Origin of the sequence: Halalkalibacter okhensis (genome assembly GCF_000787375.1) — a bacterium.
GTDB classification, from domain to species: domain Bacteria; phylum Bacillota; class Bacilli; order Bacillales; family Bacillaceae_D; genus Halalkalibacter; species Halalkalibacter okhensis.
Map to the genome: position 1 here is coordinate 1 of NZ_JRJU01000014.1, position 115,121 is coordinate 115,121.

General features: G+C 36.0%; 115 protein-coding genes, 1 other RNA gene, 4 pseudogenes and 1 riboswitch. Of the genes and pseudogenes, 85 read left to right on the forward strand and 35 right to left on the reverse strand.

The genetic code is table 11. The features are described from left to right. Nucleotides 1-390 (forward strand): annotated as a pseudogene (locus tag LQ50_RS25435) (hypothetical protein); the annotation flags it as partial. 54 nt (nt 391-444) lie between these two features. On the opposite strand, the gene LQ50_RS11435 reads toward LQ50_RS25435, so the two are convergent. Next, nucleotides 445-978, reverse strand: a complete 534-nt coding sequence (locus LQ50_RS11435; protein ID WP_034629289.1) for a D-glycero-alpha-D-manno-heptose-1,7-bisphosphate 7-phosphatase — start codon at nt 976-978, stop codon at nt 445-447. Between the two features lie 190 nt (nt 979-1,168). Between LQ50_RS11435 and LQ50_RS11440 the strand changes: the two genes are divergently transcribed. Continuing rightward, the gene (locus LQ50_RS11440) at nt 1,169-1,576 is read left to right on the forward strand and encodes a VWA-like domain-containing protein (RefSeq protein WP_034629291.1); all 408 of its coding nucleotides are present in this window, start codon (nt 1,169-1,171) and stop codon (nt 1,574-1,576) included. Nucleotides 1,577-1,709: 133 nt separating this feature from the next. On the opposite strand, the gene LQ50_RS11445 is transcribed toward LQ50_RS11440, so the two are convergent. Further along, nucleotides 1,710-1,889 (reverse strand): DUF3918 family protein, encoded by a 180-nt coding sequence (locus tag LQ50_RS11445; protein ID WP_034629293.1) that lies wholly within the window; start codon nt 1,887-1,889, stop codon nt 1,710-1,712. A 201-nt stretch (nt 1,890-2,090) separates the two neighbouring features. On the opposite strand from LQ50_RS11445, the gene LQ50_RS24940 reads away from it, so the two are divergent. Continuing rightward, nucleotides 2,091-3,020, forward strand: a complete 930-nt coding sequence (locus LQ50_RS24940) for a CAP domain-containing protein (protein ID WP_034629297.1) — start codon at nt 2,091-2,093, stop codon at nt 3,018-3,020. Between the two features lie 61 nt (nt 3,021-3,081). Here LQ50_RS24940 and LQ50_RS11455 read toward each other — a convergent pair whose 3' ends face one another. Next, on the reverse strand, nt 3,082-4,140 hold the full coding sequence (locus LQ50_RS11455) for a serine hydrolase domain-containing protein (RefSeq protein WP_034629299.1): 1,059 nt from the start codon (nt 4,138-4,140) through the stop codon (nt 3,082-3,084). A 38-nt stretch (nt 4,141-4,178) separates the two neighbouring features. After that, on the reverse strand, nt 4,179-5,300 hold the full coding sequence (locus LQ50_RS11460) for an acyltransferase family protein (protein WP_034629301.1): 1,122 nt from the start codon (nt 5,298-5,300) through the stop codon (nt 4,179-4,181). 421 nt (nt 5,301-5,721) lie between these two features. Between LQ50_RS11460 and LQ50_RS11465 the strand changes: the two are divergent. The 13 genes and pseudogenes from LQ50_RS11465 (at nt 5,722) to LQ50_RS11515 (ending at nt 16,847) form a co-directional block, all read left to right on the forward strand. Beyond that, nucleotides 5,722-7,985 (forward strand): annotated as a pseudogene (locus tag LQ50_RS11465) (DEAD/DEAH box helicase). Nucleotides 7,986-8,000: 15 nt separating this feature from the next. Further along, on the forward strand, nt 8,001-9,230 hold the full coding sequence (locus LQ50_RS11470; RefSeq protein WP_052144711.1) for a ribonuclease H-like domain-containing protein: 1,230 nt from the start codon (nt 8,001-8,003) through the stop codon (nt 9,228-9,230). Nucleotides 9,231-9,657: 427 nt separating this feature from the next. After that, nucleotides 9,658-10,125, forward strand: coding sequence for a spore coat protein (locus tag LQ50_RS11475; RefSeq protein WP_034629303.1), 468 nt, complete (start codon nt 9,658-9,660; stop codon nt 10,123-10,125). A 59-nt stretch (nt 10,126-10,184) separates the two neighbouring features. Beyond that, a complete protein-coding gene (locus LQ50_RS11480; RefSeq protein ID WP_034629305.1) occupies nt 10,185-10,754 on the forward strand; it encodes an SLOG family protein in 570 nt (189 codons plus the stop codon). A 77-nt stretch (nt 10,755-10,831) separates the two neighbouring features. Further along, the gene (gene gpsB, locus LQ50_RS11485; RefSeq protein WP_034629308.1) at nt 10,832-11,143 is read left to right on the forward strand and encodes a cell division regulator GpsB; all 312 of its coding nucleotides are present in this window, start codon (nt 10,832-10,834) and stop codon (nt 11,141-11,143) included. A gap of 10 nt (nt 11,144-11,153) precedes the next feature. Beyond that, a complete protein-coding gene (locus LQ50_RS11490; RefSeq protein WP_034629311.1) occupies nt 11,154-11,543 on the forward strand; it encodes a reverse transcriptase-like protein in 390 nt (129 codons plus the stop codon). Nucleotides 11,544-11,611: 68 nt separating this feature from the next. After that, an RNA gene (gene rnpB / locus LQ50_RS24645) (RNase P RNA component class B) lies at nt 11,612-12,004 on the forward strand. A 205-nt stretch (nt 12,005-12,209) separates the two neighbouring features. Further along, on the forward strand, nt 12,210-13,355 hold the full coding sequence (locus tag LQ50_RS11495; RefSeq protein ID WP_034629312.1) for a THUMP domain-containing class I SAM-dependent RNA methyltransferase: 1,146 nt from the start codon (nt 12,210-12,212) through the stop codon (nt 13,353-13,355). A 238-nt stretch (nt 13,356-13,593) separates the two neighbouring features. Then, nucleotides 13,594-13,746 carry a hypothetical protein gene (locus LQ50_RS25440; protein ID WP_161784681.1) on the forward strand — a complete coding sequence of 51 codons (153 nt, stop codon included), beginning with the start codon at nt 13,594-13,596 and terminating at the stop codon, nt 13,744-13,746. 287 nt (nt 13,747-14,033) lie between these two features. Beyond that, nucleotides 14,034-14,378, forward strand: a complete 345-nt coding sequence (locus tag LQ50_RS11500) for a DUF1360 domain-containing protein (protein WP_034629314.1) — start codon at nt 14,034-14,036, stop codon at nt 14,376-14,378. 488 nt (nt 14,379-14,866) lie between these two features. Then, the gene (locus LQ50_RS11505; protein ID WP_034629317.1) at nt 14,867-15,151 is read left to right on the forward strand and encodes an acylphosphatase; all 285 of its coding nucleotides are present in this window, start codon (nt 14,867-14,869) and stop codon (nt 15,149-15,151) included. A gap of 195 nt (nt 15,152-15,346) precedes the next feature. Beyond that, nucleotides 15,347-16,072 (forward strand): YheC/YheD family protein, encoded by a 726-nt coding sequence (locus LQ50_RS11510; RefSeq protein ID WP_034629318.1) that lies wholly within the window; start codon nt 15,347-15,349, stop codon nt 16,070-16,072. Nucleotides 16,073-16,109: 37 nt separating this feature from the next. Further along, nucleotides 16,110-16,847: a YheC/YheD family protein gene (locus LQ50_RS11515; RefSeq protein WP_034629319.1), complete on the forward strand. Its 738-nt coding sequence runs from the start codon at nt 16,110-16,112 to the stop codon at nt 16,845-16,847. Between the two features lie 170 nt (nt 16,848-17,017). Here LQ50_RS11515 and LQ50_RS11520 read toward each other — a convergent pair whose 3' ends face one another. Beyond that, the gene (locus LQ50_RS11520; RefSeq protein WP_034629321.1) at nt 17,018-18,148 is read right to left on the reverse strand and encodes a YheC/YheD family endospore coat-associated protein; all 1,131 of its coding nucleotides are present in this window, start codon (nt 18,146-18,148) and stop codon (nt 17,018-17,020) included. A gap of 462 nt (nt 18,149-18,610) precedes the next feature. Here LQ50_RS11520 and LQ50_RS11525 point away from each other — a divergent pair, with 462 nt between their 5' ends. Both LQ50_RS11525 and LQ50_RS11530 read left to right on the forward strand, forming a co-directional pair. Continuing rightward, complete coding sequence (locus LQ50_RS11525; protein WP_034629322.1) at nt 18,611-19,672, forward strand: YheC/YheD family protein; 1,062 nt, start codon at nt 18,611-18,613, stop codon at nt 19,670-19,672. A gap of 57 nt (nt 19,673-19,729) precedes the next feature. Next, entirely contained in the window at nt 19,730-21,022 is a 1,293-nt protein-coding gene (locus LQ50_RS11530) for an O-acetylhomoserine aminocarboxypropyltransferase/cysteine synthase family protein (protein ID WP_034629324.1), read from the forward strand. Nucleotides 21,023-21,401: 379 nt separating this feature from the next. On the opposite strand, the gene LQ50_RS11540 is transcribed toward LQ50_RS11530, so the two are convergent. The 6 genes from LQ50_RS11540 to LQ50_RS11565 all read right to left on the reverse strand — a co-directional run bounded on the left by LQ50_RS11540 (nt 21,402) and on the right by LQ50_RS11565 (nt 27,105). Continuing rightward, the gene (locus tag LQ50_RS11540; RefSeq protein WP_034629326.1) at nt 21,402-22,568 is read right to left on the reverse strand and encodes a KamA family radical SAM protein; all 1,167 of its coding nucleotides are present in this window, start codon (nt 22,566-22,568) and stop codon (nt 21,402-21,404) included. A 218-nt stretch (nt 22,569-22,786) separates the two neighbouring features. Further along, the gene (locus tag LQ50_RS11545) at nt 22,787-23,893 is read right to left on the reverse strand and encodes a YheC/YheD family endospore coat-associated protein (protein WP_034629328.1); all 1,107 of its coding nucleotides are present in this window, start codon (nt 23,891-23,893) and stop codon (nt 22,787-22,789) included. Between the two features lie 447 nt (nt 23,894-24,340). Then, nucleotides 24,341-25,360 (reverse strand): coiled-coil domain-containing protein, encoded by a 1,020-nt coding sequence (locus LQ50_RS11550; protein ID WP_034629330.1) that lies wholly within the window; start codon nt 25,358-25,360, stop codon nt 24,341-24,343. Nucleotides 25,361-25,484: 124 nt separating this feature from the next. After that, on the reverse strand, nt 25,485-25,802 hold the full coding sequence (locus tag LQ50_RS11555; RefSeq protein ID WP_034629332.1) for a hypothetical protein: 318 nt from the start codon (nt 25,800-25,802) through the stop codon (nt 25,485-25,487). Nucleotides 25,803-25,819: 17 nt separating this feature from the next. Then, complete coding sequence (locus tag LQ50_RS11560; protein ID WP_034629334.1) at nt 25,820-26,377, reverse strand: hypothetical protein; 558 nt, start codon at nt 26,375-26,377, stop codon at nt 25,820-25,822. A 68-nt stretch (nt 26,378-26,445) separates the two neighbouring features. After that, entirely contained in the window at nt 26,446-27,105 is a 660-nt protein-coding gene (locus LQ50_RS11565; protein WP_034629336.1) for a BMQ_0737 family morphogenetic spore coat protein, read from the reverse strand. Between the two features lie 230 nt (nt 27,106-27,335). Between LQ50_RS11565 and LQ50_RS11570 the strand changes: the two genes are divergently transcribed. The 4 genes from LQ50_RS11570 (at nt 27,336) to LQ50_RS11585 (ending at nt 30,351) form a co-directional block, all read left to right on the forward strand. After that, the gene (locus LQ50_RS11570; protein ID WP_034629338.1) at nt 27,336-28,004 is read left to right on the forward strand and encodes a coiled-coil domain-containing protein; all 669 of its coding nucleotides are present in this window, start codon (nt 27,336-27,338) and stop codon (nt 28,002-28,004) included. A 5-nt stretch (nt 28,005-28,009) separates the two neighbouring features. Beyond that, a complete protein-coding gene (locus tag LQ50_RS11575) occupies nt 28,010-28,315 on the forward strand; it encodes a hypothetical protein (protein ID WP_034629340.1) in 306 nt (101 codons plus the stop codon). Nucleotides 28,316-28,417: 102 nt separating this feature from the next. Then, nucleotides 28,418-28,834: a M67 family metallopeptidase gene (locus tag LQ50_RS11580; RefSeq protein WP_034629342.1), complete on the forward strand. Its 417-nt coding sequence runs from the start codon at nt 28,418-28,420 to the stop codon at nt 28,832-28,834. Between the two features lie 362 nt (nt 28,835-29,196). Further along, nucleotides 29,197-30,351, forward strand: a complete 1,155-nt coding sequence (locus LQ50_RS11585; RefSeq protein ID WP_034629345.1) for a YheC/YheD family endospore coat-associated protein — start codon at nt 29,197-29,199, stop codon at nt 30,349-30,351. 552 nt (nt 30,352-30,903) lie between these two features. Here the strand turns inward: LQ50_RS11585 and LQ50_RS11590 are convergent. Beyond that, entirely contained in the window at nt 30,904-32,013 is a 1,110-nt protein-coding gene (locus tag LQ50_RS11590) for a UDP-N-acetylmuramoyl-tripeptide--D-alanyl-D-alanine ligase (protein WP_052144712.1), read from the reverse strand. Between the two features lie 272 nt (nt 32,014-32,285). Here LQ50_RS11590 and LQ50_RS11595 point away from each other — a divergent pair, with 272 nt between their 5' ends. The 4 genes from LQ50_RS11595 (at nt 32,286) to LQ50_RS11610 (ending at nt 36,009) form a co-directional block, all read left to right on the forward strand. Next, nucleotides 32,286-33,509 carry an ATP-grasp domain-containing protein gene (locus LQ50_RS11595; protein ID WP_034629501.1) on the forward strand — a complete coding sequence of 408 codons (1,224 nt, stop codon included), beginning with the start codon at nt 32,286-32,288 and terminating at the stop codon, nt 33,507-33,509. Between the two features lie 21 nt (nt 33,510-33,530). After that, nucleotides 33,531-34,553, forward strand: a complete 1,023-nt coding sequence (locus tag LQ50_RS11600) for a YheC/YheD family endospore coat-associated protein (RefSeq protein ID WP_034629351.1) — start codon at nt 33,531-33,533, stop codon at nt 34,551-34,553. Between the two features lie 18 nt (nt 34,554-34,571). Next, nucleotides 34,572-34,997: a CotY/CotZ family spore coat protein gene (locus tag LQ50_RS11605; protein WP_052144713.1), complete on the forward strand. Its 426-nt coding sequence runs from the start codon at nt 34,572-34,574 to the stop codon at nt 34,995-34,997. A gap of 805 nt (nt 34,998-35,802) precedes the next feature. Further along, a complete protein-coding gene (locus LQ50_RS11610) occupies nt 35,803-36,009 on the forward strand; it encodes a DUF2564 family protein (RefSeq protein ID WP_308417925.1) in 207 nt (68 codons plus the stop codon). A 57-nt stretch (nt 36,010-36,066) separates the two neighbouring features. Here LQ50_RS11610 and LQ50_RS11615 read toward each other — a convergent pair whose 3' ends face one another. After that, complete coding sequence (locus LQ50_RS11615) at nt 36,067-36,375, reverse strand: iron-sulfur cluster biosynthesis family protein (RefSeq protein ID WP_034629353.1); 309 nt, start codon at nt 36,373-36,375, stop codon at nt 36,067-36,069. Between the two features lie 143 nt (nt 36,376-36,518). Between LQ50_RS11615 and LQ50_RS11620 the strand changes: the two genes are divergently transcribed. The 3 genes from LQ50_RS11620 (at nt 36,519) to LQ50_RS11630 (ending at nt 40,088) form a co-directional block, all read left to right on the forward strand. Continuing rightward, the gene (locus tag LQ50_RS11620) at nt 36,519-38,036 is read left to right on the forward strand and encodes a carboxypeptidase M32 (protein ID WP_034629356.1); all 1,518 of its coding nucleotides are present in this window, start codon (nt 36,519-36,521) and stop codon (nt 38,034-38,036) included. A gap of 70 nt (nt 38,037-38,106) precedes the next feature. Continuing rightward, a complete protein-coding gene (locus LQ50_RS11625) occupies nt 38,107-38,406 on the forward strand; it encodes a hypothetical protein (protein ID WP_034629358.1) in 300 nt (99 codons plus the stop codon). A gap of 488 nt (nt 38,407-38,894) precedes the next feature. Beyond that, complete coding sequence (locus LQ50_RS11630; protein WP_034629361.1) at nt 38,895-40,088, forward strand: tRNA wybutosine-synthesizing protein 4 beta-propeller domain-containing protein; 1,194 nt, start codon at nt 38,895-38,897, stop codon at nt 40,086-40,088. Between the two features lie 175 nt (nt 40,089-40,263). Here LQ50_RS11630 and LQ50_RS11635 read toward each other — a convergent pair whose 3' ends face one another. Then, nucleotides 40,264-40,980, reverse strand: a complete 717-nt coding sequence (locus LQ50_RS11635; RefSeq protein ID WP_237563697.1) for a YwaF family protein — start codon at nt 40,978-40,980, stop codon at nt 40,264-40,266. Nucleotides 40,981-41,021: 41 nt separating this feature from the next. After that, entirely contained in the window at nt 41,022-41,672 is a 651-nt protein-coding gene (locus LQ50_RS11640) for a 3'-5' exonuclease (RefSeq protein WP_052144714.1), read from the reverse strand. Between the two features lie 236 nt (nt 41,673-41,908). On the opposite strand from LQ50_RS11640, the gene pseG reads away from it, so the two are divergent. The 10 genes from pseG (at nt 41,909) to LQ50_RS11690 (ending at nt 52,329) form a co-directional block, all read left to right on the forward strand. Beyond that, nucleotides 41,909-43,012, forward strand: coding sequence for a UDP-2,4-diacetamido-2,4,6-trideoxy-beta-L-altropyranose hydrolase (gene pseG, locus LQ50_RS11645; protein WP_034629364.1), 1,104 nt, complete (start codon nt 41,909-41,911; stop codon nt 43,010-43,012). Next, nucleotides 43,009-43,569, forward strand: a complete 561-nt coding sequence (gene pseH, locus LQ50_RS11650; RefSeq protein ID WP_034629367.1) for a UDP-4-amino-4,6-dideoxy-N-acetyl-beta-L-altrosamine N-acetyltransferase — start codon at nt 43,009-43,011, stop codon at nt 43,567-43,569. Before pseG ends, pseH begins: the two co-directional genes overlap by 4 nt. Beyond that, nucleotides 43,562-44,614: a pseudaminic acid synthase gene (gene pseI, locus LQ50_RS11655; RefSeq protein WP_034629369.1), complete on the forward strand. Its 1,053-nt coding sequence runs from the start codon at nt 43,562-43,564 to the stop codon at nt 44,612-44,614. The genes pseH and pseI overlap by 8 nt, the downstream gene beginning before the upstream one ends. Nucleotides 44,615-44,857: 243 nt before the next feature. Further along, on the forward strand, nt 44,858-46,438 hold the full coding sequence (locus tag LQ50_RS11660; protein ID WP_052144715.1) for a surface carbohydrate biosynthesis protein: 1,581 nt from the start codon (nt 44,858-44,860) through the stop codon (nt 46,436-46,438). Nucleotides 46,439-46,495: 57 nt separating this feature from the next. Next, nucleotides 46,496-47,500: an SDR family NAD(P)-dependent oxidoreductase gene (locus LQ50_RS11665; protein ID WP_034629371.1), complete on the forward strand. Its 1,005-nt coding sequence runs from the start codon at nt 46,496-46,498 to the stop codon at nt 47,498-47,500. A 16-nt stretch (nt 47,501-47,516) separates the two neighbouring features. Next, nucleotides 47,517-48,461, forward strand: coding sequence for a dTDP-glucose 4,6-dehydratase (locus tag LQ50_RS11670; RefSeq protein WP_034629372.1), 945 nt, complete (start codon nt 47,517-47,519; stop codon nt 48,459-48,461). Nucleotides 48,462-48,476: 15 nt separating this feature from the next. After that, nucleotides 48,477-49,682: a UDP-4-amino-4,6-dideoxy-N-acetyl-beta-L-altrosamine transaminase gene (gene pseC / locus LQ50_RS11675; RefSeq protein WP_034629374.1), complete on the forward strand. Its 1,206-nt coding sequence runs from the start codon at nt 48,477-48,479 to the stop codon at nt 49,680-49,682. A 4-nt stretch (nt 49,683-49,686) separates the two neighbouring features. Continuing rightward, nucleotides 49,687-50,418: a cytidylyltransferase domain-containing protein gene (locus tag LQ50_RS11680; protein ID WP_034629377.1), complete on the forward strand. Its 732-nt coding sequence runs from the start codon at nt 49,687-49,689 to the stop codon at nt 50,416-50,418. 261 nt (nt 50,419-50,679) lie between these two features. Continuing rightward, nucleotides 50,680-51,855, forward strand: coding sequence for a sensor domain-containing diguanylate cyclase (locus LQ50_RS11685; protein ID WP_052144716.1), 1,176 nt, complete (start codon nt 50,680-50,682; stop codon nt 51,853-51,855). Between the two features lie 264 nt (nt 51,856-52,119). Then, nucleotides 52,120-52,329 (forward strand): hypothetical protein, encoded by a 210-nt coding sequence (locus LQ50_RS11690; protein WP_152608208.1) that lies wholly within the window; start codon nt 52,120-52,122, stop codon nt 52,327-52,329. A 432-nt stretch (nt 52,330-52,761) separates the two neighbouring features. Here LQ50_RS11690 and LQ50_RS11695 read toward each other — a convergent pair. Next, nucleotides 52,762-54,800, reverse strand: a pseudogene (locus LQ50_RS11695) (molybdopterin oxidoreductase family protein). Between the two features lie 179 nt (nt 54,801-54,979). Between LQ50_RS11695 and LQ50_RS11700 the strand changes: the two are divergent. The 3 genes from LQ50_RS11700 (at nt 54,980) to fadH (ending at nt 58,066) form a co-directional block, all read left to right on the forward strand. Further along, on the forward strand, nt 54,980-55,864 hold the full coding sequence (locus LQ50_RS11700; protein WP_034629381.1) for a LysR family transcriptional regulator: 885 nt from the start codon (nt 54,980-54,982) through the stop codon (nt 55,862-55,864). A 116-nt stretch (nt 55,865-55,980) separates the two neighbouring features. Further along, a complete protein-coding gene (locus LQ50_RS11705; protein WP_034629383.1) occupies nt 55,981-57,159 on the forward strand; it encodes an acetyl-CoA C-acetyltransferase in 1,179 nt (392 codons plus the stop codon). A gap of 136 nt (nt 57,160-57,295) precedes the next feature. Further along, nucleotides 57,296-58,066 (forward strand): 2,4-dienoyl-CoA reductase, encoded by a 771-nt coding sequence (gene fadH, locus LQ50_RS11710; RefSeq protein ID WP_034629385.1) that lies wholly within the window; start codon nt 57,296-57,298, stop codon nt 58,064-58,066. A 182-nt stretch (nt 58,067-58,248) separates the two neighbouring features. Here fadH and LQ50_RS26265 read toward each other — a convergent pair whose 3' ends face one another. Together LQ50_RS26265 and LQ50_RS26270 are read right to left on the reverse strand one after the other, a co-directional pair. Then, on the reverse strand, nt 58,249-59,079 hold the full coding sequence (locus LQ50_RS26265) for a DUF2254 family protein (protein WP_034629386.1): 831 nt from the start codon (nt 59,077-59,079) through the stop codon (nt 58,249-58,251). A gap of 14 nt (nt 59,080-59,093) precedes the next feature. Further along, nucleotides 59,094-59,555 carry a DUF2254 family protein gene (locus LQ50_RS26270; RefSeq protein WP_034629388.1) on the reverse strand — a complete coding sequence of 154 codons (462 nt, stop codon included), beginning with the start codon at nt 59,553-59,555 and terminating at the stop codon, nt 59,094-59,096. Nucleotides 59,556-59,703: 148 nt separating this feature from the next. On the opposite strand from LQ50_RS26270, the gene LQ50_RS11725 reads away from it, so the two are divergent. The 5 genes from LQ50_RS11725 (at nt 59,704) to pfkA (ending at nt 66,654) form a co-directional block, all read left to right on the forward strand. Beyond that, nucleotides 59,704-60,117 carry a CoA-binding protein gene (locus LQ50_RS11725; protein WP_034629389.1) on the forward strand — a complete coding sequence of 138 codons (414 nt, stop codon included), beginning with the start codon at nt 59,704-59,706 and terminating at the stop codon, nt 60,115-60,117. A gap of 323 nt (nt 60,118-60,440) precedes the next feature. Then, nucleotides 60,441-62,432 carry a DNA topoisomerase IV subunit B gene (gene parE / locus LQ50_RS11730; RefSeq protein ID WP_202595373.1) on the forward strand — a complete coding sequence of 664 codons (1,992 nt, stop codon included), beginning with the start codon at nt 60,441-60,443 and terminating at the stop codon, nt 62,430-62,432. A gap of 2 nt (nt 62,433-62,434) precedes the next feature. Beyond that, nucleotides 62,435-64,888, forward strand: a complete 2,454-nt coding sequence (gene parC, locus LQ50_RS11735) for a DNA topoisomerase IV subunit A (protein WP_034629392.1) — start codon at nt 62,435-62,437, stop codon at nt 64,886-64,888. Between the two features lie 132 nt (nt 64,889-65,020). After that, nucleotides 65,021-65,500, forward strand: coding sequence for a metal-dependent hydrolase (locus tag LQ50_RS11740; RefSeq protein ID WP_034629393.1), 480 nt, complete (start codon nt 65,021-65,023; stop codon nt 65,498-65,500). Between the two features lie 194 nt (nt 65,501-65,694). Beyond that, nucleotides 65,695-66,654 carry a 6-phosphofructokinase gene (gene pfkA / locus LQ50_RS11745; protein WP_034629514.1) on the forward strand — a complete coding sequence of 320 codons (960 nt, stop codon included), beginning with the start codon at nt 65,695-65,697 and terminating at the stop codon, nt 66,652-66,654. A gap of 122 nt (nt 66,655-66,776) precedes the next feature. On the opposite strand, the gene LQ50_RS11750 is transcribed toward pfkA, so the two are convergent. Beyond that, on the reverse strand, nt 66,777-67,862 hold the full coding sequence (locus LQ50_RS11750) for a YkvI family membrane protein (protein ID WP_152608209.1): 1,086 nt from the start codon (nt 67,860-67,862) through the stop codon (nt 66,777-66,779). Between the two features lie 163 nt (nt 67,863-68,025). Next, nucleotides 68,026-68,110, forward strand: a riboswitch (cyclic di-GMP riboswitch). Nucleotides 68,111-68,202: 92 nt separating this feature from the next. Here LQ50_RS11750 and LQ50_RS11755 point away from each other — a divergent pair. Continuing rightward, the gene (locus tag LQ50_RS11755) at nt 68,203-70,023 is read left to right on the forward strand and encodes a bifunctional diguanylate cyclase/phosphodiesterase (RefSeq protein ID WP_052144718.1); all 1,821 of its coding nucleotides are present in this window, start codon (nt 68,203-68,205) and stop codon (nt 70,021-70,023) included. 95 nt (nt 70,024-70,118) lie between these two features. On the opposite strand, the gene LQ50_RS11760 is transcribed toward LQ50_RS11755, so the two are convergent. Both LQ50_RS11760 and LQ50_RS11765 read right to left on the reverse strand, forming a co-directional pair. Further along, nucleotides 70,119-70,316, reverse strand: a complete 198-nt coding sequence (locus LQ50_RS11760; RefSeq protein WP_034629395.1) for a hypothetical protein — start codon at nt 70,314-70,316, stop codon at nt 70,119-70,121. 23 nt (nt 70,317-70,339) lie between these two features. After that, nucleotides 70,340-70,597 (reverse strand): DUF1292 domain-containing protein, encoded by a 258-nt coding sequence (locus tag LQ50_RS11765; RefSeq protein WP_034629396.1) that lies wholly within the window; start codon nt 70,595-70,597, stop codon nt 70,340-70,342. Nucleotides 70,598-70,749: 152 nt separating this feature from the next. Here LQ50_RS11765 and dacB point away from each other — a divergent pair, with 152 nt between their 5' ends. The 3 genes from dacB to LQ50_RS11780 all read left to right on the forward strand — a co-directional run bounded on the left by dacB (nt 70,750) and on the right by LQ50_RS11780 (nt 73,673). Beyond that, the gene (gene dacB, locus LQ50_RS11770) at nt 70,750-72,201 is read left to right on the forward strand and encodes a D-alanyl-D-alanine carboxypeptidase/D-alanyl-D-alanine endopeptidase (protein WP_237563698.1); all 1,452 of its coding nucleotides are present in this window, start codon (nt 70,750-70,752) and stop codon (nt 72,199-72,201) included. A gap of 63 nt (nt 72,202-72,264) precedes the next feature. Continuing rightward, nucleotides 72,265-72,525 (forward strand): hypothetical protein, encoded by a 261-nt coding sequence (locus LQ50_RS11775; RefSeq protein ID WP_034629399.1) that lies wholly within the window; start codon nt 72,265-72,267, stop codon nt 72,523-72,525. A 53-nt stretch (nt 72,526-72,578) separates the two neighbouring features. Next, on the forward strand, nt 72,579-73,673 hold the full coding sequence (locus LQ50_RS11780; RefSeq protein ID WP_052144719.1) for a hypothetical protein: 1,095 nt from the start codon (nt 72,579-72,581) through the stop codon (nt 73,671-73,673). A gap of 36 nt (nt 73,674-73,709) precedes the next feature. Here the strand turns inward: LQ50_RS11780 and LQ50_RS11785 are convergent, their stop codons facing one another. The 3 genes from LQ50_RS11785 to LQ50_RS11795 all read right to left on the reverse strand — a co-directional run bounded on the left by LQ50_RS11785 (nt 73,710) and on the right by LQ50_RS11795 (nt 75,808). Continuing rightward, a complete protein-coding gene (locus LQ50_RS11785; protein WP_034629401.1) occupies nt 73,710-74,627 on the reverse strand; it encodes a VanW family protein in 918 nt (305 codons plus the stop codon). A gap of 101 nt (nt 74,628-74,728) precedes the next feature. Next, a complete protein-coding gene (locus LQ50_RS11790; RefSeq protein WP_034629404.1) occupies nt 74,729-75,265 on the reverse strand; it encodes a DUF3189 family protein in 537 nt (178 codons plus the stop codon). A gap of 60 nt (nt 75,266-75,325) precedes the next feature. Continuing rightward, a complete protein-coding gene (locus LQ50_RS11795) occupies nt 75,326-75,808 on the reverse strand; it encodes a YqeG family HAD IIIA-type phosphatase (protein ID WP_034629405.1) in 483 nt (160 codons plus the stop codon). Between the two features lie 192 nt (nt 75,809-76,000). On the opposite strand from LQ50_RS11795, the gene LQ50_RS11800 reads away from it, so the two are divergent. From LQ50_RS11800 to LQ50_RS11820, 5 genes are all read left to right on the forward strand, one after another. Then, nucleotides 76,001-76,450, forward strand: a complete 450-nt coding sequence (locus LQ50_RS11800) for a MarR family winged helix-turn-helix transcriptional regulator (protein ID WP_034629408.1) — start codon at nt 76,001-76,003, stop codon at nt 76,448-76,450. Between the two features lie 64 nt (nt 76,451-76,514). Beyond that, nucleotides 76,515-77,126, forward strand: a complete 612-nt coding sequence (locus LQ50_RS11805) for a flavin reductase family protein (RefSeq protein WP_034629409.1) — start codon at nt 76,515-76,517, stop codon at nt 77,124-77,126. Between the two features lie 129 nt (nt 77,127-77,255). Further along, nucleotides 77,256-77,927: an NAD(P)H:quinone oxidoreductase gene (gene wrbA / locus LQ50_RS11810; protein WP_034629412.1), complete on the forward strand. Its 672-nt coding sequence runs from the start codon at nt 77,256-77,258 to the stop codon at nt 77,925-77,927. A 611-nt stretch (nt 77,928-78,538) separates the two neighbouring features. Further along, nucleotides 78,539-78,832: a putative quinol monooxygenase gene (locus LQ50_RS11815; RefSeq protein WP_034629413.1), complete on the forward strand. Its 294-nt coding sequence runs from the start codon at nt 78,539-78,541 to the stop codon at nt 78,830-78,832. Between the two features lie 15 nt (nt 78,833-78,847). Then, nucleotides 78,848-79,867: an NADH:flavin oxidoreductase/NADH oxidase gene (locus LQ50_RS11820; RefSeq protein ID WP_034629414.1), complete on the forward strand. Its 1,020-nt coding sequence runs from the start codon at nt 78,848-78,850 to the stop codon at nt 79,865-79,867. A gap of 73 nt (nt 79,868-79,940) precedes the next feature. On the opposite strand, the gene LQ50_RS25775 is transcribed toward LQ50_RS11820, so the two are convergent. Continuing rightward, nucleotides 79,941-80,102 (reverse strand): hypothetical protein, encoded by a 162-nt coding sequence (locus tag LQ50_RS25775; RefSeq protein WP_202595375.1) that lies wholly within the window; start codon nt 80,100-80,102, stop codon nt 79,941-79,943. A 155-nt stretch (nt 80,103-80,257) separates the two neighbouring features. On the opposite strand from LQ50_RS25775, the gene LQ50_RS11830 reads away from it, so the two are divergent. Both LQ50_RS11830 and LQ50_RS11835 read left to right on the forward strand, forming a co-directional pair. After that, nucleotides 80,258-81,172, forward strand: a complete 915-nt coding sequence (locus LQ50_RS11830; protein ID WP_034629419.1) for a CBASS cGAMP-activated phospholipase — start codon at nt 80,258-80,260, stop codon at nt 81,170-81,172. Between the two features lie 68 nt (nt 81,173-81,240). Further along, nucleotides 81,241-81,525: a DUF3219 family protein gene (locus tag LQ50_RS11835; RefSeq protein ID WP_034629420.1), complete on the forward strand. Its 285-nt coding sequence runs from the start codon at nt 81,241-81,243 to the stop codon at nt 81,523-81,525. Between the two features lie 66 nt (nt 81,526-81,591). Here LQ50_RS11835 and LQ50_RS24330 read toward each other — a convergent pair whose 3' ends face one another. Beyond that, entirely contained in the window at nt 81,592-82,017 is a 426-nt protein-coding gene (locus LQ50_RS24330; protein WP_052144720.1) for a hypothetical protein, read from the reverse strand. Nucleotides 82,018-82,197: 180 nt separating this feature from the next. Further along, a complete protein-coding gene (locus LQ50_RS11845; RefSeq protein WP_034629422.1) occupies nt 82,198-83,331 on the reverse strand; it encodes a zinc-dependent alcohol dehydrogenase in 1,134 nt (377 codons plus the stop codon). 189 nt (nt 83,332-83,520) lie between these two features. Between LQ50_RS11845 and speD the strand changes: the two genes are divergently transcribed. The 9 genes and pseudogenes from speD (at nt 83,521) to LQ50_RS11885 (ending at nt 91,011) form a co-directional block, all read left to right on the forward strand. Continuing rightward, nucleotides 83,521-84,327, forward strand: coding sequence for an adenosylmethionine decarboxylase (gene speD, locus LQ50_RS11850; RefSeq protein WP_034629424.1), 807 nt, complete (start codon nt 83,521-83,523; stop codon nt 84,325-84,327). A 191-nt stretch (nt 84,328-84,518) separates the two neighbouring features. Beyond that, a pseudogene (locus LQ50_RS11855) lies at nt 84,519-84,712 on the forward strand (alpha/beta-type small acid-soluble spore protein). A 13-nt stretch (nt 84,713-84,725) separates the two neighbouring features. After that, on the forward strand, nt 84,726-84,887 hold the full coding sequence (locus LQ50_RS25445; RefSeq protein WP_161784682.1) for a hypothetical protein: 162 nt from the start codon (nt 84,726-84,728) through the stop codon (nt 84,885-84,887). A gap of 154 nt (nt 84,888-85,041) precedes the next feature. Further along, complete coding sequence (locus tag LQ50_RS11860; RefSeq protein ID WP_034629526.1) at nt 85,042-85,590, forward strand: P-loop NTPase family protein; 549 nt, start codon at nt 85,042-85,044, stop codon at nt 85,588-85,590. Between the two features lie 95 nt (nt 85,591-85,685). Next, nucleotides 85,686-86,819, forward strand: coding sequence for a CPBP family glutamic-type intramembrane protease (locus LQ50_RS11865; RefSeq protein WP_034629426.1), 1,134 nt, complete (start codon nt 85,686-85,688; stop codon nt 86,817-86,819). Between the two features lie 101 nt (nt 86,820-86,920). Next, the gene (locus LQ50_RS11870) at nt 86,921-87,196 is read left to right on the forward strand and encodes an acylphosphatase (RefSeq protein ID WP_034629430.1); all 276 of its coding nucleotides are present in this window, start codon (nt 86,921-86,923) and stop codon (nt 87,194-87,196) included. 230 nt (nt 87,197-87,426) lie between these two features. After that, entirely contained in the window at nt 87,427-88,371 is a 945-nt protein-coding gene (locus LQ50_RS11875) for a beta-ketoacyl-ACP synthase III (RefSeq protein WP_034629432.1), read from the forward strand. A 20-nt stretch (nt 88,372-88,391) separates the two neighbouring features. Beyond that, nucleotides 88,392-89,639 carry a beta-ketoacyl-ACP synthase II gene (gene fabF, locus LQ50_RS11880; protein WP_034629435.1) on the forward strand — a complete coding sequence of 416 codons (1,248 nt, stop codon included), beginning with the start codon at nt 88,392-88,394 and terminating at the stop codon, nt 89,637-89,639. A 106-nt stretch (nt 89,640-89,745) separates the two neighbouring features. After that, a complete protein-coding gene (locus tag LQ50_RS11885) occupies nt 89,746-91,011 on the forward strand; it encodes a LysM peptidoglycan-binding domain-containing protein (RefSeq protein WP_034629437.1) in 1,266 nt (421 codons plus the stop codon). A gap of 52 nt (nt 91,012-91,063) precedes the next feature. On the opposite strand, the gene LQ50_RS11890 is transcribed toward LQ50_RS11885, so the two are convergent. Beyond that, on the reverse strand, nt 91,064-92,374 hold the full coding sequence (locus LQ50_RS11890; protein WP_034629440.1) for a NarK family nitrate/nitrite MFS transporter: 1,311 nt from the start codon (nt 92,372-92,374) through the stop codon (nt 91,064-91,066). 350 nt (nt 92,375-92,724) lie between these two features. Here LQ50_RS11890 and nirB point away from each other — a divergent pair, with 350 nt between their 5' ends. The 5 genes from nirB (at nt 92,725) to hcp (ending at nt 100,251) form a co-directional block, all read left to right on the forward strand. After that, the gene (gene nirB / locus LQ50_RS11895) at nt 92,725-95,139 is read left to right on the forward strand and encodes a nitrite reductase large subunit NirB (protein WP_034629443.1); all 2,415 of its coding nucleotides are present in this window, start codon (nt 92,725-92,727) and stop codon (nt 95,137-95,139) included. A 21-nt stretch (nt 95,140-95,160) separates the two neighbouring features. Then, the gene (gene nirD, locus LQ50_RS11900; RefSeq protein ID WP_034629445.1) at nt 95,161-95,481 is read left to right on the forward strand and encodes a nitrite reductase small subunit NirD; all 321 of its coding nucleotides are present in this window, start codon (nt 95,161-95,163) and stop codon (nt 95,479-95,481) included. A 236-nt stretch (nt 95,482-95,717) separates the two neighbouring features. Continuing rightward, nucleotides 95,718-97,943 (forward strand): formate C-acetyltransferase, encoded by a 2,226-nt coding sequence (gene pflB / locus LQ50_RS11905; RefSeq protein WP_034629448.1) that lies wholly within the window; start codon nt 95,718-95,720, stop codon nt 97,941-97,943. Nucleotides 97,944-98,031: 88 nt separating this feature from the next. Continuing rightward, complete coding sequence (gene pflA, locus LQ50_RS11910) at nt 98,032-98,763, forward strand: pyruvate formate-lyase-activating protein (RefSeq protein ID WP_034629452.1); 732 nt, start codon at nt 98,032-98,034, stop codon at nt 98,761-98,763. Nucleotides 98,764-98,958: 195 nt separating this feature from the next. Further along, nucleotides 98,959-100,251, forward strand: coding sequence for a hydroxylamine reductase (hcp, locus tag LQ50_RS11915; RefSeq protein ID WP_034629454.1), 1,293 nt, complete (start codon nt 98,959-98,961; stop codon nt 100,249-100,251). Nucleotides 100,252-100,370: 119 nt separating this feature from the next. On the opposite strand, the gene LQ50_RS11920 is transcribed toward hcp, so the two are convergent. The 3 genes from LQ50_RS11920 to LQ50_RS11930 all read right to left on the reverse strand — a co-directional run bounded on the left by LQ50_RS11920 (nt 100,371) and on the right by LQ50_RS11930 (nt 102,189). Further along, entirely contained in the window at nt 100,371-101,042 is a 672-nt protein-coding gene (locus LQ50_RS11920; protein ID WP_034629457.1) for a DUF5643 domain-containing protein, read from the reverse strand. A gap of 137 nt (nt 101,043-101,179) precedes the next feature. Further along, complete coding sequence (locus LQ50_RS11925) at nt 101,180-101,671, reverse strand: DUF4179 domain-containing protein (protein WP_034629460.1); 492 nt, start codon at nt 101,669-101,671, stop codon at nt 101,180-101,182. Continuing rightward, on the reverse strand, nt 101,647-102,189 hold the full coding sequence (locus LQ50_RS11930) for a sigma-70 family RNA polymerase sigma factor (protein WP_034629462.1): 543 nt from the start codon (nt 102,187-102,189) through the stop codon (nt 101,647-101,649). Before LQ50_RS11930 ends, LQ50_RS11925 begins: the two co-directional genes overlap by 25 nt. Nucleotides 102,190-102,586: 397 nt before the next feature. Here LQ50_RS11930 and LQ50_RS11935 point away from each other — a divergent pair, with 397 nt between their 5' ends. Further along, nucleotides 102,587-103,612, forward strand: coding sequence for an anti sigma factor C-terminal domain-containing protein (locus LQ50_RS11935; protein ID WP_052144721.1), 1,026 nt, complete (start codon nt 102,587-102,589; stop codon nt 103,610-103,612). A 263-nt stretch (nt 103,613-103,875) separates the two neighbouring features. Here the strand turns inward: LQ50_RS11935 and LQ50_RS11940 are convergent, their stop codons facing one another. Next, complete coding sequence (locus LQ50_RS11940; RefSeq protein ID WP_034629466.1) at nt 103,876-104,733, reverse strand: LysR family transcriptional regulator; 858 nt, start codon at nt 104,731-104,733, stop codon at nt 103,876-103,878. A gap of 112 nt (nt 104,734-104,845) precedes the next feature. Here LQ50_RS11940 and LQ50_RS11945 point away from each other — a divergent pair, with 112 nt between their 5' ends. The 8 genes from LQ50_RS11945 (at nt 104,846) to LQ50_RS11980 (ending at nt 111,008) form a co-directional block, all read left to right on the forward strand. After that, nucleotides 104,846-105,235, forward strand: coding sequence for a VOC family protein (locus LQ50_RS11945; RefSeq protein WP_034629468.1), 390 nt, complete (start codon nt 104,846-104,848; stop codon nt 105,233-105,235). 44 nt (nt 105,236-105,279) lie between these two features. Then, nucleotides 105,280-106,053, forward strand: a complete 774-nt coding sequence (locus LQ50_RS11950) for a class I SAM-dependent methyltransferase (protein WP_034629471.1) — start codon at nt 105,280-105,282, stop codon at nt 106,051-106,053. A 182-nt stretch (nt 106,054-106,235) separates the two neighbouring features. Beyond that, nucleotides 106,236-106,514, forward strand: coding sequence for a hypothetical protein (locus LQ50_RS11955; RefSeq protein WP_034629472.1), 279 nt, complete (start codon nt 106,236-106,238; stop codon nt 106,512-106,514). Between the two features lie 194 nt (nt 106,515-106,708). After that, the gene (locus LQ50_RS11960) at nt 106,709-107,581 is read left to right on the forward strand and encodes a polysaccharide deacetylase family protein (RefSeq protein WP_034629474.1); all 873 of its coding nucleotides are present in this window, start codon (nt 106,709-106,711) and stop codon (nt 107,579-107,581) included. 123 nt (nt 107,582-107,704) lie between these two features. Then, entirely contained in the window at nt 107,705-108,433 is a 729-nt protein-coding gene (locus LQ50_RS11965) for a ZIP family metal transporter (RefSeq protein ID WP_034629476.1), read from the forward strand. 128 nt (nt 108,434-108,561) lie between these two features. After that, nucleotides 108,562-109,242: an HAD family hydrolase gene (locus tag LQ50_RS11970; RefSeq protein ID WP_034629479.1), complete on the forward strand. Its 681-nt coding sequence runs from the start codon at nt 108,562-108,564 to the stop codon at nt 109,240-109,242. Between the two features lie 197 nt (nt 109,243-109,439). Beyond that, a complete protein-coding gene (locus LQ50_RS11975; protein WP_034629482.1) occupies nt 109,440-109,649 on the forward strand; it encodes a hypothetical protein in 210 nt (69 codons plus the stop codon). 171 nt (nt 109,650-109,820) lie between these two features. Further along, nucleotides 109,821-111,008, forward strand: a complete 1,188-nt coding sequence (locus tag LQ50_RS11980) for a DUF4367 domain-containing protein (protein WP_034629483.1) — start codon at nt 109,821-109,823, stop codon at nt 111,006-111,008. An 86-nt stretch (nt 111,009-111,094) separates the two neighbouring features. On the opposite strand, the gene LQ50_RS26275 is transcribed toward LQ50_RS11980, so the two are convergent. Next, a complete protein-coding gene (locus LQ50_RS26275; RefSeq protein WP_272913721.1) occupies nt 111,095-111,226 on the reverse strand; it encodes a hypothetical protein in 132 nt (43 codons plus the stop codon). A 228-nt stretch (nt 111,227-111,454) separates the two neighbouring features. Between LQ50_RS26275 and LQ50_RS11985 the strand changes: the two genes are divergently transcribed. The 4 genes from LQ50_RS11985 to LQ50_RS12000 all read left to right on the forward strand — a co-directional run bounded on the left by LQ50_RS11985 (nt 111,455) and on the right by LQ50_RS12000 (nt 113,338). Beyond that, entirely contained in the window at nt 111,455-111,883 is a 429-nt protein-coding gene (locus LQ50_RS11985; RefSeq protein WP_034629485.1) for a DUF1801 domain-containing protein, read from the forward strand. Nucleotides 111,884-111,905: 22 nt separating this feature from the next. Continuing rightward, on the forward strand, nt 111,906-112,547 hold the full coding sequence (locus LQ50_RS11990; protein WP_052144722.1) for a pentapeptide repeat-containing protein: 642 nt from the start codon (nt 111,906-111,908) through the stop codon (nt 112,545-112,547). A 14-nt stretch (nt 112,548-112,561) separates the two neighbouring features. Continuing rightward, complete coding sequence (locus tag LQ50_RS11995) at nt 112,562-113,014, forward strand: GNAT family N-acetyltransferase (RefSeq protein ID WP_034629489.1); 453 nt, start codon at nt 112,562-112,564, stop codon at nt 113,012-113,014. 99 nt (nt 113,015-113,113) lie between these two features. Next, complete coding sequence (locus LQ50_RS12000; protein WP_034629492.1) at nt 113,114-113,338, forward strand: hypothetical protein; 225 nt, start codon at nt 113,114-113,116, stop codon at nt 113,336-113,338. 59 nt (nt 113,339-113,397) lie between these two features. Here LQ50_RS12000 and LQ50_RS12005 read toward each other — a convergent pair whose 3' ends face one another. Further along, nucleotides 113,398-113,757 (reverse strand): YhjD family protein, encoded by a 360-nt coding sequence (locus LQ50_RS12005; RefSeq protein ID WP_034629493.1) that lies wholly within the window; start codon nt 113,755-113,757, stop codon nt 113,398-113,400. A gap of 115 nt (nt 113,758-113,872) precedes the next feature. Further along, the coding region (locus LQ50_RS12010) for an L-lactate MFS transporter (protein ID WP_034629495.1) at nt 113,873-115,121 on the reverse strand (1,249 nt) is incomplete at its 5' end.

The following is a 115,121-nucleotide window of genomic DNA, read 5'->3' on the forward strand; positions in this document are numbered from 1 at the left end:
GCCCCAGAAGGTCAATGGGGAGCAGGTCATATGCCAGGTCCGGGTTATCCAGGAGGAATGCCACAAGCCCCAGGAGGCCAATGGGGAGCAGGTCATATGCCAGGTCCGGGTTATCCAGGAGGAATGCCACAAGCTCCAGGAGGTCAGTGGGGAGCAGGTCATATGCCAGGTCCGGGTTATCCAGGAGGAATGCCACAAGCTCCAGGAGGTCAGTGGGGAGCAGGTCACATGCCAGGCCCCGGGTTCCCAGGTGGAGAAATGCCACCTTTGCCGGAAGCAGGTTACCCTGAATCAGAATACAATGGAGCAATTTCACCGGATAGTGCTAACTGGCAAGTAGATCAGATGCCTCCAATGAACCAGTGGAACAACAATAATACTTGGGATTAATCTAAATAATTAAGGTATTCCAAAAGGGAAAAGAGACCTTTTGGAATACCTTCACTAGTGTAGTTCCTCTAAAATCCATGGAACTGCAGCTAATAAGTGAGGGAAAACGATGTTTGCTTGTGCAAAATTATCCGATTCATCACCAATTAATACGGTTTTGCATCCGGCTTTCTTTCCTGCTTCTATGTCAGGTTCTCGATCTCCCACCATGATACTTCCTGACAAATCAATGTTATGAGCGGAAGCTAAATCAATTAACATTTGTGCTTCCGGTTTTCTACAGACACAACCGGCAGTAGGTTTATGAGGGCAATACGCAATATCCTCAATATGAGCTCCATATTTTGCTAGTTCAGCAATCATTTTTTTGTGCACGTTATGTAGGGCGCTTTCTTTCATAAAACCAAGTCCTACACCACCTTGATTTGTAACAATAAATGTTGGGATGTGGGCCAAATTTAAAAGAGATATGGCCTCTCCAACCCCCTCTAATAGGTAAAACTGACTAGGTTTGTTCACAAATTTAACCCTCGAACTTAATACTTCATTTATGACTCCATCACGATCTAAAAAGACGGCTTTTTTCATAATAACCTCCATATTATAATCTGAAAAATTGAATCGCATGAAAAGTGCATTGCTGACTATTACTAAATACATATAGAGTTAAGTAATAGGCAGCAATAGTAAATAATTATCCTTGATTAACAAGAATATCTTTTGCTTCTGAAAAACAAAATAATCATTGCAGGAAATTGATTATAAGGAGCGATGCTTTGTGAAATGGCAAAAAGCACTATTAACAACACTTCAACGTCAACAAGGAAAAAAAATAGCGTTAGCTGTTGATACATCAACGAATGAAGTCAACACAGAATTAATTGACAACATCATTTCACTATTCGCTCAATTAAACCCAGATACAAAGCTCATTCAGTCAGATTTTAAAATTAGAGATATTTCTTCGGTCGCTAATGCTAAAGTGACATATTATAAGCACGGAAAATCGTCATATACTGAAGTTCTTGAATGGGCCGAAGCTGAAAATGTCGATATTTTATTTTATATAACAGATGTAACTGGTTATTTTTATGAGGATTTATCGGTCGATTATGATGTGATGTGGTTAGTTCCAAATAATTTTGTTCCAAAGGTACCTTTTGGAAAAACACTTAAAATTGCATAACTAAGCAAAGAAGAATTGTCTTTAAAGATCCTAGCAACAAACATACTGTTTGGATAGTAGAAAATCACTCTTCTTACTACTTCTAACACAAAAAAAGAGGATAAGTCGTTGCGACTTATCCTCTTTTCTTTCATTAACGTTGGTTTTGATTTTGGTTTAACATATCTTTTAAAGGCTCCATCATGTTCATGTTGTTCCCACCATTATTTCTATTTCTCATCATTGAATATGCAGCTGCTCCAACTCCTAAACCTACAACAGACATCATTAAACCATTTCCGTTTTTTTTGCGTTTGCGACCAAACATTTGCATATTGCTTCCCCCTTCAAAATAGTTTGAATCAATGAATGAAACATTAGTTATGATCTGTTTTACATTGAGTAGTTATGCGTGGAGATCCTTTCCAAACATCTAGTTCTATTATAAAACTTCATAAATTTACCAAGTGAAAAAAGCTATTATTTTTACGGTTTAAATGAACAATAAAAATAAAAAACAAAGGGAGCAAAGAAAATGAAAAAAAGAACAATCATATTAGCTATATTGAGTGCTTTTCTATTTATTGTTGTTGGTTGCCAAGATGACCAAAATGCAATGGAAGGAATGGGAGTTGGAGAAGGTCAAATTTCAAGTGATTTTACGACGGCTTCAAGTGAGCAATATCCACATACAAAACCAATTCAAATTCAACATGCCAAATATGACTTTGACGTCCAACAATCTGTCCAAATGTCAAGAGACGAAATTGCGAGGTTGTTACCGGGAGATGTGATGCAGCATTTACCTGAAGGGGCTAATCAATTAACACCAGAAGATATTGCAAGATTATTACCTGAAGGGTCAACTCAGCTTTCTCCTGAAGACATTGCCGAACGATTACGTAGAGGTATGCCACCAGGGCAAGGGGGCGGACCTGCTCCAGAACCAGAAGTTGTACAACCAGAAACACCAACAGGGCAGCCAGAACAAGCTCAGCCAGAAACACCAACAGGGCAACAACCTGAACAGGCTCAGCCAGAAGCAGACCAACAAGAAGAAACACCTCAACAAGAAACAACGGAGGGAATTAGTGAGTTTGAGCAAAGGGTGATCGAACTGACGAATACAGAAAGAAGAAACAATGGGTTATCAGATTTACAGGCTGATGCAGCACTTAGCAATGTGGCAAGAGTAAAGTCAACAGATATGCAGGAAAATAATTATTTTTCACATACAAGCCCAACATATGGATCTCCATTTGATATGATCAGGGATTTTGATATTTCATATCAAGCTGCAGGAGAAAATATTGCACAAGGTCAGCGTAGTCCTGAAGAAGTGGTACAGGCATGGATGAATAGTCAAGGACACCGAGAAAATATCCTGAACGGCTCCTTTACACATATTGGGGTTGGGCATGTCGAGAATGGAAATTATTGGACGCAATTGTTTATAACCAAGTAGCAAATAAATCAGGCTCATGATAAGACATTGGTAGGGTCTTCAATCGTGAGCCTGATTCCTTTTATAGTTTAGCATCAATGATCATCTCTAATAATCGTAGCCGGTTTCGATCATTCACATGATTAAAGGTACGATTTAAAAATTGGTCGGAATCTACGCGGTGTACAAAAACAAGATTTTCTTTTGGGACAATATCTATAGACTGGCCATAACGTCCAATTGCTGAATAAAGACCCAAATCTTGCAAGCGACCGTTGTCAGCAACCCACCACATATACCCATATCCATATTCGGTAGAAGCGGGTACATCTGTATGTTTTGATGTACTTGTTTGAACCCATTTTTCCGGAATCAACTGCTGTCCTGCCCACTGCCCATTTTGAAGATACAATTGTCCGAATCGAGCCATATCCCTCGCAGACATACGAAATAAATATGATGGATGGAGTGTACGGTTAAGCTCATACTTGTAGAAAGAGTCTTCCGGCGTATAATCTTCCATTCCTAGAGGTAACGCAATCTTTTCATGAAATTCACTAAATAAGTCTTTGGTTGTTTTTTCATTAAAAATCGTTCCTAAAACATTGAAATCCCAGTTATTATAATGAAAGTATGTTCCTGGTAAATGAGCTTCTCGTTCTGGGCGATTCCACCTCATCAGCAACGATTCCTCTCCAGCTCTTAAAAAAATTCCAGAGCGTGAGGTAAGTAGATCTTCCACTTTTGCATTCTGTTCTAATACGGATAATGGTTCATGATCGGTAACCTCTAGTTCTTCTAGGGTAGCATTAATATCAATGATTTCATTATCAACATGGGTGCCATACAGGGCGCTTAAAAAGCTTTTTCTAACCGAATGAACATTGCTTTTTTTTGTAACATCGCCCCATTCGACGAGAATTTTACCGTCATAAATAACCATGGCTGAGGTAGAGCCGAGTGAATTATAATATTCTTTTGCTTCATTTAATTTCTTTTTAGACCATCCTGCATCTTCTGGATGAGAGTGGTATTCCCATGTTGAATCTCCTTGTTTGTTCGAATGGCAACTTATAAGGCTGATAGCCAATATATTAACCATTCCCGCTACAAGCAGGAGTTTCTTTTTTCGTCCGATCATTAGAATGCACCCTAACTATAGTATGTTTGTTGATATGTTTAGGAATTTGTATGGTGATTATTGCTAGCAAAAACAGCTTCTGACCCTACTTTTTTTACCCGTTTCGGTAGGTCGACCTTTCCAACGATATACTTTCCTATGGCAAAGCGATTTAAATAATAAATTGTTAAAATTGAAAAGGTTGTACTTGCAACAAATAAAATGAGTATCGTAAATATTCCAAAGTTTACAGACAAGATTGTAAAGAAAACAATAAATATAGAAATATAACTTGTATGCAACAAATAGATGCCATACGAGTATTTATTGACCATCATAAAGAAAGAGGGAATGGCCTTCATTTTCATTGCGAAATAAATGATAAAGGCAATCACACTTAATGTATGGAATAGGATATCAATCCGTTTTGAACTATGGATTGTAAGCAAGCCACTATGATAAAAATAGAGCAGGACAATCCCGGTAACAAAAGGTGCTGCTATAACAATAGCTTTGTACTTTTGAATATACCGAATGAAGGCTTCATAGTTTTGCCCAACATAATAAGCAATTGAGAAATAAAAAATCCAGCCTGGGAAAGGGATCCAATAAAATCGTTCCCACACATAGTCGCTAAAAATAAAGTTAATTGGATTTGTAAAGTTAAAGATACACAAATACGCTACATTAATGAATAAGGAATAAATTATGACCTTACTTGGATGAGCGCGGTCTAGCCATTTTTTGCATAATACAAACAATAAATAAAACTGGAAAATGATTAGAACAAAATAAGCATGGAAATCTCCGATAAATATGTTTAAAAGAACTTTCATTGTGTATTGCTCTAACGAAACAAGCGCATACGGTGATGCATATAGAAAAGCCATAAAGACGTAAGGAATTAAAATGAATTTTAAGCGCTTGGTAAGGAAGCCATTTGGGATACTTGTTTTTTCCTTATAACTATATCCTAATATGAAAGCGGTAATAAAAATAAAAGTAGGGGTCCCATAATATAAGAATACATTGATTGAATCAAGAATAACTTCACTGTATTCAGGTAAGTTTAACAAAAATCCAACATATTCCATTCCCCAAGCAATTGAGTGGAGAAGCACAATGCTTAAACAAGCAATACTACGCAAGAAAGAGATTTCGTTTATATGCTTTTTCCTCATCACTAATCAACATCTTTCTATCTAAATTCTTCTTTCTAACGCTGTAAATATCGAATAGTTTTAAGACTTAATAAGCTATCTTCCGTATTAAAGATGTACTCAAAATCTAAATAATCTATACCCTTTATTACAAAAATGTAAACTGGTGATTCCTAGTTTGCTATAAGCCATGTTTCGTACAATGGTAAAAGGAAGTAGGATAGATGTCAATTGTCATCCATTGGTTACACTGGAGATTAATCATTCCCCTTTACTGTAATTAATTTCCTTTACCTTCATCATGATAAGGCTAGAAAAACAAACAAACATTCGCTAAAATGAAAAGGAAAGTAAAATGAGATATTTATTTAGAATAGGATAAAGGTTTTTCTAATTTGTTTTTTTGACTAATCAAACAATCAACTATTTTTTGAGGTGTACAATGTTCAAGAAAAATTTACAGCATATACTTGATGATTTTCGTACGAAGAATGAATGGAAAGACCAAATAGTCCATTGGCATGAGATGGATGCAGTTAAGGCGAAACTAGTTGATTTTCCGAAGCAATTAGACGTGAAAATTCAACAAGCTCTGAAGGACCGCGGGATTGGCTCGCTTTATTCGCATCAGGCCGAGGCATTTCAATATACACAAAAAAAGAAAATATAGTAGCCGTCACACCAACAGCATCTGGAAAGACGCTATGCTACAATTTGCCAGTTTTGCAGGAGATTATGGAAAACCAAGAAAGCCGTGCTCTATACTTGTTTCCAACAAAGGCACTAGCGCAAGATCAAAAAAGTGAGCTCAATGAAATAATTGAAGAGATCGGAATTAATTTGAAATGCTTCACGTATGACGGGGATACTGCGCCAAACATTAGGCAGGCAGTTAGGAAAGCGGGACATGTAGTCATTACGAACCCAGATATGCTGCATTCGGCCATATTGCCTCATCATACCAAATGGGTCGCTTTCTTCGAAAACCTAAAGTATATCGTGATTGACGAGCTCCATACATATCGTGGTGTATTTGGTAGTCATGTTGCAAACGTGATTCGTAGATTAAAGCGAATTGCTCATTATTATGGAAGCAATCCTACCTTTATTTGTACTTCAGCAACGATTGCTAATCCGAAAGAATTGGCTGAAGAATTGACAAGAAGTCCGATGCGGCTCATTGATCAAAATGGGGCGCCTAGAGGAAAAAAACATTTCCTTTTTTATAATCCTCCTATTGTCAATCAAGCGTTAAATATACGTAAGAGTGCCACAGTCGAGGTCAATGAAATAGCTAAGAAATTTCTGGAAAATAAGATTCAAACGATCGTTTTTGCAAGAAGTAGAGTACGTGTTGAGATTATTTTAAGCCACTTGCAAGCATTAACAAAAAAGCACATCGGACCGGATTCAATTCGTGGCTATCGTGGTGGATATTTGCCGAAACAACGAAGGGAAATAGAACGTGGATTAAGACAAGGAGAAATTATTGGGGTTGTTAGTACAAATGCATTAGAATTAGGTGTTGATATTGGGCAGCTTCAAGTGTGTATCATGACAGGATACCCTGGTTCTGTTGCTAGTGCATGGCAGCAGGCAGGAAGAGCAGGTCGCAGACAAAATGAGTCTGTGATCATTATGGTTGCTAGCTCCACCCCAATTGATCAATATATTGTTCAACATCCGGAATACTTTTTTGATAAAAGTCCTGAATCGGCACGAATCAACCCGGATAATCTTATCATTCTTGTGGATCACTTAAAATGTGCGGCTTATGAACTTCCGTTTAAAAGAGGAGAAACATTTGATGGTGTCGATATTGAAGAAATTCTTGAATTTTTGACAGAAGAAAACGTTTTACATGAGCGTGCAAATAAATGGTATTGGATGAACGATGCATTCCCAGCTCATGGCATTAGCTTACGTTCTGCTTCACAAGAAAATGTCATAATTATCGATCAAAGCGACGTTTCTAAGCCTTCCGTTATTGGTGAAATGGATCGATTTAGTGCCATGACATTGCTACATGATGAAGCAATTTATTTACATCAAGGAATTCAATACCAAGTGGAATATTTAGATTGGGATGAGAAAAAGGCATTTGTACGTGAGGTAGATGTTGAATATTTTACAGATGCCAACTTAGCTGTTCAACTAAAAGTGTTAGAAGAAGACCAAACTCAATCAGAAAAAGAAGTTACAGTAAGTTATGGAGATGTGATGGTAAATGCGAAAGCAACCATCTTTAAGAAAATACGTCTATCAACCTTTGAAAATATTGGATCAGGCCCCATTCATTTACCAGAGGAAGAACTTCATACAAATGCGTTGTGGATCAGCTTTTCTTCGCAAATTTCCGATCGATTTAATGAAAGTCCTTTTGATCAAGCACTAACAGGGCTAGCTCAATTACTTCAACAAGTAGCACCTGTTTTTGTTATGTGTGACCGTAACGATTTACATGTAGTTCCTCAAATGAAAGCGGAACACTCTGAATTGCCAACCATTTTTCTTTATGATCGTTATCCAGGAGGAATAGGTTTAGCAAAAGAGGTATATCAGAACTTACCCACGATTATCAATCAAGTCGAACACCTTATTTCTAATTGTTATTGCGAGCAAGGGTGTCCAGCTTGTGTAGGTGCGGGGGAAGGCAATATTAAGGCTCTAGTAAAACGGCTTATTCGTCTTATTAAGGTGAAATAGGGGAGAGGGGGAGAAATGAAAAATAAATTGCAACGAATGAAGCAACACATGGGGATGAACAACACTAAGGAAGAACCTCCTTTAATTGTACCACTAGCACATCTTCCAGGAGAAAAGAAGCATATTCCTTTCGAATCCGATTGGCACCTTTTTCAAACAACTCCATCTTGGTTTGAAGATCAATATATAATGGTAAGGGAAACGCAATACCCAATGGAGCATAAACACGGAAAATATGCTTTTTGCCAAACAAAAGATGCAGTTAATCGATGGCAAGATCATATTTATTCACACCCTTTGTCTGCAAAAGGGCGACGGGTTGAAGAATTGCTGTTTTTTGATACAGAAACAACTGGTTTGAGCAGTGGAGTTGGAAATACGATCTTCATGTTAGGTTATGCACAATTTAAAGAGGATTATGTTGGTGTAAAGCAATTCTTTTTACCAGGACCTGAATCAGAAGTGGCACTTTATCATCATTTTTTAACAGAGGTAGGTACGTTAGGAAATCTCGTAACATACAACGGAAAAGCATTCGATTGGCCACAAGTAAAGACTCGTCACACATTTGTACGTGATCAAGTGCCAAAACTTCCGAAATTTGGGCATTTTGATTTGCTTCATGCATCAAGAAGGATGTGGAAAGACCTACTTCCTTCTTGTAAATTAGCTGTTGTCGAAAAAGAAGTGCTAGCATTTGAAAGAGTTGAAGATACACCGAGTTACATGGCACCAATGTTGTATTTTGACTTTCTTCAAGATCCGAATCCAGAATTTGTAAAAGGTATTTTCCAACACCATGAATGGGATGTCTTATCTTTATTGACACTTTATAGTCATTTGTCCTCTATGATCTTAATGTGGGACTCTTTTTCTTTAAATGATAAGGAAAAATATGAAGTAGCTAGATGGTATGAGGCTATCGGAGAGAGTGAAATTGCTAAGGGGCAGTACGAATTATTAAAGGGAGTAGGTTCAACAGTAGCTGAAGCAAGTATGTTTGCTTTCGCTATGTGCTTAAAGAAAGACAAGAACTGGGAGGAGGCATTAGTAAGTTTTTCATCCCTTGTTGGAACAAAGAGATATACGTATTTAGCTTCGATTGAATGTTCGAAAATACATGAGCATCACATAAAAGATTTTGAGAGGGCAATCTATTATTCAAGATTAGCTCTTGCGGATAATGAATTTGTATCAACTTACCCGAAAGAAAAACAAAAAAGATGCGCAATGACCTTCAGTTAAGAATAAAAAGATTGGAGAGGAAAATAGGGTGAAAAGTGAAATACTCATTTCCTGGGGAAGCGCATCATTAGCGGTTTTCAAACAAATTTCAACATTTATCATAAAGATTTTTGTAAGTTTATGTAATGTAAAAAAAGGAATTGTCAACGCGTTCAGAAACGATTACAATATGTTTCGGTAATTCTTTTTAAAGAAATGAGTGAACAAAATGTATCGTGCAATTTTAGTATTATTTTTTGTAATGATTGGCTTGACATTGTTTATTATGAGTGAAATTCGGGATTCGGCTCTCTTTTTCTTATAGACAGAGACCCAAACAGTTGATTTAAAAGGGATTAGGCGGATAATTAGGTCAAACATCTAGTACATGAAATACTTTTGTGACATAGGTTAATATTGACTCAAATAAAAAAGGAGGAATTAACTTATGTTTTGCAAACCTAGACCTAAAGTTTGTAAACTGCCAACAACAACTCAGGTGATGCCTGCACAAGTATCGCCAACTCAACATCAAGTTGTCGATAAAACGTGTGAGTATATCGTACCACATGTACACCCATCACACACTCACTATAATACGAATCACGTTTATAAACATGTTGCGAGCTTTCCGCATACAACATCACAAAGTCAACAAATCTTTAATCAACAATTTGTACAGCCGGGAGGCCCAACTGCAGGCGGACCGGGATTTGGCCCTCAAGTAGCAGGATTTAATGGAGGTCCAGGAACGGGCCCTCAAGTAGCAGGATTTAATGGAGGTCCAGGAATGGGCCCTCAAGTAGCAGGATTTAATGGAGGCCCAGGATATGGTCCTCAAGTAGCAGGATTTAATGGAGGCCCAGGATTCGGACCTCAAGCAGGTCCGGGGTTTGGTTGCGGTAGACGAAAGTAATTATGGAAGAAGGGCGAACTGATTTCAGTTCGCTCTTTCTAGCAGGATAAGGTGATAATTTGAAGACCATTGCCATTTCAGGATATAAAGGACATGAACTTGGAATATTTGATCAAAAACATAAAGGAATTTATTACATAAAGAAAGCGATAGAACAGCGGCTTCGTTCGTTAGTGGAAGAGGGGGTAGAGTGGGTCATTATTAGTGGGCAGCTAGGGGTTGAATTATGGGCAGCTGAAGTTGTTATTGCATTAAAAGTAGATTACCCTCAAGTGCAATTAGCTGTTTTAACTCCTTTTCTACAGCAGGAGGAGAATTGGCAAGAAGCAACGAAATCTTATTATCAAGAAATTATTAATCAGGCTGATTTTGTTGATAGTATTACGAAAAGGCCATATGACAATCCTGCTCAATTAAGACAAAAAAACGAATTTATTATTTCGAAAGTGGACGGCTTGCTGTTGCTATATGATGAGGATAAGCCTGGGTCTCCAACATACTACTTAGAAGTGGCTAAAAAGAAACAAGAGAAAGAGTCCTTTCCAGTGCTATTTATTACCCCAACTGACCTTGAATTATTGGTTCAAGAAGAACAATTCGACAATTTTAGTACAGAGTGGGAATCGTAATTTAAATTGACAAGAAGGCAAACTTTTGGAAAAATAGATAGAGAAGCTGTTCATACACGTGGGTAGAGGTGAAGGAAATGAACCAACAAAATATTCGTTTTACGGCGAAAGAAATACTTGAAAAAGATTTTAAAACGAGCATGAGAGGCTACAACCCAGATGAAGTTGATAAGTTTTTAGATGCTATTATACAAGATTACGAATTGTTTCAACGGAAAGTAGAGCTATTAGAGCAAGAGAATGCACACCTTAAGCGTGAAGTGAAGAAATTATCTGACAGATCGCAGCGTCAAGCACCATCTCAAACCGTTGGTAGTACAAATTACGATATACTTCAACGTTTGTCTAACTTAGAGAAGAAGGTCTTTGGAAGTAAATTGTACGAGTAGGTGTTATTTCATGATCGATATTTATATTGATGGCGCAAGTGCAGGGGATCCTGGACCTTCCGGAGCGGGAATCTTTATTAATTATAAAAATGGTAAAGTTGAAAACCATTCCATTCCACTCGGGCAGATGTCAAATCATGAGGCAGAATATGAGGCATTAATTACTGCGCTTGATTTATGCATTGAGCGTGGCATTAAGATGGTCTCGTTTCGGACTGATTCCAAGTTAATCGATGATGCAATTGAAAAACGTTATGTAAAAAACAAACGATTCCAACCATATTTAGAAAAAGCAATCGCTCGAATTGATCAATTTGAATTGTTTTTTATGAAATGGGTGCCAAGTAACCAAAATAAAAATGCTGATTCATTAGCAAGACAGGCCATTCGAAAAAATTGAAATAATTACCTGTTGAATCTTATCTTGTTTCAAGGTATACTTATTTTTGTCGCTTAAGACAACGTTAAACATTCAGGTAATCGCTGCACGCTTGTCGTGTAGAGGAAAGTCCATGCTCGCACGGGCTGCGATGTCCGTAGTGTTCGTGCCTAGCCAATTCATAAGCTAGGGTAGTCTGGTTTTGACTGGACTAACGGCAAGGTAAGCACCTACGTCATTTTTGATATGGTGTGATGCCTTTGAAAGTGCCACAGTGACGTAGTCCATTCGGAAACGAGTGGAGTGGAACGAGGTAAACCCCACGAGCGAGAAACCCAAAATATGGTAGGGGCATCTTCTTAAACGGGAATTGAACTGTTGAGAAGGACTGGGAGTAAATCCTTTGTAGATAGATGATTGCCACCGGAGTACGAGGTTCATCACCGTTTGCAGTACAAAGGTACAGAACATGGCTTATCGAATGTTTAATGGATGATTTCTAGAAGAAACCCCTTTTAGGGGCTTTTTTTATTTATAGTGAATTTACTATGCTATAAAGTGATTATTATTTCATAGAAGAGCTAATATCCAGCACAAGGCTTTTGGGGTCTGATATATTTTGTGATGTTTGTCATCAGAAGTTGGAAATCGTATAATAGAGGCAATATATTTGGTAAGGAGTACATAATGGAAAAAGTGACGTTAATTGCAACGGCAACGATGGGGCTTGAAGCACTTGTTGCTCGTGAAGTAAAAGATCTAGGATATGAAGATGTACAAGTTGATAATGGAAAGGTAACATTTACAGCAGATGTATCTGCCATTCCGCGAGCTAATTTATGGCTCCGTACGGCAGATCGTGTCAAATTAAAAGTAGGAGAATTTAAAGCTTATACATTTGACGAGTTGTTTGAAAAGACTAAAGCACTACCTTGGGCCGATTTAATCCCTGTTCATGCTGAGTTTCCGGTTATCGGCAAATCGGTTAAATCCAAGTTGTTCAGTGTGTCTGACTGCCAGGCGATTGTAAAAAAGGCTGTAGTTGAAAGTATGAAGAAGCGTTATAAGCGAGGGTGGTTTGATGAAGACGGGCCATTTTATCGTATTGAGGTAGCTTTACATAAAGATGTCGCCACACTTACGATTGATACGAGTGGAACAGGTTTGCATAAACGAGGTTATCGGTACCTCCATAATGAAGCTCCATTAAAAGAAACATTAGCTGCTGCGATGATTATGTTAACACCTTGGAAGCCAGATCGACCATTTGCTGACCCATTTACTGGATCAGGAACGATTCCTATTGAAGCGGCGATGATCGGACAAAACATTGCCCCAGGCTTTAATCGAGACTTCGTATCAGAAGATTGGCATTGGATTGGGAAGGATCGTTGGAATGAAGCTCGTCAGGAAGTTGAAGATGTAGCCAAATATGACCAACCTCTTGATATTTTAGGGGCTGATATTGACCATAGAAGTGTTGAATTAGCCCAAAATAATGCAATGGAAGCAGGCTTTGGTGAACTAATTTCATTTAAGCAAATGCAAGTAAAAGACTTTAGGCATCGTGGGGAGTATGGCATTCTTGTTGGCAACCCTCCATATGGTGAACGGCTTGGAGAACGTCCAGAAGTAGAACAAATGTATAGAGACATGGGAAGAACGTTTCAATTGCTTGATACATGGTCGATCTATATGTTAACTTCCCATGAAGGATTTGAAGAACTATATGGGAAAAAGGCGACAAAGAAACGAAAGCTTTATAATGGAAATTTAAAGGTGGATTATTATCAATTTTTTGGGCCGCGTCCACCGAGGAAAGAAGTCGAATGATAAAAGAGGTTAACTCACATTTTGAGTTAACCTCTTTTTTGATTGAAATTTTATTTAGATCTCTCGTGTTTGCATATTTAGGAAGGAAACATAGATGTCATTCTTCAGGTTGAGTCATCGTCCAAAAGATAATGGCCCTTTTTATTTTGGCTTCTAAATGGATCACTAGTTTCCAAAGTCATACGTAGTAGCAATTAAATAAGACAAACATATTTTAAATAAGAGGAGGTGACATTTGATGTTAGAGAAACGAGAAAAGTTAAAACTCATTTTAGAAGGGATTAATAATTTACCTATTCCAGGACTTTATCAGAGCACGGGACAAGTGGCGGGTGGTTGCACAAATTTTTGTACAAATGTTTGCAGAACGTTATATCCGCTGCAGTTTTAGCAATGCTTTAATGACTGCATTGCTTGCCAACAAAGTACAATCTTTGAAACAGACGAGTCGTTACTTGATGAAGGTGAAAAGAATTAGTCGCTATTTGTGATGAAGAAGAAATCACTTTTAAATTTATTAGTCAACTAATGATTCTTTATGAAGTTAGTTAAAAACTGCCTCCGTTCCAACAGTTGGAAAGGTTCTAAATTGAATCGTTAGCCGTATCATAATTACAGAGGTATCTATGCTTATTAAGCCCAATCAATTGATTTAATAATGTAGGAGGGACGATAAATATGTTTGCAATCGAGTGGATTGACTTAGTAATATTGGTCCTCGCTTCATACAGGCTCACACGACTAATTGTTTTTGATGAAATTACTTCTTTTATACGAAGCCCATTTTTAATGGTATCTTATCAAGAGAATGATGCAGGGCAATTGATAGAAAGTATTGAGTTTAAAGGAAAAGGCTTTCGTAACTGGGTGGGGAGGCTTTTAAGCTGTCATTGGTGTGTTGGTATTTGGACTTCGTTTGGAATAGTTTTACTATACATGTACTTTCCTGCCTTTTACCCATTACTTCTAATTCTGGCTGTTGCAGGAGCCGCCGCTTTCATTCAGTCAAAATCTGAATACTGACAAAATATCAATTAAATAATAAAAGTAGATAAAGAGAAATGTCTAAACAATTCGAGCATGAAATGAATACGATAAGTTAAGAAGGGCAATAACCAAGTAAGTACTATCAGATTGGAGAAGTACAAAAAACAATGTAGAAGATCAAATTATCCTATATATACCAACTCTATAAATCAAAAAGGAGTGAATTATAGTGAAGCCTCGTAAGCCAATAGTAATAAATAGTCGCGCTAAGAGTGTGCCTTTAGAGAAATCAAAGAATGTATCATCATCACAGCCTAAAGTAAAGAGGAAGAAAACGATTGTAAGGGCAGGGTGTTGCTTACGCAAAAAGGGTAAAACCAACTAAATAAAGTTAAACGTTCGATGCGTTATTTCTATACACACTTAGATTTCTAGGTTCTTTCAATATATTCCCCTTCCATTACCTGCTTAAGTAAATGATGTTAAAAGGTGTGAAGTTCACACATCCTTCCAAGGAGGTTATAATGGTCCGCTATTTTATTAAAGTAAAGGGAAAAGTTCAAGGGGTTGGGTTTAGAAAATATACAAAAAAAATAGCAAAAAGATACAATGTCGTGGGATGGGTCCGCAATGTGGCAGATGGAACAGTTGAAGCTGAAATCCAAGGGAAGGTTAATGGTGTGGATCAAGTCATCAAAGCATTGAATAGAGGCAGTTCATCATCTAAGGTGCGATCGATTGAAGTAAACAAAATGAAAGGCTTGAAAAAATACAATTCTTTCAAGATTATATATAACTTAAAAGTATAAAGTAACGAAGGTTGTCGAAAAGGAGATTTCATCCTTTTTCGGCAGCTTTTTTTATAAAGATTTTTATAATGTTTGAATGATTTCTATGATTTCGTAATTTATATACTTCTTCTCCTTAATATGCCCTTCCTAATTATACTTTCAAGAATAAGCTATTAATAAGAGAGCTGTAATCAGGTAAAGGAGGGAGATGGAATGAAAATAAATGGTAGGAACAAATGGAGGATGTATCTTGCCATGAAAAGAAACAAGAAGCTTAGGAAGTACCTTGTTCATACAAGATTATGGTCGAGAAACAGCTTGTACATGATGTTATTAAAATATAAATCAGTTGTAGTGAAGCCAAATAAGGGGTTAAAAGCAAGAGATATTTACTTTATAAGCAAGAAGGAAAAGGGCTATGAAATACAAATATATGAGAGAAAATATTATTTTTCTGAACGAGAACAAGTCTATAAATTTATGCAACGTAAGATTGGACAGGTTACCTATATTATTCAAAGACATATTGATATGGCAAAAATAAATGGAAATCCATTTGATATTCGTGTCATTATTCAAAGAAAATCATTATCTTCTCCATGGAAAGCAACAGCATATAAAATACGAGTTGCTAAAAAAGGGAGAAGGGTAACGAATGCAAGTAAAGGCGGGACAATTCTAACTTACAATGTAGCAATGAACAGCTGCAATATTCCTAAATCTATAAAAAATAATTTATTAGACCACATCAAGGAAGTGTCCGTATTAGCTTCAAAAACGTTAGGTCCTTATTATCCCAATAAGCGTCTATTTGGTATCGATATAGGAATAAAAGAAGATGGGTCGCTTCACATATTTGAAATTAATCGGAGTCCGCTATTAAAAGGATTCTCTAAAATTCAACAAAAAAGGATTAGAATGTTTAGAAGAAGAAAGTAAATTATTTTTGTTATACGAACTAAAAGGAGGGTGTAGGATGCCAATGCGGTTAAGAGGAAGAAACAAATATAAAATGTACTTGGCATTAAAACAAAATAAATATATTAAATCGGCTCTTCCTTACACAATGATGTGGAGTGAGAAAAATTTTGTCCGTATGTTAAGAAGATATAAGTCAGTTGTAATTAAACCAAACAATGGACAGCAAGGCCAAAAAATTTATTTTGTAAAAAAGGTTGGAGCTAAGTACGCTGTAAATATTAATCAAAAACATAAGGTATTTAATAATAGAAAGCGTGCTATTAATTATTTAAACAGGGTGACAAGCAAACGGAAATTTATTATTCAACAACAAGTGGACCTTGCAAGAATTGACGGGAAACGATTTGATTTCAGAATTATTGTTCAACGAAAGAAGAGGAATCATCCTTGGGTGGTAAATGGGGTGATTGTCAGAAGAGCAGGTAAGGGTTATATGGTAACAAATAGACGTCGACACGGGGTAGTCATGTCAGTAGAAGAAGCAAGGAAGAAATTAAACTTTAATGAGAAAGAAATTAGAAAGGTAGCTTATTTGGCAGCTAAGACATTAGGACGTTCTTTTCCTAATCAAAAGATCTTTGGTGTCGATATTGGAATGAATAAAAATGGTTCTCTTTATATCTTTGAATTAAATCGTTGGCCTTTATTGGAAGGGTTTCGAAGTTTAAAGAATAAAAGTCAAATTAAAAGAATTTTGTCATATAAAAAAATGGCTAGAAAGAGTAGGAATTAAAATTGTAAAAAGAGTTTTTGAAAATGAACGTAAAAAGGGGGTGTACTCTGAAGGTCAAAATCAGACCTTTTGAGACATCCCCTTAATAAATGAGACCTCAAAGGGAACTTATAAAAGTCCATCTTATAGAGGTGAGAAAAGTTGTAGAACGATCAATAGCTTTTTAAGACTTATTTTATTGTTATAGACGTACGTACATATTTTCGCGCGTTCTTCTCGTTTGCAATAAATTTGGCGTATTCAAGGAGATTTAGAAATGAACGATTTATCGTTACGTTATCGAACGCTTTGTGAAGGGAAACTTTTGCGCTTCTTGAATTACATTCAATAAACCAAAGCTTCTTGTTTTTATCTACTGCGAAATCAATGCCCATTTCTCCACAGCGGCCATATCCTTTTTCAACCTGTTCATATATTTTTGTAAGGAATTGTGTTACTTCATTCTTAAACATATTGACTTGTTCGTCTGTATAATTAAGAAAGTTTTTATAAAAAGAATTAAAAGTATAGCTTTTTGAGTGTGTAGTGATAGGTGAATTTTTTTTACCTCGGCGAACAGCAATCGCTGTTACTTCGATTTCTCCACGACCGTTTCGCTGAATTTCAGCTCTCATATCTACTAAGTAGCCATCAATTGTTAATAAATCAATGCCTTCTTGCATGATGAATCGCTTTCTATAAAAAGAGCGAATCGTCTTTTGGAATGCTTCAAACGTTTTTGCTCGATACTCAACCAATTGATTATTATAGTAACTACAATGGTAGCCTTTTTGAGGTAATTTAATAATTCTCATTACCTTCTTACCACGGCCACCAATATATGATTTTAGGTAAACCGTGTTTGTTCGTTTAAACATTTGGGTTACATCATTAATGCTCTGACACTTTTTTGTGAGAGGGATATGTGAACTTAATTCTTTATTTTTAAGAAGAAGTTGAGATACTTTCCAATTATTAAACCCCTTAGGACTATTTAAAAATTTTACTCCTTTTTGTTTGAATTTTTCTTGGATTATTTGATTTGGGATGCTACTTCGCCGATATAGTACATCGGGAAATGAGAATGGACGTTCTTCCCAACGTTTTGTAGAACGGTTAAAATATGTTCCATAAATGATATTGCGGTTGAAATGGATCTTTCTTAGAGTGAACATATATAATTTTGTATTCGATATTTCACTAGCTTGATACAGCTTAATTATATTTAAGGGAGGTCTTTGTTTTTGTAGGCGCCGAAGTGCCCTTCGTGTGATTAAAACCCCAACAGCTATTTCGTTAGAGTTGGAAGATATTTTACTCATGTATGAATCCCTCTTTCTACTCTCAATTTATATGAATGTTGAATAATTTGGACGAATGAGCCCACGGTAAAGCGAAAACACCTATAGAGGTTTTCCTAGTTTATATTCACTTCAAATGAAGATGTTAGGCACTCAGCACAGGTTCTTGCTCATATTTTATGTAACATTGAGCAGGATGTATAGGCTGTTGCAGTAGAGATGTCTAATTTAGTAAGGCTCTCAATAAGTGCCTATCAAGAGAACTTGAATGCTAGTTAATCGCCCTTTTCATTTTTATTGGACTAATATGTATACGTTTGACTAGTGATCTTCGTAGTATGTTTTAAAGTACAAACGTTTAGGTTGGTTCAACTATTCAATTGTTTAAAAATACTGTTTCTGTTAAAGGTCCAATTCTATTTAACTGTGAATAATCTAAAGTAAAGGCTTTAAGAATCTATTAAATCAAAGGTGGGTAAATTCATGATCGGAATCATACTTTCTTCACGAATATTGAAACTTGTTTCAGTTAGAGACAGAGAAAGCTGGGATCCATACATTCTGTTCTATATGAAGCAAGCTCAAAAAAATAAAGTTGATCTTTGTTTTTATTCTTTAGGAGGGATATCAAAGAGAGATAAAAAGGTAAACGGCTATGTCTATTCATACAAGACTGGAAAATTGGCTTCTCAAATTGCGACACTGCCTAAAATCAATTTATATAAAATCAACTCAAGTGTATCCAGTAAGAAAACAGCGGATAAAATTAAAAAGTTAAGAGAAGAAGGGTTTGTTTTTTTAAATGCTTGTTCTAAGCATGACCGGAGCAAATATTTGGATTATCAATACTTAACAAACTTCAATAGTATTAGACCATATTTGCCAGAAACAATGACGTTGACATATAACAACCTCTTTACTATGTTGAAAAAATACCCAGAAATTTTTATTAAACCGAAAAGAGGGGGACAAGGAAATAATATCACCATCATTACTAAAGAAGGAAAAGCATATCAAACTGTTCACATTTATAAGCGTAACAAAGTAAAAGTAAATATATCTGAAAGTGAATTAAAAGATTTTTTTTATCGGAAATTTCCGTCTCCGTATAAATTTATAGTTCAACAAGGTATCCCTTTAGCAACTTTTGAAGGAAATAAATTCGATTTTAGGGTATCTCCTCAAAAGAATAAACTCAATCGCTGGCAAGTAACAGGTGTTATGGCAAGAGTTGCCTCCAATGGGTTTGATGTAACAAATGTAGATCAAGGAGGAAGGTGTGTATATAAGGTTAGTAAACTTATTCCTCTGAATACGATAAAGGAAATGAAACGACTTAATATTAAAATTGCCAAAGCCTTTGAAAAACGTTTTCTTCATTTAAATGATTTAGGGTTGGACTTTGCTGTAGATAAGAATGGGAAAGTTTGGTTTCTTGAGGCAAACTTCAGACCTAATCGAAAGAAAGCCAATGTTAAACGAAATCGGATTCCTTTTGAACATGCCTGCTCACTTTATAAAAAAACTACATTAATAAAGGCATAGAGTTCCTTTATTTGTCATATTTAAAAACAAAGGAATCTTGGAGGGGGGAAAGTGTGTATGGACGGAAAATATGAATATGGTTTTGATACGAAGTCATTGCATGCAGGTCTCAAAGCGGATCCAATCACAGGGGCAAGTACGGTTCCAATTTATCAAACAGCTGCATATCAATTTAAAGATATGGAACACGCTACTAAAGTATTTTCCTTGGATGAAACCGGCAATATTTATTCTCGAATTATGAATCCAACTGTGCAAGTTTTTGAGGAACGAATGGCCCAATTAGAAGGGGGAGTTGGTGCTCTGGCCCTTTCCTCTGGGCAAGCTGCAACAGCTTATTCAATTTTGAATGTCGCCTCATCAGGTGATCATATAGTAGCTTCTTCCTCATTATATGGAGGAACATTCACATTGTTTTCAACTATCTTACCAAAGATGGGAATAGATGTTAGTTGGGTGAAGACAGATAACTTACAATCTTTTCGTGAGGCGATTAATGAAAAAACAAAGGCTGTGTTTGTGGAAATTCTCGGAAACCCTAAAATGGATGTTCCAGATATCGAAGCGATTGCATCTATAGCTCATCAAGAGGGAGTACCTCTGATTGTAGATAATACTTTCTGTACCCCGTATTTATGTAGACCTATAGAGCATGGAGCAGATATTATCGTTCATTCGGCAACTAAGTTTATTGGTGGACATGGTACTACAATCGGAGGAGTGATCGTAGATTCAGGTAAATTTAATTGGAATAATGGAAGGTTCAAGGAATTTACGGAACCCAATCTGCAACGTGAGGGAAAATCATTAATTGATGCTTTCAAAGATATGGCATACATCGTTAAAGCCCGTGTAGAACTTCTAAGTAACCTAGGAGCATCCCTTTCCCCCTTCAACGCATTTTTGTTAATTCAAGGGTTAGAAACCCTCTCTATTCGTATGCAAAGGCAGTGTGAGAATACGTTAGAAGTTGCGCATTTTTTGAACGACCATCCTCAAGTGGAGTGGGTTAACTACCCTGGATTGAAAAACGATTCCTATTATGGATTAGCCAAGAAGTACCTTTCTAAGGGGCAGGGAGCTATTCTAGCATTTGGCGTGAAAGGTGATCAAGAAAGTGTAAGGAAAGTGATCGATAGTGTTAAACTTTGCTCGCATGAGGCAAATGTTGGTGATGTGAAATCGCTTATCATTCATCCTGCTACAACTACGCATGGAAAATTGACGGCAGAACAGCAAGCTCAAGCAGGTGTAACACGTGATATGTTGCGATTATCAGTCGGACTTGAAAATGTAGAAGATATTATTTATGACCTAGATCGTGCTTTGGAGGAAAATAATGTAGGTTAAGCCATAAAATTTGGTATTGAGCTTGGTGTCGCAATATATGGGGAAGAGCAAAAAAGTTGGTATCCAGAGGCCGCTGAAAAAGGTACGATTTCACCTTTTTTTAGCGGTTTTTAAGCTGAGATCTAAGAGTAGGATTTTCATAGCAGGCGAGCAATGTGTGGAGCCGATTGAAGCTTCCTCGAATCTTCTAAATGAACTCTTTCAGTGCCTTCACTCCAATAGGGTATTTTTAAGTGAGAGGTCATTAGAAATGAACACCTTTTAAATCATGGTGGTTACAACTGATGAAGTGGTTACAATTCAATATAAAAGAAGATGATGTCTGTATAGTACAGTCATCATCTTCTTTGTGAGAGAGGCATTCAGTTTTGATCATAGGTTAGTTTTTCTTATTCTTTTGGGGAGTATCAGGAAGCTCATTTACCGATATGACTTCATGTGTCTTTTTAACTGGCTTTTTCCAATGGCGTTCATTTTCCGGCAAATCATCAAACCATGCAGCATCTGGAGGACAATCGAGAACCATAAACTTACCATAATCCTCATCCCTAGATTGATGATATTTAAGGTATGCTTTGCCATTATCAATAGCTAGAATCTCGATTTTACCAGAAGTGTGACTCATTACCAATTTAACTCGTTTTCCTAAGCCGGATGTTTTGGCTTTCGCTTTTTCAACAATTTTATAGACCCTTTCAAGAGAGAGAACGAATGAGTCGTTGCCTGCGACAGGTCTATTGATAAAAAAGTAGTATGGTGTTACGCCTGCCCAAGATAATTTGTCAAGTAATTCACTAAGGATAGCGGAATCGTCATTTATCCCTTTTAACACGGGGGTTTGATTTACTACGATCACACCAGCATCATGGAAAGCCTTGAAGCATTTTTTTGCCTCTTCGGTAATTTCTCTTGGGTGGTTTATATGTGCCATTAAATAAATTCGATTTTCCTCTGTGGAATATTCTTGTAATAATTGGAGAAGCTCACTATCTTCATATATTCTCATAGGATTAAAAACAGGCATTTTTGAGCCGAGTCGGATGATCTTGACATGTGGTATGGATCTTAACCTTTCAATAATTAAACGAAGCTTCTTTGTAGCCAAGGTAAGTGGATCTCCACCGGTTAAAAGGACGTTGTTAATTTCAGGGTGGTTTTCAATATAGTCGAGGCCTTCACTCACATCCATCATGGCCTCTTTGACATCTGTTCTAAATAATCGCTTACGGAAGCAATATCGGCAATAAGCACCACAGACCTCAGATACTAACAACAAGGCTGTAGTGCTATACTTGTGTTGGCACCCTTTTACCACGTAATTTGTATCTTCATCAGAAGCATCCCAGCGGCCGTACTCTTGGAGCTCATCAGTGGTAGGAATAACCAACCTTTTTAGAGGATCATTAGGATCTGACCAATCAATGAGATTTAAATAATAATCATTTACTCGGAATACATATTTTTCCGTTATTTTTTTTAGATTTTTTTTTTCTTCATCAGATAAATAAGTAATCTTATCTATATTGGTAATATATTTTGGCTTCATAAAGATTTCAATCCTTCCTGTACTGTTTTTAAAAGGAAAATTACGCATCTACTGAATATAAACGGAATTTGATGCAAAAGTCATTTGCTATCAAAGCCTAAGAGGGATTGACTTAAGCCATGGTGTTATTTTCAATAGTTTGATAAGAACGAGCATAGGCTAGCTAGTTAGGGAGCCTCAATATATTCAATAAAATATTAGAGAGTTACTAGATATTATCAATTATTCAGATAAATGAATTTTCCATATTCCAATGGATTTAAAAAAGCCCTTTGAACTGTTTTTCTATCATAAGCTTTGCATAAAGAAACTTTTGCTGATTTAGCATTACATTCAATAAACCAAAGATCTCCATTTTCATCCATACCAAAATCTATTCCGATTTCACCAAAAGAGCCGTAATGTAGTTCGATACTTTGATAGACTTTTTTAAGAAAATCGTCTACCTGATTTCGTTTTTCAGTAATCTCACTAATGTTGAGATTAGAAAATTTACTGAAGAAATCTTCGAATGAATATGCTTCAGAGTGAATGGTAATGGGGGAATTCTTCATTCCAAATCGAACAGACACCCCTACAACCACTAAATCACCACTTTTATTCCTTTGAACTTCTGCACGGAAATCAACTAATCTATCCTTAATTGACATTAAAGATATCGCTTGTTGAATAATAAACTGTTTGCTTTTAAAGAAGGATTTTAGAAAATGATAAACCTCATCAATCGTTTTGAAGTTCTTAATCACTAATTTGTTAACGAAGTATTTGATGTAGTAACTTCCGTCTTTGTTTTTTTGTAAACGAATCACTTTCTTCCCTCGGCTACCGTTCGTTCCTTTAATGTAGATGTTGTTGTGGTTCTTTAAAAAACTTTTCAAGTCACTAAGGTCATTACATTGTTTTGTTTGGGGAAGATGAGGTTGTATTTCTGGAACTTTACTAAGAACTTCATACGTTTTCCATTTATTAAAATGTCCTTTTGGGTTTAATTTTCTTATTCCTAGCTGTGTGAATGTCTTTCGTATGGACCTTACTTTAGGCCTTTGTGATTTTAGAGAACCTCCAGATCTATCATAAAGAACATCGGGTAGAGGAAATCTTTTTTTCCTCCACTGGCCGTCTTGCTGATTGAAATACGTACCTCTTATAGTAGAATTCTTTAAATTAACATCTAGAGCTGAAAAGAAATATAAAGTAGTTCCAGCTTTTATACTTTCATTTGCAAGCATCTCTATACGAGAGTAAGATTTCAAGTTATGGTTTTGATTATTTAATTTACGAATAACCCCATTGTTAATAAATACTCCGATTATTGGCCTTCTCATAATGTTTTATTAATACCTCCTGATATTAAGTAGCTGCCTAACACAAGTAAATGTTAGATTCGTGTAATTCCTCCATGCTCTTTTGTTTATTTATATTGCGATTGGTCTGATGGAAATAGGGAATGGCATTCATAATTTATAAAAAAGAAGATAGAAGAATTACATATAGCTGAACCTAGTCAAAATATAATCTACATGTTTTTAATTCCATACATACTACGAGTGATGGTAGTAGTTTGTATACATACTTGCCCAACAAATAAAAAACTAAAAATGATTGTTGTTTATTGGATGGGTTTCTGCCATAGTGAATAAGAATTTGGAAATCGAACTAAACAAATTTTGTAGATTGTATTTGCTAACATTAACCAGAGAGGAAACATCCTACTAATCAGACCAGAAGATTTGTTAATAAAAAAATATGAAGTACAAAACTAATAGGTAGTGCTAGCTATTATTCGATAACGATTCATCTTGATGGATAGAATTTTGTATTTCGTCAATTTCATTCGTTAATTCAGTAAGCTTAATTTCTAGTTCACTAATTAGTACCATTTTTGAATCAAGTTGTTCTTCATAATTAATGGATTGCTCGAGAAGGCCTTTGAATTGATATTCTAGTTGTTTCAAAATGTCTAATTCTTTTATATCGCTATTACATTCGAAAGAATGGTCATTTGAAGGGGTTGAATTTGGATTCAAATGTGATTCGTTAAACTTCATGATCAGATCATTTACATAATCTTGTGATGTCTGAAGTTCTTCTTTTAGTTGTTCGTGAGCCTTCTTTAAAGTAGAATACCCTTCACACTCAATTTGTAGAGCTGCATTTCTTTCCTTTAATTCGTCATTAAGCTTTTTCTTTTCAGTTAGATTATTTTCTAGATTAACCTTCTGTGACTGCAAGTTATGCATTTCTTGATTGAGATTAGAAATTGTATGATCATCTCTTCTCTGCTTTTCTAAGGCCTCATCCAATAGAGAGGTAGAATGATTCAATTCAGTTTGGTACTCGTACTTTGCTGTAGTATATTCATTTCTGAGTTTTTGAAATTCTTCTTTAAGATAGTTATTCTCTTTCTCAAAGTTTGATTTTGCTTGATCAGAATCAAAAAGGTCTTTTTGCAATTGTTCATTTTTTTCGATAAGTGCTGTTTGTTTCTGATGTTCTGAATCAAGGGCATGATTTAACTTCTGAATATGAGCTTCAAGTTCAGATATTTTATGTTGAGCTGTTTCATTTTCTTTGAGTAATTGATTTACTTCTTCTTGATATTGCTGCGCTATAGTTTCTTTGTTAGTTAGTAAGTGAAGATTTTCTTCTTTTAGTTTCTTTAGTTGCGAATAGTGATAATTGTTTTCATAATCTTGAACCTTAGCTTGGTACTTAGCTAGTTCAGATTTGAAATAAATGATTTTTTGTTGAAGTTGGATCGTATCGGTCATCTTACTATTTTTGGTGTGCAAAATAGGAACCTCCCGTAAAAAATTATTTATTTTTGAATTTTTGTCGTAATGTACAATATTAATATGATGAAAGCATGTAAGGGTTACATGTCCATATGTCCCTATTGTAAAGTTAATGGGAAGTTTACGTGATTTTCTTCAAATAGCTAAGAATTTCTTCAAAATTTTCTTTGTTATTTGTGATAATTGAATCGAGATTATCACTTATTTCCTCAGGGATTAATTCACTTTCTTGTTCTTTCATTGTTGTATGCTTTTGGTTCGCATTTACATGCATTAACAAATAAACAAGCAGCATATTTAAGGTGTTGCTTTCTAAATAAACATAACTTCTATTTTTCTCTTTCTTATTTTCTTTTAACTGTTCAAGCTGCTCTTTCATAAAATGATAAGTTAATTGTTTAAATAGTAGTTCTTGTTCTTGATTTCCTTCTCGTTCCATTTGAAAACCACCTCAAGTCATTTATATATTCCATTCACATAAATTTGATTAACAGCAGGAATTCCTTCTTTAAATTCATCGCAATAAGTAAATCCCATAATACTACCTGAGTAAGATTCGGTTGATAGCCATTTTATTTGGAAGTTTGGAAAAGAGATCACATGATTTGGTTCAAGAGTTTGTTTAGCAATAGGTCTTAACCAATATTCGTTTTTATCCGTTTGTTCATTTATTCGCTCCCAAGCATCAGGGGTTTGCATTGAAAGGTTTGTTTTTTTGTTTATATATTTTCCGTAAAAGCGAAATGGGGCATCGGGTGAAAGTTTAATACAAATATACGGGTTGGTTAGTAATTTATTCCCTAAGTTATGAATATGATAAGTACCTATAATGAAGCTTTCTTGTTCCTGGTTATAAGAGATATTAAATGAATATGTAAAATAACTAACCATATTCAATTTCTGGTTTTGTTTGACTTTAGAAAGTATGGTTTTCATTTCTTTTAAATAATCGTCCGTTTCACGGTTTAATTGCTCGACTTTATGCTTGAGTTCAACATATTGTTTCTTATCCATAGTTCTCCTCCTCGTAGAAACAAAATAATGAGAGGAGTGTCTCCTCTCATTATTTCTATGCTTTTTAATTAGTCTTCATCACCGTTATTTGGGAATAAAACAGGGCATTGTGGTGGAATTGTAGGTGTAGGACATTCAGGAGTGAATGGTAAGATATCTCTATCTCTAGGTTGGCAGAAATCAGCCACTAACTCAAGTGTAACTGGGAATGTAGATTGAATGCTTTGACATAAACGTACAGTTACTCCTAAGTCGATAGTCGTTTCATCATCCTCTTCGTCTTCAGTACTAGCACAATTGAATTGGAAGACAAAACAATCTACATCCGTGTAATTAACTGTGACCAATGTACCTTCAGGTGCACACAACACTACTTGTTCACGACGTGTAAAAGGAAATGTTCCAGCTGCAACTGTTTGACCTGTTGTTGTTGTAACAAAAATTGTAACTTCAAAGCTCTTTTGAATGGTAACTAATTGAAGTGTAATTTGAGTACCATCAATAATGAAATCTTGATCTTCGCGACTCAAAATAACTGCATCACCTGGTTCTACCTCGCAAGTAACATTCTCAATTTCGTCACATGTTAACTGTTCTCCATTAACCTCTGGTAAGTCAACATCGTCAAGTGTTAAATCAAAAGTGGCCTCGTTTATGATCCAGTCATAAACCTTCTCTGTATTTATGCAAAGGAGCTCTTGGCCCCCTTTTAAATTTTTGGTTTGCATGTTGCAAACACCTCCAATTAAGATTAATTTCTTTTCACTTGTAGCATATGATGATAAATAAAGATGGTTACATGTTTAGTAGAATATTTTAAAACCCTGATAATCGCCCGATAAAGGGATGTAATTCTAGGAATTTGTCTTACGTTATAAATTGCTGTTGAATGAATAATCCACATCTGTCACGTAATGCTTGCTAAAAAACTACAATGTTTAGAGAAAGGTGATGAGAAATGGCACAATTTGAGACGAATAAAAATGAAAATATTAAAGCGTTAAAACAAAAATTAGTTATTTATAGAAAGACATTAGATGCCTTAAAAGGAGATAATGTAGTGAGTGATTATCTTTTGACAAAAGAAGAGTGTAATGAAATCAAAAAGCAGGTCTCCGTATTAGAGGAAGTCATACAAACAATGAAGGAGGAACAAGATTTACAAATAAACGAATATCATCAAAAAATTAAAATCATATCAGGTCAAGTCGAATCGGTTAACGATTCTATTCATCTATTAAAACAAGATGTGGCTTACTTAATGAATAAAGTAAACAATCCGAGTTTCGATGACCTGATTCAAAAAATGAATCAAATGATAGACATTCAAAATACTTCCATATCATTGATACAAAAAGGGAATAGTGAGGTGGAAGGACTAAAAGAAGAAATTACTCAATCGAAACTTGTTGAAAATGAGAAAAAACAAAAACAGATGGGAGGTACAAAACCAAAAACAAGCACCAGCCATCCAGTTACAGACAACTACAAAATATTCTCCAATCTTCACGTGAAATCCAATCCTATTCTGACCAAGATACAAAAACGGTGGCTAGAATGCAAGAGCATACCCAAAAGGTACCCCAGCAACAGTTACAGCAAATCACTACGAAAAGCAAGCAGGTAAAGAACTTGATAAATACGAACAAATTGACTCAAAATCAAGACTTTAATAGGATGAATATACCGAAAAGTAAAGGCGTTCAAAATTATAAAAAATCATCTATCATAGTAAATGATCAATCCAACAATAAAATGCCCCATAAGACTGTACAAAAAGTAGAAACTGAAAACCTTTCACCATCAAAAAAAGACTCTAGTCAGAGACAAAAGAAGACTTTGAGTGAGTCGCAAGAGAATAAAAATAATGAACCGTTTAAAGATACTCAAATTAATGAGGTTGATAATAAGAAAAATATAGAGCCGGAGAATGAATGACAGGTCTAATGAACAAGGAGGTGAGAAAGAAGGTACATTTTCACCTTCTTTGAAAGAAAGATTACATCAAAAGTAAATTCTTTTAAGCAAGAGGGACAGTATATGACAAAGGACAAATTAATCATACCTGAGAGTTGTTATAAAGTAATAATGGAGCACGGTAGATCTAATCTACCTTATGAATCATGTGGATTAGTATCTGGCAAGGGACGCCACGTTCAGACAGTTTGGAAACTAGTGAATGAAATTAAATCGGATAGACGTTACTTTGTTGGGGAGAAGGTTATCGAACGTACGTTAGAACAAATTGACAAAAAGAAGGAAAAAGTTATTGCCATTTATCATTCTCATCCCGCTACAGAACCTATTCCATCAAGTTATGACATTGTCAATCATCCAAATGATGAATTAGTTATGATGATTATCTCGTACAAATCTGATAAACCGCAGCTAAAGTGCTATCGGGTTCATAATAAGACGTATAACGAATGTTTATTTTTAATTGATCCCAATTCATAGGCTAACCTTTTCCTGGAATGTGCATACAATAAAATTAAAAAAGGAATGGTAGCCTTGAAGAGAATAAGAGCAATAAATCAAAGTGGTATGACTAAAGCTAGAATTAATAGTCGGAAACCAGCGGATGTGGGATCAAGCCGTAAAATAGCAAAAGTAATAAAAAAAGGAGGATGCTGCGGGAAGAAGGGCTAGTGAAGAATGAATAAAAATGGACTGGTCTAAATATAGAGCAGTCCATTTTTTGCTTTAATCTTCCATAAAGATTAGAGAAATTAGATTAAGGCTCTTACCTCTTTTTATCACGATGTGCGTAATCGTTCATAACATGTACTATAAAACTAAACAAGGAAGGGAGTTGAATTATGGATCTTTTAAAACCTAAAAAAACCCAGTTAAATATTGGTGTTTATATAAGTAATAAAGTGATAAACAATTTATATAAAAATCAAAAAGCTAAATTTTCTATTAAGGAACTTGTAAGTGCAAATAAAAGATTAAATACTAATTTATTTTTCTTTTCTCGTAAAGATGTCGATTTAAGACAAAAGATAATTAATGGAATATATTATAATTATCAATCTCAAAAATGGGAAAGGAGAAAATATTCATACCCTGACGTATTATACAGTCGTACGCGAGAGATTAATAATAATCGAAACTCAAAGTTACGTAAGAGTTTCATAAAAGAAGGGATAACTTTTTTGAATTCTCGAAGCGCTTTTGATAAATGGAATGTTCACAAAGCATTATTAAAGGACTCAAGAGCTATTCACCATTTGCCTTTAACGCGGTTGTACAACCACCCAAGGGATTTAAAGAAGATGTTTATTTTTAGTCGTTCAGTTTATATCAAACCAAGAGTGGGGAGGTTGGGGCATAGCATTATTCATGTAAAGGCTGTCCCTAGGAAGGGCTATGAATATAAATATTTCTCGAAAAAAACAAAAAAATTAGTATTCCGTAGAGTCAGAACATTTAGGAAGTTGGCAATAGACATTGCGAGAATTTTAAAAGGTAAAAAAGTATTAATGCAATCAGCAATTGATTCTATTAAAATTGATGATAAAATTGTTGATATGCGGGCTGAAATACAACGAACGAGCAATGGTGAGTTACAAGTAATGGATCTATTTTCTCGAATAGGGGCTAAAAACTCGCCAATCACGAATTTACCATCCGGTGCAAAGTTTTTCCGCTTCGATCCTTTCATTCGTTCCTACTTAAAATATTCAGAGCATGAAGCAACTTTATTAAAACAAAAGATAGAGCTATTCTTAAAAAAAATGCACGAAAGTATAGAGGGAATTTATGGACCTTTAGGCGAAACGGCTATCGATTTTGCAATAGATTCAAAACAGCATTTATGGTTTATTGAATGTAATTCTACTTCTACTAAGTTAGCCTATTCTGTTGCGAAATCCCCTAAACAGATTGTAAGTAAGGCATTTCTGAACCCTTTAGAATATTGTATTTACCTTTATGAAAATTCTAGCAACAAGATGATGAGAAGCATGTAGCCTTGTATCAATGATACAGGGCTGTTGTTGTGCAGGAAAGATAAAATACGGAATAGGATTACATAATGGATATAGAAACAATAGTCAATGGAATAGTCCAGGAGAAGGAAAAAAGCGTCTAAAAGAAGACGCTCATATTGGAGGTGGTTGCTTTATATTATATGTAATACATGCTAGAGTGCCTTAGGTGAATGGGACATACTATAAAAAAAGGCTATAACACCTACCTTCAGTTTTAACAACGGCAAAGTAGTTATATAGGATGGTGAAATACTTGACTAAAGAAAAAAATGAGGATTCGAAGGTTGAGTCCACTGAAAAAGTATCTTTTAGCAAATTCGAGGAAGCAGCAACACATAGTACAGGCTTGCTACGATAACTCACTCGTAGCAGACCTTAGACAAAGCAACGGGTCCGCTCATTGGTTAAAGATTACTGAAAAAGATGAAAATCGTACCTTTTTCAGCAATCTCTGAAAGCGTCTGTTATCAAATTTCTAAATTTTCTCCGACAGTTGTGGATTGTTGTTTAGAAAGCTTTATTTTATTTTCGTTATCGTTTCTTTCTATAGGTTCTTGCTAAAAAGTTAGCTGTATATCTCATCCCCATTCGATGCGACCCTTTTACTAAAACGACATTATTAGAAGTAATGTGTTTTTTTAACATTTTGTGTAATTGGTCGCGATTGGTGAATGTGTGAATATTTCTACGCGGGTACCCAGCAGCAATTGCTGCTTTTTTTATCCACCTTGCTTTTTTTCCGTATAAGAAGATTTTTTTAACTTTTTTTGAAGCTAAATATCTTCCAACTATACGATGCCCTCTATTCGAATATCTTCCCAATTCGAGCATGCTACCTATAACCACTTGTTTTTCCTTTCCTTCGCCTAGCTTCATTAGTACATCAATGGCTGCTTTTACTGATTGTGGATTAGCATTAAATGTATCATCTATTAAAAGTGAGTTATTCTTAAGTGGTACTACATTTAACCTTCTTCGTGGTGCTTTGTACCTTCTTAAACCTAACCTCATTTGCGACGGAGAGAAACGTAGTCTATGTGCTATAGCAATAGCGAAAAGGGCATTAATCACATTGTGCTTACCGAATGTTGGTATGAAAAAGTGTTCTATTTTATTATTTAATCGAACCTTAAAGCTCATGCCATTTCTTAAATATCGAATGTTTCTAGCTTGATAGCGTGCTTTCTTATTGACTCCCACGGTCACTAGATTCCCTTTAAATGCGTTTGTTTTAAGCAATTTAGAATTAGGGTCGTCTTGATTGATTAATAAGGTTCCTTTAGGATTCATATATTGAATCATAACAGACTTTGCACGAGCTGTTGCTTTTATACTATTTCCTAATTTACCAAAATGGGCTGTCCCAACACTCGTTATAATCCCAAAATTAGGTTTAATATAACGAAAGTGATTTTTCCCTGATGATCTACCTAGGCCCATTTCCAGTATTACCGCTTTATGAGATGGTTTAATTCTTTGGACATTTCTCTTTGTATGCTTAGGTAAATTAAGATTTCCTTTTGTTTTTATTACATTTCTCCACTTCACCTTCAAAATAGAGTAAATAAATGCTGTAGTTGTCGATTTACCAGCACTTCCTGTTACTCCGATTGCAGGAATTTTAGGAATCATTGGTGCCATACACTTCTCTCCTTTATAGGTTATATGAATTCGGTATTATATAGCATATTTTGATAAAAGTAGTCTGTGTAATGCATGTTCCCAGTCTTTTAGAAAAGGGTTATTTACCATGAGATATTAGCCTGTATATTTTTATAGGTACTAGCTCAATTGATTTCTTCTCTTCATAAATTAGTTTGACTATTAAAAATCGATGCAAAGGAGGTCATTTTGACTAAGAAATATTCCAATTTCAGATGTTACTCCAGAAAAAGAAAACAGGAGTTGGGAATGTGAAGACGATTGTTTTTATAGAAACGAATAAATCTGGTTCTAGTAGGGAGGCTATCAAAGCAGCAGAGCGTTTGGGATATCTAACTGTACTATTAACAAAAAGAAAAAGATATTTAGCGCAACGAACGGAGTTTCCTGATGTGCACCAAATGTATTATGTGAAAAATCTTGAAAGTAAGTTGTTAAAGAACAAAATCAATTTTCTACAAACACAAGGAAAAGAGGTTGTAGCTGTAGTTAGTTTCATTGATCCGTTTGTTCAAGTCGCAGTTCAACTATCATCGGAACTATCTAGAAATGAATATATTAACTTGAATGCGGTAGCAGAGATGGAAGATAAGATTTTAACAAGGCAAGCATTAGAAGGATTAGCGTTATCTCCCGTTTACACAGTTGTTGATCAAAGCGATTTAAGAATTGGTGAAATATTAGAAACACCAATTTGCTTTCCTTTGATTGTAAAAGCACCTGTTTCAACAGGTTCAAAAGATGTACTTTTTGTAGAAGGACCACTACAGTTAGAAACGGCAGTTCAATCTTTAACAATAAAAGAACGTAATCAACGTGTATTAATAGAGGAATATTTAGATGGGCCTCAGTATTTGGTAGAAGTTATGGTTCAAAAAGGAGTTGCTCATCTTGTTGCAGTTATAGAGCAGGAAATTTCCCGAAATAACCGGTTTATTGTAACTGGATACGGTGTACTAGCAATGGTGAGTAAAGAAATGAAACAAAGTTTAAAAAAAGTGGCACAGTTCATTGTAAGCACATTTGAAGTAGAGAACGGTACCTTTCACTTAGAGTTAAAACGAGTTAATAAACAATGGAAAATCATTGAAATCAATCCTAGAATTTCAGGTGGAGTAATGAACCGTTTGATTCAAGCTGCGTTTGGTATGAACCTTGTTGAAGAAACCATTAAGTTGTATACAGGGCAACAAGTATCGTTTCGAAAAAGCCAATTAAAATTTGCATACGCTCAATATTTAACCGTTCAAACAAAAGGGAGACTGAAAAAGGTAACAGGAAAGCAGCGCGCATTACGCCATGAGGGAGTGGAAGAAGTATATATAAAACCACGTAAAGGTGCTTTCATGACACCGCCTTTCTCAATGGGACATAGATATGGATATGTTTTAGCGTCTGCCTATACATTATCCGAAGCAAAAAACATTGCTCAAAATGCAGCAAAAGAAATTCAATTCCATTTGCAGCCGGTTTAACAGAAAGGAGGGTTTTGAACAATGGTAACGGTTGGGATGCTTTCACACCGTAAAGACCCAAAAATGGTTTATAAGTCCTATGCCTACGCAGCCGCAGCAAAAATGGAGGGGGTAGAATTTTACTTTTTCTCACCTGGTCGTGTCCATTTTGATACAGGGACTATTGAAGGGTGGGTTTATGAAAGTGGGCAATGGATTCAAAAAATCAACCCTTTTCCTGATGTTATTTATAACGCAAGTTCAGCTCAGACTGAAAAACAAGAAGAAATTGTTAAGCGGTTAGGTAAGATAATTCCGTTCACAAGTCATCCCATTGGTAGTAAGTGGGACGTTTTTCAAAGGTTAAAAGAAGCTAAAACATTTGCCCAGTATCTAATTCCATCGATAGAAGTTAAAAAGGCGCAAGAGGTGATTGAGTTTCTTAGACATTATAAGGACATTGTATTAAAGCCCTTTTTCGGACATCAAGGGCAAAACATTATTCATGTTATGAAAAACGATAAATCATATCTCATTGAAAGAGATAAGAATAATACAGTGATGAATGTAGAGGAATTTACAGATTTTATAAATTCTATCATAGAAAAGATGACATACCTTGCACAAGCATATATAGATTCAAAAACAAAAAGTGATTTAGCTACTCATTTTCGATTGCATGTGCAAAAGGATGGAGAAGGGAAATGGAATTTAGCTACCATCTTTCCATGTGTTGTAGAAAAGGGGATTGTGGCTAATATTAGCAATGGTGGGTACACAATGGTATTTGAGGATTTTCTAAAACAGGAATTTAATTATGAGTATTTCAATATAAAAAGATACTTGGAACATTTTTCTGTTGAATTTTCGAAACACTTTGACAGTTTGCATCAAAACAAACTTGATGAATTGGGCATAGATGTTGGGTTGGATAAAAATCAGAAAATCTGGATATTTGAAGTAAACTGGCGACCGGGTACCCCACCAACTTTTTCTCTTGAGTTGGATGTTGCCAAGCAAATGATCCGTTATGCTCGTTATTTGGCATTGAAAGGTAGTGTATGAAGAAGGGAGTCTTAAACAGTGATAACAAAAGACTGTATGAATTTAACGAACTGCATATGTAAATCAGTAATTAAAATTGATAGGTTACAAAATAAAACGGATTGTACTTGTGAAAAAACAATCGTACCAATCATCTTATATAGTAAAGATTTCACACCACTCAAAGCTTTTGGAAATGTTGGAGATGTTGAAGATGATTGTTTTGGATGCTTTGAGACAAGTATTTTTAAAATAGAATACATTTGCAAAACAACTTGTTGTGGCAAATTGTCGTTATTACGTCCAATTGATGAGCATGGTTCTATAGCCAAAACGATATGTGAAACATTTCGTTTAGAGGAGACTGATTTTTGTATAGATGTAAATTTTCATTGCTTTTGTGCCCTTCAACGATTATCAATGGCCCTAGTGAACAGACCTTTAGGTGGAATTATTCCAAAATAGCTTAATCAATTTGAAAAAAATAATTTCACTCACTGTAATTTATTGGTGTTTTCTTATTTTTAAAGCAGTTAACAAAAAGAAGGGATGACCAACGTAATGGTGGTCATCCCTTCAAACCAAACACCTTACTTTTCTCTATTCTCTGCGGCCGTATCGATTATTACGTTCCATAGACACCCCTCGTTTCATTTATGTTATAAATAACATTCTTGAAAATTCTGGAATGTGTACAATAGAATCACCTCAAACATTTGAGAATCGATTAGCTTTACTAGTAGTACCCTATGCGGTCGTAACGATTATTGTCTTTCACAGACACCCCTCATTTCATTTATGTTATAACTAACACTCTTGAAATTCCTGGATCCTGTTCAACGCAATCACCTCATTAAAGGTTGATAAAATCGTTCACATACTATTTAGTAACTCTCTGCGGCCTTAACGATTATTGTCTTTCACAGACACCTCATTTCATTTTATGTTACAAAGAACATGTTTGAAATATTTGGACTGTGTACAACGCAATCACCTCATTAGAGTTGATCAAATCGTTCATCGAATCGATGAAGTTGGTGAATGGTGTGTGAGAAGCAATAACTGCTCCTCGGTTATTATGATGTCCGGCTTAGAAAAGAATATGCTCCTTTTTAACAACTTTTTTCTTGCTCCTGGTAAAAAGCATGATTTTTTCAGATTTGGACAACCTGAAGTTGTAGATGTCAATTCGTTTGAAGGGAGAATTTGCGATGTCAGAACATCATAATAATCAAATGGGATTCAACGACATAAAACAAGTAGAGATGTCTTGTTATCTGCGGAACATATGGTCGGGCAGGCAACAAGAAGTATGGATGAGGAGCAACTTGAAGCAGCAACGAATGCACTAAATGATGCAAAAACTCAATTACAAAAAGCAATGGCCCACCAAACCGGCGTAGACGAAGCATTTTTTGAAATGTCCCAAGAATTAATTGCAAAAGCGGACCATCAATTGAAGGAAGCGAAAGAATAGACTATACGTACAAAAAGGACGCATTCTTAATAAAAGGGAGCGTCCTTTTGGTTTATATTATTTATTTTCAGGATGATCAAGTTGTTCAAACTTAGGGTTAGAAAAATGTAAATAACCTAAATCTTCATCATAATCAATCGTCATGCCATCTAGATACCAAAAGTCATCATTATTGACAAAGAATGTAATTCCCTGTTTTGTAACTTGATACGAAGTTGGCGTTGGTTGTTCTTTAATGACACCAACAGAAAATCCACCAGAGCCAACTCCACCAACTCTAACAAAGAGTCTGAGTGAATCGCCTTGTATTAATGGTATTTCTTTTATATATAAAGAAACAGCTGAATCAGTTATCGTTAGATGCAATTGTATTACCCCCTTCGTAAAAACAATATCATAGTAGGTGAGATTTATCTATAATTTGCTAAATAGTGCAGGAAAAACGATTCGTTTGGCGAAATAAAATATGGATAAATTATTATTATACAGAAAAGGTGGATCATTAAAATATGACAGAACAAATAAAAAAACTCGAATCAGAATTCAGACAATATGTAAAGAAGATGCAGGATTATGGACAAGCGCTTGCTCTTTTAGCTTGGGACTCCCGAACAGGTGCTCCGAAAAAAGGAGTAGCCCAACGTTCAGAAGTCATTGGTACTTTGTCGTCAGAAGTATTTGCTATGTCTACTTCAGAAGAAATGGATCATTTTTTAAAAGCGCTACGTGAAGAATATACATACGTTGAATTATCTGATATTACAAAAAAGACCGTTGATGAATGCTTTAAGACATATGAACGAAATGTTAAGATCCCGAAAGATGAATTTAAAGAATATGTGATGCTTCAGTCACAATCTGAGTCATTATGGGAAGAAGCAAAGAATAAGGCTGATTTTGAATTGTTCCGTCCGAATTTAGAAAAATTAGTAGAATTTAAGAAGAAATTTGTTGGCTATTGGGGGTATGAGAGCCATCCATACAACACGTTGTTAGATGATTATGAGCCAGGTGTGTTCGTTGATACAATTGATAAGGTGTTTGGCGAGTTGAGAGATCAACTCATTCCTTTAGTCAAAGGGGTAATGGAGTCCTCTCATCAACCACGAACAGATTTTATTTATAAATCGTTTCCTAAAGAAAAACAACAGGCATTAAGCCTAGATATCTTAAAAGAAATCGGCTATGATTTCGAAGCGGGGCGCCTAGATGAGACCGTTCACCCGTTTGCGATTGGAATTAACCCGAATGATGTTCGTGTTACAACAAAGTACAATGAAGAGGATTTTCGTGTTGCTTTATTTGGAACAATTCATGAAGGAGGTCATGCTCTATATGAACAAAATGTATCACAAGATCTAATCGGAACGCCACTTGCAGCTGGTACTTCTATGGGGATTCATGAATCACAATCCCTTTTCTGGGAGAAATTTGTTGGAAAGAATTTTGGTTTTTGGGAGCGGAATTATGACTTGTTAAAAAACCATTCAAATGGTCAGTTTGATCATGTTCCTTTAGAAGATTTTTATTTTGCTGTAAACCAAGCAAAACAATCTCTCATTCGGATCGAAAGTGATGAGTTAACTTATTGTTTACATATCATTTTACGTTATGAACTTGAAAAAGCTTTAATGGAAGATAAAATTACAGTTGCTGAACTTCCGCAAGTTTGGAATGACAAAATGGAGGAATATTTAGGTATCCGTCCAACTCATGATGGCGAGGGAGTTCTTCAGGATGTCCATTGGTCATTTGGAGCATTTGGCTACTTTCCATCGTATGCACTAGGGTATATTTATTCAGCTCAATTGAAAGAAGCGATGGAAAAAGATTTACCCAACTTTAATGAGTTAGTGAAAACAGGGGAGTTTGCTCCTATTCGTGAATGGTTAACCAAAAAGGTACACCAATACGGAAAAACGAAGAAACCAGCTGAAATCATTCAAGATATTACAGGTGGAGGAATTGATTCTAAGCCACTTGTTCGTTATCTTGAAGAAAAATATCGAAGACTGTACAAGTTTTAATGAATATGGTTGAACGTTCGTTATTTTGGCAATACTACTCACACAATCTTTAGTTGGAGTGAAATAGCGAATGCGTATAGTAGAATTGTATCCAAAGGAAGAATGCAGTGTAGTATCACTTGATTCGGACCTACAAACATATTTTCATGGTGAGGCGAAAGTGCTTAGTTTGACAGTTCAAGAAAAGAAATATAGTTTTATTTGCCACCAAGAAGGTGTGCAAGTAAAGAACAATGAAGTCAAGGCATTATATGGTCCGGCTATAGTTTGCAACGAATCCTTGCAAAGCCTAACAGAAGAGGAAGCATCTCTTGTTCAACGTTACATGAATGAGTATCAGTTTGATTTATCTAATATTTCGTTGCAATAAAGTTACTATATAAAAGAGAGTTCAAAAATGGAGGTAACGATCAGGGAATAGAACCCCTAGTCGTTGCCTCATTTTTTGGTGGATTTTTTTGCGGATTTTACATTTTTATTCAAGTGTTATTGTACATACTAAAATGCATTTCTATAAATGAAAATATACCAGCATCAAATAAAGCTCTTTTATTTTAGATGAAATGAATCATCTAAGCTGTCGGCCATTTTAATTAATAATTATCATTACTTGATGTTTTAATGTCTTTTAAAAATAGACACTACGGTTGGGTAGTTGTCGTTTCGCGACTTTAAGCAATGAATATGATGGTATCACCGTAAATATTAGTTAAATCGTTATATCTAAATACATTTAATTTATTTTTAGAAAGATAGGGGGTATATGAAGGGAAAAGAAAGAGTGGCTTCTTTTACGGAATAAGAGCGTACTTAAAGGTGCTCAAATTAATTAGACCTAACACTAAGGAGAGGTTTTTTATGAGAATAAATTGGGAAAAGTCTACTAGTTTACCTTTAGGTATAGAGGAAACTTTTTTTGGTATGTTAAATAATAAATTAATTTATTTGTGTGGATTTAATGGAGGAATAGCTAATTCCTTCACGGGCACCGACAAGGATACAAAAGCTGAAAAATACATTAGAGGGTTCAAAAATGAGGGTTATTACCTAGATTTGAATAATATAACCCATACGTGGAAAAGCATACCGAATTTCCCTAGCACAGAGAGGCAAGGAGGTAGAACTGTCTGTATTGACAACACCATGTATTGTTATGGTGGTTTCGCTTATACGCCAGTAAGGAATCCTGGTCCATTAACTAATTATAAGAAAAAACAAGCTTTCCGCACGTTACAAGACGGATATGCACTTAATTATACAGACAATCAATGGATATGGAGTGAATTACCAAATTTACCTACCAGTATGAGTGGGTTCGGGATGACAAAAATAAACAATTATATTTATATATGTTGCGGTGCACATAGAGAGCCACATTATAATTGTCCTAATTTAATGGTCAAAGTTAAGTCAAAAAACAATGAAAACATCGAAATTGGAAGGACATTATATAGATTAGATATTAATAACTTAGATAAGGGATGGCAAGAATATGATACCTTTCCGGGTACTCTAAGGTTTAATCCCGCCATGACAAGCATTGGTGATGATATTTATATTATCGGAGGAATATATCCAAACCAGAGTTGGATTAGCAAGAAAGACATATCAAAGCGTTATTTTAATATCAATGATAATTGGAAATATAATACAGTTACCAAAAAGTGGTCTTTAATTAAAAGTAATATTTATAATGGTCTAAGTAATTGGGGACCATGTAATGATGAAATAGTTTATAAAGACCGTTATATTATCCTTATTGGGGGATATTCGTATAGATATTTTATGGAAATGAACAAACGTGTGAAAAATTCTTTGTATAATGGTAAGTTTTCAAATAAAATATTTATCTATGATACTGTTACTGAAACATGTAATAGTGATAACACTTTATTTTGTAAAATTAATGCGCCAGATTATATTGTTCGTAATAACAAAATTTACTTGATAGGTGGAGAATCTGTAAAATACCAATTCGAAGACGAATACTTTGGAAAACATTCAGATGTTTTCGCAATTGGGGATATAGTAAATCTACCAAAGAAAAATTAAGAAGATCATGCGCGAATAGACGATTTTATAAATCAAAGTCTGGTTTACGCATGAAACGATTAAGTTCAGTATTATTAATTATCTCATTTTTATTTATTATGACTATATTCACCGATATGGGAGGAGAAGTCATTCCACTGTTTATTGAAGAGATTGAATCCTTACCACATTAGATTCAATCTCTTTTAAAACGTTTATCTTTTAGTAAGAATGGCAGATACAGAAGGAGAAACATGATGAAAGCAATAACCTCAAGGGAAAGAATATACCAAGGGTAAGGTCCTAGAGCATCAAGAATACTTGGATTCTGTGGTTTTCGAGCAAGAAACATATAGTTAGCACCGGTTGCGATATTTGTTACAAATGCAATAAATGCAAATATGTTTAATACAAAAAAAGATTTAAAAACGGACTTAAGTGTTATGATAGCCTCTTCTACCCAAACCATATATAGAATGGATAAGATAATGGCAAAATGAGCAATAAAAAAATGCAGAAATCGAAAATGTGGGAATGTATAAAATAAATCAGGTGTGATGAGTGCTTGTAACGCCCCTGCCAAACCGAAAAAATAGACCACTTCAAATATGGTACGCCACTTCGTAAAAAGCATTACTATGCACATATAGAGGCTAATTGTACATAGTTGTAGTGGTAAATTAAAGCGAATATCCCAGATCCCGACCGAAATACTCCATTTTATGATACTTATTTCTGATAAGACTAAAGTAGTAAATAATATCAAGCGACCAAACTTAGTAATAAATGGTGACTTTCGAAATGAAAAAAGCAAGAGAAGAAGGATAATGAAAATAATCAAAGTCGCGATATGAACTGGAGAAAGAAAAAGGGAATCACTCGTATAAGCTCCTCGTTCAAAAATAGATGACACATCATTCCTCCTATATTTGTCTGTTTTCTAAGTTGGTTTGTTCATCGAGCTTGGTGATCTGGTCGGTGTCTTTTATTCGTTTGATTAGTATGTTGAAATCTCGACCTCTTGTATTTTTTAAATTGGTTATGGATTTCTTTTTCAGATAATGTATTTTTTTCTAATACAATTCGGTCACTAAATTTAATGAAGAGTTCGGCCGTATTAATGGCATCATCAATTCCTCTGTGCGCTTTTCCAGTTGGGTCGATTCCAGCAATCTTTAGAGCATTTTTTAACCCTATTTGATTGTTCGAGTCAGCCGTTATTAATTTTCCGATCGGCTTTTGAATGTCATTGTAATTTTTTAACCAATGTAAGTTGAGTTTGTTTTGAGCAGCTTGGTTAATGAAGTGTGCCTTATCGTTTTTTCCCCATGAGCATAAATAATAATCTTCTCCAAGCCAATTAGCAAATTGTTGAATAGCTTCTTCAAACGGAATCGCTTTAGATACATCCTCTTCTTTCATTTTTATAAATTTCCTTGTGCTTTTTGTGATATGACCCCGCTTTGGTAAGATATATAGTTGAAATTCATCGATAATTTCTTTTTTATCTAAGTGAACTTTACAAGCTCCAATTTCAACTATTTCACTAGGCTGACCTTTTCTAAATCGCTTGATGAGTTCGAGATCAAATATTATGACTACCAACTAAAAATCATCCTTTCATTCAATTAATTATATTTTGTGCGTTAAGACTCTTTCACATACAGACGATACGATATTGCTTTCTTTTTTTAGTAAGTTAAAGCTTAGTGGTCTTAAAATAATTCACACATACGGCTTATCTTGCATATAAAAAATATAGAATATTCTTGGCAAGGATAAGTAAAATGTGAGAGAAATAATTTGGAGGGTTATATTTCTTTAATAAAGGAGATTGAATATTGAATATTTGCATTCGTGTAGATGCATCTAGTGAAATAGGAACAGGTCATGTCATGAGGTGCCTTACTCTTGCAGAGGAACTAAAAATGCATGGGGCACAAGTTTCGTTCATTTCTCGTGACCTACAAGGAAATCTCATTGATTATGTGGCAGCCAGAAGTTTTATGATTTACCCCCTGGAGCCCCCAATCTCAAATCATTTCCAGGTTGATAATACCATTAAACATGCTTCCTGGCTAGCAGTTGATACAAAAACTGATGTAATGCAGACTAAGTCTATTATTGAAAAACAGGATCATAAGGTGGATTGGCTTATTATTGATCACTATGGGATTGGTGAAGAGTGGGAACGCCAACTTCGGCCATCTGTAAATAAGATAATGGTTATTGATGACCTTGCTGATAGAGCTCATGATTGTGATGTTCTACTAGATCAGAATTATTATGGAAAAATGTATGAAAGATATAAAGGGCTTGTACCTAATACTTGTGTGAAATTATTGGGTCCTGGCTATGCATTGTTACGCCCAGAATTTAAAAGTGCAAGGAAGTATGTAAAAGAACGTGATGGGAAGATAAAAAGGATCCTGATTTTTTTCGGTGGGAGTGATCCTACGGATGAAACAACCAAAGCTATAGAAGCAATAAGAAAACTAAATAAACCTAATATTTCAATAGATGTTGTCACGGGCAAATCAAATAAAAATATAGATAAATTAAGATTGATGTGTAAGGAACTAGAGTATTGTACCTTTCACTGTCAAATTGATTATATGGCTAAATTAATGGCAGAAGCAGATCTTTCAATTGGTGCAGGAGGAAGTACTACTTGGGAGCGATGTTATTTAGGGTTGCCAACAATTGTAGTAATTACTGCAGATAACCAAGAAGCTATAGTTCGAGAATTAGAAAAAAAAGGTTGTGGATGGTGCTTAGGAAAATCACAGAATGTTACTACATTAGATATTTTGAATAAACTCAAAAAAATTCTTAATACTCCTTCAATAGTAAAAGAAGTTTCCTACTTGACACTAGCTGTAATGAAAGAGGTATCGAAAAGTCACTCCGTTGTTTCGCATTTGATATGGGGGAGGAAAATATGAAGGATCTTAATAATTATTATTTGAGAGAACTGTCTGAAAGTGACTTAGAGCTAGTCCTAAATTGGAGAAACTCAAAACCCATTCAAAAGTATATGTATACTGATCACAACATTACTATGCTAGAACATCAAGAGTGGTTTAAGAGAGTTGAAAAGAATGAAAACCATATCGTGCGTTTACTGGTTTATAATGAAGAACCTATAGGGTTAGTTACTATTAATAACTTTGATAATAAAAACAATAAATGTTATTGGGGTTTTTATATAGGAGATCGAAACGCTCCAAGAGGATCTGGAACGATTATGGGCATTTTAGCATTAGAATTGATCTTTGAGAATTTACAAGTAAGGAAACTATGTGCTGAGGTATTAGAAAATAACATCAAAAGTTTAAACTTTCATAAAAAATTAGGGTTTAAAGAAGAGGGGAGATTTGTAGATCACATAGTGAAAAATAATCAGCATTTTGATGTAATTCCTTTAGCTTTATTTAAAGCAGAGTGGATTGATGTGAAGAAAAAACTATTAATTAATTTAAGGAAGGAAAAGTATGAATAAAATTTATGTAGAAGATAAAGTAATATGTTCAAATAGTGCGCCTTTTATTATTGCTGAAATGTCGGGTAACCATAATCAATCTTTAGAACGTGCCTTAGAGATTGTTGAAGCAGCTGCTAAGGCAGGAGTTCACGCTTTGAAACTGCAAACCTATACTGCTGATACGATGACTTTAGACGTAACAAGTGACGATTTTGTGATTAGCGATGACAAAAGTTTGTGGAATAAGAAATCGTTATATAAATTGTATCAAGAAGCCTATACTCCTTGGGAATGGCATAAACCAATTTTTGATCGATGTAAAGAGCTAGGAATAATAGGTTTTAGTTCACCATTTGATGAAACAGCAGTGGATTTTTTAGAGTCATTAAAAGTTCCATGTTATAAAATTGCATCATTTGAAAATACGGACACCCCCTTAATTCGTAAAGTCGCTAAAACCAAAAAGCCATTGATTATTTCCACGGGTATGGCAACTATTGGAGAGATAGATGAGACAGTCCGAACTGTTAAAGAAGCTGGCTGCAAAGATGTAATTTTGCTTAAATGCACGAGCACATACCCCGCATCCCCTGAAAATACGAACATTAAAACAATTCCGCATATGAAAGAACTATTTCAATGTCAAGTTGGGCTATCCGATCATACATTAGGTACAGGAGTAGCCATTGCAAGTGTAGCACTTGGCGCAACTGTAATTGAAAAGCATTTCACATTGTCTAGGGCTGAGGGCGGGGTTGACTCTATGTTTTCTATGGAGCCAAAAGAAATGGAGTCTCTTGTAGTGGAAACGAAGAGAGCGTGGTTAGCGGGGGGAAAAGTTAATTATGGTCCAACTTCTGAAGAAAAAAACTCTTTAAAATTTAAAAGATCACTTTATGTTTCAAATAATATGCAGAAAGGAGAAGTATTTACAGAAAAAAATGTTAGAGTAATACGTCCTGGATATGGAATTGAACCAAAATATTATGATTATATCTTAGGTAAAAAAGTTAATACGGATGTGAAGAAAGGAACACCTTTAAGCTGGGATTTTATTGGTTAAAAGAACAAAGCGTTAAAGCGTTTCTTATAAAATATTTATGGCCGACAGCTTAGTTGACTATCAAGAATCAGTCATCTAATCTGTCGTTTTTTTATGGTGTCTGCTAAATAAATAGACATGTTTAATAGGTACTTGTCCGTTTCGGTTTTCTATACAGAGAATATGATGGTATCACCGTAAATGTTAGTTGAATTGCTATAGCAATAAACATAATTTATACGTTGGAGTGAAAGGAAGGTTTTTATGGCGAAAACAAGAAAAAGAAAGGCTGTCACGACGACTAGTGCGAAAAAAAGAAAGCTTATCGCAGCAAGAAAGGCGAAAAGAAGAAAGCTTGCCGCAGCGAGAAAAGCAAAAAGAAGAAAGCTTCTCGCAGCAAGAAAAGTGAAAAGAAGAAAGCTTGTCGCAGCGAGAAAGGCGAAAAGAAGAAAGCTTGTCGCAGCGAGAAAAGCAAAAAGAAGAAAGACTGTCGCGCCAAAGAAAACCAAAAGAACCAAAGATGTTACAGGAAAAAAAAGAAGAAGGAAGGGTAAGAAAAGAAAGAAATGGCTTCATTTACCGATTGAAGTTCCTAAGAGGGAATTAGATGGAAAGCTTCTTTTGGCTTATTATGCTGTGAAAAATAACTATAGTGTAATTATTGGAAGACAACCAACAGTCTATGCTAATGCAAAATACTTTCCAAAAGGAATTTTCTTTTCAAAAGGATATCCTAACGCAAGTGGCTATAGAAATGGTCCTTTAAGAGATATCAAAAAAATGGGCCATGCTATTGTTGAATTGGATGAAGAAGGATTGCTTTTGAATCGAGATATTAAATTTATAAGCGATCGAACAACTGAAAATAACTATAAAATTCTTAATCAAATATATTGTTGGGGAAATAGGCAAAAGAATGCTTTATCTAAAGCTTATCCTAAGTATAAAAATAGATTTACTGTTACCGGACACCCCAGATTTGATTTATTAAAGGAAGAGTTCCGAAGTGTACACGACGATGAAGTACAACAAATAAAACAGAAATATGGAGATTTTATACTAGTTAATACGAGATTTTCTATTTACAACCATGCAAACGGAAAAAAATTCCAAAATTTATCAACGGTGAAAGCAATACACAAAAAATATAGGAATCTATATCCCCATTTAAGAGATCTCTATCATCACTTCATTAACATGATTAAGGCATTAAGCAAAAGGTACCCTAATCTTAACATCGTTATCCGTCCTCATCCGAGTGAAAGCAAAGTTAGTTATCAAAAAGCGTTTAAAGATTATAATAATGTGTTTGTTGTACACGAGGGGACAATAGCAAAATGGAACTTAGCTTCTAAAGTAGTGATACACAATAGTTGCACAACAGGTCTTGAGGCATTTCTATTAGGAAAGCCAGTTATCTCATATAGACCAGTTACTTCGAAACAACATGACGAATATATCCCAAATGAAGTTAGCTATCAGGCTACTAATATAAAACAAGTTACTTCTTTTATTGATTCTTACTTGTCTACAGGAAGCACGAATAAATTCACTGATGAACAATTTATAAGAAAAGGAAATGAATTGTTAACTAACTATTATGGAGCTATGAGTGGAAACCATGCTTATAAAAATATAATCCGTATGTTCGACAAAATTAAAATAAAGGGAAAGACCTCTTTACAAACTAAGAAAATCAGTCAAAAACGAGTAAAAACAATATATGTTACTAGTGTGAAGATCCAATCCTTTTTTAATAAGTTAGATGAAATTGAAGGAGTTAAAAATAAAAGAACGATTCGTCGACTCAGACAAAATCTTTATATTATCGAACCTAAAAAATAAAATGCAGTTTCGTATGATTATTAATAAGTAAACCATCTACAGAGAGGAGGAGAACTAGTGTTTTTTAAAAATAAAAAAATTTTGATTATAGGTGGAACTGGAACGATTGGTCAAAGCTTGTTAAATACTATTATTTTAGAACAGCCACAAGTTGTTCGGATCTTTAGTAGAGATGACAACAAACAATTCAATCTACAAAATACTCTTGGTAATAGAAAGGATGTTCGTTATTTAATCGGTGATGTTCGTGATTATGACCGTGTTTTAAGCGCGATGCAGGATATTGATTATGTCTTTAATGTAGCTGCGATGAAGCATGTACCATCATGTGAATACAATCCTTATGAAGCTGTACTCACCAATATTAATGGAATGAATAATGTTATTAAGGCTGCGATTGTTCAAAATGTACAAAAAGTTATATTTACAAGTTCTGACAAAGCTATTTCACCAACAAATGTTTACGGAGCAACTAAACTTATGGCCGAAAGACTAATATCTTCTGCTCAATATAACAAAGGAAAAGTAAAAACAACCTTTGCCAGTGTAAGATTCGGGAATGTAATGGGTTCAAGAGGATCAGTTATTCCTTTATTTACTAAACAGATAACTGAAAATAAACGCATCACGGTTACAGACTTAAAAATGACTCGTTTTATGATGACATTAAGACAGGCAACGGCACTTACAATCAAGGCTCTTAAGGAATCAAAAGGTGGTGAAGTTTTCGTTTTAAAGATGCCAGTAATTACTTTAGAAGATTTAGTGCATGTAGTCATAGAGCAAACTTGTAATAAATATAACCTAAAAGAAGAAGAAATTAAAATTGAAGAAATTGGATTGAGAGTAGGAGAAAAAATGTATGAAGAATTAATGACATTTGATGAATCAACTATGGCATGGGAGTTGCCAAGTATGTTCATAATCCCTGGAAGATTTGGAAAAGAGGAAAAGTATTCAGGTGCTAAAAGGCCAAAATATGGAACATATAGTTCGAACAGTCAGGCACCTATTTCAATCGAAGAGATACGAAAAATAGTTCAATCGGAAAAACTGATTTAAGAAAGGGGAATATGGTATGAATGTTCTAGTTACTGGTGGAGCAGGTTTTATTGGAAGATGGGTTGTTAAACAATTACTTGATGATGGTCATTGTGTTTATGTTTTGGATGACCTTTCAAATGGGAGGAAAGAAAATATTGCTGATTTTATAAATCATCAAAATTTCAAAGAATTTATTCGGGGTGATATAAAGGAGGTGCCAGTATTAGAAAAAATATTTAAAAATAATATTGATCTTTGTTATCACCTAGGTGCTAGTATTAATGTGCAAGATAGCATTGATGACCCGGCTACTACCTTTGAAAATGATACGGTAGGAACGTTTAATGTATTAGAGCAGTGTAGAAAACATAAAGTGAAATTGGTATTTATGAGTACTTGCATGGTTTATGACCGTGCTTTGGATTCAACAGGTATTAAAGAAACGGACCCAATTAAACCAGCTTCGCCTTATGCGGGTTCTAAAATTGCAGCTGAAAATATGGTGTTATCCTACTACTATGTATATGATCTTCCTACTGTTGTGATTCGTCCATTTAATACGTATGGACCTTATCAAAAAACTGGGGGAGAAGGTGGAGTTGTTGCTATATTTATAAAAAATGCACTAAGAAATCAGCCACTTCAGATTTACGGTGATGGGGAGCAAACTCGTGACCTATTGTATGTAGAAGATTGTGCACGATTTGTGGTCAAGGCGGGTTATTCAGATGAAGTTAAAGGGGAGATTATTAATGCAGGATTAGGACGTGATATCTCAATAAACGAACTGGCTAAGCTAATCGTTCAGGACGAAACACGTATTGTGCATGTTGAACATATTCATCCTCAAAGTGAAATACAAAAATTATTATGTAACTATGAGAAAGCAAGGAAATTATTGAATTGGGAACCACAAGTTACATTAGAAGAAGGAATTAGAAGGACAGAGAGTTGGATAAAATCAACAAATATTATTTAATTAGAGGTAATAATTATGAAAAGTAAAAATAAATTGGCCATTCACGGTGGTATACCTGTGAGAAGTTCATATTTGCCATATGGACGACAATGGATTGACGATGAAGATATTAAAGCTGTTGTAGAGGTATTAAAAAGTGATTACTTAACAACCGGGCCAATCATTTCTCAATTTGAAATAGAAATAGCAGCATATGTTGGAGCAAAATATGCTGTTGCTTTTTCCAACGGCACAGCTGCATTACATGGCTCGTGCTTTGCTGCAGGGTTAAATGAAGGGGATGAAGTTATTACTACACCAATGACCTTTGCAGCAAGTGCAAACTGTATCATTTACCAAGGAGCTAAACCAATATTTGCAGATATTGAACCAAACACCTACAATATCTCTCCACAATCTATACAATCACTTATTACTCCAAAAACAAAAGCGATTATTCCTGTTGATTTTACAGGACAACCAGCAGATCTCAATGATATTCAAATACTTGCCAACAAATATGACTTAATTGTAATCGAAGATGCAGCTCATGCATTAGGCTCTCTTTATAAAGGGCGAAAAATAGGGTCAATAAGTGATATGACCATGTTTAGCTTTCATCCTGTAAAACATATAACTACAGGCGAAGGTGGAGTAATCACAACAAATAATAAAAGATACTATGAAAAGCTTATACAGTTTCGGTCTCATGGCATAACGCGAGATCAAGGTAAATTAATTGAAAATCATGGTCCGTGGTATTATGAGATGCAGTTTCTCGGTTTTAATTATCGTCTCAGCGATATACAAGCCGCATTAGGTATAAGTCAGTTAAAGAAATTAAATAAATTTGTTCAACGAAGAAGGCTAATTGCTGAAATGTATAATAAAGCCTTCAAAGGTATTTCTGAGATTACTGTGCCTTATCAAACGGAGGACAGTAACTCTAGTTGGCATCTCTATATCATTCGTTTGAATTTAAATAAACTTAGTGCAGGAAGAAAAGAGATATTTGAAGCATTACTAAAGGAAAATATAGGAGTGAATGTGCATTATATTCCCGTTCATAAACTTCCATACTATAAACAAATAGGCTATGAGCAAGATTTGTGCCCAAATGCAGAGAAGTTATATGAAGAAACGATTACCATTCCTTTATTTCCATCAATGACAGAACAAGATGTTCACGATGTAATAACTGCTGTTAAAAAAGTCATTAATCATTACTCGATAGAGGGGTGAGAAGATGAAAATAGTAGCAATTATACAAGCACGTATGGGGTCTACTAGACTACCTGGGAAAATATTAAAAAAAGTTATGGGGAAAACGTTGTTAGAGTATCAATTAGAGAGAGTTCGTAGAGCGAAACAAATTGATGAGATTATCATAGCAACAACAGAAAAAAAAGAAGATGATGTGATAGTACAAATATGTAATCAAAACTCTATTCGCTGCTTTAGAGGTTCTGAAGAGAATGTTCTTGAGAGGTATTATAAAGCGGGATTGAAATATCATGCAGACTTAATAGTTCGACTGACCTCTGATTGTCCATTAATAGATCCTTTTATTATAGATAGGGTGATCACTACGTATCTACAACATAACTATGATTATGTATCGAATACTATAGAAAGGACCTATCCACGTGGTATAGACGTTGAAGTATTTTCAATGTCTATACTACAAGAGGTTTATAATGAAGCAAGTACACTTGCTCAAAGAGAACATGTAACACCATTTATATACCAAAATCCAATTCGTTTTAAACTTGGAAATGTAAGATATGGAACGAATGAAAGTAGACAACGGTGGACTGTAGATACAAATGAAGATTTTGAATTAATAAGTAAAATTATTACATTGTTATATCCTACAAATAAAAATTTCACTATTGAAGATATCTTGAAATTGATAAAGAATAATCCAGATTTAGAAAAAGTAAATAGTCATATAGAACAAAAAGAAATGGAAAAATGATAAAGTTTAATATAAGCGCCTATTCATTGGCGTTTTTTGTTTTTGTTAAAACCGTAGCGCAAATAGATTGATTTAATGAACAATACGTCAAGCAAATTTATTAGAGAAAATAAGTATTAATTAAAAATATTGTACAGCATCTAAGCATTATGAAGAATAAAGAAGAATTTTGTCGAAATTCATGTTACGTTTGTAAGACTCTTGTAGTAAGATGAAGGTAACACGCTAAATATGTTACATTTAAATGGAAGGGTATCATATATGACAAAATCATGGTTTTGTATTTATGGGTTCTTGTTCAGCTTGCATTTACTTTATATTTTTGTATTTGAACAGTTCACGATGAATATTTTAATATTAATTGCAATTATATTAATTCTAATTATAGGTTCTGAAAAGCTGTATCGAAAGAAAACTACTGAACAAAAAGCATTAAAGGAAAAAATAAAAACTATAAAGGCTGAAGAAGAACGATTACGTAGAGAACTAGAACAAAAAAATCAAATTATCCAAAATCTTGAATTAATCGATTTAGCTTATGATGTCATAAATAAGACAACAATACATGTGTCAAAAAAAGTAGAGGCTCTATATGAGTGCACAAAAGAAGAGTTTGAAGCTCACCCATTTAGGTGGCAAGACGCTATCCATCAAGATGATATGAAGCTTGCGTTAAATAAGGAGAAACAATTATTATTAGGAAGTACCATTCAATATACGCATCGTATTGAGCTTGCTAATCAAAAGATTAAATGGGTTGTCAATAAAGCGATACCGGTTCCTGATTCAAATGGGAAATTGGTTAAGATCTATCGTACGTTTCAGGATATTACAGAACAAAAACAGCGTGAAGACCAACTAAGACAGCTTGCTTTCTATGATGATTTGACTGAATTGCCCAATAGAAAATTATTAGATATCCAATTAAAAAAAGCGTTAGCTAGGTCCAAGCGACATAATCATACTCTTGTCACAATGTTTATTGATTTAGACGGATTTAAAAAGGTAAACGACACGTATGGCCATGAATGCGGCGACCGACTATTAAAAGAAGTGGCTAACCGATTAAATGAAAGTGTTCGAGAAGAAGATTTAATTTTTCGACTCGGTGGGGATGAATTTATCATTATTTGTGAGGAAGCGGATAAAGAAGAAGCAAGTCATATTGCAGAGCGGATTCTATTTGCCGTTTCTCAATCCTTTTTAATTAAGGATTTTGAAGTGTCTGTTTCGCCAAGCATAGGAATAAGTCTCTTTCCTGAAGATGGACAAAATAGAGAAACACTTATCGAAAATGCTGATAAGGCGATGTACGATGCGAAAAGAAAAGGCAAAAGTAATTTTCAATTTTATTCAGAAGACCTAAGAGATGTTCAATCCCGTAAGTTTGATATTTTTGAAAAAATATTTAAAACCGTATCAAAAATTAAAAATTAGGGTAAATATGGATTCTCTCATTCTATCTCTTTTTTGTCACATTACTCAATAATTTGAATAATATAGAGCTACTAACTGATATGTTAGTAGCTCTTTTTAATGTGTTTTTGTCTAAAAGGTGACAATATTAATTTTTTTATGCAATATCTTCTGACAAAAGGTTTGAGGGGACAACCTAAGGGAATGTAAGGTTTGAGAAAGAGGTTAAAGTATACTCATTTGTTGTTTATATATAAGGGTGTATAAATGAAAGGTGTGATTTCTATGATTGAACACTATTTAAAGGAACGCTTTGGGATTGTTAAGGAGGATATATTGATTTCCCCCCTAACAAACAAAAAGGCAACGGTAAAAGAAGTGTTGTACACCATTGAACAAAGAGGACATGGGGATCGAGTCTTAAAAAAAATTCAATCCATCCAGTCTTTAGGGAGAAAGGGCGTGATTGTTTATTTAACAGGAATATTTGAATAAGGTGACATTGAAGAGGTAGTCTGGAAAATCTGAAATAGATGTGGCAGTTTTATTGTTTGCTAATCAATTACGTCATAAAAAGAGTAACAGAAAATGGTCCTCTGTTACTCCTAGTTTTAAAAATACTATTCGGATTAATTACCTTTTTTTGCTTTAAAGAGATCTTTTAAAGAAGCTTTTGCCACCAGCTTTTGGTCTTCTTTTTTCTCATTTTTGGTTTCTTTGTGTGCATACCAAGAAATGATCTTCAATTTAAGCACCACCGTTCATTGTTTTAATTCTTACTTTATATACGCTTTGTCCAAATATATGAATAAATAATAAAATGTATGACAAAAAGCTGTCCTATAAGTCAAAAACAGAATGAAAGATGATCATTTGAACGGCTCAAACTAGACTCTTTTCAGCTGTTAGAAAAGGCTTTGATGTCAATTAGTTTACTCTCGAACAATCCACACGACCTGAAAAGAACGTAGCCCCTCCACCCATGTCGGAAAGACGGTCAGGTGTTAAAGCATTGACAAGTTGCTTTTTACCAGGCATATCCGCCCATAAGCCTTGACTGACAAGTACACCGGGAAGAACATTTTCTCCTACCGCGGCCTTTAATTCACATTCCCCTTGATGATTCCAGATTCGAATGATGTCACCGTTGGTAATTCCGAGCTTCTGTGCGTCTAATTGGTTCATATGAACTTTAGGTTCTTTTTCTAGCGAAATATGTTTTACATTATTGGAAAACGTAGAATTTAAGAAATTATGATTCGGGCCAGGAACAAATAGGAATGGAAACTCACCATCATCGACCAGTGGTATATGCGTCGGTAGACCTGGGTATCCATTTTTTTCCATGGTTTCTGAATAGAGTTCGATTTTTCCACTCGGTGTATTAAGCTTGTGCAAGGTAAATGGCTTTCGATTAGCTTTGATATACAGTTTTTTATCTAATTCATCATACTGAACACCTTTTAAGAAAGGATTTCCTGGAGAATGAACAGCTTGTTTAACCAGAGTTTCATCTGAGTCTTGTAAGGCTTCTTCCGTAAAACCCATCGCACGAGCTAATAAGCGGAATACTTCTGTGTTTGACTTACTCTCTCCAAAGGATTCAACAATCGGCTTTTGCAAATGAATGTAATGATGCCAATAAGACGTATAGAAATCATTGTTCTCAAATGCTGAAGTAGCTGGTAACACTAGGTCGGCAAATGCTGCTGTCTCTGTTAAAAATAAGTCATGAACAACAGTAAACAAATCCTCGCGTGACAATCCTTTACGTACTTTGTTGCTATCAGGTGTGACAACTGCCGGGTTGCAATTATAAATAAAAAGTGACCTGACAGGAGGGGTTGTTTCTAGTAACGCTTTTCCTAGTTCATTCATGTTAAACATCCGAGTTTGTTTTTTAGTAGATCCGGTCTCTGTAATGCCACCGAATTGTAAGACAAAAAACCTGAATTTGATTTGAGCGCACCGCCGCCTTTTTCAAGCCACGCTCCTGTAACGGCTGGCAAACATGAAATCGTCCGTACAATCATCCCGCCATTATCGTGATGTTGTAATCCATTCCCAATACGAATAAGGGAAGGAGATGTTGCACCGTACATTCTAGCTAATTTGTAAATATCATCAACCGGGACTCCAGTAATCGCAGAAACCGTTTCAGGATCATATTGTTTCACATGCTCTTCTAATTGTTGATATCCAACTGTGTATTCTTTCATAAATGGCTCATTAACTAATTTTTCTTTAAAAAGAATATGCATCATCCCGAGAGCTAAAGCGCTATCTGTACCTGGAATAATTGGGATAAACCAATCAGCCATTTTACCTGTTTGATTATTATGAACATCAATAACAATGATTTTTGCACCGTTTTTGCGAGCTTTTTGAGCCAACATCATTTGATGCATGTTTGTGCTTACAGCATTAATACCCCAAAAGATAAAAAGTTTCGTTTCTGTTGTTTCCTCAGGGTCTGTTCCATATGCTCCCCCCATCGTATAGCGATAGCCTACTGACCCTGCTGTTTGACAAATGGTCCGGTCTAGCTGACTGGCACCTAGACGATGAAAAAAGCGGCGATCCATACCTTCTGCATTGATATTTCCCATATTTCCATAGAAGCTGTATGGAAGGATTGACTCAGGTCCTTCGTTTTCAATTAATTTTTTCCAATTTGAAACAATGATTTCGATAGCATCTTCCCATGAAATAGGTGCAAACTTTCCTTCTCCTTTAGCACCAACACGTTTTAGCGGAGTCGTTAGTCGTTTCGAATCATAAAGACGTTCTGTCATATGTCGAACTTTGTTGCAAATCGCTCCTTGTGTAACGGGATGATCCGGATCGCCTTCAATCTTGATTATTTTTCCTGCTTTTTTATGTACTAACAGTCCACACTGATCTGGACAATCTAATGAACAGACTGATGGGAAAATTCCATCTTCTTTTGATACAAATGATTGCATAATTTTAACCCTTTCCGAATTGAAGTTAGTAGATTATATCATTTAATTGAATAGTAGGAAAGTTTATAGAAGAACGATATTTTCCCGAAATTTTATCAGGTAAGGTAAGTAAATTTAGGTCTCCCGTATAATACGTATATTTATGATATTATGAAGAAAATGAGTTAGAGGGGTTTATTATGCATATCGATCATTTGAAAATATTTGTCACCGTTGTAGAATTGAAACATTTCTCAAAAGCGGCTAAAGTACTTAATTTATCACAGCCAAATGTTAGCCTTCATATACGAAATTTAGAAAGTGAACTTGATACAACGTTGTTTATCCGTTCTCCGAAACAAGTTAAAGTCACTGCTGCAGGCGAGATGTTTTACATAAAGGCAAGACAAATATTATCTCTTTATGAAGAGGCTAAACAAGAAATAGCTGATCAACAACATATTGTTCAAGGTACGATCAAAATTGGGGCTAGTTTTACAATTGGTGAATATATCTTACCTAGGATATTGGCTGAATATGCAAAGGAACATCCGAAAGTGAATGTTGAAGTAATGGTTGGAAATACAGAAGAAGTCATGGAGAAAACGCGTACAAATGAATTAGATATAAGCTTAGTCGAAGGAGAAATCGATCAGGAAGTAGAGGCTGTTTCCTTCATGGATGATGAAATGATTATTATTGCTTCAAGTCACCATCCATTAGCGCTTATAAGTGTGGCCACACCCGAGCTATTACAAAATCAAGTATGGATTTTAAGAGAGAGTGGTTCTGGAACTAGAGCTTACAGCAATCAATTGATTCAGCATCTTGAATTAAAAATGAAGCGATCGTTTGTCTTTAGCAGCAGCCAAGGAATCAAAGAAGCTGTTTCAGCCGGACTTGGAATAGCCATGATTTCACGGTTAACCGTAAGGAAGGAATTGGAATTAGGTGAGTTAAAAGAAATTGCAATTGCCAATCAAAGATTTACGAGGAAACTTTCGATTATTAAAGGGAAGCATGACTTTATTTCTAGGGCTCATGACTTATTTATTGAGAAGATACTAAACATGAAAAAGTCATAATCAAAAAAGACACAATTTTTCAGAAAGATTGTGTTTTTTTGAAGGATTTAACATAAATAGGTCGAATCAAATAGGTGTAAGAAAACGAATACATATATGTGGTAGGAGGAGAAAAGATGAGGGAAGTAGTAATTGTAAGTGCAGTTCGTACGCCAGTTGGAACATTCGGTGGAACATTATCGAGTGTGTCTGCCGTTGACTTAGGTGTTGTAGCAACAAAGGAAGCCATCAAACGAGCAAATATTGATGCTGAACAAATTGATGAGGTATTGATTGGAAACATCTTATCAGCTGGTCTTGGCCAAAACGTAGCACGTCAAGTTGCTATTCATGCGGGCTTACCAGAAACAACACCAGCTACAGCTATTAACAAGCTTTGTGGATCAGGTCTTCGTACAGTTAGTATGGGAGCGCAGTTTATTGCTTTAGGGGATGCTGATGTCATTTTAGCTGGTGGAATTGAAAGCATGAGTAACGCACCTTATGTTCTCCCAAATGCTCGCTGGGGTCAAAGAATGGGACATGGGCAGCTAATGGATACAATGATTCATGATGCATTAACAGATAAATTTAATGATTATCATATGGGTATTACTGCTGAAAACATTGCAGAACAATGGGAATTAAGTAGAGAAATGCAAGATGAGTTTGCCCTACATAGTCAACATAAAGCAGAAAAAGCACAGAAAGAGGGACGTTTTAAAGATGAAATAGTTCCTGTTGAAATTCCGCAGCGAAAAGGTGATCCAATTGTTGTTGACACGGACGAGCATCCGAAGCATGGATTGACGATTGAAAAACTTGCAAAGCTACGTCCTGCCTTTAAGAAAGATGGTACAGTTACAGCTGGAAATGCGTCTGGTATTAATGATGGAGCTGCAATGGTTATCTTAATGGCAAAAGAAAAAGCTGAAGAGCTTGGAATTGAGCCAATAGCGACCATTACTTCGTATGGAAATGCAGGTCTTGATCCAAAAATTATGGGATACGGTCCAGTTCCAGCGACGAAAAAAGCTCTAGAAAAGGCTGGGTTAACGGTTGAAGATTTAGATTTAATTGAGGCCAATGAAGCATTTGCTGCTCAATCTTTAGCAGTTGTAAAAGACCTTGGTTTAGATCCTGAAAAAGTCAATGTGAACGGTGGAGCGATTGCTTTAGGACACCCAGTTGGGGCATCAGGTACGCGTGTATTAGTAACTTTATTACATGAAATGCAGCGTAGAGATGCGAAACGTGGTTTAGCGACGCTTTGTATCGGTGGCGGTCAAGGTACAGCACTTATTGTTGAACGTTAATTTGTTTGAAGAAAAGGACTCTATCAAGGAGTCCTTTTTCTATGAATATATTATGAAAAAAAGGTTCTAACTTGAAGTGGAACATGGTATGATATGTTTAAATGAATGAATATTCACTCATGAGGAGGTAGAGAGTGTGAAAGAAAAAGTAGTCATTGTAACAGGTGGAAGTAACGGAATGGGAAAAGCAATGGCCAAACGATTTGCAGAACAAGGGGCTTTTGTGACGATTAGCGGGCGAGATCAGGATAAATTGGAACGTGCTAAACAGGAAATAGAGACATTTAATGGACAGGTATTATCAGTTGTCATGGATGTTCGTGACCCCGAAAAAGTTCAACTGATGGTGAATCAAACGAAGGAGACATTTGGCACCGTTGATTATCTTGTCAACAATGCAGCAGGTAATTTTCTTGTCCCGGCAGAGCAGCTTTCTCTAAATGGTTGGAACTCGGTCATTGATATCGTCTTAAATGGAACATGGTATTGCACACAAGCGGTGGCAAAAGAGTGGATCAAAGACAAAAAGGCTGGCAGTATTATTAATATTGTTGCAACATACGCTTGGACAGCAGGCCCTGGTGTTGTTCACTCTGCCAGTGCAAAAGCTGGTGTTTTAGCGATGACGAGGTCGCTCGCTGTAGAATGGGGAAGCAAGTACGGAATTCGCGTAAATGCTATTGCACCAGGACCAATTGAAGGAACTGGAGGAGTCGATAAATTGGTTGCGAATGAAAGTGTACACAAAAAAATTATAGATGGCATTCCTGCAAAACGATTTGGCAAAGTAGAAGAAGTAGCTGGAGTCGCTGCATTTCTCTTCTCAGAAGAAGCACGTTATATTAACGGAGATTGCATTACTATTGATGGAGCGCAATGGTTAAGTGGAGCTTCTTATAAGTTATAGTCACCATAATTCTATATTCTATTAGAAGTGTGATCTGAAAATTTATGGCCAACCCGTTACTTTGCTCAAAATACATCTTTAATTCAATTTTTTTGAGCAAATAACGGATTTCAGCTTTCGAATCAAATGTATGCAATTCAAGGGGAATAAAGCCTAGGTCTACTCGAATTTTCTTTCTCGCATTATAAAGGGTGGTAATCGTTTGCGTGTTCCGTTTGAATGGCTAATTTATAGATTTTCTCATTTAAATACTTACGATCAAGCTCCAATATTTCTTCTTTTTTTATTCCTTGTTGTATATATATAGAAAATTGCCATACCAACTTTTTAATTCTTTTCTCATTTTGTGAGGCAATTAATTGCAATGAATCAATCATTGCTGCAACGACGGAAACATCTTCAATCCCATAATGCCTTATTTGGTAGTAACAACGATACAAATAATCTTCAAAATGGCGCTGTTTAATTATGACTCTTAAGCTTTCGTACGTATCATTGTAATAAGAACGATGGAGATTTTTTTTTGCTAATACTTTCAGGATTCGAGCTAGAGCACGAATGCCGCTTATTGCCGTGTTTGGATCATTCGTACCTGGTGATAATGCTCGTAACGTAATTTCAACTAGTTTCGTAAGGCCAAAATCAATGTCTTGGATCGTTGCTCTTTCTTCTCCGAAATGAAACAAATTTTGATAGTTAGCTTGGTCTACGTTAATTTTGTTGTTTCCCCAAAAGGAAAAGATGGTTGATCCTTTTTCAATAAAGTCACCAAGTCCAACTTCAATTTGGATAATGATATCATCATCACTTGCTTGCTTAACTAATTTGTCTATTTCTACAATAAGTAAATAACCAGATTTCTCAGAATGAATGTAGGTTGGCTCCACTAAATTCAACTCTTCACTCTCCCAATCTTTCCATGGCTCATCTCCAGATTCAATCATTTCATCTTCATAATTGGCATGAATCGATTCAATTGTATTTCGTGTAATATGATGAATTAAATTACTCACTTGAATCCATCTGCCTACATGATGAACAAAAAATCAAAAAAACCTACACAAACAATTGCATACAAGACAGCTAAGGTGGGAGAGAGAAACAGCACTTGTTTATTCGTTTCTCGAATGAACAACAATAAAATCAAGGCATACACAAATCCACCAATGAAGACACCGAGAATTCGCTGTGTGTTAACATCCGTTAAAAAATCTTGCATTGTACGTGGCGAAAATTGCGACAAATAGGTTGTAAGTACAACCATAATTGTTGAAAACGAAATGGTTGTCATCGTTAATAATGAAGATGTGATCGTACTTAATAAAGTCTGGGCTAAGCTGATGTCAACAAGAATAAAATTAGGTAAAAAGTTCGCATACTGATCAAAAAGAGTGCTTAAGATCGCGAAGATGATAGATATGAGTCCATATAATGCCGGGATAAACCAAAAATGTGAGCGCAACATAAGCCACGTGGGACGATTTTTCACTAGGTATTAAACCTCCCTCTTTGTATCATGGATTACCTATTATTTTTTGCTAATTTGTCAAAATTAAACATTACTCTTTTCTTTTATGCAGGAAATTACGTTGATCATGAGGAACATTGAAAGATGATAAGAATAAGGAGTGATAACAATGACTATTCAATATCCAAGTAACGAAGAAATCAAGCAATTATTACAAGTAAGCAAACGAATTGCAGTTGTCGGTCTCTCGGCAAATCCAGACCGTACGTCATATATGGTGTCTGAAGCAATGCAAAAAGCAGGCTATGAGATTATTCCTGTGAACCCAACAGCAGATGAAGTGCTAGGAGTGAAAGCAGTTAAATCGCTGAAAGAAATTGAAGGAAATATTGATATTGTGAATGTCTTTAGAAGAAGTGAATTTCTCCCTGAAGTGGCAAGAGAAACGATTGAAGTCGGTGCGAAGTCGTTTTGGGCACAGCTAGGACTTGAAAACGAAGAAGCTTACGAGATGTTAACTGAAAATGGTATTCAAACAGTGATGAATCGCTGTATTAAAGTCGAACATGCCAAGTGGAAATAACTCCATTTCCGTATGAAGCTAACTCGAATCCAATAATACCTTTGCTTAATTTACATTGAATTATGTCTGATATGGGGAAGCCACTTTTAACACGCTTTTCTAATTATTAATGAAAAGCTCATTATTAGGCTACTGAAAAAGGAATATAATTCCTTTTTCAGTAGCCTTTCAAAACGCCTTCTTTTCTTCTTTCAAATGCTAAAGAAAATGCAGGATATTGGAAAAGAGGTTGCGAATACAGAAATAACCGCTACAATAGATAAAGCAGCACTGTTCGATGAATAGAAACATTTGTTCGTTTGTGCTACAATACGAAAAGTAGCATGTTGAAAGGAGTACCAACTTTGGCTAAGAAACAACATTTGGATTATAACGATGACGCAATACAAGTATTAGAAGGGTTAGAGGCAGTTAGAAAGCGTCCGGGGATGTACATCGGGAGTACAGACGCTCGGGGTCTCCATCACCTTGTCTATGAAATAGTTGATAACTCCGTTGACGAAGCGCTTGCTGGACACGGATCATACATAAATGTTACGGTACATCGCGATAATAGTATTTCAGTTACCGATGAAGGACGAGGCATGCCTACAGGGATGCATAAATCGGGGAAGCCAACACCAGAAGTTATTCTTACGGTCTTGCATGCTGGTGGGAAATTTGGACAAGGAGGCTATGCAACAAGTGGAGGTCTCCATGGAGTAGGGGCTTCAGTTGTTAATGCCTTATCTGAATGGCTCGTTGTTGAAATTAAGCGAGATGGGCAAGTATATAAACAACGTTTTGAAAATGGAGGGAAGCCTGTAACCACACTTGAAAAGACGGGGAAAACACGCAAATCAGGTACAACAATCCATTTCAAACCAGACCCAGCAATCTTTAGCGCCACAACATATAACTTTGAAACATTAACAGAACGATTACGTGAAGCTGCATTTCTCTTAAAAGGGCTTAAAATTGAATTAATCGATCTACGTGGCGAAGGCTCACAACAAGAATTTTATTTTGAAAATGGAATCGAGGCGTTTGTAGAATATTTAAACGAGGACAAAGAAACATTAAGTCCCGTTGTTTTTTTCTCGGGTGATCAAAACGACATTGAAGTTGAATTCGCTTTCCAATTTAACGATGGATATACAGAAAATGTCCTATCTTTTGTTAATAACGTTCGTACAAAGGATGGCGGAACGCATGAACTTGGTGCAAAAGCCGCAATGACACGAGCGGTGAACGAATATGCACGTAAGGTTAAATTGTTAAAAGAGAGAGACAAGAACTTAGATGGATCCGATATTCGCGAAGGCTTCACGTCCATCATTTCCGTTCGGGTACCTGAAGCAAAGCTTCAATTCGAGGGACAAACAAAAGGAAAACTTGGTACACCTGAAGCACGATCGGCAGTAGACAGCGTTGTCTCAGAGAAGCTATCCTATTTCTTTGAGGAAAAACCGGATGTAAGTACTATGCTGATTAAAAAAGCGGTAAAAGCTGCACAAGCACGTGAAGCGGCTAGAAAAGCACGTGAAGATGCCAGAAATGGCAAGAAAAGCAAGCGAAAAGACGTTCTTTTAAGTGGAAAGCTCACACCGGCTCAGTCGAAAAATCCACAACGAAATGAACTTTACTTGGTTGAGGGTGACTCCGCTGGTGGATCAGCTAAACAAGGAAGAGACCGTAAATTCCAAGCTGTTTTGCCATTACGTGGGAAAGTGATCAATACAGAAAAAGCAAAGCTTGAAGATATCATGAAAAATGAAGAAATCCGTACCATTATTCACACAATCGGTGCAGGAGTTGGTTCGGACTTTACGTTAGAAGATGTCAATTATGATAAAATTGTCATTATGACCGATGCCGATACCGATGGTGCGCACATTCAAGTCCTTTTGCTAACATTCTTTTATCGCTACATGCGCCCATTGTTTGATGCAGGAAAAGTCTATATCGCCTTACCTCCACTTTATAAAATAAGTAAAGGTAGTGGCAAAAAGGAAGTCATTGAATACGCATGGGATGAACGTGAACTTGATAAGGCGACGAAGAAAATTGGGCGTGGCTATACATTACAACGCTACAAAGGTTTAGGGGAAATGAACGCAACTCAGCTTTGGGAAACAACGATGGACCCTGAAACAAGAACGTTAATTCGTGTGAAATTAGATGATGCGGCACGTGCGGAAAAAAGGGTCACGACATTGATGGGAGATAAAGTAGAACCTAGACGAAAGTGGATTGAGTCTCATGTCGCTTTTGGAATGGAAGAAGACTCAAACATCTTAGAAAACGAAAACTTAGCAATTATTGAGGAGGAGTAAGCTTGGCACAAACAGAGCGTTACTTAGACCTTCCCTTAGAAGAAGTCATCGGCGACCGCTTTGGTCGTTACAGTAAATACATTATTCAAGAAAGAGCATTACCTGATGCTAGAGATGGCTTAAAACCTGTGCAACGAAGAATATTATATGCGATGTATAAAGACGGGAATACTGCAGATAAGCCGTTTCGAAAGTCAGCAAAAACTGTCGGTAATGTTATTGGTAATTATCACCCACACGGTGATTCATCAGTATACGAAGCCATGATTCGGATGAGTCAGGAATGGAAGGTTCGTAACCTGCTAGTAGATATGCACGGAAATAACGGATCGATAGATGGGGATCCACCAGCTGCGATGCGTTATACAGAAGCAAGGTTATCAAAAATCGCCTCGCAACTTTTACGTGATATAGATCGCGATACCGTAGACTATATTCCTAACTTTGATGATACTGAAGACGAGCCTGTTGTCCTTCCTGCAATGTTTCCGAATTTGCTTGTAAATGGATCAACTGGAATCTCCTCTGGTTATGCAACAGATATCCCGCCACATCATTTAGGGGAGATCATCGACGGTGTGATTATGCAAATGGAAAAGCCAACGACAACGCTTGATGATCTGTTACATGTTATTAAAGGTCCTGATTTTCCAACAGGAGGAATCGTTCAAGGGCTCGATGGCATCCGCCAAGCATATCGTACCGGAAAAGGTAAGGTCGTTGTTCGGGCGAAAACAGAAGTGGAAGAGCTCCGCGGAGGTCGTGAACAAATTGTCATCACGGAAATTCCATATGAAGTCGTCAAGTCCAACTTAGTGAAAAAAATGGATGAACTTCGCTTTGATAAGAAGGTAGATGGAATTGCGGAAGTGCGAGACGATACTGATCGAACAGGATTAAGGATTGTTGTTGAGCTAAAAAAAGAAGCAGATGCAAAAGCAATCTTAAACTACCTATTAAAAAATACTGATTTACAAGTTACATATAATTTCAATATGGTAGCTATCGCCAATAAAGCACCAAAATTAATGGGACTTCAAGCATTAATCCAAGCCTATATTGACCATCAAAAACTTGTGTTTACAAGACGGGCGAAATTTGACTTGAAAAAAGCTCTAGATCGTCAACATATCGTTCAAGGACTAATTAAAGCGATATCCATTCTTGATGAAGTTATAACAACCATTCGTGCATCAAAGGATAAAAAGAATGCAAAAGATAATCTCATTGCACAATATGACTTTACCGAAGCTCAGGCAGAGGCCATTGTAACATTACAACTTTATCGTTTAACGAATACGGATATTACTACTCTTGAAGAGGAGGCAGCTGAATTAGAACGTCGCATTCACGAATTAGAAGCGATCCTTGACAGTGAAAAGAAGCTAATTCAAGTTATTAAAAAAAATCTTCAAACGATCAAAAAAGAATTTGCTGATCCTCGTCGTACGGTGATTAAAGAAGAAATTGAGGAAATCAAAATCAACATGGATGTCCTCATTGCATCTGAAGATGTCATGGTCACTGTGACAAAAGAAGGTTACGTGAAGAGAACAAGCATCCGTTCATACGGAGCATCAAATGGGGAGAATCCTGGGATGAAAGAAGGCGATTATCTTCTCGGGCATTTTGAAATTAATACAACCGAAACGTTGTTACTGTTTACAAAATATGGAAATTATCTCTATATTCCTGTTCATCAACTCCCAGATATCCGCTGGAAAGACAACGGGCAACATGTAGCAAACCTTGTCAGCGGCTATAATTCTGATGATGAAATTATTAAAGCTATGCCAATAAAAGAATTTAAGGAAGAGGAATCACTTCTCTTTATTACCAAAAATGGGATGGCGAAAAAGTCGCAAATGTCCCTTTATCAAGCTCAACGTTTTTCAAAACCTTTAATGGCATTAAAGTTAAAGGAAAATGATGAAGTTGTTGCTTGTATGATAACAAATGGTAATGAAGAATTATTTATCGCCACTCACTTAGGATACGGGCTCTGGCTTGGCGAAGAAGAAATTAATCTTGTCGGGCAAAGAGCAGCAGGGGTCAAGGCTATTAATTTAAAGGATGAAGACTACGTTGTTGATGCGTCTACTTTCCTAAAAGATGAACAGAAAGTTGAATTCATTATTGTTACACAGCGGGGTGCAGTGAAAAAAGTTCCAATTAACGAATTTGATAAGTCGAGTCGTGCCAAACGGGGGCTCGTTATGTTACGTGAGTTAAAATCAAATCCACACCGTGTAATCGCTTGTAAAAAAGTGAAGAGACCTGCTGAAATGTTCACAATCGTTACTGAAAAGAATCAACTAGAAACAGTAGAGGTAGATCAATATCGAAATAGTGATCGCTACAGCAACGGATCGTTCATAATGGATGTTTCAACTAGTGGAAATGTGGTCGAAGTTCGAGATGAGATTGACACAACACCTAAAAACGATGAGGATTAATTGCAGACACTGATTATGACCAGTAGAGGGCACTGAAAATCAAAATTTCAGTGCCCTTGTTAATTCCCTCGTTTATAGATTATTAATAACTATAATAATGTTATGTAAACAAAGTTGAAAAGGAAGAGTTTAATGAAAGGAACTACTCACTTAATTGGTGGTTTAACGGCAGCCGTCGTTTTTGAAAGCCAATTTTCTGTAACAATTAATGAGCCAATTATATTTTATAGTTCGGCTTTAATAGGAGCGATTATCCCAGATATATGTCATCCAAAATCGATGATTGGAAGGCGACTTCCGATCTTATCAAAAATGTTTAGTTCGGTTTTTGGACATCGCTCGTTTAGTCATAGTTTGTTGTTTTTATTCTTCGTTTATTTTCTTACAGACCAATTGGTGTTCTCTTTTGCGGATGAACTTCAATTAGGATTACTCTTAGGTATAGGGAGCCATATCATTCTTGATGCAATTACGCCTCAAGGAGTGAAGTTGTTTTACCCTATTAAAATGAATGTGAGGACACCTATTTATGTCAAAACAGGGTCTGTCATAGGTGAAAGTGTCGTAACGATATGCTTAGGGGGGGTACTAGTTCTTTATTTATTTTCATAAAAGGTCCACTTAAGGTTTGAGATTATACGATTTGTATATCTGCTATTTTTTTTCCTAAATATCACAATGATTTAAACTGGATTAAAAGGCGATCAAATGTAAACACGGTTCAGCTTAATAAGATAGGTATATCTCCTCCTAATTATTGAAATACTTGCAAGGAGATAGTGAAAAATATGCTAGGAGTGGATAGGTTGAAACGTATTGCAGTATTAACGAGTGGAGGAGATTCACCAGGTATGAATGCGGCCGTTCGTGCCGTTGTTCGTAAAGCGATTTATCATGATTGTAAAGTATTTGGGGTATACCGAGGTTATGCCGGTATGATGGATGGAGACATTAAGGAGCTTAATTTAGGTTCTGTAGGTGATATCATTCACCGAGGTGGGACAATGCTCTACACGGCAAGAAGTGAAGAATTCAAAACAAAAGAAGGTCAATTAAAAGCGGTTGAAAATTTAAAGAAACATGAGATTGAAGGCGTCGTTGTTATAGGCGGAGACGGATCTTATAAAGGTGCTCAAAAGCTATCTGAACATGGAATTGCAACGATTGGTGCTCCTGGTACTATTGATAATGATATACCAGGAACAGATTTCACAATTGGGTTTGATACATCTTTAAATACGATCATCCATTCTATTGATAAAATTCGGGACACAGCATCCTCACATGAAAGAACCTACGTAATAGAAGTAATGGGCCGCCACGCTGGTGACCTTGCGTTATGGAGCGGCCTCGCAGCAGGTGCAGAAACTATTATGCTCCCTGAAGTTGAGTATAATATGGAGGAAATCATTGATCGTCTTGAACGCGGTGCAAAGCGTGGAAAGAAGCATAGTATTATCGTTGTTGCTGAAGGAATTGGTTCAGGTGTAGAAATTGGAGAAACCATTCAAAAGCAAATGAATATTGAAACTCGTGTCACGGTTCTTGGTCATATCCAACGTGGTGGATCTCCAACTGGCTTTGACCGTGTACTAGCAAGTCGATTAGGTGCTCACGCTGTTGATTTACTGTTAAAAGGCAAGTCAGGATTAGCTGTTGGCATTGAAAATAACCAACTCTGCAGCACGTCATTTGATGAAATTTTTTCAAAACCGCATGAAATTGATACAAAAATGTATGAATTGTCGAGCCAGCTTTCAATTTAAATCAAAAAGACGTGTCGGGAATGACACGTCTTTTTGATAATTAACCATGTTAGGCGATGCCCGAAATGACAACATCTAAGCGTGGGTGAGATTTTGCTATAGTACTTTCTAGTATACAAAGATTAGCTGCTTTTCTCAGATCCTTTTAATGCTTCATTCTTAAACACCCACACATAAAGTAAACCTGCAAAGAAAATAAACCCTCCGTAACCTACAGCCGGATATAAATATGTTACTAATGTGGAAAATCCGACTTGGCTGACAATAAAAGCAGCAATTGACGTTGCGACGATCAGCCATATTCGAAACCTTTGATTAACAAAGGTCAACCTTGATACAAATCCATACAAATTGCTCACAGCCGTAGAGTAGACGGCTGAAAATAAAACAGCAGCAAACATAAGCTGAACAAATGGTGAGATGAGCGAGGCAATATAAATCATCGGAACCTCCACTACAGCTACTTCCGAAATATTTGATAACAAACTAAAGTAAATGGCTAATACTCCAAGTCCTAATCCGAGAGCCCCTAACAGTGCGCCCCAAAAAAGTGTACTTTTTGTTTTTGTATTAGGTCCCATTGGTGCCAAAATGGCAACAGCAATTACTAAATTAAAGGAGGCATAATTCAGTGCTGAAATGAACCAATTTGGGGCTGCACTGCCTATGTTTGTGACCGTTCGTAAGTCCTCTATTGCTATAGGACTTCGAGCAATTCCATATAAAGAAATGAATAAAACTGCTATTAATAAAATAGGAACAACATAGCTAATTGCATTAATAACTCCACTTATTCCTCTAATAACAGTAAAAAGAGCTAGAAGAGCCATTAATATCGTTCCCCACCATGAGGACAAACCAAATTGTTCGACAAATATAGCGCCAGCCCCAGCAATCATAGCTGCTAATGCTCCAAATAAGAAAACCGTAATAATTAAATCAATTAGTGAACCGAGAATCCGCCCATTTGCAAATCGAACAACTTCTACATAAGCTGAAGCACTTAATGCTCGTCCGATTATTAAAATCATATATCCAAAGACAAAGAAAAGGAAGGTTGCAAGTATGATTCCCCATATTCCTAATAAGCCAAACCCACTAAAAAATTGAAGGACCTCTTGACCAGATGCAAAACCAGCGCCAACAATTGTGCCAATATATGTAGCAGCAATTTTTAAAGCATTTAATTCAGAAGGAGATTTGTTCACAATTGGCACCACCTTTGTTGAATATTTATTATTATTCGTTCAGATGATTAAATTTATTAACCCTTATTAAGGGTTTTTTAGTGTGACAAAGGAGCGTGAAAAAAGTTGTGTTTTGTCAAAATATGCTATATTATAACTATAGTACCATTAAAAAAGTTTGATATTTTGATAAAGGCAAACTATTTGAAAGAGTAGGACGCAAAGCCTAGGGTCTAAGGTAGCAATGCTATGATCGCCTGGTTACCAAAACACATATAAACATATATGTCTGTATTTTTGGCTATTTCGCTATTTTTTGTGGAATAGTCTTTTTGTATGTTAACAGAGGGGGGATTCTATTATGAATGACTTACGATTAGATGAAAAGAAAGGTAAACTCTTTCAATGGCAAAATCAAATAGTGCAGATGATCGCTGCGAACGAACCTCTTTCAAATATTTTAAACGAGCTCGTTTCAATTGTTGAAATATACATACCTGGCTCAATTTGTTCCATACAACTCTATAATAAAAAAACAAATACATTAGAAAAAACGACTTCTCGAACTCTTCCTGAAGAATACATAAGGGCTATAGATGGCATTAAGGCAGGACCCAATGTTGGTTCTTGCGGGACGGCTGTATATGAAAAACAAACCGTCATTGTTACAAATGTAAATACGGATCCATTATGGAAGCACTATCGTGAACTACCGATAAAACATGGTTTAAAATCCTGTTGGTCTGTACCGATTTTCTCCCCTAATCAAGAGGTTGTCGGTACATTTTCTTTATATTACAAAGAAAAGAGGGAACCAACTGAATTACAATTACACCAGCTTAACGAGTTCGCACAACTATCTGGAATTGCAATTGACTATAGAAGTTCCCAGGAAGAAATTTACCGCATTAAGCACACTGATCCGTTAACTGGACTGGCGAATGCAAGTCAGTTTAAGATAGATGCCCATCAAGCTCTTGAACATGCAAAGGCAAAAAAAGAAACAGTTGCTACCTTCTTTATTGATTTGAATCGTTTTAACGTTATTAACAATATTGGTGGATATGATGTAGGTGATGACATACTAGTGGCTGTAACTGATCGCTTACTCAAAAGCTTACCTCCAACTGTGTTATTAACACGCTGGAATAGCGATAAATTTATTGTTCTTCTTGAAGATAGTACCCCGGAGGCCGTTCATTCATTTAGTGAAAGAATTATTGATGTACTGTCAATCCCCTTTATTCGGAAAGAGCATGATTTTATCATCACGATAAGTGTTGGAGTAAGTAGTTTTCCAAATGATTCGAAAACGATCGATGAATTAATCAGACATTCAGAAGCAGCGATGAATGAGGCGAAACTATTAGGAATCAATCAATATCGAGTGTATTCTTCGTCGATCGCCGATAGATTAACCAATCGAGTGCATATCGAAAAAGAATTAAGGCAAGCAATTGAAGATGAATCCTTTATTTTGCATTATCAACCACAAGTGAGTCTTTCAACAGAAGAGATCATTGGAGTTGAAGCACTAATTCGTTGGGAACATTCGACTATGGGTCTTGTACAGCCTTCTAATTTTATCCCCATTGCTGAAGAAACAGGATTGATCATGCCACTTGGTGAATGGGTATTAAAAACAGCCTGTCAGCAGATGAAGGAATGGGAGAGGGAAGGACGACCATCCATTCGTTTATCAGTCAACTTGTCTAGCGTTCAGTTTAGACAAAAAAATTTAGTCTCAAAAATTAAGCAAATTATTGAAGAAACCGAGTTGGATCCAGCTAATTTGGTTTTAGAAGTAACAGAAAGTACACTTGTTAATCATATGAAATATACAATTATTCAATTGCGTGAGCTACAAGCAATGGGAATACAAATTGCATTAGATGATTTTGGGACACTGTATTCATCCTTAAGCTATTTAAAACACTTCCCTCTTGATATTATCAAAATTGACCGTTCGTTTGTCCGAACTTTATTGTCTGATTCCAAAGACATTGAAATTGTTAATATCATTATCCGTTTAGGAAAAAGCTTGCAGCTTAAAGTACTTGCTGAAGGAATTGAAACGAAAGGACAGGCGCATGTTTTGAAAGAGCATCATTGCCATGAAGGTCAAGGCTATCTTTATAGCAAACCTCTGCCTTTTGAACAGCTGAAGAAAGAAATTAGCTGAGTGAATTGGACTATTTAATTTCACATACCGTATTGTACTATTAAATAAGAACAAAAAAGCTACGGCCGCTAGAGAAGAGACCGTAGCTTTCCATATTATTCTGATTCTTGTTCGGTTTCTTTTGAAGTTGCGGTTGCACCGTCGTATTCGCGGTCAATTTGGCCAGTAGTTTTCTTTTTAGGTGAGAGAGAATAATCGGCAATCTCATCTGGACCAGTTAGTCCAAATAATCCCATCGTTCCACCTTGACCCATTCGGACATGTTCTTGAACATCGCTTTTTTCGTTAGCCATAATAATCACCTCTTGCGCTAGGTTTAGTCCTCTGCTGGGTTCGCTTCAACTGCTATCTCATACGCTTCTAAAATGGAATTTCTTTCTTTAGGGTCAGTAATTCCAACGAGGTATTGTTCATCCTCTTCATCTTCCACTCTCATCAAAATTGTCTCTTCGGCAGAAGATAAAAGAGCATAAGAGTGGTCTTCCATGTCAAACAACGCTTCAACTGAATAATTCTTCATATGTCCATTCTCATCTTCAATAGTTATTTGGTCTCTTTGTTTTTCTGGTTCCAAGTATACTCACCGCCATCTTTTCATCAACTGTACGCTTCATCACGTACTAATTATAATTTGCCCTTTTTAGAGCTGATTATTTTTCATAAGAATTGGTTTACTCCTCATTTTGCATACTAATTGAGTGAACATGATTTGTGAGGGGGAGACAAGTGCGTAAATTTATCACAGTACTTATTATCGTTTTTATTACATTCCTTCCTGGGGTTGTTGGAGCGGAGAAAAATACCGATCATTTAAAGAATGAAATTAAGCTACTTTTACATAGAGATCCCATTTTGAATGGTGCTATAGCTGGAATTAGCATCCGCTCTGCAAAAACTGGAGAACTTCTTATGGATTATAATGGTTCAACTCGTCTCCGGCCAGCATCAAATATGAAGATTTTCACCGCAGCTGCAGCATTAGCAGTATTAGGCGAGAATTATACGTTTGAAACTGAGCTATATACAGATGGAAACATAAAGTGGACCATATTAAATGGGAATGTGTATGTTAAAGGAAAAGGTGATCCTACGTTATTAAAGAAAGATATTGATCAATTGGTAGAAACCATCGCAAAAAAAGGAATCAAATTTATTCGTGGAGATGTAATTGGAGATGACTCTTGGTACGATAACACACGGTATTCAATTGATTTACCTTGGAGTGATGAAACGACTTATTATGGATCTGCAATTTCTGCCTTAACCGCATCTTCAGATCTTGATTATGATGCAGGGGCGATTATTGTAAAAGTTTGCCCACAAACAATCGGTAAAACGGGAAAAATTCAGATTGAGCCACAAACGGACTATGTTGAAATAATCAATGAAACAGAAACGGTTTCTACAGATGAAACGACGAATGTCACGATTAAGAGAAAGCATGGTACAAATGAAATTTTCATCAAAGGGACGATTTCAATTAAGGACCCTGAAGTATTAAAGACGGTAGCCATTTGGGAGCCAACCGATTATGTATTATCTTTGTTTAAGGAATCGTTACATGAAAAAGGAATAAAAGTATTAGGTGAGATAAAAAGAGGGGAAACTCCTGAAAATGCCAGTTTATTAGGTGTTCACGAATCTATACCACTTTCAGAACTTATGGTTCCATTTATGAAGCTGAGTAATAATGGACATGCAGAAGTACTTGTTAAAGAAATGGGAAAGGTAATGAAAGAAGAAGGTACATGGGAAAGGGGGTTAGAGGTATTAGAAAAGGAATTATCGTCATTTGGTGTAGATACGGATTCTTTAGTTATCAGAGATGGTTCTGGTATCTCTCATATTAGCTTAGTATCAGCAAACCAATTAACTAAACTTTTGTTTTTAGCTCAATCTGAAAGTTGGTATCCTGTGTTTTTTCATTCTTTACCAAGTGTAGGTGGAAAGGAGAGAGTAGACAGAGGCACGTTATACACTCGCTTAACCAATACAGAAGCTAGCGGAAAAGTAAGAGCTAAGACAGGAACACTGACTACAGTAAGTACATTATCTGGATATGTAGAAACGAAATCTTTAGGAACTTTGATTTTTTCCATAATGTTAAACAATGTCATTGATGAAAGGAAAGCGAAACAATTGGAAGACAACATCGTTTTATATTTGGTTAACCTTTGATAGGAATAGCTTTATTTGACATGTGGAATTATATATATCATCTAGAAGATAAAGGAGGCACACATGGAACACCAACCATTAACTTATTTTGAGAAGCTTGAAAATGTGTATGTACTTATGGAAACAAAAAGGATGCTTCAAGTGAAGCTAGAGCAGGTTAAACAAGGTAACCAACCAACGAATGTGATTGAGGAAGACCTCCGCAAAATAGACGAAGAAATTGCAGAATATACCGATGGAATTTCACCCGAACCAAATGGAACGATAACAAGTTCATTATTTAACCCTGCTGTTACAAATAAGTTAGAAAAGAATGATACATAGCAGTTCGGTTTTCACCGATGATTTGGCATAGAAAAATAACAGGAGTTAAACATATGAAAAAAATCATGACCTTACTGCTAGTATTTAGTTTGTTATTCCCTATGGCGATTGCCGCAGAAGAAGGCAATGGACAGGTCTCGCTTATTGTAAAATCATCGAGTCAGTCATTCCATCAAACCGTTCTTAAAATAAAATCAGAAAAGATCGTTCAAGGATTGTTCAAAGCAAAGACGATTAAACCAATAGCAGAAGTACCTTATTCAAATCACTATATATTAATTGAGGATAAAGGTACGGTGAAAATCCTAGTACTTGATCAAAAAAATAATTTATATGATGTTCAAGCAAAAGAACTAATTCAAGTCGAAGATAAAATTATCAATAAATTGATTGATTACTTTAGCGGGTTAGATGCACATCACTTCGGTACAATCCTCTCGTGGAAGGAGGTTGATCAACTGATTCCTCGCTATACTTCTTTTTCGATTACCGACATAGAAACAGGTTTGACCTTTGAAGCACAAAGAAGGGCAGGATCTAGTCATGCAGATGTTCAACCATTAACAACAAAAGATACGGCAATTATGAAAGAGATTTATGGAGGAAAGTGGAGTTGGAAAAGACGTGCGATTCTAGTTCAACAAGAAGGGAAAGTGATTGCAGCCTCGATGCATGGAATGCCGCATGGAGGAGGCGCACTGGCTAATAACTTTCCTGGGCATTTTTGTATCCACTTTCAAGGTAGTACGACTCATAGGTCAAAAAATCTTGATTTGTCCCATCAAGTAATTGTATACAAGGCAGCTGGACTCCTTGCACCTTTTGTACAGCAATTGCCTCCAAATAAAGTTGTCGAATTGTTCTTAATTGCTATTAATCAGCAAGATCTTGATTTACTTACTTTAATCTATACAGATCAAAACGGAGAATCAGCAAAGTTAATAGAAGAAGTAGAGTTCATCAGACTTGTTAAAAAGAAAAATCCGCCCTCCATTAATGGAGCCCTGCATTATGAGTTACCACTTTCTTTTTTGGTTAAGAAGAAAAACCAAGCAGAAGTAGGCTCATTTTATACATTTGAAGTTAGGCGAGACTCTCCAATGAGCAATTGGAGATTAGAAAGTGTTCCAACCGAATTACTCTATTGAAAAAGGATAACGAATAAGGAGTTAATTCCTAATTCGTTATCCTTTTTCATCGATATTTATTTCTCTCGGTAGTTTTTGTGGTGCCCCGGGTACACTACGTTGTTCCACATTAATATTTTCAGACGAAAGAACAACAACACTCATTTGTCCACCATATACCCTTGCTTGCAATAAAATCGGTTGATTTAGTTCATTTCGAAAAACGAAATCAGGTCCATACCAGCTGACTGTAGCATCACGTCCGCGTGGAACATAAGGCACACGGCGGCTATGAGAATAACGTTGAACAATCGCTAAGCCAGCACGATCGACGGCATTATACAAGGTAGAGGAAACTTGGCAAATACCGCCACCAATTCCTTCAGAAAGTTCCCCTCTTACAATAACAGGTGCGGGCAAGTATCCTCTTTCCTTTGTCCGCTTGCCAACAATTTGATTAAATGAAAACGTTTCTCCAGGAAAAACAACTTGATTGTTGATGGCTTCTGTAGCTAATTTAAAATTATGAGAACGTTGTTTGTTACGACTGTTAAAGTAAGTAACATATTGACCAATTCGTTGAACACGAATATCTGAAAGGAGCTCACTATCCACACGAGGATGAAGTGTCTGTCTGGGAACATCGATTTTCGTCGGCCCTTTGCCGTAGTAATATTGGTAAAATAACTGCTTAAGTTTATGTTGATTCAAGCGGTATCCTACTTGTTCAGAAACGATGTTTCCTAACTTATCGATTTGAGCATTAACTGGCGGTTCAAATGTTAGCTGATCCATTTGATTAACCCATTGATCATATTTGTCCCAATCGATCAATTCTCTCCCTATCAACTCAGTAGTGAAATCAGCTCGATTGACCGATGCGATGGTTTCATCCTTATATTCAACTGAAAAATCATCGGCAATATCAGTAAAAGGAACAAACAGCATTAGAAATCCAAGAAAAATATGTATCATATACAAGCTACCTCCCATCTTAGTATGACTTATGGCGAGGTTTTCATGTGGGTGAATTTAATAATAGCTAAGAAAAAAGATCCAGTACTAAACTGAATCTTTTAGCGAGATATAATATTGGAGATCTTACTTACTTCTAATTCTTTATTCTCAAGCACTTCAATCGAATTTGTGGAATTTTTTGCTACTTGTTTCGTTTTTTTCACTAATTTCGATATATTAGGATACGTTCTTTGTGCGCCTTTCACAAGCAAAGGGATACCAACGAAATCGATATGCATTTTGTGTGAGAACAACCCGCCAAATGTCATTTCTAAAGGAACCGTAGGGGAAGCATTGGAACATATCACTTTTTCGTGTTCATAGCCTTTTCCCTCTAACAGTAGAAGAAGTTCACTTATTGCTGTAATCATTTTATGTGAAAGGCCACGGCCAAGGGTAAACACTTGGTTATCCTCTTCGTCCATACCATGATAAATTAATTTTCCAATCGATTTTGAAGTTAATTTGTTAAAAATATCAATTCCTAGAATTTCTTCTTTTGTAGGTATGCGGTCATTTGGAATTTTATTTAAATGGTAGGCTGCACAAAGTGCAGAAGAGTGTGTTCCTGCATAACAATTGTAAATATAGATCAATTCAAATCACCTCTTAAGTAAAGGGATATGATAGTTTCTCACTCATTCTACACTTTATACTTACCAGCGACTTTTCACCCAACGCTCAAGTTTTCTTTTTATGACAATTTGTACAGGTTCGTGCTCCTGACCAATCGGCTTAACTAGTGCTGTCTTCATTCCAGCGCGTTTACCGCACCATACGTCAGTAAATAACTGATCACCTAAAAAGAGGCTAGTTTCTTTTATTGCTCCGACATTCTTCATATGTTTTTCAATGCGTGATGCAGCTGGTTTGTTGCATTTACCGAATCCAATGATTCCATTTGGTTCACAGAAACGATCGACTCTTCCTTGACTATTGTTTGAAGCGACAATTAACTGAACATCTTGCTTTTTTAACATACTAATCCAGTTTTTAAGGTCATCTCCTGCTGGTCGATCATGGCTTGCCAGTGTACTATCAAGATCTGAAAAAATCGTTTTGATTTGGTTTTTTCTCAGCCAATCTGCTGTAATATCTGAAAAATGGTGTAGTTCAAAATCGGGTTTGAAATATTTCATGTTATCATTCACTGCCTTTATTTATGAATTAGAGTATCTTTTCTTATTCTAGCAAAAAAAAGAAAGGAGAAGGAATTCTTTCTTCTTCTAAACAAAAAACAATTGTCATTTACTAACAGTTAATGTTGACAGAATGCCTTACCTTTTATATAATTACTTCGAAACCGAGATAAATATAAGGAAATGATCATAATGAAATCAATTGAATCAAGTAATCAAGATCAAGCACTTAAATTATTTGTAGTTTTAACACGTGCTACTCAAGCGATTACAAAAAGGGTTGAAGAGGATATTAAAAGATACGGTCTGAATCCTACAGAGTTTGGTGTTCTTGAGCTTCTATATAGCAAAGGGGACCAGCCAATTCAGAAGATTGGCCAAAAAGTATTGCTTGCAAGTAGTAGCATTACGTACGTTGTGGATAAACTTGAAACGAAACAATATATAAAAAGACAGCCATGCCCAAAGGATCGCCGAGTTACATATGCAGCTATCACAGAAGAAGGCAGTCAATTAATGGAAGAAATCTTCCCGAAACATAAAGAAGCTATCAAAGAAATATTTGGCGGTCTTCAAGTGGAAGAGAAAAAATTAATGATTGAACAATTAAAAAAATTAGGCTTTTATGCACAAGAGCTTTAATTTTTTTTGGAATTTATCTCGATTTAAGATTAAATGAATTGATGGTATTTAAGGAGGGATTAAAGTGTTATCGATTAATCCAAGTGAACTTGGTGAACGTGAAAATTATAAGTTTTTGACGGGAAGTATAATTCCAAGACCCGTTGCTATTGTGACGAGCCTTTCAGAGGAGGGGATCTTAAATGCTGCACCGTTTAGCTATTTTAATGTTGTCTCATCGAACCCTCCGTTGATTTCCATTTCAGTTCAGAGAAAGAATGGTCAAATGAAAGATACATCTAGAAATGTGATTACACGAGGTGAATTTGTTGTTCATATTTCTGATGAAACCTATAGCAAAAAGATGAACATAACTGCAAAAAACCTTCCTTCAAATGAAAGCGAAGTGGAGGATGCAGGCTTAACTCCAATTGAAAGTTTAAAAATTAATGTTCCGGGTATCAAAGAAGCAAGGGTCAGAATGGAATGTGTACTAGAAAGAGCAATATCATTAGGCGGGAATGAGGAAAGTCCTTCTTGTGAATTATTAATTGGCAAAATTGTTCAATATCATATTCAAGAAGATTTGTATGCGTTTGGGAGAATTGATGCTTTAAAGCTTAAACCTTTAAGTCGGTTAGCAGGGAATTTTTACGCAAAATTAGGTGATACATTCGAACTTGAACGCCCACAATAAATCTTCCTTCAACAAGAAAATGTCATGCCATATATCTCGAATTCGTATTTTACGAACTCACTTAATTAACTTGTTTTAGGGGGTGATGATTTTCCAAGGGATGTACATAAATAAAGGAGTGTGTTAGGTATGAGTTTTATAAAAAGGTTATTTGGTCAAACTAATAAAAAAGAAGAGGAGACGATTAATATGTCAAACATTAAATTAGCCGTAATTTATTACAGTTCTACAGGTACGAACTATCAATTAGCAAAGTGGGCAGAAGAAGGTGGAAAAGCTGCAGGTGCAGAAGTAAAAGTGCTAAAAGTCCCTGAGCTAGCTCCTCAAGCAGCGATTGAATCAAATCCAGCTTGGAAAGCGCATGTTGAAGAAACTAAAGAGGTACCAGAAGTAACGTTAGATGACTTAGAGTGGGCAGATGCAATTATTTTCAGTGTTCCAACACGTTTTGGTAACATGGCTGCTCAAATGAAGCAATTCATTGATACAACTGGTGGTTTATGGTTTGAAGGAAAGCTTGCTAACAAAGCGGTTAGTGCCATGTCATCTGCAAGTAATGCACATGGTGGACAGGAAGCAACGATTCTGTCTCTTTATACGACAATGTACCACTGGGGTGCGATTGTTGCATCACCTGGTTACACGGATCCTTTATTATTTGCTTCGGGCGGGAACCCGTACGGAACAAGTGTAACAGTAGGTCAAGATGGAAAGATGCAGGAAAATGTAGAAGAAGCAGCAAAATACCAAGCGAAGCGTACGGTTCAAGTTGCTGAGTGGATTAAAAAAGGGAATCAATAGTACTACTAGTCACCCTCGCTGTAGGATTTTTCTATGCGGGGGTTTTTTAGTCTAATAAAAGAGGGTAATGTTGAGACCGAATAGAAATCTTGCGTAAAAACGCTTGAATAGGAAAATGAAAAGCTGTTTCAAAGGATTGAAGAAATGCTTCATAGATGTTTTATATATTGAGGTCTTTACCCAAAATAACGAGCTAAATGGCCATTTTTTAATGCGCTTCCCCTTATCTCGACGTCTGCCGACAATAAATTAATCAAACGTTTGTTTAATTTTACTGTTTTATTCGACTATGCTAGTGAGAAAAGACCAGATTTACACGTTATTCATGAAAGAACTCAGCAAACTCAAACTTAGACACTATTAATCAAACGTTTGTTTAATTTTTTCAAAAAACAACAAATTTTTGTTATAGGATCTCAAAAAAGGCATTTGGTATGAAATGAAAGTCACTCCTAATTCGGAAGTATGTTTGGTTTAGAAATCCTGATATTTTTTTAGAGCAGATTCTTTGCTATTGATTGTGTAAATGATTATAGTTTAGATGGTACCGTTGTTGCTTTCTCAACAACATTAAAGCCATTATAAAATATTGTGTAGGTGGAGGGAACTTTATGGTTGTTATTCATGCTTATCTTCATGTGTTACCAGAAAAAAGAGAACTGTTTCTTGATCACGTTCAGGACCTTATTACGAACTCAAAAGCGGAAGAAGGGAACCTTACATATCACCTGTATGAAGATACGAAAGAAAAGACAAAATTTGTGATGGTCGAAGAGTGGAGAGATGAAGCGGCAGTTAAGTTCCATAATCAAACGGATCATTTTACAAATTTCGGAACTAAAGCAAGGGATTGGTTTGCGACCCCTCCACAAGTACAGCAGTTTGCTATTTCAAGAAAGTATTAGAAAGGAAGAGTGAATATGTCAACTTTATTAGACTCATTTGAATATAAAGGATTACAGCTTAAAAATAGGATTGTAATGCCACCAATGTGTCAGTACTCCGTTACAGCGAAAGATGGGAAGCCAAATGATTGGCATTTCACACATTATACTAGTCGTGCTATTGGTGGTACAGGACTAATTATTATGGAAATGACAGATGTAGAGCCTGATGGAAGAATTTCTGATTTTGATTTAGGGATCTGGTCTGATGATCATATAGCGTCATTTGAACGAATTGTGAAAGCTTGTCAAAGTTATGGCGCGAAAGTAGGCATTCAAATTGCGCATGCTGGACGGAAAGCAGAGGATGCAGAGGTTCCGGTTTCGTCAACATCTGTTGCTTTTTCAGAAGATTATAAAGCGCCTCGGGAATTAACAACAGAAGAAGTAGAAAAGATGGTCATAAAGTTTGAACAAGCTTTTCAGCGTGCGGTGGCAGCTGGTGTGGATACGATTGAAATTCATGGAGCTCATGGATACTTAATTCACCAGTTCCAATCTCCGTTAACTAATCAACGAACAGACAAATACGGGCAAGATAAAAGTTTATTTGGACGTGAAATCATTAAAGCCGCACGTCGCGTGATGCCAGAATCAATGCCATTAATTATGCGTATTTCAGCAATAGAGTATGCAGAAGAGGGCTATGATGTTAATTATGCAATTGAACTTGCTGAAAAGTATAAAAAAGAGGGTGTTGATATTTTCCACATTTCATCTGGTGGAGAAAGCAACAACGGACCACAATATTCAGGTCAAGGGTATCAAGTCGACCTTGCTCAAGCTGTGAAGCAAGCTTTGAATATTCCCGTAATTGCTGTTGGTCGTATGGAAGATGCTCAGTTTAGTGATGAAGTTGTACGTGAAGGTAAAGCAGATCTTGTTGCTGTTGGTCGTGGAATGCTTCGTAGTCCGTTCTGGGCAAATGAAGCTTCCCTTGCCTTAGGAGGAGAAATCTTAACACCGAATGCATTACGAGCGGGGTATAGCTTTTAAAAAAAGTCGTATTGTCTGGAACAGAGGCAATTCTTTTAAATGTAAGGGGTGGCCTCATGAGGCCACCCCTTACCTATGTTGCATTATGCTGGCTTTCTTCGTAGGCTATAAGAACAACATCTTTATCGGTTGTGCTGTTAATTTCCTGCTCTAAGGAAATAATTCGTTCTAATAATTCTGGGCTTAGCTCTGCTGCTGTATAACGGTCAAACTCTACTGGTTCTTTTGATTCCAATTGGACCATCTCCTCGACTTTATCAATAATAAATTTCTCTAATTCCAAATGATCTATACAGCTAGAGTGTTTGTCATCATCTGGAATTGTTGTTATACTGTTTGACCTGAAAGTAAATGCTATTTAGTAAAACTAAGCATGAAAAGGTGAGGGCGTTGAAGATTTTATGCCTTGATGGCGGTGGAATTCGTGGTGTGTTTGAGGTAGCGATCTTACAAGCGCTAGAAGAAGAATACAATCAGCCTATTACTAATTTATTTGACCTCGTAGCAGGAACGAGTACAGGGTCAATAATTGCTACATCTGTAATTCTAGAAAAAAAAATGTCTGATGTATTAGATAGTTATAAGCAATTTGGGAGGAAAGTCTTTAAACGACAAGCGAAAATTGGATTGTTCAAAAGTGTTTATAGTGATAAAGATTTACGCCAATATTTTAAAGGGATGTTTGGGGATGTTACGTTATCTGATATTTCGAAGCCGTTATTAATTCCTGCAGTTGATGTAACTCACGGGAAACCGTATGTGTATCGGTCCAATTATGGGCACCCTGGCAGTGATGATTTGTCGATCAAATTATGGGATGCGGTGCTTTCTTCTTGTTCAGCACCCGTTTATTTTCCTCCAAATAATATTAAAAATAAATACTTATCAGTAGACGGTGGATTGTGGGCCAATAATCCGTCATTAGTTTGCGTTACAGAGGCATTAGATTATTTTAAGGTGGACATAAATGATTTAAAGGTTTTATCACTCGGGACCGGATTACAAGATATTGAGTATAACATTGAGCCAGATAAATATTGGGGAATAAAAAAATGGCTGCCTTTTCGTTTCATGACGATGAAAGTTCAACCTAAATTACTCGATTTGGCGCTAGATCTTTCGTCTGAGTCGATATCATACCATTGCCAAATTCTTTTAGGAAAAAAGTATTTTCGCTTAAATAGGGATTTAGGTGATGAAATCCCATTTGATGATGTGACATTTGTGGATGAATTAATTGAATTAGGGAAGCATTTGTTTCAAGAGAAGAAGGATGAAGTTACAAAATTCTTAGAATTGAAATGAGAAGAAAGACAATTATAGGCTATGATATGCATAGAATTATACAAATACAGTAAATGAGGTGAGGATAGGTGGTAACTGAAGTTATATTAAATGGTGTATCTATTCCGGTTATCAGTTTTAATGTAGAGTCATTAGAATCGACTACGGATAAATCGTTGTTGAAAATAACATTTGATTTTAAAGTGAAAAGTGGAGAAGAATATCATAAAATCACAACTCTGTTGTACAAAATGAATTTTGACGTAAAAGTACCAAAAGAAGAAATAGAGTTTAAGGGTACCATCCATAATTATTCCACTTCATTTACGAATTTGTATGAAAAAATAATGTTGGGGTGTTTCACCTTGAATTAATTGAGATAGAAAATTAGGTGTCAGCATAGATTGAGAGGATGGTTATAAGCCATCCTCTCATTTGAATTAATAAAAATAAGGAAAGAAGAAACTTCTTAAAATAGGAAATGGGAAATAACGGCGTCTGAACCGACGGAATCTTCTAGGAAAACCATAGCCGTATCCATATCCACCACCAGGAAATCCACCATAACCGCCATAACGAAAATCAGTAGTGTCATCATGATCCATATCGCCTACTGGCATTAACATGTTTACTCCATTTTGATCGATGCCATCGATGATTCCGTCATGAACTTGCCCATCTGTCGTCTCAAATTGCATTAAGTGATGATGATACCTTTGACATAAATCATGTAATTGTTGTTGGTGAAGCCCTGCATCCATTCCCATCTGAGGCATACCATGTTGTGGGTATTGTTCGGCATAATTCATTGCCCCTTGTTGAACGGATTGCCCTTGTGGCATCTGATTCATTGGAAAATTTTGCATTTTTTTATCGCCTCCTTTTCTAAAACCAAGATATTCACCTATGGGTAAATGTGTCACTTAGATGTGGGAATTTTTTTATTCTTTTTGTACGGAAGGACAAAAAGAAAAATAACTGCGCCTTCCATTGTTTCATTTTTCAAGAAATGGAAGGCGCAGTTTTTATTCGTGCTAAATTTAAAATTATGGTTTCAAAACGACCTTTATACAATCATCTTCATGATTATTAAACATTTTGTATGCTTCACTCGCATCATTAAGTGTAGCTGTGTGGGTAATAATTTCTCTAGGATCATATTCTTGATTGACAATTTGTTCATATAATGTCGGCATAATAGGAATAACTGGAGCCTGGCCCATTTTTATTGTAATGTTTCGTGAGAAGAATGGACCTAATGGGAAATTGTTATAATTGCTACCATACACACCAGTTAGTTGAACTGTTCCTGCTTTTCTCACAGCTTTTGTGGCGATTTGAATGGGGCCAAGTGTTCCACCTTGTAGCTTTAATTTTTGTTCAATAAACTCAAGTGGAGATTTCTTCCCATCCATCCCTACACAATCGATAACAACATCGGCGCCACCTGATGTGATTTCTTTTAGGTGTTCTCCCATATCAGGAAACTGCGTGAAATCAAAAATTTCGACGTTATTTGTTTTCTTGGCATGGTTTAAGCGATAATCTAAATAATCAACTGCAATAACTCGCTTTGCTCCTTTTCTCCAAGCATATTTTTGAGTCATGAGACCAACAGGACCAGATCCTAAAACAATGACTGTATCTCCTTCTTTTACACCAGCATGCTCGACGCTCCAATATGCTGTTGGAAGAACATCTGATAAAAAAAGCAAAGATTCGTCTTCGAGTTCACATGATTCTGGAATAACAAAAGGTGTGTAGTTTCCAAATGGAACTTTTAAGTATTCAGCTTGACCGCCTGGATGATTTCCGAATTTTTCTGTATATCCAAAATACCCTCCTGAATCATAATGGGGGTTCGAATTGTCACATTGACTTGTCAAATCATGCTCACAGTATATGCAATGGCCACAAGCGACGTTAAATGGAACAACAACTCGATCTCCTTTTTTAACTTTTGTTACCTCAGGTCCTACTTCCTCAACGATCCCCATTGGTTCATGACCAATGCTATAGCCTTTTGGTAATGGCATATTCCCTTGATATAGGTGCAAATCAGAACCACAAATAGCTGTGCTCGTTATTTTTACAATAATATCATCTTGTTTTTCGATTTTTGCATCCTCTACATTTGTCACCTCAACATGATTTGGTCCTTGATATGTTACAGCTCTCATTCTGACACTCCAATCCTTTTTCTTTTCGTACAATAACAGTATTTCCACTTCTCTATATTGAACATCTGTAAATTAATTACATATTCGTGAGGTGTAAGAGATTTTGGTTTAGATTGATAAAGATGGGTACCATAAAAAATATAAATCAATGAGTGAAATGATTACAGAAAATAAGGGGGACCTTATTCCATGAAGATAACACCCGAACAACGAGTGACATTGCATGAATTTAACAATTTAACGAAGTCATTAAGTTTTAACATGTATGATGTCTGTTATACAAAGACAAAGGCAGAACGAGAAGCGTATATTGAATATATAGATGAGCAATATAATGCTGATCGCTTAACGAAAATTCTTGAAAATGTTACGGAGATAATCGGTGCTCATGTGTTAAATGTAGCCAAGCAAGATTTTGTTCCACAAGGAGCGAGTGTCACATTATTGGTTTCTGAAGGGCCTGTAGTAGAGGTGCCAACAGAATCATTAGATGAGTCACCTGGTCCATTACCAGAATCGGTTGTATTGTCTTTAGATAAAAGTCATATCACCGTTCACACATATCCAGAATATCATCCGGTTGAGGGAATAAGTACGTTCAGAGCAGACATTGATGTCTCAACATGCGGGGAAATTTCCCCGCTAAAGGCACTGAACTATTTGATTCATTCGTTTGAAACCGACATTATGACAATGGATTATCGAGTTCGTGGTTTTACAAGAGATATAAAAGGACAGAAGTTATTTATCGATCACGAAATCAATTCCATCCAAAATTACATACCGGATGAAGTGAAGAAGTTGTACGACATGATCGACGTGAACATTTACCAAGAAAATATCTTTCATACAAAATGCAAATTAAAAGAATTTGATTTAGATAATTATTTGTTCGGCACAACAAAGGTAAACCTGCATCCAGGAGAAGCGGAAGAAATAACCGCTAAACTAACGACTGAGATGGATGAAATTTTTTATGGAAAAAACATTCTATAACAGAGGATCGTTTAAAGAAGGTATTGAGAATTTAGTTACTTCTTTAATCAGCGTCCTTCAGAAAAGAATGAAAATTGATAACTAATCAGAGAAATGATACAAGTAATAATGGAGATGACTATATGGCAAAAAGAAAAAGTTTACTTGTACCTGAAGCAAGGCAAGCACTCAATGAATTTAAAGGACAAGTTATGGCTAAGGAGGGCTTTGGTGTCTCGGGTTCACAACAAGTGAAATATGAAGTAGCAAAAGAATTACATGTTCCTTTAAAAAAGGATACAACGGAGGTCTCACTTCCAAACAAGCAGGTGAAATTGGCGGGAAAATAGGTGGGAGTATGGTAAAAGAAATGATTCGTATGGCACAGGAAAATTTATATAAATGAAAGGTAGGATTATATGAAAGAACATAGAGATGGTAACGAATCAGTAGGACAATTACAAAAACAAGAATTAGAACATGAGTTTTCAGAGGAATTATCAGATGGTGGAGAGCGAAATGAAATGGCAGAAAAGCAGCAACAAGATCCATCAAGGCGCAAACGGATTAGAACTGGGTGAAGTAGCGATAATTTGAGAATTTAGTTATTAGGGAGGTACTTTTGTATCTCCTTTATATATATGCCTCTAATCTGGAGATTTTACATTAATAAAGGAATTATGATTTTTAATGGTAATAGAGAGTAGAAAAAAATCTTTAGTTGGAGGTGTTCAGGTGAATCGCATTATGGTGATGGGGGTTTCTGCCGGTGTTGGTAAATCTACATTTGCTAGAAAACTAGGGAGATTAATAAAGACTGAAGTATACCACTTGGATAAGCTGTATTGGAAACCGAATTGGGTCGAAGCTTCGTTAGAGGAGTTTTCTGCCAAACAACAAGCAATTGTCAAACAAGATAAATGGATCATCGATGGAAACTATAGTAATACATATGATATCAGAATGAAGTACTGCGATACGATCATCTATATAGAGCTCCCTCTCTACGTTTGTTTATACCGAGTATACAAAAGGTGGCTTACGAATATCGGTAGGACTCGCATTGATATGGGAGTGGGTTGTAATGAGAAGTTGGATGCCCAATTTATTAAATTTATCATAAGCACATATTATGATCGCAAAAAACAGATGAAATATCGGATGAAAGAATTTCAACAACATCCTACTAATCAAGTGATAACTTTGAAAAGTAAAAAAGAGATTCAATCATTTTTAGAATCTCTACATTCAGAGAAAACTGGTTTAAAGAGTTTAAAGATATGATAATACAAAAATTAACATAAGAGTTTACCTTCATTCCTATTCTTTACTACAGTATAATGATTACTATGAAATTATTATACTAGGAGAAGATTCAGATGATTAACACAAACGTAGATCTGCACTCAGAAATGAAAAACAATCATCTGACTGCAGATTTAACTGAATATGAGATAAAGTTACTGAGTAAGTTTTCCGAGCTAGTTCATTTTGACAACGGTGAATACATAATAGAAGAAGGAGAACCTAATTGGTTTGTATATATCGTTAAAAGCGGGATGGTTATACGTCAGGATAATAACCGTCATGCCTCTTATAAAGCTGGAGATGTATTGGGGACCGATTCTCTTTTTGATACATCTAGTTATCAAGCCTCTTCTGCCATTTCTCAAGGTTCGAGCTCGGTTTTTAAAATAAATGTCGAAGTACTCTTTTCAGCCGAAAGATATAAAGATCTTCAAATTAGGTTGTTAAGTAAAGTGGTTTCTCAACTGTCAACTGAATTAGGAGAAAAACAAAAACAGGAACGTAAACCATATAAAGCATTAGCGTTATTAACAACGAATCTATTAGCAGTTGCATCAATTTACACATTGCTTTTAATTTCACTTACCACATTTGTTGAAGCAACAGGAGTTTCTACCTATGTTGATATTAGCATTATAATTGGTTTTGCTGCAGTAATGGTAATGATTATGAAACAAAGTGGCTATTCTTTTCAATCTTTTGGTGTCACAATAAAGAATTGGAAACAGCATAGCAAAGAAGCTGTCTTATATACGTTCCCTGTATTATTGTTTTTTTTGATTCTCAAATGGGGCTTAATTACGTTTATACCTGCTTTTTCTCACATGCCTTTAATTAACATAGAAGCTACGTTTGAAGACATCGGATTTACATATTCGATGTTTGCTTTTTCAGTTGTTGTCTACATCTTATTTTCAATTGTCCAAGAGTTCATCGCTAGAGCAGGTTTGCAATCTGCGTTTTCACTATTTCTTCCAGATTCAAAATGGAAAGTGCTATTATCGATTGTATTATCAAATTTATTGTTCGCGATGGCACACTCTCATATAAATATATGGTTTGCTTTGACGGCTTTCATACCTGGCCTCTATTGGGGTTGGATGTTTGAAAAACAACGTTCAATAGTTGGTGTTTCCATTTCTCATATGTTGATAGGCATTTGGGTCATATTTATTTTAGGGTTTACTCAATTTTTGACTTTATAAAAGAATAAAAGAGGCAAAGTATCATTTTGTCTCTTTTTGCTTTTGTTTTTTTATTAAAATAGATAACCTGTATGTAGTGTTATAGAAAAGGAGGTCATTATATGTTAGTACGTTACAAGGCAATTGTTCTTGGAAAAGTTCAAGGTGTTGGTTTTCGGTATTTTACTCAGCATGAGGCTTTAAAGCATCACATTAATGGAACAGTACGGAATTTAGATGACGGATCAGTAGAAATCGATGCAGAAGGGGAAAGGGAGGATATTGCTAGATTCATTCAAGCTGTAAAAAAGGGACCTATGTTTTCTAAAGTGCAGGAGATTAAGATAAATAAGCAAGAAGACACAAAGCACTATACCTCCTTTACCATTGCTTACTAAAGAGGTTTTTTGATAGTTTAGTAATAATTTAAGAGTTTTTTCATTTGATTATTTATTGCTTCAAAAAAGACAAGATTCGTGCATTTAAAATAAAAATGTTCGACAAGTATGTCTTTTAACCAAATAAATTCAAATAAAAATAATACGGTCTTCAATTTTTGAAGACCATGCTGTAGAATAGTTTATAGGAGATATTATGACCTAGTCATAAAAATAGTTAGGGTGATGAAATGAAACGTGTCGGTATCATCGGAATTGGTGCATATGTTCCAAATAACATTGTCACAAATCGTGATTTAGAAAATCGTGTAAATACAACTGATGAATGGATTAGATCAAGGACTGGAATTGAGGAACGTAGAATAGCATGTGATGATATGGATACGTCTCATATGGCAATAATGGCTGCGAAAGAGGCGATCAGTGATGCTGGAGTAGAGGCTGAAGAGATCGACTTAATTTTAGTAGCGACGGCCACTCCGGATTATTCGTTTCCATCTGTGGCTTGTTTAGTCCAAGGTGCATTAGAAATCCAAAATGCTGCAGCAATGGACATTAGTGCGGCTTGTTCAGGCTTTGTATATGGTGTTGTTACTGGCCAACAATTTGTTCAAAGTGGGACATACAGAAATGTTTTGGTTATAGGTAGTGAAAAATTTTCTAAAATCATTGATTGGTCTGATCGAAATACGTGCGTCTTATTTGGTGATGGTGCTGGAGCCGTTGTATTGAGTACGGTTTCAGAACAACGAGGTATTTTATCATATGATTTAGGTGCTGATGGAAGTGGTTCTGAACATTTACTAGTTGGGAAAGAATCAAATTGCGTAGAAATGAATGGAAGAGAAGTGTTTAAGTTTGCAGTACGACGGCTACCCGAATCTAGTCTCCATGTTGTGGAAAAGGCTGGATTATCAAAAGAAGAGGTCAATTTTCTTATTCCGCATCAAGCAAATATGAGAATTATTGAAGCGGCAAGAGAACGGTTTGGACTTGAGAAAGAGCAAGTGTCAACAACGGTCAGAGAGCATGGAAATACATCAGCTGCTTCGATTCCACTAGCACTATATTCAGAATTAAAAAATGATAACATTCATGAAGACGATATCATTGTCATGGTTGGTTTTGGTGGTGGCTTGACTTGGGGTTCTATTTGTTTAAGGTGGGGAAAATAATTTAAAAGGGGAGTAAGCATATGACAAGACGAGTGGTTGTTACAGGGATAGGAGCTGTTACACCGTTAGGTAATGATGCTGATACAACTTGGAATCATTTGAAACAAGGCATTTCTGGTATTGGACCACTTAGTAGAGTGGATGCTGATCAGTTTAATGTAAAAGTTGCTGGTGAAGTGAAAGAATTTGTTCCATCTGAGTTCATGGATGGAAAGGAAGCTCGAAGAATGGCGCGATTCACACAATTGGCTATTGCAGCAAGTAAGATGGCAGTGACTGATGCCAAACTACGAATAGGTGAGAATATTGATTCTCAGCGTGTAGGAGTCTGGATTGGTTCTGGAATTGGAGGGCTAGATGCGTTTGAGGAGCAGCATAAACGCTTTTTAGACAAAGGTCCAAAGCGTGTAAGTCCTTTTATTATACCGATGCTAATTCCAGATATGGCATCAGGAAGAGTGTCAATTGAGACCGGTGCAAAGGGAATTAACAATTGTTCGGTAACGGCCTGTGCATCAGGAGCTAATTCCATTGGTGATGCATTCCGCGTTATTCAAAATGGTCAAGCTGACGCCATGATCACTGGTGGTACGGAAGCTGCAATTACGGATATGACGATTGCTGGTTTTGCCAATATGACGGCTTTATCTACCAATCCAGATCCCAAAACTGCTAGTCGTCCTTTTGATAAAAATCGTGATGGATTTGTCATTGCAGAAGGTTCAGGTGTGTTGATTTTAGAAGAGTTAGAGCATGCTTTAGAACGAGGGGCTACGATTTATGGAGAAATGGTAGGCTACGGAGCAACAGGAGATGCCCACCATATTACAACTCCAGCACCAGAAGGGGAAGGTGGCCAACGAGCAATGAAATTAGCTCTTTCTGATAGTGGGCTATCTCCTGAGGAAGTTGATTACATTAATGCTCACGGGACAAGCACATATTATAATGATTTATACGAAACAGCCGCTATAAAGGAAGTGTTTGGTGACCATGCATATCAGCTTTCCATTAGTTCAACAAAATCAATGACAGGACATCTGCTTGGTGCAGCCGGAGCGATTGAGGCGATTTTCTCATTGTTAACAATGAGAGATGGAGTCATTCCACCAACAATCAATTATGAAACTTCTGATGAAGAACTTGATTTAGATTATGTTCCAAATGTTGCGAAAGAACGAGGGGTTAACGTTGTCCTTTCAAACTCATTAGGATTTGGTGGACATAATGTAACGCTAGCTTTTAAAACGTATAAGCAAAAAACCTAATCATTCAACTTGATTAGGTTTTTTTGTGCGACGATGTTTCTAAGAAAGTAAACTATAGGCATATGCTAATCATTCTTCCATAAAATGTGAAAAAAGGGGGGAGAGAATGGCTATTCATATTGTACAAACCAATGATTCACTGTGGAGAATCTCGCAACTTTATAACGTTCCTATTCCTACCTTATTGGAAGTCAATGGTTTAGAGTCTTCTTTACTTAGCCCAGGATTAGCTCTATATATTCCCGGTGATACGTTGACAAGACGCCTCTATGAAATTATTCCTGGAGATACGCTCTGGTCCTTGGCAATAAGGTATCAAACCACGGTTGAAGCCATTTTAGCAGCCAACCCACAGTTAAACGTTAATTTTCTTCAAGTTGGTCAAAGAATTACTATCCCAACACCTTTAAAAATGAACATGACCACATTAGGATTTTTCGTCCCTTATTCTATTCCTTATTTTCTTTCCATATTTGAGCAGTTTGCAAATCAATTAACGTATTTAGCGGTTGTTTCGTATTCTTTTACAGATGAAGGATGGGTGTATGTTGACCTTCCCGATGATCAAATTCCGACTAGAGCTCGTCAATTAAATGTAGTTCCATTGTTAATGATTCGAAATATATCCGCAGATGGAGAGTTTAGTGCAGAGTTAGCTGGTATAGTACTAGAAAATTCATCTTATCGGGCGAACCTTATTCAAAGTTTAATGAATTTTGTCGAGGAAAAGGACTATGGCGGAATTAGTGTTGATTTTGAATTTATTCCACCAACGAGACGCAATGATTTTGTTATATTTCTACGTGAATTAAAATTAGCATTAGGCGATTTAGTCCTCCATGTGAATGTTCATGCCAAAACAGTTGATATCCCTACGAATCCGATTATCGGAGGATATGATTATCGTCAAATTGGTGAAGCAGCTGATATAGTAGCAGTCATGACTATCGATTACGGGTATCCGGGTGGCCCCCCCAATCCAGTGAGTCCGATTTGGTGGGTAGAAGAGGTTATTCGTTATACATTAACAGAAATTGATCGGAGCAAACTACAAATTGCTCTGCCAATGTACGGCTATGATTGGATCGAAGGGACAAATATTACAAGAGGGTGGTCTTTAAATGATGCTCAAAATCTTGCGATAAATTCTGGGGCAGTAATAAATTTTGATTCAACAGCCATGTCACCTACCTTTTTATATTGGATTGGAATAGAAGGGCATATTGTCTGGTTTGAAGACATACGCAGCTATGAAGAGAAATACAAAATGATTGATTTCTATGGGTTAGTAGGCTCAACTTATTGGGAAACACGGTTACCATTTCCTCAAAATTGGGCATTTATACAACAACACATGAATGTACAAAAATAGATAGCAAAGTAAAAAGCAATGCTCACTATTTGAGAGCATTGCTTTAATTTTTTTATGCAGCATTTTTGCTAATATCGTCACAACGTATTTCTGCATTTTTTCTTTGATAGTAATACCAATTAAGACCGATAGAAATTACATAAAAGGCAATGAAATAATACAATGCTGAAATGGGTGTACCCGTTGTGGAAACAGACCAACCAAATAATTGTGGGATAAAAAATGATCCATAAGCGGCAAACGCTGCTGTAAATCCAAGAACAGGAGCGGCTTCTTTAACCGGGAAAATAATCGGGATCATTTGAAAAGTTGAGCCAGATCCCATTCCTGCTGCAATAAATAAAAGCAAGAACGATGATAGAAACCCAGCAAAATTTTGTTGACCGATAAAGTAAATAACAGAAAGAGCTCCAAGGGTCATTGCAACCAGGACGTAAGCTGTTACTCTTGCACCACCAAATTTATCAGAAACCCATCCTCCTACCGGTCTAAATGCTGCTGCTAAAAAAGCACCTAAAAAGGCTAATGCAACGTAGTCTGGAAATTGAGAGCGTAATAATAATGGGAATGCCGCTCCGTACCCAATAAATGAACCGAATGTAGCTACGTATAAAATAGTCATAATCCAAGTATGCTTCCGTTTAACAATAACAAATTGATCTTTCACTGATTGCTGTGCAGTTGGTAAGTTATCCATTCCGAAATACGCAACAATTGTCATCACAGCAATTGGTATGACCCAAATGAATGCAGCATTTTGTAACCAAATTTCCTGGCCATTTGCTAACACTTGACTTTCTCCACCAATAAAGGCAAATGTACTCACTGCAATAATAAGTGGTGTCACAAATTGAACAACAGAAACCCCCATATTTCCTAGTCCGCCATTAATACCAAGGGCAGTTCCTTTTTCTTTTTTCGGGAAAAAGAAACTGATGTTTGCTAGTGCAGAAGAGAAGTTTCCTCCACCAAGTCCACACAATGCTGCAAGCAGCAACATAACCCAGTAAGGTGTATCAGGATTTTGAACTGCAAAACCAATACCTAGTGTAGGGATTAATAGTACCCCTGTTGAGAAAACGACCCAGTTTCTACCACCGAATTTCCCTACAGCAAATGTATATACAAATCGTAGTGATGCACCAACAAGTCCGGGAATAGCTGCTAATGTAAACAATTGTTCATCTGTAAATGCAAAGCCAATGTCATTCAATCTGACCGCAACAACCGACCAAATTTGCCAAACGATAAATGCAAGCATAAGTGTTGGTACTGAGATCCATAAATTTCTTTTAGCATGCCTTTTTCCTTCTTTTTCCCAGAATTCTTTGTTCTCTGGATTCCATTCTTTTATTCTTCCCATGATACTTCCCCCAATGATGGATTAATATATTTTAAATACATCTTTTCTTCACACTCAAATCATACAAAGGAAAGTCTCTCATGAAAGTGATGAATGTCACATATTCAAATAATTAAAAAGCAACTTGGTTCGTTTCTTGTTGCATAAATAATAGGAAGAAATTAAGTAAAACGCTTTATGAAAAAATTTGAATAATAAATATGAATCGTTGTAAAAGACAGATGAATGTGAAATACTGAACATTAATTTCTCGATCTGTGATCTTTCTCACATGATAGAAAAGATTTATGCCCTACAATAAGCATTAGATACAAACAATGTGAAGCGATGAACAAGTGGAGGGATTTGAGATGGGAAAGAGAAAGTTAGTCATGATTGGAAATGGTATGGCAGGCGTTCGCGTCATAGAAGAGATTTTAAAACTTAACCATGATTTATATGAGATAACAATCTTTGGAAATGAGCCTCATCCTAACTATAATCGTATTCAACTATCAAATGTCCTACAAGGAAACACGACTTTTGATGAAACGATTATTAATGACCTAAATTGGTACGAGTCTAATAATATTGAGCTCTTTACCGGTGAGGCAGTAATTGGTATAGACACTAACAAAAAGCTGGTCATCTCTGATAAGGGGCAAGAATTAGCTTATGATGAATTAATTTTAGCAACAGGGTCTCTCCCTTTTATCTTGCCAGTACCTGGTGCAGATAAAGAAGGCGTCATTGGGTTTCGAGATATTAAAGATTGTGAAAAAATGATCAAAGTAGCTAAGCATTACAAGAAAGCTGTCGTCATAGGTGGAGGACTGCTTGGTTTGGAAGCTGCAAAAGGGTTAATCCATTTAGGAATGAAAGTAGATGTTGTTCATTTAATGGAACACTTGATGGAACGCCAACTTGACGCGGTCGCTTCAACTATGTTGAAGAAAGAATTAGAAGCACAAGGCATGAATTTTCTCATGGAAAAAGCAACAATTGAACTATCAGGTACAGACCGAGTCGAAGGCATTCGCTTTAAAGACGGTACAGAAACTGAAGCTGATTTAATTGTGATGGCAGCTGGGATCAAACCAAATGTTAGTCTTGCAAAAGATAGCGGAATCTATGTAAATAGAGGGATTGTTGTTAATGACTTTATGGAAACAAACATCCCACATGTGTATGCAGTGGGTGAATGTGCAGAACATAGAGAAATCGTATACGGTCTCGTAGCTCCTCTTTATGAGCAAGGGAAAGTGTTGGCCCAAGTACTTTGCAATCAGAAAGATCAAGGATATGAAGGTTCTATCACTGGAACACAATTAAAAGTTTCAGGAATTGACCTTTTCTCAGCTGGTGAAATTTATGATGATAATACGTCTAAAGCCATTGTTGTTCACAATGAATACGAAGGAATCTATAAAAAAGTATTAGTACGTGATGATCGTATAGTAGGAATTGTTTTATACGGTGATACAAAAGATAGCAACCGATTGTTTAAAATGCTGAATGAGAAACAAGACGTGTCGGACATTACTTCTATTTCATTCCTTCAATCTCAAGAAGCATCTGACAAAAATGATGTGGCTAGCATGCCGAATGATGAGGTTGTTTGTGGATGTAATGGGATTAGTAAAGAAACGATTGTTAACGCCATCCAAGAAGAAGAGGTCACAACAGTTGAACAAGTCGGAGGATGCACGAATGCGGGCCGTTCATGTGGAAGATGCAAACCTGTCATTCAAGACATAATTGCCTACACTCTTGGAGATGAATTTGCGCAAACAGTCGAGAAAAAGACCGTATGTGGATGTACAACATTAAGCCGTGATGAAGTAGTGGAAGAGATCCGTGAAAAAGGATTAACAACGTTCAAAGAAGTCATGAATGTATTGCAGTGGAAAAATGAAGAAGGATGTTCAAAATGCCGACCTGCGCTTAACTATTTCTTAGGAATGATATATCCTGACTACGTGGATGAAAGAGATTCACGTTTAGTAAATGAAAAAATGCATGCAAACATTCAAAAAGACGGTACGTATTCAGTCATTCCGAGAATGTACGGCGGTGTAACAACAGCAAAAGATTTACGTAAATTAGCCGATATCGCTGAGAAGTATGATGTGCAACTATTAAAGATAACCGGTGGACAACGAATTGGTTTATATGGATTAGAAAAAGAGCAATTGCCAGCTGTTTGGGAAGACTTAGGTATGCCTTCTGGTTATGCGTATGGAAAAACGCTCCGGACAGTAAAAACATGTGTTGGAGCACAATTCTGCCGTTTTGGTACTCAAGATTCTATGAGTTTGGGAATTGAATTAGAGAAACGCTTTGAACGCCTTGATACTCCGCATAAAGTGAAGATGGGTGTGTCTGCTTGTCCACGAAACTGTGCAGAAGCAGGAATTAAAGATGTAGGAATTGTCGGTCTTGATGGAGGATGGGAAATTTATGTAGCAGGGAATGGAGGAACAGATTTAAGAGCCGGAGACTTGTTATGTAAAGTGAAAACTGAAGAAGAAGTCTATGAAATCACAGGAGCGTATTTACAATACTACCGTGAAACAGCTCTATATTTGGAGCGAACTTCTACATGGGTGGAGCGTATCGGGTTAGACCATGTCAAGGAAGTCTTAGCCAATGAAAAAACAAGAAATGAGTTAAATGAGAGATTAAATCAAACGCTTGCACGATATGAAGAGCCTTGGAAAAAAGCTGTGGAAGACGAAGAAATCCGTCATGCTTATTATTCAAAGCATGAATTATTAAAACTTTAAAAATAGAGGGAGCTGATTCTAATGATTTCAACTGGAACTCGAATTAACATTTGTAAATATGATCACTTACCAAGTATGATTGGGCAAGTTTTTGTCATAGGTCATAATGAAATGGCTGTATTTCGACTTTCAAATGGAAATGTAAGAGCTATTGAAAATAAAAGCCCGCATCCAAAAGGTGGAAGATTGGCTGACGGTCTCGTGAGTGGGGAATATGTTTATTGTCCAATTCATGACTGGATTATTTCTCTTATTGATGGAAAAGTGCAAGCTCCTGATAGGGGCCAGGTCAAAACATATCCAATTGAAGTTAGTGGGGAAGATGTGTATTTAATTATTTAATGTCACTTTACTTATTCAAAAATTTGTCACGAATGAGAGTTAGGTTTGTGATAAATATCACATTGTTTAAGTCAATAATCTATTAATCTTATATGTGTAAGGTAATAAAAGGATTTAAATAGCGAGCGAGTGGTTAGGTGTATAGATCAGAGTAGAAAATCAAAAAGTCGTTATACACCCAACCATGTGAATGATTTCACATTTAATGAAGATTTAGAGAGCGAGGGTGAATGAAAATGAACTATTGGAGAACTTTCAAACAAGGGAAATGGCAAAAAGATGTTGATGTGAGAGATTTTATTCAACGTAACTACGTTTTATATGAAGGAAATAATGAATTTTTAGAAGAAGCAACAGAGCATTCGCGAAAATTATGGGATCAAATTATGGGTCTTAGTAAAAAAGAACGTGAAAACGGTGGCGTATTAAACATGGATACATCGATCGTTTCAACGATTGTATCTCATGGGCCAGGATACTTAAATCAAGAAATTGAACAAGTTGTCGGTTTGCAAACGGATGAACCTTTTAAAAGATCAATGCAACCATTTGGCGGCATTCGAATGGCTGCTGATTCGTGCAACGCATATGGATATACATTATCACCTGAAGTAGAAGAGATTTTTACGAAATACCGCAAAACACATAACCAAGGCGTATTTGATGCCTATACTCCAGAGATGAGAATGGCTCGTAAGGCAGGAATTGTTACAGGTCTTCCGGATGCTTATGGACGAGGAAGGATCATTGGAGATTACCGTAGAGTAGCCCTTTACGGAGTAGATTTCTTAATGAAACAAAAGCAAGATGATTTAAATACAACTGGTTCGATCATGTCAGAAGATGTGATACGTGACCGTGAAGAAATAGCTGAACAAATTAGAGCGCTTAAGGAATTAAAGGAAATGGCAGCGTGTTATGGTTTTGATATCTCACAACCAGCTACAACGGCGAAAGAAGCGTTCCAGTGGTTGTACTTTGCTTACTTAGCAGCGATCAAAGAGCAAAATGGAGCAGCAATGAGCTTAGGCCGTGTCTCTACGTTCCTAGATATATATATTGAGCGTGACTTACAGGAAGGTACTTTAACAGAAATGGAAGCTCAAGAGCTTGTTGATCATTTCGTTATGAAACTCCGATTAGTGAAATTTGCTAGAACACCGGATTACAATGAATTGTTTAGCGGGGACCCAACATGGGTAACAGAATCAATTGGTGGAGTTGGTGTGGACGGTAGGCCGCTAGTAACGAAAAACTCATTCCGATTCTTGCATACATTAGACAACTTAGGACCAGCACCAGAACCAAACTTGACCGTATTGTGGTCGAATCAGCTTCCTAAAGGGTTCAAAGAGTATTGCTCAAATATGTCGATTAAAACAAGTTCAATTCAATACGAAAATGATGATCTTATGAGAGCAAGCTACGGCGATGATTATGGAATTGCATGTTGTGTAAGTGCAATGAAAATAGGTAAACAAATGCAGTTTTTCGGAGCACGTGCAAACTTGGCAAAAACACTTTTATACGCAATCAATGGTGGGATTGACGAAAAGTTAAAATTGCAAGTTGGGCCTGCATTAACACCCATTACAGATGAATATTTAGATTATGATAAAGTCGTTGCGAACTTCGATAAAGTTATGGATTGGTTGGCGGAACTATACATGAATACGCTTAACATCATCCACTATATGCACGATAAGTATAGTTATGAGCGGATCGAAATGGCTCTTCATGACAAAGAAGTGATTCGTACAATGGCGTGTGGGATTGCTGGATTATCCGTAACCGCAGATAGTTTAAGTGCAATTAAACATGCAAAAGTAAAAGTTATTCGTGATGAACAAGGAATTGCTGTTGATTACGAAATTGATGGCGATTATCCGAAATACGGAAACAATGATGATCGAGTCGATGACATTGCCGTTTCATTAGTGAAGACATTTATGACTAAATTGAAAAAGCATAAAACATACCGTAATGCGATTCCGACAATGTCAGTATTAACCATTACTAGTAATGTGGTATACGGGAAGAAAACAGGAAACACACCTGATGGAAGAAAAGCTGGTGAACCGTTTGCTCCAGGGGCAAATCCGCTACATGGTCGCGATCAAAAAGGAGCTCTTGCTTCACTAACATCAGTTGCGAAGATTCCTTATGAGTATTCACTTGATGGTGTGTCAAATACGTTCAGTATCGTACCAAAGGCATTAGGTAAAGAAGATCAAGATCAAACAGCAAATTTAGTGGGAATTCTAGATGGTTATGCAAAACAAGGGGGGCATCACCTAAATATTAATGTATTTAACCGTGATACATTAATTGATGCGATGGAACATCCAGAAGAGTACCCACAATTAACGATTCGTGTTTCCGGTTATGCTGTTAACTTTATTAAGTTAACACGTGACCAACAAATTGACGTTATTAACCGTACATTCCACGAATCTTTGTAAATTAAATGCCCCCAGCTAAAAACAAAAAAATGATAGTAACTAGCGGGGGCTTTGTGTCGCCTTGGTTATCTAGGAAAATGAGGGATAAATGATGATTGGAAAAATTCATTCAATAGAAACTTGTGGAACCGTTGATGGTCCAGGATTACGATATATTGTTTTCATGCAAGGCTGCTTGCTGCGCTGTCAATACTGTCATAATCCAGATACGTGGAAAATTGGTGAAGGAAAAGACATTACTGTAGATGAGATCGTTAATGATTTGAACTCATATTTGCCTTACTTTGAAAGTAGTGGTGGAGGAATTACCGTTTCGGGAGGAGAGCCATTGCTTCACCTCGATTTCCTTATCGAACTATTTACGAAATGTAAGGAAATAGGGATCCACACGACGATTGATTCATCTGGAGGCTGTTTCCAAGAACATCCTGAATTTTTACGAAAGCTAGATAAACTATTATCACTGACAGATTTAATTTTGTTAGATATTAAGCATATAGACCCCGATAAGCATCATGCTTTAACAGGAATGAGAAATGACCACATTTTAAAATTTGCTATGTTTCTATCAAATAAAAACATCCCTATTTGGGTTAGGCATGTATTAGTCCCTGGCATTTCTGATGATGCAAAAGATTTAAAGAACTTACGGCTTTTTATCGATAAGCTAGAAAATGTGGAGAGAGTCGAAGTGCTGCCTTACCACAAATTAGGTGTTTATAAGTGGAAAGAACTAGGGTTAGAGTATGCTTTAGAAGATGTGGATCCTCCAACGGAAAAAGCAGTACTGGAAGCTAAAATGTTACTAAGAAGCAGATAAAATGTGAAGCACTCGAATTTATAAATTCGAGTGCTTTTTATCATGCATGTGGTCCTATGTAATAGTCTCAGCGTACGGAGATAAGTTAGATAAGTTTTCCAAAATTGTGATGAATGTCACAGCGACCCTATAAAGGAGTATATAAAATACATCTTATAAAAGCATTTATTTTATTGAAATTTGGAGGGGATGTACATGTTTTGTCATCAATGTGAGCAAACACCAACAGGAGGCTGTAACATCATAGGTGTTTGTGGAAAGAATGAAGATATTGCCAGTTTACAAGATACACTTGTTTTTGCGTTAAAAGGAATTGCTGCATATGCAACTCATGCTAGACAATTGGGATTCTCTGACTCAGAGGTAGATGCTACAACACATGAAGCATTGTATATGACATTAACAAACTCGAATTTTAACATGCAAGAACATATTGATATGGCGATGAAAGTGGGAAGCTCTGCTGTCAAAGTGATGGAACTGTTAGACCAGGCTCATACAAGTAGATTAGGTATTCCGGAACCTATCACTGTTTCTCAGAACAAAGTTGAAGGAAAAGCGATTATTGTAACAGGTCACAATTTATTTGCATTAGAAGAATTGCTTAAGCAAACAGATGGGAAAGGAATTAATATTTATACACACTCAGAAATGCTTCCAGCTCACGGCTACCCTGAACTAAAAAAATATCCGCATTTAAAAGGAAACATAGGGAAGGCATGGTTCGATCAACGTCGTTTGTTTGAGAAATTTCCTGGAGCTATTCTTGCAACGACTAACTGTGTTATGCCCATTAAAGGGAGCTATTCACACAGATTCTTCTCGTATGATATTGCTGGGTTAGAAGGCGTAGAAAAAATCTTGAATGACGACTTTACCCCTTTAATCGAAAAAGCATTAGCTCTACCTGATGCAAATATGGAGAGTGGAGAAGTCTTAACGACCGGATTCCACCATAACACCGTAATCGGAATTGCACCCGAAATTGTTAATGCTGTAAAAGCTGGTAAAATTCAACGATTTTTCGTGATCGCTGGTTGTGATGCGCCAGGTCCTGGAGGCAAATACTATCGTGAACTAGCAACATCACTGCCAAACGATACGGTCATTTTAACGACCTCCTGTGGAAAGTTTCGATTCAATGATCATGATTTTGGAACGGTAGCTGATACAGGCATTCCTCGTTATATTGATTTAGGGCAGTGTAACAACTCTGTATCAACAGTAAAAATAGCACTTGCTTTAGCAGAAGCATTTGACTGTGAAGTAAATGAGTTACCTGTAAGCATTGTCTTATCATGGTTTGAGCAAAAAGCTGTTGCGATCTTACTTGGTTTATTCAGCTTAGGAATCAAAGACATTCGAATTGGACCAAAACCACCGGAGTGGATTACACCAGGCGTTTTAAATGTATTGCAAGAGGCATTTGATCTGAAGTTGATTACTACTGCAAAAGAGGATATGCGAGATATGCTGGCTTTGAATTAATGGTTAATATATTTCAAAAAAATTCCATCCTAAATAATTAATGTATTCACCAGAGATTTATATTTTGGATCAAAATGGGACTAGAGCTTAAAACTAAAGCTCTAGCCCCAATTATGATTTTATTCCAATTTAATTCTTACTTGCAAATCTTCATAATAGTTAAGAGAATTCATCTTAATGGTTGTTACATATATATCGTTCTGATTTGATGGTATTTTAAATGAACTTTGGTATTGGTTGATGGAACCCTCTATCCTAGAAGCAAATTCCACGCGCTCAAACATTGTTCCTTCTTCATCTTCAAGCCAAAATGTACTTGCTTGTTCATTGGCGTTTTGCCCCTTGGTTTCAACTCTGAAAGTAATCACACCGTTCTCCTCTTTAGCATCTAAAATACTTAACTGACCAATATCTCCTTGAGAGAGCATCGTCTCCGTTCCATCCCATTTTGCTCTCACCTTTTCAGGAGAATTCGTACTCCTCTCTAAAGCGTACGGTTTGATTGTTACGTATAATGGGATATCATCAAGAGGTTCAAAATAGTGTTTATAATGTCCGGTAATGATCCCATTAACAGCGCCACCACCACCACCGCCTCCACTAATTGGTTGCAGAACACGGCCTTTGTCATCCATTACTTGGTACTGAATAATCTGACTAGCATATTTTTCGTATTTGTCTTCAGGGATATCATGCTGCAGAGCTAGTTCAGTGGATGTAGGAAAGAAAGAGATCGTTTCATAATGCATTGTTAAGCCACTGGTTTCCTTTGCGAGATTAATTGAATACACATTGCTATTACCTGCCAATTGTATTGGGAGGTCAACAGACCATGAACCACCACCGAAAGGACGTATCCCAAGCGAAAAGGAATCTGGAACTTTATTTCGTAATTGAAGACTAATCGCACCAGCATAAAGTCCATTCTCTAATTTTTTTCCGTTTGTCCCATTCCATGACTTCCAATCATTTGACCATTGATCGTAAATTCGACGTCTAAATAGTTAAATTCTTCCAAATTACTGTCATGAGCAGGTTCTATTATATAGCCAAGATGGATTCTTGCCCCGTCATAGAAACTGTCTGTAAAGGTAATCAAGTGACCATCTACTTCAATTTGTTCTTCATGCGTTGTCGTCAGTCCTTTCTCCGTTCCTTTTCTCACACTTAAATCACCTACAAACTCAAAAGCAGAACCGATGATAGGGATTTTTTTTATGGTTTCAGCAAAGGCGGGAGAAAGAGCAGATAAGCCAAAGGTGATAGATAGAACAGCGATGACTGCAGCGATACTATAATAAATCGCTACTCTGCGTTTTTTCCTTGGGAGTCGCTGTAGAGTTTCTCCAATCCGCTGATCAATATTACTTGGTAGGGAGTTGTTAACGTCATCTATTAATTTTTGTTCCCATTTGTCCATTCCGGAACCTCCTTGTCATGTTTTTCTAACACGTTACGCATATTCTCCCTAGCTCGGCGTAGTTTGGTTTTGATCGTATTTTCAGGTTCACCATAAATAAGCGCTAAGTCAACAACGGAAATATCCTCAATATGGAAGAGCTTTAAGAGCTGCCTTTGTTCTTCTGGTAAGGGAGCGAGCATTTGTTCGATCTCGATTTTTTCATAACCCTTATCGTTTGAATATGGTTCTACTAAGTCTTCAAACGGGATCAAATTCTTTCTCTGTCTAATTAATTGACGACATTCATTAATTAAGATTCGTATTAACCAAGTTTTAAAATAAGTAGGTTCACGTAATGTATGAATGCTTTGAAATGCTTTTAGTATGGCCTCTTGAATGGCATCGGCACAATCTTCGTCACGAGAGAGCATTGACTTGGCCACTCGATACATGGTTACTTTATACATAATGATCAGCTTTTCAAAGGAGATGGTATTTCCTTTTTGTGCTTTTTTGACTTCATTGATCTGTTTCAATATACGTCTCCTTCCATAATGATCTATTCATTAGATACATAAGCCTCAAACTAGGTTTCAATTTATTTGAAATAAAGTAAAATAATTTATCCATTCAATATACTATATATTGAAATTACTTAGAAAAGAGTCTTTTGAAAAAATTATTCTAACATGACCTTTAAAAATACAGTTTCATTTTAAGTGGAAATGAGCTGGTAGTTAAACAGAAAAATAATCTAGCCTTAGGTAAGTATTTAATTTTTCTTCTAGATTTATAGAGTGTATTTTCGTTATAGTTGGAAGATAGATTTATATGAGAAGGCTTCAGATCCGCTAAAGAATCCAAAATTAGTAATAGGGATTCCTAAACAGATTTCAGAACAACTAGAAAAAAACGATTAAAGGGATGATAGTAATGGAATGGAACGAGCAGAAAGCCCAGCAAATTGTTAAAAAATACAATAATAGAATTAAACTTCAATTCCCTTTTAAAGTAATTCGAGTGATGGTAAGTTTAGTAATCTTGTATTGGATCTATTTATTTATTCTTACAGTTTCTTATGATTTTAGTAAAATTGGTCCTCAAACTGAATTTTATCAAAAGTTAGCTATTGATTGGACTTATCCAGAATTAACAAGTGATATTGCTATAAGTTCTCACCGCGAGATTACCCCGTTGGGTACGCAAAAAATCGAGTTTCCTATAGAAAGAAGGATTGGGAAAAATCATTATGTTGTATCTCAATTACATTTAACAAAGCCTATAATGAATTCTAGAACGTATATGGAGATTGAGAGAAGGTATCCTTATAAGGCTGGACATAATGGATTTAACTTTTACCTTCCTTTTCACCCTAAGAATGAACGGCCATTAGATGGAAATCAAGCTCCTGGTGTATTTGGAACGTTAGAGAAGGTACATGAAGGAAAAGTGGCTGACTTTGCTTTTTCTACAGATGATTATCGCTCACCTGAGGAAATGCTTGATTTGCTTGCTGAATATGATCTTGATGTAATTTGGATGCCGTTATATATGGGGGAAATGCAGAAATTCTCAGAGTGGGGTTGGTCTAGTGGGGGAAATTCAATAGCATTAGCCCAGCAATGGGGGTTATCTGGAGCTAGAATAACAGAAGATGATTTCATGAGCGGTTCACTTGTTCACGTATTAGATCAGCAAAGTGTAGAAGAAAGTAAGCTTGCTATGCTTGATAACATGAAACAGATGTTGGAAGAAAATAAGCGTTTAGCGGAACAATTGTTAGTGACGAATCACCTTCAAGAAAGATATGATTATCTTTATCACGAAGGCTTCCAAGTTTATGGGGCAGTAGTAACTGGCCCAGTAAGAGAGCTATTAAGGTTACAAGAAGTAAATGGATTTCGTAGCTTTCAGTTAGGTGAAATGACTGATTGGAATTGGCATGATGAACAATATTAATTTATTCTACTGGAAATCATTCCGTTAAAAGGATCTTGAGAACTCTATAAGAACTTTTTTCATGGTTGCTAGCCTTCAAACTAAGGGGAAAAGTCAAATTATACGAATATATTTCAAATGATTTTTGGAGGGCTATAAGTAAAAGGCCCTCCAAAGATGTACGATAGGTTTACTTTCGTTATGATGAATCATTGTTACTTATTCATTCGTGTTTTTAGAAACATATGTTATCGTTTGGGCCACCAAACGTTTGGTGTTGTAAATTACAACGTATACCTATTTTTTAATACATTGAGAAAGGCTTTTACTTGTGGCAACTCACTTGCCAGATCGGTATAACAAAGCCATGTTGGTCTAAAAAGGTGTTGATCATCAATGACAAGTGGATGAATAGTATACAGTTTGAGATCTAAATCTTTTAAAGCTATTTCAGGCAATACAGCCATGCCAATCCCATGAGACATAAGTTGTTTACATGTTTCAATTTGATCGACTTTTATTATATTGGCAGGTTTGTATTCTGGGTTTTGATAAAACCACTCATCAACCATAGAATGAAAAGTAGGCTCACTTTGAAATTCGATTAACAGCTGTTCAGTTGGCGCATTGGTTACCGTCTTTTTGTTAATTAAAAATAACTGATCTTCAAAAAGTTCTTCACATTTTCCCACGTTCCCCTTTTCTCCACGAGTAATTGAGACATGAAAGTTGGATATAGATTGACGGATATCTGGACTTAACCCTGTATATAATTCAATTTTAACTTTAGGATATAGATGAATATATTCTTCAAGGATCGCGGGCAATATGTACTGACCAATGACAGAAGAAACTCCTAGGGAAAGTCTTCCACTGACATCGTTGTTCATTTTTGAAATAGCATCTAAAAGATTTTCTTCCCCTTCCATAACTCTCTCTGCAAATGAAATAATCTTTTCTCCAACAGGCGTAACTAGGATGTGTTTATGTGTCCGCAGGAAAATTTTCTCTCCCCATCGAGCTTCAATTTGTTTTAGTCGTTGACTGATGGCGGGCTGCGAGATTAATAATTCTTTTGCCGCACCTCTAATCGTGCCAGTATTTTTAATCGTTACGAGTAAATTATAGTCATCTACTTTCACAGCAACCTCCAAAGTATAATAATTTCTTATTGAATTTGATAATAAATTAATATTATCCTTATTATCCATTTTTTTCTATACTTAAAATAGAAAAAAGAATGGAGTGATGATGATGTCATTTAGTTTTGAAGCAATCGATCATGTACAGCTTGCCGCACCTAAAGGTTCAGAAGAGAAAGCGAGACAATTTTTCAATGAAATATTAGGATTTACCGAATTGGAAAAACCTGATGTATTAAAAAAACGTGGAGGAGTTTGGTTTGCTCTTGGTCCCATCATCGTTCATATTGGGATTGAAGAACCCTTTGTTCCAGCAAAGAAAGCACATCCTGCTTTTGAGGTTGAACATATTGAAGAATTAAAAAAACATCTAAAGAAAAATAACATTCAGTATAAGGAAGATGATCAATTACCAGGAGCCAATAGAATGTATGTAAATGATCCATTTGGAAATCGACTCGAATTTTTAGAGTGGAATAAAGATTACGTTCCTAACCATTAATCAAGTAAGTATCATAAATTTAGAGATTAAAGGAGTGTTAGGATATGGCAATTGACTTTCACAGTGAATATAATCGAAACTCCTATTCAGCTCGAACTGCCGATCAGTCTTGGAGTGAACTGATAAGTAATCTAGTGCCCATTGAATTAGTATCTAACGCATTAGATGTTGGTTGCGGTGGCGGAATTTATTCCAAAGCTCTGTCTGATATGGGAATTAAATCGGTTACGAGTGTAGACTATTCAGAAACGATACTCGAAGGGGCAATAGAAAACTGCAAGCACTATCAAAACATCACGTTTCAAAATAGAAATGCTTTAAATACAGGATTACCGAATAATTGTTTTGATTTAGTGCTTGAAAGAGCACTGATCCATCATTTAACCGATTTAAATCGATGTGTTTCCGAAGCATATAGGGTGTTAAGTGAAGGTGGTTTTTACATCGTTCAAGATCGAACGCCTGACGATTGCTTCCTAGAAGGAAGTGACTATCATATCAGGGGCTATCTTTTTGAACTTTATCCAAAACTTCGTGAATTAGAGAGTAAGCGTAGGTACAAAAGTAATACCGTAATCAAATCGTTAAAAGATGCTGGTTTTAAACAAATAGAAGAGATAAAGTTATGGGAAACTAGAAAGACTTATCCTACCAAAAATCAATTACTCCTTGATTTACGAGAAAGAACAGGAAGGAGTATATTACATGAATTAAACGATAAGGAATTAATGGTTTTTCTCGATTGGGTCAACACTATAACAAAAGAGAGAAACATCGTTGAAAAAGACAGGTGGACTATATGGAGAGCGATAAAATAAAAAGGTTTTTCAGGTTTATTAGGATAATTACACATAGGTAAATTGAAGAACAGTACAGCTAGAAATTTATGAAAATAGTCAGTGAAATCATAATCCATAATTAAAAAATAATGTATTATAATGGTAGAAAGGACCGAGAACCCAAAAGCGTTATCTTTGATTATCATTAAGGTGGTGGGACGTTGTTTAAAAGACTATTCTCATTATTATCGATCATTTTTTTTATATTAAGCGTAGTGCCATTAATGGCGGGCTTGGCTCAGTGGGGTAATAGGATATTAGCCTATATCTTGAATATAAGTATTTATTTGCCTTTCGTTTTAGGATTGGTAGGATTGATATTTGGTTTGTTCGGACTTAAAGGCAAGATAAGAAAATCTCTTATTATATTAAATATAATAGCCTTATCTGCCTCACTTTTTTTAATATTTGTTGCCATGTATGGTTTTCAGCAGCCTTAATAGTGTAGTCGGTGAACTCGTAAAGCTGGTTGTTTTTGAAAAATTTTAAAAAAAGCTTTTCATTAGTTGTTAAAACGGATGAGAAGCTTTTTTTGCATTTACGCTCAGAAAAATATTTTTTCAGCATTGTTTGAATAATACTTCCTTTTTTATCAAAAATAACGATGTATTACTATTTTATAGGAGATGAATAGATGAAAAAGAAAATGTTAAAGTTGATGTTAGCTGTTGTGCTTGTGTCTTGTTTTCAAATTTCGGATGTGATAACTGTTAATGCTCATGAAACAAAATCAGGTGAATCTTGGCAACAGTTCTGGTGGAAAAAAGACAAACCCGATGAACCTAAAGAAGATTTTCCTGATCTTAGAGGAGGACCTGAAAATCCAGAGAGAGTGCGTCAAGTCCCTGTTGATATGACAATTTTACAGCAACAATTTCCAGATACGTTTTTCTTACAGGGACCAACTGATCAAAATAGAATTGCTCTAACGTTTGATGATGGCCCTGACCCACGATATACAGAAGATGTATTAAATGTACTAAATCAATACAATGTACCAGCTACATTTTTTTTAATGGGATCAAGAGCTGTTGCTTATCCGGAAATTGTTGAACGAATGAATAATGAAGGGCACATCATTGGAAATCACACATACTTTCATCCAAACCTTGTTAAAGAAGCTGATATCCCCACACTCGAAAGGGAAGTAAGTAGAACCGAGGACGTTCTGAATGACATCATTGGTTATCGCACAAGCCTGTTTCGCCCGCCATATGGCTTTTTGTATGAAGAACTGGTTGACCAGCTTGCTCAAATGCAATATTTGATTATGGGCTGGTCGGTGGATTCATTAGATTGGCAGGAAGACCCCCCAGAAGTTATCGCTTCGAATGTGTTGGATAACGTACAGCCAGGTGCGATCATTTTAATGCATGACGGCGCGGATTGGGATGGAGATCGAACAAATACCATTGAATCGCTTCATCAAATTATTCCGACATTGCAAGAAGAAGGCTATGAGTTTGTTACAGTTCCAGAATTGTTGAATGTCCCATTTGCGAAATAACCTGATGAAAAAACCGACTATGCACACAGTCGGTTTTTCTCGTGAATTAAAAAGTAAGAAAATAAATGGTGAAATTGGTTACATTAATCCTATACCAACAAAGAAGGGAATAGGAGAGTAACTATGTTTTCGGCCGCAATGTGGGGATTAGTAGCAGGGTCTTCCTTAGTAATTGGTGCCCTCCTGGGGATCTATAAAGATATACCTAATAAAGTTTCAGCCTTTATTATGGCTTTTGGAACGGGTGTACTCATTGGAGCAGCGACTTTTGAGTTATTATCCGATGCAGTTAGGGATGGCGGAATCCTCTATCCTTCTATCGGCTTTCTAATTGGAGCAACATTATTTATTGTTGCTGAGCTCATTATTAGCAAAAAAGGGGGACAAGATAGAAAGCGTTCAAAGGAAAATCCATCAAGTCATTCAGGGCTGGCCATTTTTATTGGCACGATTATGGATGCCATTCCTGAGTCTGTCATTATTGGTGTAAGTTTACTTAAGAGTCAGTCTGTAAGTTGGGTCATTGTTATTGCTATTTTTATTAGTAATTTTCCAGAGGGGTTATCAAGTAGCATTGGTTTTAAGAAAGACGGGTATAAAAAAGGAAAAATTTTATTTCTTTGGTTTGTGGTCATGATCTTATCTTCTGTTAGTGCTTTATTAGGATATGCGATAATAGACCCCGCTTCCACATTAGTTATTACCACAATCGGTGCTTTTGCAGCAGGTGGAATATTCGCGATGGTCTCATCGACGATGCTACCGGAAGCTTTTGAAGAGGGTGGTCCAATTGTAGGATATGTGTCAGCTTTAGGACTATTAACTGCTTTGATTCTTACATATTTTGACTAAGTATCTATTAGAGAGAACAGCTAATGTTTAACATTAGCTGTTCTCTCTTTAATCGACGTTATTCTACAATTTCTATTATGCATACATATTAAAATAAGAATATGATGTATGAGAGGAGGAAGAAAGCTATGATTTTTTTTGATATTGATCAAACACTACTTGATCACGAAACAGCTGAACGAAATGGGGCACTTGCCTTTTACAAGCAGCATAATAAAGAACTGAATGTAACAGAAGAAGAGTTTTTACTAAAATGGAAGCAGTTGTCAAAAGTGTATTATCAAAAATTTTTAGATAATGAACTTTCTTTTTCTGAACAGCGAAGAATGCGAATCAAAGCGGCATTTGACTTTGTGGAAATAACTGATCAGCAGGCCGATCAATTGTTTTCTGAATACGTAGCTATGTATAAGAATCATTGGCTAGCTTTTGAAGATGTCGTTCCATGTCTAGAGTCGTTAAAACAAGCTGGTCATACATTAGCAATCATAAGCAATGGGGATTATAGTCAGCAAAAGGAAAAGCTGAATGATATAGGGATCGACTACTATTTTAATCACCTATTTACTTCTAACGAAATCGGTGCAGCGAAGCCAAATGTTAAAATATTTAAAGAAGCATGCCGGCGTGCAAATGTAAAGATTGGCGACTGCATTTATGTAGGAGATCATTTTGATTTGGATTATATGGCAAGTGAAAAAGCAGGAATGAAGGGGGTTTGGATTAATCGTAAAAATGACGCGACTACTAAAATGGTCAATGAAATTGATCATTTGGACCAGTTATTAGAGAAAGTGAGCATGACATAGTTAATAATAGACTAATATTACTTACAAGGAGGTGGTCTCAATTTTAAAAGATGCGGGGACGATAACGATCATTAGTATGTTCTTCGTTAGTTTCTTAGGGATATTAAGCTTAACTTTCTTACTAATTCAACGGAAAAGAAATGGTTCGTAGCATTATCTCTAAAACTATATAACATCCTAGTTAAGGAGAGGATATGATGACAGTTATATTTGTAACCGGATTATTAGGTGTAGGTACTTCAAGTGCCTCAGAACAATTAGAGAAACAAGGGTATAATGTCGTTGATACAGATTACGGCTACATAAAGGAAGTAACAAATAGAGAAATGGTAGAAAGAATTTGGGATGCAGAGAAAATAGCTCAATTGTTAGAGCGTATCGGATATTATTATCGACACGACCTATAAAGGAATTGATAGTTTGTAAGCAGCTTATTGAATTGTTATAAACTAGTTTATAATCATTCGATCAAGGAAAGTAACTTGCATGCAATTCAAGAAAAAAATGGTAATCTATGTTATGATAAGTAGGTTGTTATTTTTGTGAACAACGCATTAGTAGAGAGGAGGAATCATGTTTTGAAAAAATTAGCTATTATACTTGTACTTTCTTTATTTGCAATGACAGCATGTGGAACAGAGACGTTGAGTCAGGCCGATGTTCTTGGAAAATCAATTGAAGCTGTTGAAAACTTAGAGAGTTACTCAGTAGAAATGGATATGGTTATTAACATGATGGAAATGGAAACAAGCATGACATTAACAGGAGATGTAACACATAATCCTGATGCCATGTATTTAGAAATGAATATGGGCATTCCAGGAATGTCGATGGACATTGAGGCATATGCCCTTGAGGAAACTGTGTACATGAGTGTGTTCGGCGAATGGTTAAAAGTTGATGCAAGTGAAATGGGCTTAGAAGATTTTGATCAACTGAATCAAGAAGAAATGCAAAAATTATTAGAGTTTAGCGAAGAATTTACAATGGAAGAAAAAGAAGATGTCTATATCCTCACTCTTTCTGGTGAAGGAGATGAATACAGCATTTTGATTGAAGATTACTTGAAGTCGGGGATGGGCGATTTCAACGAAGATCCTCAGATGGAAGAAATGATGGAAGCGATTCAGGTTAATAATTTCAATATGGAGATTCATATTGATAAAAAGACATTCATGCAAACAGCCCAAGTTTTTAATGCGGATCTTCTTATTGAAGAAGCGGGCGTTGGTATTGCTATGCCAGTAAATATGAGTGGTAATGTAAAGATGACGAATGTCAATGGTGTGGCTCCAATCGAAATTCCTGAAGAAGTGAAAGAAAGTGCAGTTGAAGAAGACGCGGCCTTTTTAGATTTTGATGCAGAGGGATTCGAGTTATTTGGTGAATATCAAGAAATGAGTGTTGAAGAAATTCAAGAGATTGTAGACTATGATATTCCTGAAATACACGGATTACCTGAAGGGTACGAGCTGACCGAAAGCATTTACGATGAAGCAATGGAGATGGTCATGCTAAGTTATGAGAAGGATGTAGATAATGGCCTTATGTTGTCAATAGTACCTATAGATAACGATCCATTTTTCGATCAGGCCTTTATCGAAGGAGAAGAAGTGACCGTAAATGGAAAGGAAGCAACCTTACTTGATATGGGTTTCTTCATCAGTCTAAGTTGGGAGCAGGATGGTTTGTTGTTTGAACTAGCTGGTAGTGGTGATGGTTTTACAAGTGAAACTATTCTTGAGATCGCCGAGAACTTGGAATAACGGTAGAAAGTTGAGTCTGAACATGTTTTTAGACTCAACTTTTTTTGGTGCTTAAAAGGTTAGTGAGAGAAAAACGATCCATTTATTTAATAAATGAGTTGAAGAAGGTCGTATCCAAATACAATTAATAGAAAGTACAAACCTAATATGACACTTAATCCAGCAAAGGCAGCAATAAAATGATCCGAGCCAGACCCTATTTTCTTTTGTACTAACACCCATATTCCTAACCCGAGCAGTAGGGGGAGAATACATATAAAAACATAGAGATAAAGTATACTGACCAACCTTTCAATGTTTGCTCTTATTATTAGAGTGTCTTAATGTGTAACTTTTATCCAATATTTTGGATCGTTTAGCAAGAGCTTTTCAAATGAATGATTTTAATATGGTAAAATACGGATGTCAGGAAATAAAAACCAAAAATAAAAGGTTGGTGTTGTTGAATGTATGAATTTAAGACAAAAGAGACTGACAATAGTGTTATTGAGTTTATTGAAAAAGTAGAAAGTGTCAAAAAAAGACAAGATGCGTATCAATTACTCGATCTATTTACTGAAGCAACAGGATATGAAGCAAAAATGTGGGGGCCAAGTATTATTGGATTTGGCTCATATCATTATAAATACGATTCTGGTCATGAAGGCGATGCACCATTAGTTGGTTTTTCTCCACGCAAAGCAAAAATAAGCTTGTATTTCGCAACTGGGGACGAAAAGCGTGAGGCGCTTCTTGCTCATTTTGGCAAGCACACAACAGGAAAAGCTTGTGTTTATATCAATAAAGTAGCGGATGTAAATCCAGCTGTTTTGGTTGAATTAATTAAGCAATCTGTACAATTTTTGAAAGAGAAATACCCTGAAGGCAATGAATAAGAAATAAGGGGAACGAATAGAAATGCTCAAATTACAAGCGCCGAAAATACCAAGCAATTTACAAGAGGTATCTCTAATTGAAGAGGAAGAACTAGAATATGAGCAATACTTTGCTTTAAGATTTATACGTGATTGTTCAATTACCACAAATAGGTTAGATAAAGTCTACTTTGAAAAAACGATTTTTCGGAATGTATCTTTCGAGAACATTACATTAAAGAATGTGGAATTAACAGATGTGAAATTTGAAAAATGTGATCTAGCAAATGTTGATTTTAGTGATGCTATATTACATAGAGTTGAATTAAAAGATTGTAAGCTTATTGGGGGCAATTTTTCAGGTGCAGGCTTTCGAAATGTGTTCCTTGATAACTGTATGGCTAATTATGCTTCATTCGGCTACTCAGATAGCAAGCAAGTTAAGTTTAAACAGTGCTCGCTTGTGAATGCAGATTTTTATGAATCCAAATTTACAAACATTGAAATTGACGGATGTAACATTGATCAAGCCAATTTTACAGGCACGTCATTAAATGGATTAGATTTAAGCAGTTGTTCTTTTGAGAGTCTAATCGTCTCATTTGAAAATTTAGAAGGCTGTAAAGTTTCTGCAGACCAAGCAATAGGATTTGCGAGAGCATTAGGATTACTTATTAAGGAATAAGAGGTGGTGACATCATGAACATACGAGCGTTAAAGCAGGAGGAACCCATTCCAATTGAGTTGCTTTTATTAGCTGACCCTTCAGAAACACTAGTTAGGGAATACGTACAAAGAGGACAATGCTACATAGCTGAGAAAGATCGGTACATCATTGGTGTTTTTGTTTTACTTCCAACAAGACCTGGTACGGTTGAATTAGTAAATATTGCCGTTAATGAAAGTGAACATGGGAAAGGGCTAGGAAAGAAGTTAGTATTGTATGCAACTAAAATGGCAAGAGATGAAGGTTATAAAACCATTGAAGTAGGTACTGGGAATTCAAGCATAGGCCAGCTAGCTTTATACCAGAAATGTGGGTTTCGAATTACAAGTGTTGATAGAGATTTTTTCACAAGGCATTATACCGAAAACATTCATGAAAATGGGATTAGGTGCAGAGATATGATTCGACTCAGTCAAGATTTATAAGTATTATTTGTACAATTGTTATCTTGAACAATCGTGTATAAACGATTAAGAAAAGCAAAATCTATACACATGATTGAAGTGAAAGGAGATAACAATTGGATGACATATGAGATTAAAAACATGATCGTTGATAATGGATTTAATGGAGAAGAGTCGGTGACAGCAGCTTTTTCTCAAAATAATAAAGATTATAGCATTACGTTCAATAAATCCGACTTTGAAGTTATTAACACGTGGGTTTTTGAGAATGAAACTTCCTTGCCGGCTAATTTATCAGACAACCTTATCGAATCGCTAAGAGAAGATGTCAAAAAGAGAATTTGATTTAAGTGAAATAGGAGTGTAGCTAGGCGGCTTATCAATAAGTACCTAGCTACAGACTGTCACGCATTTTTCTTCATTCCAATAAAATATTGCCGTACGTATTCCTCCACTGTCTGTTTCATTAAGTGAGAAAAGAATCGAAGTTCCCGACGATATCCTCTACAAACGAATAAATAAACAGATATCTCTTCAACTTTACCTTGACTATAAACATTTATGCCCTTTTTAAACATTTCTTTTTTGACCTGTCCTAAATCCCTTCCAATTTGTATGATTATTTGCTCGACGAATTCTATATAAGGTTCATTGAATTTTAGTTCTGCTTTTCTTAAAGAATCTAAGTCTCGTTCGAGTACTTTCCTTACTAATGGCAGATAAATATACTGATTAGCTAATTTTTCATCATCCTTATCGAACATACATTGCCACCACCATTTTTATTATATAATACACGAATATACGTTCGTGTTGCAACTTTTATATAAAAAATGAATGAAACGTGCGGATGAGTAGACCTTTTTATTGATTCAATAGTTAAACGGCTTTTAATAACTTATTTTTATGATGCTTTTTAATTCTCTTAATATCGAGCTGTATCATAAATGAAACGAGTAAAGCTATGAATAACATGATCGTAATAAGAAAGAAAGCGGGAGTATAGCTGCCAGTTGTTTCATAAATATAGGCAACAGTAATTGGCCCGACCACACCAGCCAAAGACCAAGCGGTTAGAATATAGCCATGGATCGCTCCTAGTTCCTTTGTACCGAAAATGTCGCCTATAAATGCTGGCAGAGCAGCAAACCCTCCACCATACGTAGTCATAATAAGAAAAATCAAAATTTGAAACAGAATCACATTTGAAACGATTGGGAGCGTTAAAAAGGCAATGATTTGGATAATGAAAAAGATCGAAAATACAGTTGATCTTCCTATATAATCGGATATAGTTGACCAGCCAATTCTTCCGCCCCCATTAAAGATTCCCATGAGACCAACCATCGAGGCTGCTGACGCGACACTTAGCCCGATCATCTCTTGAGATAAAGGCGAGGCAACAGATATAATCATAATCCCTGAACTTATATTGATAAAAATCATCGTCCATAGCATCCAGAAACGTTTTGTTTTTATAGCTTCGTTTGCCGTTAGTTGTGCTAAATCTTCTGATACATTATTTTGTCCTTTTTCCTTGCTATTCTGTATGCCTTTAGGTATCCACCCTTGAGGAGGGCGAACAATATAGGATGCACCAGCTAACATTAAAAGAAGGTAGGTTGCACCTAAAATGTAAAATGTATTTGTTACACCAACACTTTCAATGAGTCTTGCTGCAACAGGACTTGTAACTAGGGCACCAGCCCCAAAGCCAAATACAGCTATACCTGTAGCCAACCCTCTTCGATCAGGGAACCACTTCACTAACGTTGATACTGGAGAGATATATCCTAGTCCTAGTCCAATCCCTCCAATGACTCCATACATAATAAGAAATAAAGGCAAGGATTGAATCCAAACAGCAAAACCAGCACCAATTTGTCCGAAACTAAATAAAATAGCAGCGATGGTTGCTGATGTCCGGGGGCCCTTTTTTTCAACAAAGCGCCCCAGTGTAGCAGCAGATATCCCAAGAAATGCGATTGCTAAAGTAAAGGCAAGTGTAACTTGAGTACTTTTCCAGCCTACAGTTTGTGCTATTGGATTAGAATACACACTATAGGCGTAGGCTGATCCTATTGATAAATGAATGGCGACAGCTGATAAAGCTATCAGCCATCTATTT

Coding starts and splice junctions, on each gene's coding strand:
- LQ50_RS11435 (WP_034629289.1), bottom strand. CDS start 978: ATGAAAAAAGCCGTCTTTTTAGATCGTGATGGAGTCATAAATGAAGTA.
- LQ50_RS11445 (WP_034629293.1), bottom strand. CDS start 1,889: ATGCAAATGTTTGGTCGCAAACGCAAAAAAAACGGAAATGGTTTAATG.
- LQ50_RS24940 (WP_034629297.1), top strand. CDS start 2,091: ATGAAAAAAAGAACAATCATATTAGCTATATTGAGTGCTTTTCTATTT.
- LQ50_RS11455 (WP_034629299.1), bottom strand. CDS start 4,140: ATGATCGGACGAAAAAAGAAACTCCTGCTTGTAGCGGGAATGGTTAAT.
- LQ50_RS11460 (WP_034629301.1), bottom strand. CDS start 5,300: ATGAGGAAAAAGCATATAAACGAAATCTCTTTCTTGCGTAGTATTGCT.
- LQ50_RS11470 (WP_052144711.1), top strand. CDS start 8,001: ATGAAAAATAAATTGCAACGAATGAAGCAACACATGGGGATGAACAAC.
- LQ50_RS11475 (WP_034629303.1), top strand. CDS start 9,658: ATGTTTTGCAAACCTAGACCTAAAGTTTGTAAACTGCCAACAACAACT.
- gpsB (WP_034629308.1), top strand. CDS start 10,832: ATGAACCAACAAAATATTCGTTTTACGGCGAAAGAAATACTTGAAAAA.
- LQ50_RS11490 (WP_034629311.1), top strand. CDS start 11,154: ATGATCGATATTTATATTGATGGCGCAAGTGCAGGGGATCCTGGACCT.
- LQ50_RS11495 (WP_034629312.1), top strand. CDS start 12,210: ATGGAAAAAGTGACGTTAATTGCAACGGCAACGATGGGGCTTGAAGCA.
- LQ50_RS25440 (WP_161784681.1), top strand. CDS start 13,594: ATGTTAGAGAAACGAGAAAAGTTAAAACTCATTTTAGAAGGGATTAAT.
- LQ50_RS11500 (WP_034629314.1), top strand. CDS start 14,034: ATGTTTGCAATCGAGTGGATTGACTTAGTAATATTGGTCCTCGCTTCA.
- LQ50_RS11505 (WP_034629317.1), top strand. CDS start 14,867: ATGGTCCGCTATTTTATTAAAGTAAAGGGAAAAGTTCAAGGGGTTGGG.
- LQ50_RS11510 (WP_034629318.1), top strand. CDS start 15,347: ATGAAAATAAATGGTAGGAACAAATGGAGGATGTATCTTGCCATGAAA.
- LQ50_RS11515 (WP_034629319.1), top strand. CDS start 16,110: ATGCCAATGCGGTTAAGAGGAAGAAACAAATATAAAATGTACTTGGCA.
- LQ50_RS11520 (WP_034629321.1), bottom strand. CDS start 18,148: ATGAGTAAAATATCTTCCAACTCTAACGAAATAGCTGTTGGGGTTTTA.
- LQ50_RS11525 (WP_034629322.1), top strand. CDS start 18,611: ATGATCGGAATCATACTTTCTTCACGAATATTGAAACTTGTTTCAGTT.
- LQ50_RS11530 (WP_034629324.1), top strand. CDS start 19,730: ATGGACGGAAAATATGAATATGGTTTTGATACGAAGTCATTGCATGCA.
- LQ50_RS11540 (WP_034629326.1), bottom strand. CDS start 22,568: ATGAAGCCAAAATATATTACCAATATAGATAAGATTACTTATTTATCT.
- LQ50_RS11545 (WP_034629328.1), bottom strand. CDS start 23,893: ATGAGAAGGCCAATAATCGGAGTATTTATTAACAATGGGGTTATTCGT.
- LQ50_RS11555 (WP_034629332.1), bottom strand. CDS start 25,802: ATGGAACGAGAAGGAAATCAAGAACAAGAACTACTATTTAAACAATTA.
- LQ50_RS11560 (WP_034629334.1), bottom strand. CDS start 26,377: ATGGATAAGAAACAATATGTTGAACTCAAGCATAAAGTCGAGCAATTA.
- LQ50_RS11565 (WP_034629336.1), bottom strand. CDS start 27,105: ATGCAAACCAAAAATTTAAAAGGGGGCCAAGAGCTCCTTTGCATAAAT.
- LQ50_RS11570 (WP_034629338.1), top strand. CDS start 27,336: ATGGCACAATTTGAGACGAATAAAAATGAAAATATTAAAGCGTTAAAA.
- LQ50_RS11580 (WP_034629342.1), top strand. CDS start 28,418: ATGACAAAGGACAAATTAATCATACCTGAGAGTTGTTATAAAGTAATA.
- LQ50_RS11585 (WP_034629345.1), top strand. CDS start 29,197: ATGGATCTTTTAAAACCTAAAAAAACCCAGTTAAATATTGGTGTTTAT.
- LQ50_RS11590 (WP_052144712.1), bottom strand. CDS start 32,013: ATGGCACCAATGATTCCTAAAATTCCTGCAATCGGAGTAACAGGAAGT.
- LQ50_RS11600 (WP_034629351.1), top strand. CDS start 33,531: ATGGTAACGGTTGGGATGCTTTCACACCGTAAAGACCCAAAAATGGTT.
- LQ50_RS11620 (WP_034629356.1), top strand. CDS start 36,519: ATGACAGAACAAATAAAAAAACTCGAATCAGAATTCAGACAATATGTA.
- LQ50_RS11625 (WP_034629358.1), top strand. CDS start 38,107: ATGCGTATAGTAGAATTGTATCCAAAGGAAGAATGCAGTGTAGTATCA.
- LQ50_RS11630 (WP_034629361.1), top strand. CDS start 38,895: ATGAGAATAAATTGGGAAAAGTCTACTAGTTTACCTTTAGGTATAGAG.
- pseH (WP_034629367.1), top strand. CDS start 43,009: ATGAAGGATCTTAATAATTATTATTTGAGAGAACTGTCTGAAAGTGAC.
- pseI (WP_034629369.1), top strand. CDS start 43,562: ATGAATAAAATTTATGTAGAAGATAAAGTAATATGTTCAAATAGTGCG.
- LQ50_RS11660 (WP_052144715.1), top strand. CDS start 44,858: ATGGCGAAAACAAGAAAAAGAAAGGCTGTCACGACGACTAGTGCGAAA.
- LQ50_RS11670 (WP_034629372.1), top strand. CDS start 47,517: ATGAATGTTCTAGTTACTGGTGGAGCAGGTTTTATTGGAAGATGGGTT.
- pseC (WP_034629374.1), top strand. CDS start 48,477: ATGAAAAGTAAAAATAAATTGGCCATTCACGGTGGTATACCTGTGAGA.
- LQ50_RS11680 (WP_034629377.1), top strand. CDS start 49,687: ATGAAAATAGTAGCAATTATACAAGCACGTATGGGGTCTACTAGACTA.
- LQ50_RS11685 (WP_052144716.1), top strand. CDS start 50,680: ATGACAAAATCATGGTTTTGTATTTATGGGTTCTTGTTCAGCTTGCAT.
- LQ50_RS11690 (WP_152608208.1), top strand. CDS start 52,120: ATGATTGAACACTATTTAAAGGAACGCTTTGGGATTGTTAAGGAGGAT.
- LQ50_RS11700 (WP_034629381.1), top strand. CDS start 54,980: ATGCATATCGATCATTTGAAAATATTTGTCACCGTTGTAGAATTGAAA.
- LQ50_RS11705 (WP_034629383.1), top strand. CDS start 55,981: ATGAGGGAAGTAGTAATTGTAAGTGCAGTTCGTACGCCAGTTGGAACA.
- LQ50_RS11725 (WP_034629389.1), top strand. CDS start 59,704: ATGACTATTCAATATCCAAGTAACGAAGAAATCAAGCAATTATTACAA.
- parE (WP_202595373.1), top strand. CDS start 60,441: ATGTTGAAAGGAGTACCAACTTTGGCTAAGAAACAACATTTGGATTAT.
- LQ50_RS11740 (WP_034629393.1), top strand. CDS start 65,021: ATGAAAGGAACTACTCACTTAATTGGTGGTTTAACGGCAGCCGTCGTT.
- LQ50_RS11755 (WP_052144718.1), top strand. CDS start 68,203: ATGAATGACTTACGATTAGATGAAAAGAAAGGTAAACTCTTTCAATGG.
- LQ50_RS11760 (WP_034629395.1), bottom strand. CDS start 70,316: ATGGCTAACGAAAAAAGCGATGTTCAAGAACATGTCCGAATGGGTCAA.
- LQ50_RS11775 (WP_034629399.1), top strand. CDS start 72,265: ATGGAACACCAACCATTAACTTATTTTGAGAAGCTTGAAAATGTGTAT.
- LQ50_RS11780 (WP_052144719.1), top strand. CDS start 72,579: ATGAAAAAAATCATGACCTTACTGCTAGTATTTAGTTTGTTATTCCCT.
- LQ50_RS11785 (WP_034629401.1), bottom strand. CDS start 74,627: ATGATACATATTTTTCTTGGATTTCTAATGCTGTTTGTTCCTTTTACT.
- LQ50_RS11795 (WP_034629405.1), bottom strand. CDS start 75,808: ATGAAATATTTCAAACCCGATTTTGAACTACACCATTTTTCAGATATT.
- LQ50_RS11800 (WP_034629408.1), top strand. CDS start 76,001: ATGAAATCAATTGAATCAAGTAATCAAGATCAAGCACTTAAATTATTT.
- wrbA (WP_034629412.1), top strand. CDS start 77,256: ATGAGTTTTATAAAAAGGTTATTTGGTCAAACTAATAAAAAAGAAGAG.
- LQ50_RS11815 (WP_034629413.1), top strand. CDS start 78,539: ATGGTTGTTATTCATGCTTATCTTCATGTGTTACCAGAAAAAAGAGAA.
- LQ50_RS11820 (WP_034629414.1), top strand. CDS start 78,848: ATGTCAACTTTATTAGACTCATTTGAATATAAAGGATTACAGCTTAAA.
- LQ50_RS24330 (WP_052144720.1), bottom strand. CDS start 82,017: ATGCAAAATTTTCCAATGAATCAGATGCCACAAGGGCAATCCGTTCAA.
- LQ50_RS11845 (WP_034629422.1), bottom strand. CDS start 83,331: ATGAGAGCTGTAACATATCAAGGACCAAATCATGTTGAGGTGACAAAT.
- speD (WP_034629424.1), top strand. CDS start 83,521: ATGAAGATAACACCCGAACAACGAGTGACATTGCATGAATTTAACAAT.
- LQ50_RS25445 (WP_161784682.1), top strand. CDS start 84,726: ATGAAAGAACATAGAGATGGTAACGAATCAGTAGGACAATTACAAAAA.
- LQ50_RS11865 (WP_034629426.1), top strand. CDS start 85,686: ATGATTAACACAAACGTAGATCTGCACTCAGAAATGAAAAACAATCAT.
- LQ50_RS11870 (WP_034629430.1), top strand. CDS start 86,921: ATGTTAGTACGTTACAAGGCAATTGTTCTTGGAAAAGTTCAAGGTGTT.
- LQ50_RS11875 (WP_034629432.1), top strand. CDS start 87,427: ATGAAACGTGTCGGTATCATCGGAATTGGTGCATATGTTCCAAATAAC.
- fabF (WP_034629435.1), top strand. CDS start 88,392: ATGACAAGACGAGTGGTTGTTACAGGGATAGGAGCTGTTACACCGTTA.
- LQ50_RS11885 (WP_034629437.1), top strand. CDS start 89,746: ATGGCTATTCATATTGTACAAACCAATGATTCACTGTGGAGAATCTCG.
- LQ50_RS11890 (WP_034629440.1), bottom strand. CDS start 92,374: ATGGGAAGAATAAAAGAATGGAATCCAGAGAACAAAGAATTCTGGGAA.
- nirB (WP_034629443.1), top strand. CDS start 92,725: ATGGGAAAGAGAAAGTTAGTCATGATTGGAAATGGTATGGCAGGCGTT.
- nirD (WP_034629445.1), top strand. CDS start 95,161: ATGATTTCAACTGGAACTCGAATTAACATTTGTAAATATGATCACTTA.
- pflB (WP_034629448.1), top strand. CDS start 95,718: ATGAACTATTGGAGAACTTTCAAACAAGGGAAATGGCAAAAAGATGTT.
- pflA (WP_034629452.1), top strand. CDS start 98,032: ATGATGATTGGAAAAATTCATTCAATAGAAACTTGTGGAACCGTTGAT.
- hcp (WP_034629454.1), top strand. CDS start 98,959: ATGTTTTGTCATCAATGTGAGCAAACACCAACAGGAGGCTGTAACATC.
- LQ50_RS11925 (WP_034629460.1), bottom strand. CDS start 101,671: ATGGACAAATGGGAACAAAAATTAATAGATGACGTTAACAACTCCCTA.
- LQ50_RS11935 (WP_052144721.1), top strand. CDS start 102,587: ATGGAATGGAACGAGCAGAAAGCCCAGCAAATTGTTAAAAAATACAAT.
- LQ50_RS11945 (WP_034629468.1), top strand. CDS start 104,846: ATGTCATTTAGTTTTGAAGCAATCGATCATGTACAGCTTGCCGCACCT.
- LQ50_RS11950 (WP_034629471.1), top strand. CDS start 105,280: ATGGCAATTGACTTTCACAGTGAATATAATCGAAACTCCTATTCAGCT.
- LQ50_RS11960 (WP_034629474.1), top strand. CDS start 106,709: ATGAAAAAGAAAATGTTAAAGTTGATGTTAGCTGTTGTGCTTGTGTCT.
- LQ50_RS11965 (WP_034629476.1), top strand. CDS start 107,705: ATGTTTTCGGCCGCAATGTGGGGATTAGTAGCAGGGTCTTCCTTAGTA.
- LQ50_RS11970 (WP_034629479.1), top strand. CDS start 108,562: ATGATTTTTTTTGATATTGATCAAACACTACTTGATCACGAAACAGCT.
- LQ50_RS11975 (WP_034629482.1), top strand. CDS start 109,440: ATGACAGTTATATTTGTAACCGGATTATTAGGTGTAGGTACTTCAAGT.
- LQ50_RS11985 (WP_034629485.1), top strand. CDS start 111,455: ATGTATGAATTTAAGACAAAAGAGACTGACAATAGTGTTATTGAGTTT.
- LQ50_RS11990 (WP_052144722.1), top strand. CDS start 111,906: ATGCTCAAATTACAAGCGCCGAAAATACCAAGCAATTTACAAGAGGTA.
- LQ50_RS11995 (WP_034629489.1), top strand. CDS start 112,562: ATGAACATACGAGCGTTAAAGCAGGAGGAACCCATTCCAATTGAGTTG.
- LQ50_RS12000 (WP_034629492.1), top strand. CDS start 113,114: ATGACATATGAGATTAAAAACATGATCGTTGATAATGGATTTAATGGA.
- LQ50_RS12005 (WP_034629493.1), bottom strand. CDS start 113,757: ATGTTCGATAAGGATGATGAAAAATTAGCTAATCAGTATATTTATCTG.